Source organism: Cytobacillus solani (assembly GCF_006704205.1).
Lineage (GTDB): Bacteria > Bacillota > Bacilli > Bacillales > Cytobacillaceae > Cytobacillus > Cytobacillus solani.
Window position 1 is genome coordinate 2,998,228 of the sequence record NZ_CP041305.1, and the last position, 115,343, is coordinate 3,113,570.

Annotated in this window: 106 protein-coding genes, 1 riboswitch and 1 other annotated feature (2 of these 108 only partly in view); of the genes, 81 read left to right on the plus strand and 25 right to left on the minus strand. The window is 37.8% G+C overall.

Annotated elements, in window-relative coordinates:
- Window positions 1-747, minus strand: partial view of a selenium metabolism-associated LysR family transcriptional regulator gene (locus FI644_RS15085; protein ID WP_053477377.1) — the 5' portion only. It extends 150 nt beyond the left edge of the window; the window shows 747 of its 897 coding nt (coding positions 1-747); it begins with the start codon at window positions 745-747; the stop codon falls past the left edge of the window.
- Between the two features lie 285 nt (window positions 748-1,032).
- On the opposite strand from FI644_RS15085, the gene FI644_RS15090 reads away from it, so the two are divergent.
- Entirely contained in the window at window positions 1,033-1,215 is a 183-nt protein-coding gene (locus FI644_RS15090; protein ID WP_053477376.1) for a sporulation protein Cse60, read from the plus strand.
- A 400-nt stretch (window positions 1,216-1,615) separates the two neighbouring features.
- On the opposite strand, the gene FI644_RS15095 is transcribed toward FI644_RS15090, so the two are convergent.
- On the minus strand, window positions 1,616-2,887 hold the full coding sequence (locus FI644_RS15095; protein ID WP_053477375.1) for a BaiN/RdsA family NAD(P)/FAD-dependent oxidoreductase: 1,272 nt from the start codon (window positions 2,885-2,887) through the stop codon (window positions 1,616-1,618).
- Window positions 2,888-3,169: 282 nt separating this feature from the next.
- Here FI644_RS15095 and FI644_RS15100 point away from each other — a divergent pair, with 282 nt between their 5' ends.
- The 7 genes from FI644_RS15100 to FI644_RS15130 all read left to right on the plus strand — a co-directional run bounded on the left by FI644_RS15100 (window position 3,170) and on the right by FI644_RS15130 (window position 8,890).
- Window positions 3,170-3,412 carry a sulfurtransferase TusA family protein gene (locus tag FI644_RS15100; protein ID WP_053477374.1) on the plus strand — a complete coding sequence of 81 codons (243 nt, stop codon included), beginning with the start codon at window positions 3,170-3,172 and terminating at the stop codon, window positions 3,410-3,412.
- Window positions 3,413-3,461: 49 nt separating this feature from the next.
- Window positions 3,462-3,824: a DsrE family protein gene (locus FI644_RS15105; RefSeq protein WP_053477373.1), complete on the plus strand. Its 363-nt coding sequence runs from the start codon at window positions 3,462-3,464 to the stop codon at window positions 3,822-3,824.
- Between the two features lie 24 nt (window positions 3,825-3,848).
- Window positions 3,849-4,562 carry a sulfurtransferase TusA family protein gene (locus FI644_RS15110; protein WP_053477372.1) on the plus strand — a complete coding sequence of 238 codons (714 nt, stop codon included), beginning with the start codon at window positions 3,849-3,851 and terminating at the stop codon, window positions 4,560-4,562.
- An 11-nt stretch (window positions 4,563-4,573) separates the two neighbouring features.
- The gene (locus FI644_RS15115; RefSeq protein ID WP_053477371.1) at window positions 4,574-5,752 is read left to right on the plus strand and encodes a cobalamin-independent methionine synthase II family protein; all 1,179 of its coding nucleotides are present in this window, start codon (window positions 4,574-4,576) and stop codon (window positions 5,750-5,752) included.
- 19 nt (window positions 5,753-5,771) lie between these two features.
- Window positions 5,772-6,212 (plus strand): OsmC family protein, encoded by a 441-nt coding sequence (locus FI644_RS15120; RefSeq protein ID WP_053477370.1) that lies wholly within the window; start codon window positions 5,772-5,774, stop codon window positions 6,210-6,212.
- 293 nt (window positions 6,213-6,505) lie between these two features.
- Window positions 6,506-8,119 carry a putative polysaccharide biosynthesis protein gene (locus tag FI644_RS15125; RefSeq protein WP_053477369.1) on the plus strand — a complete coding sequence of 538 codons (1,614 nt, stop codon included), beginning with the start codon at window positions 6,506-6,508 and terminating at the stop codon, window positions 8,117-8,119.
- A 51-nt stretch (window positions 8,120-8,170) separates the two neighbouring features.
- Entirely contained in the window at window positions 8,171-8,890 is a 720-nt protein-coding gene (locus FI644_RS15130) for a pseudouridine synthase (protein WP_053477368.1), read from the plus strand.
- A 112-nt stretch (window positions 8,891-9,002) separates the two neighbouring features.
- Here FI644_RS15130 and FI644_RS15135 read toward each other — a convergent pair whose 3' ends face one another.
- Window positions 9,003-9,224 (minus strand): DeoR family transcriptional regulator, encoded by a 222-nt coding sequence (locus FI644_RS15135; protein ID WP_053477612.1) that lies wholly within the window; start codon window positions 9,222-9,224, stop codon window positions 9,003-9,005.
- Window positions 9,225-9,611: 387 nt separating this feature from the next.
- Here FI644_RS15135 and FI644_RS15140 point away from each other — a divergent pair, with 387 nt between their 5' ends.
- From FI644_RS15140 to FI644_RS15180, 9 genes are all read left to right on the plus strand, one after another.
- Complete coding sequence (locus tag FI644_RS15140; RefSeq protein WP_053477367.1) at window positions 9,612-10,325, plus strand: ABC transporter ATP-binding protein; 714 nt, start codon at window positions 9,612-9,614, stop codon at window positions 10,323-10,325.
- Window positions 10,318-11,508 carry an ABC transporter permease gene (locus tag FI644_RS15145; RefSeq protein ID WP_053477366.1) on the plus strand — a complete coding sequence of 397 codons (1,191 nt, stop codon included), beginning with the start codon at window positions 10,318-10,320 and terminating at the stop codon, window positions 11,506-11,508. The genes FI644_RS15140 and FI644_RS15145 overlap by 8 nt, the downstream gene beginning before the upstream one ends.
- A gap of 108 nt (window positions 11,509-11,616) precedes the next feature.
- Complete coding sequence (pepV, locus tag FI644_RS15150) at window positions 11,617-13,035, plus strand: dipeptidase PepV (protein ID WP_053477365.1); 1,419 nt, start codon at window positions 11,617-11,619, stop codon at window positions 13,033-13,035.
- A 28-nt stretch (window positions 13,036-13,063) separates the two neighbouring features.
- The gene (gene dat / locus FI644_RS15155) at window positions 13,064-13,921 is read left to right on the plus strand and encodes a D-amino-acid transaminase (RefSeq protein WP_053477364.1); all 858 of its coding nucleotides are present in this window, start codon (window positions 13,064-13,066) and stop codon (window positions 13,919-13,921) included.
- Window positions 13,922-14,078: 157 nt separating this feature from the next.
- Window positions 14,079-14,651 (plus strand): RNA 2',3'-cyclic phosphodiesterase, encoded by a 573-nt coding sequence (gene thpR, locus FI644_RS15160; protein ID WP_142108589.1) that lies wholly within the window; start codon window positions 14,079-14,081, stop codon window positions 14,649-14,651.
- Between the two features lie 36 nt (window positions 14,652-14,687).
- Window positions 14,688-15,677, plus strand: a complete 990-nt coding sequence (locus FI644_RS15165; protein WP_053477362.1) for a nuclease-related domain-containing protein — start codon at window positions 14,688-14,690, stop codon at window positions 15,675-15,677.
- A gap of 35 nt (window positions 15,678-15,712) precedes the next feature.
- Window positions 15,713-16,660 carry a diacylglycerol/lipid kinase family protein gene (locus FI644_RS15170; protein ID WP_053477611.1) on the plus strand — a complete coding sequence of 316 codons (948 nt, stop codon included), beginning with the start codon at window positions 15,713-15,715 and terminating at the stop codon, window positions 16,658-16,660.
- A 24-nt stretch (window positions 16,661-16,684) separates the two neighbouring features.
- A complete protein-coding gene (gene pulA, locus FI644_RS15175) occupies window positions 16,685-18,841 on the plus strand; it encodes a type I pullulanase (protein WP_053477361.1) in 2,157 nt (718 codons plus the stop codon).
- A gap of 217 nt (window positions 18,842-19,058) precedes the next feature.
- The gene (locus FI644_RS15180; RefSeq protein ID WP_053477360.1) at window positions 19,059-19,847 is read left to right on the plus strand and encodes a phosphotransferase family protein; all 789 of its coding nucleotides are present in this window, start codon (window positions 19,059-19,061) and stop codon (window positions 19,845-19,847) included.
- Here the strand turns inward: FI644_RS15180 and FI644_RS15185 are convergent.
- Entirely contained in the window at window positions 19,835-20,113 is a 279-nt protein-coding gene (locus tag FI644_RS15185; RefSeq protein WP_056686048.1) for a YtzH-like family protein, read from the minus strand. The genes FI644_RS15180 and FI644_RS15185 overlap by 13 nt on opposite strands.
- 261 nt (window positions 20,114-20,374) lie before the next feature.
- On the opposite strand from FI644_RS15185, the gene trmB reads away from it, so the two are divergent.
- The 4 genes from trmB to FI644_RS15205 all read left to right on the plus strand — a co-directional run bounded on the left by trmB (window position 20,375) and on the right by FI644_RS15205 (window position 24,647).
- Window positions 20,375-21,013 carry a tRNA (guanosine(46)-N7)-methyltransferase TrmB gene (trmB, locus tag FI644_RS15190; RefSeq protein ID WP_053477358.1) on the plus strand — a complete coding sequence of 213 codons (639 nt, stop codon included), beginning with the start codon at window positions 20,375-20,377 and terminating at the stop codon, window positions 21,011-21,013.
- A gap of 197 nt (window positions 21,014-21,210) precedes the next feature.
- Window positions 21,211-22,329 (plus strand): enoyl-CoA hydratase/isomerase family protein, encoded by a 1,119-nt coding sequence (locus tag FI644_RS15195; RefSeq protein ID WP_056686044.1) that lies wholly within the window; start codon window positions 21,211-21,213, stop codon window positions 22,327-22,329.
- 33 nt (window positions 22,330-22,362) lie between these two features.
- On the plus strand, window positions 22,363-23,736 hold the full coding sequence (locus FI644_RS15200) for a sigma-54 interaction domain-containing protein (RefSeq protein ID WP_053477356.1): 1,374 nt from the start codon (window positions 22,363-22,365) through the stop codon (window positions 23,734-23,736).
- A 107-nt stretch (window positions 23,737-23,843) separates the two neighbouring features.
- Window positions 23,844-24,647, plus strand: a complete 804-nt coding sequence (locus FI644_RS15205; protein ID WP_053477355.1) for an enoyl-CoA hydratase/isomerase family protein — start codon at window positions 23,844-23,846, stop codon at window positions 24,645-24,647.
- A gap of 65 nt (window positions 24,648-24,712) precedes the next feature.
- Here the strand turns inward: FI644_RS15205 and FI644_RS15210 are convergent, their stop codons facing one another.
- Entirely contained in the window at window positions 24,713-25,534 is an 822-nt protein-coding gene (locus FI644_RS15210) for a hypothetical protein (protein ID WP_053477354.1), read from the minus strand.
- Window positions 25,535-25,660: 126 nt separating this feature from the next.
- Window positions 25,661-25,759: riboswitch (SAM riboswitch) on the plus strand.
- 251 nt (window positions 25,760-26,010) lie between these two features.
- On the opposite strand from FI644_RS15210, the gene FI644_RS15215 reads away from it, so the two are divergent.
- The 7 genes from FI644_RS15215 to FI644_RS15245 all read left to right on the plus strand — a co-directional run bounded on the left by FI644_RS15215 (window position 26,011) and on the right by FI644_RS15245 (window position 34,165).
- Window positions 26,011-26,775 (plus strand): enoyl-CoA hydratase/isomerase family protein, encoded by a 765-nt coding sequence (locus FI644_RS15215; RefSeq protein ID WP_053477353.1) that lies wholly within the window; start codon window positions 26,011-26,013, stop codon window positions 26,773-26,775.
- Between the two features lie 13 nt (window positions 26,776-26,788).
- Window positions 26,789-27,631 carry a 3-hydroxyacyl-CoA dehydrogenase NAD-binding domain-containing protein gene (locus FI644_RS15220; RefSeq protein WP_053477352.1) on the plus strand — a complete coding sequence of 281 codons (843 nt, stop codon included), beginning with the start codon at window positions 26,789-26,791 and terminating at the stop codon, window positions 27,629-27,631.
- 59 nt (window positions 27,632-27,690) lie between these two features.
- Window positions 27,691-29,271: a long-chain-fatty-acid--CoA ligase gene (locus tag FI644_RS15225; RefSeq protein ID WP_053477351.1), complete on the plus strand. Its 1,581-nt coding sequence runs from the start codon at window positions 27,691-27,693 to the stop codon at window positions 29,269-29,271.
- Window positions 29,268-30,437, plus strand: a complete 1,170-nt coding sequence (locus FI644_RS15230; protein ID WP_056686040.1) for an acyl-CoA dehydrogenase family protein — start codon at window positions 29,268-29,270, stop codon at window positions 30,435-30,437. The genes FI644_RS15225 and FI644_RS15230 overlap by 4 nt, the downstream gene beginning before the upstream one ends.
- Window positions 30,437-31,135, plus strand: a complete 699-nt coding sequence (locus FI644_RS15235; protein ID WP_053477349.1) for an alpha/beta fold hydrolase — start codon at window positions 30,437-30,439, stop codon at window positions 31,133-31,135. Before FI644_RS15230 ends, FI644_RS15235 begins: the two co-directional genes overlap by 1 nt.
- Window positions 31,136-31,223: 88 nt before the next feature.
- Window positions 31,224-32,597 (plus strand): hypothetical protein, encoded by a 1,374-nt coding sequence (locus FI644_RS15240; RefSeq protein WP_053477348.1) that lies wholly within the window; start codon window positions 31,224-31,226, stop codon window positions 32,595-32,597.
- Window positions 32,598-32,734: 137 nt separating this feature from the next.
- Window positions 32,735-34,165: an NAD-dependent succinate-semialdehyde dehydrogenase gene (locus FI644_RS15245; protein ID WP_053477347.1), complete on the plus strand. Its 1,431-nt coding sequence runs from the start codon at window positions 32,735-32,737 to the stop codon at window positions 34,163-34,165.
- Between the two features lie 271 nt (window positions 34,166-34,436).
- Here FI644_RS15245 and FI644_RS15250 read toward each other — a convergent pair whose 3' ends face one another.
- The gene (locus FI644_RS15250) at window positions 34,437-34,751 is read right to left on the minus strand and encodes a PepSY domain-containing protein (protein ID WP_053477346.1); all 315 of its coding nucleotides are present in this window, start codon (window positions 34,749-34,751) and stop codon (window positions 34,437-34,439) included.
- A gap of 163 nt (window positions 34,752-34,914) precedes the next feature.
- On the opposite strand from FI644_RS15250, the gene FI644_RS15255 reads away from it, so the two are divergent.
- The 8 genes from FI644_RS15255 to murC all read left to right on the plus strand — a co-directional run bounded on the left by FI644_RS15255 (window position 34,915) and on the right by murC (window position 44,105).
- Entirely contained in the window at window positions 34,915-35,988 is a 1,074-nt protein-coding gene (locus tag FI644_RS15255; RefSeq protein WP_056686038.1) for a M42 family metallopeptidase, read from the plus strand.
- A 61-nt stretch (window positions 35,989-36,049) separates the two neighbouring features.
- Window positions 36,050-36,559: a DUF84 family protein gene (locus FI644_RS15260; RefSeq protein WP_053477344.1), complete on the plus strand. Its 510-nt coding sequence runs from the start codon at window positions 36,050-36,052 to the stop codon at window positions 36,557-36,559.
- 144 nt (window positions 36,560-36,703) lie between these two features.
- Window positions 36,704-37,210: a hypothetical protein gene (locus FI644_RS15265; protein WP_053477610.1), complete on the plus strand. Its 507-nt coding sequence runs from the start codon at window positions 36,704-36,706 to the stop codon at window positions 37,208-37,210.
- A 136-nt stretch (window positions 37,211-37,346) separates the two neighbouring features.
- Window positions 37,347-37,664: a thioredoxin family protein gene (locus tag FI644_RS15270; protein WP_053477343.1), complete on the plus strand. Its 318-nt coding sequence runs from the start codon at window positions 37,347-37,349 to the stop codon at window positions 37,662-37,664.
- A 215-nt stretch (window positions 37,665-37,879) separates the two neighbouring features.
- Entirely contained in the window at window positions 37,880-38,680 is an 801-nt protein-coding gene (locus tag FI644_RS15275) for a DUF1444 domain-containing protein (protein ID WP_053477342.1), read from the plus strand.
- 151 nt (window positions 38,681-38,831) lie between these two features.
- Window positions 38,832-41,153, plus strand: a complete 2,322-nt coding sequence (locus FI644_RS15280) for a DNA translocase FtsK (protein ID WP_053477341.1) — start codon at window positions 38,832-38,834, stop codon at window positions 41,151-41,153.
- A 74-nt stretch (window positions 41,154-41,227) separates the two neighbouring features.
- Window positions 41,228-42,325, plus strand: a complete 1,098-nt coding sequence (locus FI644_RS15285; RefSeq protein WP_056686035.1) for a nicotinate phosphoribosyltransferase — start codon at window positions 41,228-41,230, stop codon at window positions 42,323-42,325.
- A 484-nt stretch (window positions 42,326-42,809) separates the two neighbouring features.
- The gene (gene murC / locus FI644_RS15290) at window positions 42,810-44,105 is read left to right on the plus strand and encodes a UDP-N-acetylmuramate--L-alanine ligase (RefSeq protein WP_056686032.1); all 1,296 of its coding nucleotides are present in this window, start codon (window positions 42,810-42,812) and stop codon (window positions 44,103-44,105) included.
- A gap of 52 nt (window positions 44,106-44,157) precedes the next feature.
- Here murC and FI644_RS15295 read toward each other — a convergent pair whose 3' ends face one another.
- Entirely contained in the window at window positions 44,158-45,273 is a 1,116-nt protein-coding gene (locus FI644_RS15295) for an aminopeptidase (RefSeq protein WP_056686029.1), read from the minus strand.
- A 233-nt stretch (window positions 45,274-45,506) separates the two neighbouring features.
- On the opposite strand from FI644_RS15295, the gene FI644_RS15300 reads away from it, so the two are divergent.
- The 3 genes from FI644_RS15300 (at window position 45,507) to ytxJ (ending at window position 46,870) form a co-directional block, all read left to right on the plus strand.
- Window positions 45,507-45,983, plus strand: a complete 477-nt coding sequence (locus FI644_RS15300; RefSeq protein WP_056686026.1) for a DUF948 domain-containing protein — start codon at window positions 45,507-45,509, stop codon at window positions 45,981-45,983.
- A gap of 10 nt (window positions 45,984-45,993) precedes the next feature.
- Window positions 45,994-46,470, plus strand: a complete 477-nt coding sequence (locus tag FI644_RS15305; RefSeq protein WP_350494524.1) for a YtxH domain-containing protein — start codon at window positions 45,994-45,996, stop codon at window positions 46,468-46,470.
- A gap of 79 nt (window positions 46,471-46,549) precedes the next feature.
- A complete protein-coding gene (gene ytxJ, locus FI644_RS15310; RefSeq protein ID WP_379999350.1) occupies window positions 46,550-46,870 on the plus strand; it encodes a bacillithiol system redox-active protein YtxJ in 321 nt (106 codons plus the stop codon).
- Between the two features lie 18 nt (window positions 46,871-46,888).
- On the opposite strand, the gene FI644_RS15315 is transcribed toward ytxJ, so the two are convergent.
- Window positions 46,889-49,054 (minus strand): cell division protein FtsA, encoded by a 2,166-nt coding sequence (locus FI644_RS15315; protein WP_142108591.1) that lies wholly within the window; start codon window positions 49,052-49,054, stop codon window positions 46,889-46,891.
- A gap of 294 nt (window positions 49,055-49,348) precedes the next feature.
- Between FI644_RS15315 and FI644_RS15320 the strand changes: the two genes are divergently transcribed.
- The 4 genes from FI644_RS15320 (at window position 49,349) to motS (ending at window position 53,237) form a co-directional block, all read left to right on the plus strand.
- Window positions 49,349-50,422, plus strand: a complete 1,074-nt coding sequence (locus tag FI644_RS15320) for a bifunctional 3-deoxy-7-phosphoheptulonate synthase/chorismate mutase (RefSeq protein ID WP_053477333.1) — start codon at window positions 49,349-49,351, stop codon at window positions 50,420-50,422.
- A 220-nt stretch (window positions 50,423-50,642) separates the two neighbouring features.
- A complete protein-coding gene (gene ccpA, locus FI644_RS15325; RefSeq protein ID WP_053477332.1) occupies window positions 50,643-51,641 on the plus strand; it encodes a catabolite control protein A in 999 nt (332 codons plus the stop codon).
- A gap of 47 nt (window positions 51,642-51,688) precedes the next feature.
- Complete coding sequence (gene motP / locus FI644_RS15330) at window positions 51,689-52,507, plus strand: flagellar motor protein MotP (RefSeq protein WP_053477331.1); 819 nt, start codon at window positions 51,689-51,691, stop codon at window positions 52,505-52,507.
- The gene (gene motS / locus FI644_RS15335) at window positions 52,494-53,237 is read left to right on the plus strand and encodes a flagellar motor protein MotS (protein ID WP_379999238.1); all 744 of its coding nucleotides are present in this window, start codon (window positions 52,494-52,496) and stop codon (window positions 53,235-53,237) included. Before motP ends, motS begins: the two co-directional genes overlap by 14 nt.
- 178 nt (window positions 53,238-53,415) lie before the next feature.
- Here the strand turns inward: motS and FI644_RS15340 are convergent, their stop codons facing one another.
- From FI644_RS15340 to FI644_RS15350, 3 genes are read right to left on the minus strand one after another with little or no spacing between them, the layout of a single operon-like run.
- The gene (locus FI644_RS15340) at window positions 53,416-54,588 is read right to left on the minus strand and encodes an acetoin utilization protein AcuC (RefSeq protein ID WP_053477330.1); all 1,173 of its coding nucleotides are present in this window, start codon (window positions 54,586-54,588) and stop codon (window positions 53,416-53,418) included.
- Window positions 54,585-55,232 (minus strand): acetoin utilization AcuB family protein, encoded by a 648-nt coding sequence (locus FI644_RS15345; RefSeq protein WP_053477329.1) that lies wholly within the window; start codon window positions 55,230-55,232, stop codon window positions 54,585-54,587. Before FI644_RS15345 ends, FI644_RS15340 begins: the two co-directional genes overlap by 4 nt.
- Window positions 55,233-55,266: 34 nt before the next feature.
- Window positions 55,267-55,899: a GNAT family N-acetyltransferase gene (locus tag FI644_RS15350; RefSeq protein WP_053477328.1), complete on the minus strand. Its 633-nt coding sequence runs from the start codon at window positions 55,897-55,899 to the stop codon at window positions 55,267-55,269.
- Between the two features lie 304 nt (window positions 55,900-56,203).
- On the opposite strand from FI644_RS15350, the gene acsA reads away from it, so the two are divergent.
- Window positions 56,204-57,922 carry an acetate--CoA ligase gene (acsA, locus tag FI644_RS15355; RefSeq protein WP_053477327.1) on the plus strand — a complete coding sequence of 573 codons (1,719 nt, stop codon included), beginning with the start codon at window positions 56,204-56,206 and terminating at the stop codon, window positions 57,920-57,922.
- Window positions 57,923-57,996: 74 nt separating this feature from the next.
- Here the strand turns inward: acsA and FI644_RS15360 are convergent, their stop codons facing one another.
- Window positions 57,997-60,918, minus strand: coding sequence for a transglycosylase domain-containing protein (locus tag FI644_RS15360; protein ID WP_142108592.1), 2,922 nt, complete (start codon window positions 60,916-60,918; stop codon window positions 57,997-57,999).
- Between the two features lie 207 nt (window positions 60,919-61,125).
- Window positions 61,126-61,352, plus strand: a binding site (T-box leader).
- A 71-nt stretch (window positions 61,353-61,423) separates the two neighbouring features.
- Here FI644_RS15360 and tyrS point away from each other — a divergent pair.
- Complete coding sequence (gene tyrS, locus FI644_RS15365) at window positions 61,424-62,680, plus strand: tyrosine--tRNA ligase (RefSeq protein WP_053477325.1); 1,257 nt, start codon at window positions 61,424-61,426, stop codon at window positions 62,678-62,680.
- Window positions 62,681-62,761: 81 nt separating this feature from the next.
- Here tyrS and rpsD read toward each other — a convergent pair whose 3' ends face one another.
- Window positions 62,762-63,364 carry a 30S ribosomal protein S4 gene (rpsD, locus tag FI644_RS15370; RefSeq protein ID WP_056686020.1) on the minus strand — a complete coding sequence of 201 codons (603 nt, stop codon included), beginning with the start codon at window positions 63,362-63,364 and terminating at the stop codon, window positions 62,762-62,764.
- Window positions 63,365-63,711: 347 nt separating this feature from the next.
- Here rpsD and FI644_RS15375 point away from each other — a divergent pair, with 347 nt between their 5' ends.
- The 3 genes from FI644_RS15375 to megL all read left to right on the plus strand — a co-directional run bounded on the left by FI644_RS15375 (window position 63,712) and on the right by megL (window position 67,870).
- On the plus strand, window positions 63,712-64,305 hold the full coding sequence (locus FI644_RS15375) for a hypothetical protein (protein ID WP_053477323.1): 594 nt from the start codon (window positions 63,712-63,714) through the stop codon (window positions 64,303-64,305).
- Window positions 64,306-64,420: 115 nt separating this feature from the next.
- The gene (locus FI644_RS15380; RefSeq protein WP_142108593.1) at window positions 64,421-66,277 is read left to right on the plus strand and encodes a sensor domain-containing diguanylate cyclase; all 1,857 of its coding nucleotides are present in this window, start codon (window positions 64,421-64,423) and stop codon (window positions 66,275-66,277) included.
- Window positions 66,278-66,682: 405 nt separating this feature from the next.
- Window positions 66,683-67,870 carry a methionine gamma-lyase gene (gene megL, locus FI644_RS15385; RefSeq protein ID WP_142108594.1) on the plus strand — a complete coding sequence of 396 codons (1,188 nt, stop codon included), beginning with the start codon at window positions 66,683-66,685 and terminating at the stop codon, window positions 67,868-67,870.
- Between the two features lie 142 nt (window positions 67,871-68,012).
- On the opposite strand, the gene msrC is transcribed toward megL, so the two are convergent.
- On the minus strand, window positions 68,013-68,492 hold the full coding sequence (msrC, locus tag FI644_RS15390; RefSeq protein ID WP_053477320.1) for a free L-methionine (R)-S-oxide reductase MsrC: 480 nt from the start codon (window positions 68,490-68,492) through the stop codon (window positions 68,013-68,015).
- 207 nt (window positions 68,493-68,699) lie between these two features.
- Here msrC and refZ point away from each other — a divergent pair, with 207 nt between their 5' ends.
- The gene (gene refZ / locus FI644_RS15395) at window positions 68,700-69,332 is read left to right on the plus strand and encodes a forespore capture DNA-binding protein RefZ (RefSeq protein ID WP_053477319.1); all 633 of its coding nucleotides are present in this window, start codon (window positions 68,700-68,702) and stop codon (window positions 69,330-69,332) included.
- A gap of 18 nt (window positions 69,333-69,350) precedes the next feature.
- On the opposite strand, the gene hisJ is transcribed toward refZ, so the two are convergent.
- Window positions 69,351-70,157 carry a histidinol-phosphatase HisJ gene (gene hisJ / locus FI644_RS15400; protein WP_142108595.1) on the minus strand — a complete coding sequence of 269 codons (807 nt, stop codon included), beginning with the start codon at window positions 70,155-70,157 and terminating at the stop codon, window positions 69,351-69,353.
- Window positions 70,158-70,402: 245 nt separating this feature from the next.
- Between hisJ and ezrA the strand changes: the two genes are divergently transcribed.
- Window positions 70,403-72,091, plus strand: a complete 1,689-nt coding sequence (ezrA, locus tag FI644_RS15405; RefSeq protein ID WP_053477317.1) for a septation ring formation regulator EzrA — start codon at window positions 70,403-70,405, stop codon at window positions 72,089-72,091.
- Between the two features lie 103 nt (window positions 72,092-72,194).
- On the opposite strand, the gene brnQ (FI644_RS15410) is transcribed toward ezrA, so the two are convergent.
- Both brnQ (FI644_RS15410) and brnQ (FI644_RS15415) read right to left on the minus strand, forming a co-directional pair.
- Complete coding sequence (gene brnQ, locus FI644_RS15410) at window positions 72,195-73,535, minus strand: branched-chain amino acid transport system II carrier protein (RefSeq protein WP_172797665.1); 1,341 nt, start codon at window positions 73,533-73,535, stop codon at window positions 72,195-72,197.
- A 310-nt stretch (window positions 73,536-73,845) separates the two neighbouring features.
- Complete coding sequence (gene brnQ / locus FI644_RS15415) at window positions 73,846-75,183, minus strand: branched-chain amino acid transport system II carrier protein (protein WP_053477315.1); 1,338 nt, start codon at window positions 75,181-75,183, stop codon at window positions 73,846-73,848.
- Window positions 75,184-75,540: 357 nt separating this feature from the next.
- Between brnQ (FI644_RS15415) and FI644_RS15420 the strand changes: the two genes are divergently transcribed.
- From FI644_RS15420 to FI644_RS15450, 7 genes are all read left to right on the plus strand, one after another.
- Entirely contained in the window at window positions 75,541-76,683 is a 1,143-nt protein-coding gene (locus FI644_RS15420; protein ID WP_056686005.1) for a cysteine desulfurase family protein, read from the plus strand.
- 1 nt (window position 76,684) lies between these two features.
- Window positions 76,685-77,890 carry a tRNA uracil 4-sulfurtransferase ThiI gene (thiI, locus tag FI644_RS15425; RefSeq protein WP_053477313.1) on the plus strand — a complete coding sequence of 402 codons (1,206 nt, stop codon included), beginning with the start codon at window positions 76,685-76,687 and terminating at the stop codon, window positions 77,888-77,890.
- A 110-nt stretch (window positions 77,891-78,000) separates the two neighbouring features.
- Window positions 78,001-78,207: an alpha/beta-type small acid-soluble spore protein gene (locus FI644_RS15430; RefSeq protein WP_053477312.1), complete on the plus strand. Its 207-nt coding sequence runs from the start codon at window positions 78,001-78,003 to the stop codon at window positions 78,205-78,207.
- A 170-nt stretch (window positions 78,208-78,377) separates the two neighbouring features.
- Window positions 78,378-79,964, plus strand: a complete 1,587-nt coding sequence (gene mbcS, locus FI644_RS15435) for an acyl-CoA synthetase MbcS (protein WP_053477311.1) — start codon at window positions 78,378-78,380, stop codon at window positions 79,962-79,964.
- Between the two features lie 79 nt (window positions 79,965-80,043).
- Window positions 80,044-81,669 carry an amidohydrolase gene (locus tag FI644_RS15440; protein ID WP_053477310.1) on the plus strand — a complete coding sequence of 542 codons (1,626 nt, stop codon included), beginning with the start codon at window positions 80,044-80,046 and terminating at the stop codon, window positions 81,667-81,669.
- 91 nt (window positions 81,670-81,760) lie between these two features.
- A complete protein-coding gene (gene rarD / locus FI644_RS15445; protein WP_053477309.1) occupies window positions 81,761-82,693 on the plus strand; it encodes an EamA family transporter RarD in 933 nt (310 codons plus the stop codon).
- A gap of 48 nt (window positions 82,694-82,741) precedes the next feature.
- On the plus strand, window positions 82,742-84,355 hold the full coding sequence (locus FI644_RS15450) for a M20/M25/M40 family metallo-hydrolase (RefSeq protein ID WP_053477308.1): 1,614 nt from the start codon (window positions 82,742-82,744) through the stop codon (window positions 84,353-84,355).
- Window positions 84,356-84,574: 219 nt separating this feature from the next.
- On the opposite strand, the gene FI644_RS15455 is transcribed toward FI644_RS15450, so the two are convergent.
- Window positions 84,575-85,375, minus strand: a complete 801-nt coding sequence (locus tag FI644_RS15455; RefSeq protein ID WP_053477307.1) for an NAD kinase — start codon at window positions 85,373-85,375, stop codon at window positions 84,575-84,577.
- A 155-nt stretch (window positions 85,376-85,530) separates the two neighbouring features.
- Here FI644_RS15455 and sppA point away from each other — a divergent pair, with 155 nt between their 5' ends.
- The 9 genes from sppA (at window position 85,531) to FI644_RS15500 (ending at window position 93,316) form a co-directional block, all read left to right on the plus strand.
- Entirely contained in the window at window positions 85,531-86,541 is a 1,011-nt protein-coding gene (gene sppA, locus FI644_RS15460; RefSeq protein WP_053477306.1) for a signal peptide peptidase SppA, read from the plus strand.
- An 11-nt stretch (window positions 86,542-86,552) separates the two neighbouring features.
- Window positions 86,553-87,122, plus strand: a complete 570-nt coding sequence (locus tag FI644_RS15465) for an RDD family protein (protein ID WP_053477305.1) — start codon at window positions 86,553-86,555, stop codon at window positions 87,120-87,122.
- 75 nt (window positions 87,123-87,197) lie between these two features.
- A complete protein-coding gene (locus tag FI644_RS15470) occupies window positions 87,198-87,893 on the plus strand; it encodes a DUF2953 domain-containing protein (protein ID WP_056686003.1) in 696 nt (231 codons plus the stop codon).
- A gap of 17 nt (window positions 87,894-87,910) precedes the next feature.
- A complete protein-coding gene (ytfJ, locus tag FI644_RS15475) occupies window positions 87,911-88,390 on the plus strand; it encodes a GerW family sporulation protein (protein ID WP_142108596.1) in 480 nt (159 codons plus the stop codon).
- Between the two features lie 131 nt (window positions 88,391-88,521).
- Window positions 88,522-89,022: a thiol peroxidase gene (gene tpx / locus FI644_RS15480; protein ID WP_053477302.1), complete on the plus strand. Its 501-nt coding sequence runs from the start codon at window positions 88,522-88,524 to the stop codon at window positions 89,020-89,022.
- Between the two features lie 106 nt (window positions 89,023-89,128).
- Window positions 89,129-90,115 carry a class I SAM-dependent methyltransferase gene (locus FI644_RS15485; RefSeq protein WP_053477301.1) on the plus strand — a complete coding sequence of 329 codons (987 nt, stop codon included), beginning with the start codon at window positions 89,129-89,131 and terminating at the stop codon, window positions 90,113-90,115.
- Between the two features lie 407 nt (window positions 90,116-90,522).
- Window positions 90,523-91,710 carry an acetate kinase gene (locus FI644_RS15490; protein ID WP_056687270.1) on the plus strand — a complete coding sequence of 396 codons (1,188 nt, stop codon included), beginning with the start codon at window positions 90,523-90,525 and terminating at the stop codon, window positions 91,708-91,710.
- Between the two features lie 254 nt (window positions 91,711-91,964).
- Window positions 91,965-92,807, plus strand: a complete 843-nt coding sequence (locus tag FI644_RS15495) for an EcsC family protein (RefSeq protein ID WP_056687267.1) — start codon at window positions 91,965-91,967, stop codon at window positions 92,805-92,807.
- Window positions 92,804-93,316: a MogA/MoaB family molybdenum cofactor biosynthesis protein gene (locus FI644_RS15500; RefSeq protein WP_053477300.1), complete on the plus strand. Its 513-nt coding sequence runs from the start codon at window positions 92,804-92,806 to the stop codon at window positions 93,314-93,316. Before FI644_RS15495 ends, FI644_RS15500 begins: the two co-directional genes overlap by 4 nt.
- 129 nt (window positions 93,317-93,445) lie before the next feature.
- Here the strand turns inward: FI644_RS15500 and FI644_RS15505 are convergent, their stop codons facing one another.
- Window positions 93,446-93,760, minus strand: coding sequence for a hypothetical protein (locus FI644_RS15505; protein WP_056687266.1), 315 nt, complete (start codon window positions 93,758-93,760; stop codon window positions 93,446-93,448).
- Window positions 93,761-93,974: 214 nt separating this feature from the next.
- Here FI644_RS15505 and FI644_RS15510 point away from each other — a divergent pair, with 214 nt between their 5' ends.
- Both FI644_RS15510 and argH read left to right on the plus strand, forming a co-directional pair.
- Complete coding sequence (locus FI644_RS15510; RefSeq protein WP_056686000.1) at window positions 93,975-95,183, plus strand: argininosuccinate synthase; 1,209 nt, start codon at window positions 93,975-93,977, stop codon at window positions 95,181-95,183.
- Window positions 95,180-96,568 carry an argininosuccinate lyase gene (argH, locus tag FI644_RS15515; protein ID WP_056685996.1) on the plus strand — a complete coding sequence of 463 codons (1,389 nt, stop codon included), beginning with the start codon at window positions 95,180-95,182 and terminating at the stop codon, window positions 96,566-96,568. The genes FI644_RS15510 and argH overlap by 4 nt, the downstream gene beginning before the upstream one ends.
- Window positions 96,569-96,634: 66 nt before the next feature.
- Here the strand turns inward: argH and FI644_RS15520 are convergent, their stop codons facing one another.
- Complete coding sequence (locus tag FI644_RS15520; protein ID WP_056685993.1) at window positions 96,635-97,084, minus strand: universal stress protein; 450 nt, start codon at window positions 97,082-97,084, stop codon at window positions 96,635-96,637.
- A gap of 113 nt (window positions 97,085-97,197) precedes the next feature.
- Between FI644_RS15520 and FI644_RS26380 the strand changes: the two genes are divergently transcribed.
- Window positions 97,198-97,365: a hypothetical protein gene (locus FI644_RS26380; protein ID WP_172797664.1), complete on the plus strand. Its 168-nt coding sequence runs from the start codon at window positions 97,198-97,200 to the stop codon at window positions 97,363-97,365.
- Window positions 97,366-97,416: 51 nt separating this feature from the next.
- On the opposite strand, the gene FI644_RS15525 is transcribed toward FI644_RS26380, so the two are convergent.
- Entirely contained in the window at window positions 97,417-98,514 is a 1,098-nt protein-coding gene (locus FI644_RS15525; protein ID WP_142108597.1) for a M24 family metallopeptidase, read from the minus strand.
- Between the two features lie 169 nt (window positions 98,515-98,683).
- On the opposite strand from FI644_RS15525, the gene FI644_RS15530 reads away from it, so the two are divergent.
- The 3 genes from FI644_RS15530 (at window position 98,684) to FI644_RS15540 (ending at window position 101,124) form a co-directional block, all read left to right on the plus strand.
- Entirely contained in the window at window positions 98,684-99,364 is a 681-nt protein-coding gene (locus tag FI644_RS15530) for a metal-dependent hydrolase (protein ID WP_053477295.1), read from the plus strand.
- 97 nt (window positions 99,365-99,461) lie between these two features.
- Complete coding sequence (locus tag FI644_RS15535) at window positions 99,462-99,704, plus strand: hypothetical protein (protein ID WP_053477294.1); 243 nt, start codon at window positions 99,462-99,464, stop codon at window positions 99,702-99,704.
- Window positions 99,705-99,807: 103 nt separating this feature from the next.
- Complete coding sequence (locus FI644_RS15540; RefSeq protein ID WP_053477293.1) at window positions 99,808-101,124, plus strand: CBS domain-containing protein; 1,317 nt, start codon at window positions 99,808-99,810, stop codon at window positions 101,122-101,124.
- Between the two features lie 70 nt (window positions 101,125-101,194).
- On the opposite strand, the gene FI644_RS15545 is transcribed toward FI644_RS15540, so the two are convergent.
- On the minus strand, window positions 101,195-101,491 hold the full coding sequence (locus tag FI644_RS15545; protein WP_053477292.1) for a YtpI family protein: 297 nt from the start codon (window positions 101,489-101,491) through the stop codon (window positions 101,195-101,197).
- Between the two features lie 146 nt (window positions 101,492-101,637).
- Between FI644_RS15545 and FI644_RS15550 the strand changes: the two genes are divergently transcribed.
- Entirely contained in the window at window positions 101,638-102,573 is a 936-nt protein-coding gene (locus tag FI644_RS15550) for a DHH family phosphoesterase (protein ID WP_056685988.1), read from the plus strand.
- Window positions 102,574-102,722: 149 nt separating this feature from the next.
- Here the strand turns inward: FI644_RS15550 and ytrI are convergent, their stop codons facing one another.
- Together ytrI and ytrH are read right to left on the minus strand one after the other, a co-directional pair.
- Complete coding sequence (gene ytrI / locus FI644_RS15555) at window positions 102,723-103,223, minus strand: sporulation membrane protein YtrI (protein WP_056685985.1); 501 nt, start codon at window positions 103,221-103,223, stop codon at window positions 102,723-102,725.
- Entirely contained in the window at window positions 103,220-103,555 is a 336-nt protein-coding gene (gene ytrH / locus FI644_RS15560) for a sporulation membrane protein YtrH (protein ID WP_056685982.1), read from the minus strand. The genes ytrI and ytrH overlap by 4 nt, the downstream gene beginning before the upstream one ends.
- Before the next feature lie 189 nt (window positions 103,556-103,744).
- Between ytrH and dnaE the strand changes: the two genes are divergently transcribed.
- The 8 genes from dnaE (at window position 103,745) to FI644_RS15600 (ending at window position 114,786) form a co-directional block, all read left to right on the plus strand.
- The gene (gene dnaE / locus FI644_RS15565; RefSeq protein WP_142108598.1) at window positions 103,745-107,107 is read left to right on the plus strand and encodes a DNA polymerase III subunit alpha; all 3,363 of its coding nucleotides are present in this window, start codon (window positions 103,745-103,747) and stop codon (window positions 107,105-107,107) included.
- A 172-nt stretch (window positions 107,108-107,279) separates the two neighbouring features.
- On the plus strand, window positions 107,280-108,518 hold the full coding sequence (gene ystJ, locus FI644_RS15570; protein WP_053477287.1) for an NADP-dependent malic enzyme: 1,239 nt from the start codon (window positions 107,280-107,282) through the stop codon (window positions 108,516-108,518).
- Window positions 108,519-108,587: 69 nt separating this feature from the next.
- A complete protein-coding gene (locus FI644_RS15575; RefSeq protein WP_053477605.1) occupies window positions 108,588-109,151 on the plus strand; it encodes a FadR/GntR family transcriptional regulator in 564 nt (187 codons plus the stop codon).
- A gap of 214 nt (window positions 109,152-109,365) precedes the next feature.
- A complete protein-coding gene (gene accD / locus FI644_RS15580; RefSeq protein WP_053477604.1) occupies window positions 109,366-110,175 on the plus strand; it encodes an acetyl-CoA carboxylase, carboxyltransferase subunit beta in 810 nt (269 codons plus the stop codon).
- The gene (gene accA, locus FI644_RS15585) at window positions 110,169-111,146 is read left to right on the plus strand and encodes an acetyl-CoA carboxylase carboxyl transferase subunit alpha (RefSeq protein ID WP_053477286.1); all 978 of its coding nucleotides are present in this window, start codon (window positions 110,169-110,171) and stop codon (window positions 111,144-111,146) included. The genes accD and accA overlap by 7 nt, the downstream gene beginning before the upstream one ends.
- A gap of 311 nt (window positions 111,147-111,457) precedes the next feature.
- Window positions 111,458-112,417: a 6-phosphofructokinase gene (gene pfkA, locus FI644_RS15590; protein ID WP_142108599.1), complete on the plus strand. Its 960-nt coding sequence runs from the start codon at window positions 111,458-111,460 to the stop codon at window positions 112,415-112,417.
- Between the two features lie 154 nt (window positions 112,418-112,571).
- The gene (gene pyk / locus FI644_RS15595; protein ID WP_053477284.1) at window positions 112,572-114,332 is read left to right on the plus strand and encodes a pyruvate kinase; all 1,761 of its coding nucleotides are present in this window, start codon (window positions 112,572-112,574) and stop codon (window positions 114,330-114,332) included.
- Window positions 114,333-114,399: 67 nt separating this feature from the next.
- Window positions 114,400-114,786, plus strand: a complete 387-nt coding sequence (locus FI644_RS15600) for an FxsA family protein (protein WP_056685976.1) — start codon at window positions 114,400-114,402, stop codon at window positions 114,784-114,786.
- Between the two features lie 192 nt (window positions 114,787-114,978).
- Here FI644_RS15600 and ytvI read toward each other — a convergent pair whose 3' ends face one another.
- On the minus strand, window positions 114,979-115,343 hold the end of the coding sequence (gene ytvI, locus FI644_RS15605; protein WP_053477282.1) for a sporulation integral membrane protein YtvI. The gene runs 760 nt beyond the window's last position; the window shows 365 of its 1,125 coding nt (coding positions 761-1,125); its start codon lies off the right edge, out of view; its stop codon occupies window positions 114,979-114,981.

Below are 115,343 nucleotides of genomic sequence, written 5' to 3' on the forward strand. Positions count from 1 at the left end.
AAATTCTTGTGCAGCTATTTCTGAAATAATGGAGATTCCTATATTTTGTTTAACAAACTGGATTAAACTATTGCCAGAATCTGTATGGACAACAGTGTGTAAATGTTCCTTTGAAATCTTTTTCTTTTCTAAAAACTTATTTATTAATGACCTTGTACCAGAATCTGAGCTTCTCATAATCAGCGGATACTTAATGATTTCCTCTAAAGAAACAGGGCCATTAAATTCCTGTTCATTTGAAGTAATTAATACTAATTTTTCTTTTTGAAGAGGAAGGTAGCAAAGCTTATCATTCTCATATTTTTCTCCTAGGATTCCAATATCAACAGATCGATTGAGGACATGTTCTACGACCTTTTTTGATGAGGATTCTGAGATATGAAAAGAAATATTCGGATGAACATGATTGAAATGTTTGATTATATTTGGAATGATAAAGGAGCCAGGAACAGAGCTTGTCGCGATTTTTACAATTCCGCGAAAGTCCATCATTTCCCTCTTTAGATCAAGCAATGCCTCATCTTTTAATAGTAAAATTTTTTGTGCCCAATGATGTAATTGTTCCCCATGCGGTGTTAGTATTGTATCTCTTCCATCCCGGTCAAAAAGCTTAAGGTTTAAACTTTTCTCTAATGCCTTAATATGTGAACTAACTGTCGATTGACTTAAAAAAACGTCATCGGCAGCTTTCGAAAAATTTTTATGCTCGACAACCTTTGTAAAAACAAATAATTGGTGCATATCCATTTTCTGCACCTCCAATCTCATTGATAATATCGATTGAATACTATATATGATATCAATTAATTGTATTTATATAAGAATACCATTTCTATCTAAGATAGGGGTGTGGAGTTTTGTCCAAAATTAAAAACTTTATACGAAATAGAGGAAAAATGATTAATAATAGGAAGAGAGAATTGGAAAGGAACATTTACTAACGTTTATTAGGTTCTTGCAGAATCTTAAACGACTAAATATAGACTATTCTGTTAATAATGATTCTAAAACGCTAGAAAGGGTGAGGGGTCTTTGATTCAGGTTAAATTATTTGATCAAGAGCATGAGAAAGATCTCGAGTTGGAAATGAATCGTTTTTTACAGAAAATAGAAGAGAAAAAGCTGCTCGATATTAAATATAATGTAGCCGCTGTTCATGAGGATGAAGATGAACAGATTTACTGTTTTTCAGCAATGATTATTTATCGAGCCTGAATGGGTTGCGGTCACTTTTTGTGATCTTTAATTTTTTGGGGTGTGTCCTAAAATGGGTATTTTTGCAAAAAGAAGTCACGTGAAAAGATTTACGTGCTCGAATATGGTAATTAATGCAAAAAGAGGTCCACATAAAAAGATATACGTGCCCGAATGCGGTAATTAATGCAAAAAGAGGTCCACATAAAAAGATATACGTGCCCGAATATGGAAATTAATGTAAAAAAAGGTCACATAAAAAGATATACGTGCCCGAATGTGGTAATTAATGCAAAAAGAGGTCACATAAAAAGATATACGTGCCCGAGTATGGTAATTAATATAAAAAGAGGTCACATAAAATTTTTATGTGACCGCAAAAATCATCATTCTTGTAAATACTTCTGTGCAATCGCTACATTTATTTTTGGCTCCGCGCTGCTAAGGCTGCATTTATTCCTGCAAGCCTTCCCGTGACAAGTGCAGAGGTGATATTATATCCGCCTGTGTAGCCATGGATATCAAGAATTTCCCCACAGAAAAACAATCCATCCATTAATTTAGATGCCATTGTTTGCGGCTCAATCTCTTTAACAGAAACACCCCCGCCAGTAACAAACGCTTTATCTAATGGCAGTGTTCCATTGACATGAAATTGAAACTTCTTACAGCTGCTTACAAAACTTCGCAGCTTTTCGTTTGAAATCATTGCACCTTGAGTGGGAGGATCTATTTCACATTGCTCAAGAAGGAACAATAAATATCTTTCAGGCAAAAAGCCTTTTAACAGGTTTTTAATGCTTTTCTTTGGTTCATCTTTAATAAGCTTATATATTTCTTGTAGTAACGGTTCTTCTTTTTTATCAGGGATGGCATCAAGACTCATAGTAACCTCACGTAAGTCCCACTTTTTCATTGCCTTGACGACAAATTGGCTGCAACGTAAAACGGCTGGACCACTGACACCAAAGTGGGTGAAAATCATATCCATCCTATGTGTAATCAAAGGCTTTCCTTTCGGATTCAATACACTAAGCGCTACATTTCTCAAAGATAAACCTTGCAAAGTTTTCTCTTTAATAAAAGGTTCTGCGGATGTGACTGGAACTTCCGTTGGAAATAAATCCGTTACCGTATGACCGCCCTTTTTCGCCCATGCATACCCATCTCCAGTAGATCCTGTATGTGGCACAGACTTTCCTCCGACAGCAATGACAACAGAATCAGCCTCGTACACTTGTCCATTCTTCAGTTCGACGGAATGGACTTTTCCGTTCTTATAATGAACATCGTTAATCGGGCTGTTCGTTTTAATATCTACCCTTAAATCTTTTAATCTCGAAAGCAAGGCATCTACAACCGATTGTGCCTTATCTGTAACAGGAAACATTCTCCCGTGATCTTCTTCTTTGAGTTGAATCCCAAGTTTCTCAAAAAACTTAATAATATCCTCATTGCTGAAAAGTGAAAAGGCACTGTACAAAAAACGGCCATTTCCTGGGATATGCTTAATAATTTCATCAACAGGCAGCCTGTTCGTGACATTGCACCTTCCCCCGCCTGAAATGGCAAGCTTTCTTCCTAGCTTGTCCCCTTTATCAATAAGGAGAACTTTTGCTTTGTTTTCAGCCGCGCCAATGGCTGCCATCAAACCTGAAGGGCCTCCGCCAATCACTATTACATCATACTTCATTTCGTCACCAACTTATTTCATCCTTAATTTACTTAACAATTATAAACGATTCGTAATGAAATACATAATATGCACAAAATTTCTTGAGTTTGAACTTTACTAATTAGAATGATTCTCTATCTATTCGAAAAGACGATACATATTCATCGATACTATAGATAGATTGAATTTATTTTGTAAAACGTATTCATTATAATTGGGAGGAAAGCGCTTTTATTTATTAGAGGTTCCAAGTCTATTTTCTTCTTTTTTATCATTAATCGTATAAAAAGGTGGTGTCAAATGGAAAGTCACATTTCAGTAGATGTCACTTATGATGCCGGCCCGACTGGGTGTGGAGAGCTAATAATGAATTTATTCCTTACGATGAGGAAAATGGCAGAGGGGGAAATCATTAAAGTGATCTCGTATGACCCTGGTGCACGTGAAGATTTGCCTGCATGGTGCCGAATGCAGCACCATACATTGATAAACCGTCTCGATGAAGGGAATATCAGCCATTATTTTATTAAAAAAGGAAAGTAGCTTAGACCAATTATCTAATCTAGTAAACTAAATTTTGGGAGGAATCATCATGTCAGGAAAATTCGCAGTGAGTATTACAAGTGCTAAAAATGATACAGATAAAGCAACGGTTGGGTTTGTAGTAGCCAATGCTGCCGTTGCATCTGGTCAGGAAACAGTTGTCTTTTTAAATGTTGAAGGTGCATTTCTAGCTGAAAAGGGATATGCAGAAGATATTCATGAAGAAGGCTTTGCGCCATTAAAGCAATTAATGGATCAATTTGTTGAAGCGGGAGGAATCATTTGGGTATGCAGTCCTTGTTACAAAAAGAGAGGGCTATCAGAGGATAATTTAATAGAAGGAGCAACAATCGTCGGAGGAGCTAGATTAGTAGAATTCCTAACACAAGGTGCAGCTTCGATTACATATTAATTTTTCCGTTAGGGGGCAGCTCTCATGTTAAATCCTCATGCCGTTTGCGATGGTGGAGACCTTGATTGCGGGTCAGGTTTGTTATTAATTATTAATAAGAGTATGAGTCCTCTTGATCCCGGACAAGTTTTGGAAATTAGAAGCAGAGAAAGAACGGTTGCTGATGATTTACCAGCATGGTGCCGAATGGTCAAGCATGAATTTATCGGATCAGAACCAGGTGAGAATACGGTTAGGTATTTTGTACGAAAAGGTCAAAGCAAATCAGCATTAGAGAGCGATCTTGCGGCTGCGAAAGGGTACAAATGGAATGTTCGTGTGCAAGGGGAGAAGGATTTAAAGGCTAAAGTATTTGCAAGAAATCACCATTTTTACTCAGGTCAGCCAGCAGAATTTAGTGCTCGTGTGGATGCTCCTAGTTCAATCGATTATTTCATTGCTTCCCTTGCTTCATGCTTAACAGTTGGCTTCAAAGCGCATGCATCTAGAAGGAATGTCGTTGTTGATCAAATCGAGCTTTCGCTTAAAGGTTCCATCGAAAATATTTTATCTCATATGGAAATTGAAGAAAACGGGAGTCCGAGCATACAGCAGATTTCAGGTACATGCTATGTATCGTCAGCAGCGGATGAAGATTTGTTGAAAGAGATTTGGCAAATTACTTTAAATAAATCACCTATCTATCAAACGTTGAAAAAAGCAGTTGAAATCAAACTGACCTTTTCAATTGTATATTAGGAGGAAATACGATGGAATCAACACTCTTTCCTACATCTGTCATTGGCAGCTGGCCTAGGTCGGTTGAAGTGCAGAAGGCGATGAGAGAAAAAAGAGCAGGCAGAATGACAGATGAGGCATTTCAAGCGGTTGCGGATCAAGCGGTTATTGAATGCCTCCGTCTGCAAGAAGAAGCAGGCATAGATATTGTATCTGATGGCGAGCAAAGAAGAGATAATTATATTTCGTTTGTTGCTGAGCATTTACATAATGTGAAAATGCTAACAGTCTCTGAATTGCTAGAATACATTGATGATAAAGCAAGTTTTGAAGAAATTCTCGGTACGCTTGATGTTCCTGCATTTTCCCTATCTAATCCTGCAGCAGCAGGGAAAATCAGCCGAAAAAAACCGCTTGCATTAAATGACTTTCGTTTTTTAAAGAAGCATACGGATAGAAAAATAAAAGTAACGCTTCCTGGTCCCTATTTATTAACAAGATCCATGTGGGTTGAAGGGCTATCGGAAGAAGCTTATCCAACGAAAGAAGACTTAGCAATCGATATTGTAAGCGTTTTAAGAGAAGAATTGGAAGATCTGATTGCCGAAGGCGTCGATTTTGTGCAATTCGATGAACCTGTACTGACTGAGCTCGTATTTACACAAAAGAATGCCAATCGCACATTTATGTGTGGAGCTTTGACTGCAAAAGCGGATGCAGAGGTGGAAATTGAGTTTGCTCTAGGGTTAATGAATCAAGTGATGGAAGGCATGCGAGGCAGAGGAACAAAATTAGGAGTCCATATTTGCCGCGGGAATTGGAGCAGAGAAGACGATATCCTTCTAAGAGGTCCATATTTCCCGCTTATCCCTTATTTATCAAGGGTAAATGTTGATCAGCTCGTTCTTGAGTATGCGACACCAAGAGCAGGGGAAATCGAGGCAATAAAGGAGTTCACTCATGCTGAAATTGGATTTGGAATTGTGAATCCACGAACGGAAGAAATTGAAACGGAAGAAGAAATTGTTGAGAAGGTCAATCAATTATTAAAGCTTATGCCGGCTAATCAAATCTATTTAAATCCAGATTGCGGGTTTGGAACCTTTGCCCAAAGACCGATGAATAGTGAAGTGATTGCTATTCAAAAGCTCGAGGTAATGAGTAAGGCCGCAAATTTATTAAGAGGGCAAATTAAATTAGCAAGTCTGTGATTATCAGGAGGGGAATTGGATGAGCAAAAAACTTACATTCAAATTAGATGTCACTGGTTCTGGAATGAGGACAGATGCTACGAATGGCAAACATATAATAAGCATTGATGAACCAGTATCTTTTGGGGGAAAAGATTCTGCGCCTGATCCAATGTCTACAATGTTAGCCGCCCTTGCAGCTTGTGAGAATGTAATGGTACAGATAATTTCAAAAGAAATGAATATCCAAATAGAGGATATATCATTTAAAGTCGAAGGAGAACTTGATCCTAGCGGGTTAATGGGAAATTTAGATGTAAAACCATACTTCGAAAAAGTGAAGGTAGAGGCTTTCTTGAAAACATCAGCCTCCCAAGAGCAAGTGGATGAATTACAAAAAAAAGTGGATCAAAGATGCCCTATATACCGAACAATAAAGGATGCTGGAATTCCAATTGAGAATTTATGGGTAAAAAACTGAATAGTATTACATAAAAAAGCCAATTGTTTCATTGGCTTTTTTTACGTTCAAAGTACTTTAACTGCAGAAAACACCATTTTCGTCAGCTCTAAGTAGAAATCCTGTAAGAAGAAGAGTAGAATACAAATAGTGTGCAAAAAAAATTGTGATTATTATTTACATAATTAAATTTTCCGATAGAATTATCTTTTGCTACGATAACTTAATGGTGGAACTTACACAGCTAGGGCTTCTTAAATAAGAGGACTTTAACTGTTAATGTTCAGCGCTTTTTTGAAGGGGAATGGGGTTCTATGTCATCAAAGCTTTTAAGGGGTACTTTTATAATGACCCTAGCGACGATCATTTCAAAAGTACTCGGGTTATTTTATGTGATTCCTTTTTATCATATTGTAGGGGAAGAAGGAAATGCGCTTTATTCCTTCGCCTATATTCCTTATACAATCTTCATTAGTTTAGCAACAGCAGGCATACCTGCCGCGGTTTCAAAATTTATTTCGAAATACAATGCATTAGAGGAATATGCCGTAGGGAGAAAGCTATTTAAATCAGGGCTAGTTGTGATGTTTTGTACGGGAACGATATCCTTTCTATTCCTATATTTTCTAGCTCCATCGTTAGCTGATTTTATTATTCCTGATAATGTGGATACGAGTGTGAAGGATGTAGCGACTGTTATCAGAGCTGTAAGCTTTGCGCTTATTGTTGTTCCTTTTATGAGTTTGATTCGCGGCTTTTTTCAGGGACACCAATCCATGGGACCTTCGGCTTTATCACAGGTCATTGAACAAATTGTACGTATTGTGTTTGTTCTTGCAGGTGCTTTTATTGTTTTATATATCATGAAAGGCAGTCTTGTTCAGGCAGTAAGTGTAGCCACCTTTGCCGCATGTATTGGTGCAATCGGTGGTCTAGGAGCACTTTTATGGTATTGGTATAAAAGAAAGCCTTATTTGGATGGCCTTTTATTGAATGACAAAGGCACAATGGACATTTCTTTAAAGGATATGTACAAAGAAATCGTTGTGTATGCCGCGCCTTTTATTTTTGTAGGCTTATCCGGTTCGCTTTTCCAATTTATTGATCAGCTCACTTTTATCCGGACGATGGCGGAAATTGGCTTAGCCGATCAGGCGGTATCATCCTTTGCCGTATTAAACTTCCAGACGCATAAGCTTGTCATTATTCCTGTGTCTTTGGCTACTGCTTTTTCTTTAACACTCGTTCCGAGTATTACGAAAGCATTTGTTGAGAGCGATCGTACTAGTTTAAATTATCAATTGAATCAAGCATTTCAGGTGCTATTATTTCTAACTCTTCCGGCAGTTGTAGGACTTTCGTTATTAGCAGAGCCTATTTTTACATTGTTTTACGATCCGAGCGAGCTTGGAACTGAAGTGCTTAGAACGTATGCGCCTGTAGCAATTCTTTTTGCTTATTTCTTAGTAACCGCTGCGATTTTACAAGGAATCAATGAACAGCGTTATACGGTACTTAGCTTGCTTGTTGGATTATTGCTTAAATTGAGCTTAAATATCCCTCTTATCAAGATGATGGAAACACAGGGAGCTGTTGTGGCCACTGCTATAGGCTATACAGCTGCTATCTTGATTAATTTAATTGTAATAAAAACGTATGCTAAGTATCCATTTCGACTTGTGCTCAGAAGAGGAATTTTGATTGTTATTTTCACAGCGCTGATGTTTGCAGGTGCGGGAATCACGTATAAGCTTCTTACGCTTTTCTTAACACCGACAACTAATTTACAAGCCTTCATTATCGTAGTCATTTGTGCAGCGGTGGGTGCAGGAGTTTACTTCTATTTAAGCTTTAAAACAAAACTTGTTTACTTCTTATTTGGACAAAAGGTCGATCGGCTATTGAAGAAGGTCAGGTTGCGCGGATAATGTGAAAACATTTCAAGTATCCTGCAAATCAGCAATAAAAGAGGTGATGATATGAGAATTGATAAAATGCTTGCTAATTTAGGCTTTGGAAGCCGGAAGGATGTAAAACAGCTTTTGAAGAGCGGGGCTGTTGAAGTCAATGAGCAGAAGGTGAAGGATGCCAGCAAGCATGTGGATCCTAATAAGGATGTTGTAACAATCAATGGAGAAGAAGTGGTGTATAAAGAGTTCATCTATTTAATGTTGAACAAGCCACAAGGAGTCATTTCCGCTACTGAGGATTCGCAGCATGAAACGGTTTTAGATATATTGGAGCCAGAAGACTTAGTATTCTCGCCTTTTCCAGTTGGGCGGCTTGATAAAGATACTGAAGGGCTGCTGCTGTTAACGAATGACGGTCAGCTTGCCCACCGCCTCTTATCTCCAAAAAAGCATGTGCCGAAAACTTATTTTGCTGTTATAAACAGTGAAGTAACTGAAGAGGATATTGCTGCTTTTAAAAAGGGCGTTATTTTGGATGATGGGTATGAAACAAAACCAGGGGAATTGAAGATCATTAAATCCGGTCTCACATCAGATATTGAACTCACAATTACTGAAGGGAAATTTCATCAAGTGAAAAGAATGTTTGAGGCGGTTGGGAAGCGCGTCATTTATTTACAAAGGATTTCGATGGGGCCGCTGCAGCTAGATGAAACACTGGAGCTTGGTGAATACCGGGAATTAACAGAGGAAGAACTAGAAAGCTTAATGGAATATGAGGTCAAATAAAAATCGCCTAGCTTGGCGATTTTTTTCATCCTATTTTTTTTGTTAACAATCGAATCTGGGATCATCACTTCAGACATCAGACCTCATATGAGATCAGTGCACGAAAGGAAACTTATGATGACATCTTTACCTTCTTTTTTGTAGTCGTCCATTTTCCTCGACTGGGGCTTTTTACTAAGTCGTTGTAAACAAGAACGTTTAAATCTCTCTGAATGGTGCGAGGAGTAATACCAAATTCCTCTACAAGCTCTCCCGTTGTTACAGTTCCACGCTTATTAATAAACATGTAGACGGATTTGATACGGTTTAACATCCGGTTAGTTGAAGGTTTCAAAAAACCACTCCCTATCCTTTTTTCAAACCAATGGCAAATTCCTGCAACTGACAGTTCATTGAAGAACCTTTGTCCTTCAAGCATATGTAGTTTTCTTTTCCTCAGCCAACTCCTTTGCAAATATCAGATGTTTTTTCAAGAGATGTCAATCTTACCTTCATTGTACTCCTATTTTTTGATAATTTCTACTTTATTAAAGAATTTCCACCATATTCATGAACTTTTCCTTTCTCTTTATTAAAATCTTAGTATATCCTATGGTCTTTCATGGGTGTATTGTAAAAAATTCTAAAAACAATTTTTCTCCTGATTCCAAAAGAATACTTTCCGAAAAAAGTAAACCTTTTCCACTTCTCATTCGTACAAATTAGATAGGAGGAGTATCAGATGACTTTATTAAATGTAGACATTAAATCAGCAGGCTATGACAAGGAAAAGGAAATTATCCATAATATTCATTTCAATGTTAAAGAAGGAGAGCTAATTGGATTAATTGGACCTAATGGCGCTGGAAAGAGCACGACAATTAAAACGATTCTTGGATTATTGGAAAACAAAGAGGGGGAAATTTCTTTTAGGGAGAATACAAAATATTCTTATGTACCGGAAAGACCCATTTTCTATGATGAGCTGACATTATGGGAGCATCTTGATTTTATCGCAGCAGTGGAGGCTCTCCCTGATAAGGAATACAAGGAGAAAGCAAAAGATTTTCTTGAGCAGTACAAGCTAACGGAACATGCGCATGAATATCCTGGCAAGTATTCAAAGGGCATGCAGCAAAAAGCCATGCTGATCTTAGCGATGATTACAAGTCCAAAGGTATATATTATTGATGAGCCATTTATTGGGCTCGATCCGAACGCGATGAAGCTTTTTTTAAAGTTAATTGAAACGGAACAAAAGCGGGGGGCAGGAATATTGATGTCCACGCATGTATTAGATACAGCGGAAAAGGTATGTGATCGGTTCTTAATGATCCATAATGGGCAGCTGCAAGCAGCTGGTACACTCAAGGATATTCGAGAACAGTGTAATCTTCCTGATGGTTCCCTGTATGACTGCTTTCATTTAGTAGCTGAGGGTAATCCGGATGAGTAGTTGGAAACTTTTTCGTGACCGATACATAAGAGATCGAAAATATCAGTATGGGGTTATCCGGTCAATTGCCGATTGGACAATCATTGTATATCTTATTATTCCAGCCATTTTATTTATAATCTTTCGATACCGCTCTTGGTGGGTGGAGCTGCCAAGATGGATAGAATCCATTCCGTTTATCCTTGTATTCATGCTTATTTATCTTTTGTCCTGGAATGGAAGCATTCGTACATATGTTGAAGAAGCAGACAAAGTATTTCTCATAAAAATGCAGTCAATCTTTTTTGGGATGAAAAAATGGGGATATATATACTCTCTCTTTTCCCAATCGCTAGTAACAGCAATTACATTTCTTATTCTGCTGCCGTTCTTAAGTAATCATTTCTTTCTTAGCTGGCAGAAAATAGGTGCATTACTTTTTTTCTTTATTGCATTAAAAGCGCTAATTATGCTCGTAAAATATCATTTGAAGAAAATAGACAAAAGGTTTAAAAAATTAGTGCTTAGTTTTCTATTTTTTGCTGCCTTAAGCTGGATTAGTCAGCTGATCTATATCCTTTGGGATAAAGGTGCCTTGTTTCTCGTTTGCTTATGCGGAATCGTCTTTCTGACAGCTTCCATTTATTTCAGCTTAAAGTCAATCCAGAAATTATCTGCAATCGATCATGAAATAGATATGGGCCGAGCGGATAAGACGAAAAATATTGAGCTTATTTTCATACTTTCAAATGAAATTGAAAAACCAATTGTTTCGAAAAGAACAAAGCCGCTTCTATTCCGCCGTTCAAAGCGAATTTTAAAAAAGCGAGTACCGGCAAATGGATTTATTGAGTTGTTTTTAAAGGTTTTTCTAAGAAACCGCTCGTATGTAATAAGCTATTTTCAAATTATTTCCGTTGGAACCGTTGCAATCGTACTCATTCCACCTCTCTGGATAAAAATAATCATATTCTTCGGTTTTCTTATCATGATGAATTCATGGCTTTCACTTGTTTGGGATAAAATTGCACCATCCAATCCACTAAGTAAAAAATTCAGTGAAACAGACTTCTATTTTAAGGCACGGAAAAGGGCTGTTTTGTTCTTATTTATGACAGCGATCACCCTTCTAGCCGTTTTTGTAGTATGTTGGCATATTATACTGTCTCAATTCGGCATGCCATTTGGTTTGTTCCGAAGGTAGGAAAGTATTTTTATTTATTTGTGATAGGTGTATGATGGTGCATAAGGAAAAATGAATTGATATAATTTTAAATAGATTTAATTTTTTTCTTACACTGGAGGATTAGTAATGAACGTGATTGATTGGCAAAAAGAAGTGGAACAAAGACAAGACGCACTGATTGAAGATGCAAAAAAGCTTCTGCAAATAAAAAGTGTATTGGACGAAGATCAAGCAACAGAAGATGCTCCATTAGGGGAAGGGGTAAAGGAAGCGTTAGATTTCATGCTTCAGCTTGGCGAGAAAGATGGGTTTATACCTAAGAACGTTGGAAACCTTGCAGGACATTTAGAATTTGGACAAGGTGAGGAAATTGTCGGGATTCTTTGTCATGTGGATGTCGTACCAGAAGGAGATGGCTGGTCAAGTGATCCGTATGGTGCCGAAATCCGCGATGGCAAAATATTTGCAAGAGGAGCCATTGATGATAAAGGCCCAACGATGGCTGCTTATTATGCGATGAAGATTGTGAAGGAGCTTGAACTGCCACTAAATAAGCGTGTACGCATGATCATTGGAACGGATGAGGAAAGTGATTGGCGTTGTGTAGATCATTACTTTGAACATGAGGAAATGCCGGCAATGGGATTCGCACCAGATGCTGATTTCCCTATCATCTATGCAGAAAAAGGGATAGCTGATTTCGACCTTGTCCAAAGTGGAGAAGGTTCTACGTACGATGGAGAAATAAAGGCAGCTGTGCTCTCTTTCGAATCTGGCAGAAGATATAATATGGTTCCAGACTTTGCAAAGGCTTCACTTGAAGTGAATAATGAGCCAACAGAGATCGTGCAAATGTATGCTGATTTTCTTAAACAGAATGAACTGCCTGGAAAATACTACATTGAAAACGGTGTATTAATTCTTGAGGCGGAAGGGGTTTCTGCCCACGGAATGGAGCCGAAAAATGGAAAAAATGCAGGTCTCTACATGGCTAAGTTTTTATCAGAATTGAAAATTGACTCGAAGGCAAGTCACTATTTTCAGTTTGCGACTACATATTTCTATGATGAGTCAAGAGGTAAGAAGCTTGGTATCGCCTATTCAGACGACATTACAGGTGACTTAACAATCAATGTAGGAAAGCTTTCCTATACACAGGAGAATGGCGGTCGACTTGGATTAAATGTTCGCTACCCTGTTACGAATCATATGGATGATACAAAAGGCAGACTTGAAGGTTTACTAAAAGAAGAAAACTTTATAATTGAAAACTTTACTGACTCAAAGCCTCATCACGTGGCTGAGGAAGATTTTCTCATTCAAACGTTAAAGAGTGTATATGAGGAACAAACAGGGGAGAAGGCTGAACTGCTTTCAATTGGCGGAGGAACATATGCCCGTTCCTTGAAGTCTGGTGTGGCATTCGGTCCGCTGTTCCCTGGAAGAGAGGACATTGCCCATCAAAAGGATGAATATATGTATATTGAAGACATGCTAAGAGCAACAGCCATTTATGCACAGGCTATATATGAACTTGCAAAATAAAAATATACAAGCAGGGAGTCAAGGGAAAATGACATACGTTATAGTAAATGGAGAGTTCATTAACCGTTCGGAAGCAAAAATAGATATTGAAGATCGCGGCTACCAATTTGGGGATGGCGTTTACGAGGTGATCCGTGTATATAACGGGAAAATGTTTACAGGTACGGAGCATCTTGAACGCCTTATTGATAGCGGCAAGAAGATTGGTATGGATATTCCTTATACAGTTTCTGAAATAAAGCAACAGCTTGAAAGCTTAATTGATAAAAATAGGCTTAATTTAGGAACCTTGTACTTGCAGGTGACACGAGGAATAGCCCCAAGAAATCATGCATTTCCTTCAAATGATGTTTCTCCAACCTTTGTTGCGTATTCAAAGGAAGTGGGGAGACCTGTTGAAAATATGAAAACAGGGGTAAAGACGATTCTGAACGCGGATATCCGTTGGCTTCTATGTGATATTAAAAGTTTGAATCTACTAGGTAATTTAATGGCAAAACAAAAAGCGGTGGAGGCAGGCTGCTTTGAAGCAATCCAGCACCGTGATGGAGTAGTAACCGAAGGAAGCTTATCGAATATTTCAATAATCAAAAATGGAAAAGTAATCACACACCCTGCTGACAATTTAATTCTTAACGGGATAACAAGACAGAAGGTTTTGGAAATATGCAGGAATAATGATATTCCTTCTTCTGAGACCCCTTTCACAGTTGATGATCTAAAGAGTGCGGATGAAGTTTTCCTTTCAGGAACAACAGTTGAAATTACACCAATTGTTGAAATCGAGGGAGAAAAAGTGGGGAATGGCAGCCTGGGTCCAATTACGGAGCATTTACAGGCACTTTTTGTTAAAGAAATTGAAAAGGAATGCGGCACCATTAGCTAAAAAATTTTTGGAAAAAAGTAAGCAATGTTCATATGAAATCATTGCTTGCTTTTTTCTGTCTGGACCAATATTCATCATTACTGCTGAATAGAGTAGAACCTGTCTCCAACTTCTGCTAAAATAAGTGCAAATGTTGGTTAATTAATGGAGGATGAAAATGGATCGGAAAGCTCATTTTTTCTTTGCTGTTAGCTTACCAGAGGAAGTAAAGAAGGAATTAAATAATCTCTGCTTAACTATAAAGGAAAAGCTTCCTTTTCAGCGTTGGGTTCACCAAGAGGATTATCATATCACATTGGCCTTTCTAGGTGTTGCATCAGAGGACAAGCTTAAGGAAGCTACAAAGCTGGTTTTTAAACAGTTAAATGGACAAAGCTCCTTTCCTCTTCATATTAATCAGCTTGGTGTGTTTGGGAAAAAGGATTCACCAAGAATATTTTGGGCAGATACAGCGAAAGAGGAGCAATTAACGAAGATTCGTGAACTCGTATTTTCTGCTTGCCTAGAGGCTGGATTTGAATTAGAGACTAGGGCCTATAAGCCACATATTACTTTAGCAAGAAAATGGACTGGAAGTAATCCATTCGAGGAGTACTGTTTGAAACAAAATAATCCTTTCATAAACGCACCTCTTACTTTTCAAGCAAAGGAAGTTGTTCTGTATCAAACACATATTGATCGATTCCCCAAATACGAAAAAATAGCAGCATACCCGCTGCTAGAAGAATAAATGAATACTAGAGACATGATGAGGCAGGCAAGATAAATGGGACAGTTAATTAAAATGCAAGATTACGTTTCACGGTATGAACAGAATATTTATTTATATCCATCCCGCTATGTCAGGCTTAAAAAGCATCAATGGGAAAAGTTGAAAGCTGCGTGGGATAATAATGATGATTCTTTTTTTATGAACCATTCGCAGGAAGAAAATCCTGATTGGCTTGAAGAAGAGAAAAAACCTTTAATAGATAAGCTAAAAGGGCTATGGAAGCTAGGGAAGAAGGATAATGAAGAGGAAGATTTGTTAAACCTAGATCAAATGGATCATAACAACGATGAAAGTGGAGACGAAGCAATTCTTCAATTCAAAACAAACTTTACCTATCGTCCTGATTCAGTGGAGGAATTAAAGCATCAATTCCTGGATCAATTATTCCGCTTTCAAATGAAATGGGCGAGCTCTACTTTGACTGAAAAATCGTTTGTGGATAAACGATTTTATTTTGATGAGAGATTAAAGTTCTTTCTTCAACGATTTCCTGATACGTTTCTCGTTCTCTATTTACCGCTTTTTTTGTTGAAAAAGGCACCAGTGGAGGTAGAAACAATTATTTTAAGTCCGACAGGCGTCTGGTGTATTAGTCTTCTAGAGGAAGAAGACTCTTCCGTTTTTATCGGATCAAAAGAACGCTTCTGGGTGAAACGGGTGAATGGCGAAGAGAAAAAGGTGTTGAATCCATTATTAGCATTAAATCGAACAGCGAAAATTGTTCACCAAATATTCCGCATGAATGAAATCGATTTGCCGATACATAAGGCGGTTCTTTGCAGAAATGGATACATTGACCATCCTGCAGTTCCCTTTGATGTCCAAATGATTGAAAAAAGAAATTATGAGGAATGGTTTAAAAGCATGAGAAATCTTCGTTCTCCGCTGAAACATGTACAGCTTAAAGCAGCCCAAAGCTTATTGCAATATTGCCAAACGACATCAATTAGAAGGCTTGAATGGGAGATTTCTGAAGAAGAATAATTAGACAAAGTCTATATAGAAGGTAGAATAATGTGATGAAAAAGCTCTATTTTATCATTAATCCTCAGGCGAAAAATGGCCGTTGTCAAAAGGTTTGGAGAAAACTAGAAAAAATACTTGATGAACAAAATATTTCATACGAGGCTTTTTTTACAGCGTATCACGGCCATGGAAAAGAAATTGTTCAGTTGATTTCCGAAAAAGAGACAGGGAAAAAAGTAGTCATCGTTGTTGTTGGAGGAGACGGAACAATGCACGAAGTGGTGAATGGGGCAGTGGTTAACAAGCATATCCAGCTTGCATATATTCCTGGTGGTTCTGGTAATGACTTTTCTAGAGGATTTGGCATTCCAAGAAATCCAGTTGCTGCGCTCTACCATCTCTTGAGACAATTGAAGGAAGAAGCCTCACTAATTGATTTAGGGAGGATAACGAATAAAGATGAAGAATACATCTATTTTGTCAATAATATGGGTGTTGGACTGGATGCTCATATTGCAAGGAAAGTAAATCTTTCAAAAATTAAAAAGCTGTTAAACCGTGTTTCTCTAGGAAAGCTAGTCTATGTTTATTTTTTGCTAAAAAGTGTATTTACCTATCAACGATCATCCATTGAAATAATTATAGATGGGAAAAAAATTGCGTTTGATTCCACTTGGTTTGTAACTGTTTCAAATCAGCCTTTTTTTGGCGGAGGAATGAAAATATCCCCTAATGCCTCCCCTTTTGATGGTCAGCTAAATATTACTGTTGTCCATAATTTATCAAGATTGAAGCTCTTATTTGTATTTATTACTGTTTTTTGGGGAGGACATGTTGCATTCAAGGAAGTGGAGACGTTTACTGGTAGTGAGATTAGAATTTCTTCTCCTGATTCGATACAGGCTCATGCAGATGGTGAGGATATCGGCTGTACTCCATTGACAACCATTACTTGCCGAAGATTCCTTCCAATCCTTTCAAAGGCAAGTGGAATGGAATAAATACATGAAATTGGAGGTAAGATCATGAAAGCGATTAATCGAAAATTTTCTGCTTACTTAGATGACATGCAAATCATTACGATCTTACTTCCTAAAGATTATTTCGGAGGGAGCTCTTCAAAATTTTCTATTAGAAAAATGAATAGGAATGAGTATGTTCTTCTGACAATTATGAATCGAATACCGTTAGAAAAAAGCGTTAAATATACTTGTCAGATAGAAGAAAAACTAGTAATTGGTGAACAATATTGGGTAATTGATGAGCATGGTGAAAAAACAGACTTGCAAATAGGCGCTGTCATTCGCACAGCTGCTTTTGATAAAGAGTTTTTCTATGATGGCCTACTAGGTTCTTTTTATCATTCAGATCACACGTTATTCAAGCTGTGGGCGCCTACTGCAACAAAGGTGAAATTAAAATTGCTCCCAACAGATACATCAAAGAGTGAAATATTTCATTCGATGATGAGAAAGGAGAAAGGTGTATGGCACGTAACTGTAAAAGGAGATCTTGAATGCTATTATTATTCCTTTCAAGTCTTTGTAAATTTAGAATGGAGAGAGGCAGCGGATCCTTATGCTACGTCGGTTAGCCTCAATGGAGAATATGCTGCTGTCATTGATCTGAACAAAACAAAAATGACAAAACCCCCCCTTCCCCTTTTCAAACAACCTACTGATGCGATTATCTACGAAACACACATAAGGGACTTAACCATCCATTCAAATAGCGGAATCATAAATAAAGGTACGTATCTTGGTGCTGCAGAGCTGAATACTGTGGCGATAGACGGAACGCCAACAGGGCTCTCCTATATACAGGAACTCGGTATCACGCATATTGAATTTCTTCCAATTAATGATTTTGAGGGGATTGATGAAAGAAAGGATACGGATGAATACAATTGGGGTTATAATCCATTGCATTTTAATGCACCTGATGGCAGCTTTTCCACAGCCCCTTCTAATCCATATGCAAGAGTTAAAGAATTGAAAGCAATGATACATGCGGTCCATACACAAGGAATAAGGGTAATAATGGATGTTGTTTATAATCACGTATATATTCGAGAGTGCTCATCTTTTGAAAACATTGTTCCCGGCTACTATTTTCGTCATGATGAATTTGGAATGCCTTCCAATGGAACAGGCGTAGGCAATGATTTTGCTTCAGAACGGCTGATGGGAAGAAAATTTATTATTGATTCGGTTATGTTTTGGCTGAAAGAATACGAAATAGATGGCTTTCGATTTGACTTGATGGGGATTTTGGACATTGAAACAATGAACGAAATCCGGAAAGCAGTTGATTCATTTGATCCTTCCATTCTTATTATTGGAGAAGGCTGGGATTTGGATACACCAATTTCCGCTGATAAGAAGGCTTGTATTCGCAACCAAGAAAGTCTTCCGAGAATTGGCCAGTTTAATGATTGGTTCAGGGATACGGTTAAAGGGAGTACATTTCATTTAGATGATAAAGGCTATGCATTTGGAAATGTCCATTATTATGAGGCAGCTAAACAAGTTCTTGCCGGAAGTATTGGTATGGAAAAAACTGAGGCTGGATTATTCCACTCCCCTGTTCAGTCGGTCAATTACGTAGAATCACATGATAACCACACATTATGGGATAAATTAGCGGTCTGTTCCGCGTCTCTAAGTAAGGGAACAAGGCAAAAGCAGCATAGACTTGCAACAGTAATGGTGCTGCTTTCACAAGGAATTCCCTTTTTGCATAGCGGGCAGGAGTTTTTTCGAACGAAGAAAGGGGAAGGAAATAGTTATCAATCATCCGATGAAATAAATCAGCTTGATTGGGATCGAAAATCCTTTTTTGCTGCAAATGTAATCTATCTTCGTGAAATAATTCGGATTCGCAAGTCACATGGCGCCTTTCGGTTCTCTAATCAGAAGCACATACGTGAGCATATGTGTTTTCTTCCGGCTGAGGAGCCAGTAATTGGATTTTTTTTAAATGATGTTGATGAATATGGGGATTGGGCAAAGATTATTGTATTTTTTAATCCTTCCTTCTCACAAAAAACTGTCGAGCTTCCGGATGGGCTATGGCTGGTACTTGCGGATGACCAAACTGCGAATGTGAAGCCAAAAAGGAAGCTAGAAAAAAATACGCTAGAGTTGCCTCCTATATGTTCGTACGTCCTTGTAAGCAAGTGAAAAATAAATAAGCTTGACGTTAAAAGCATGAAAGAGATAAAATTTATAAAGATAGCTATTGGGAGATCGTAAAGCGATAGCTATCTTTATTTTTTGAAATGAAAAGTTATTTGAAATAGATTGTCTAGCGTAAGCAGCTTATCCTAGATGCAAAGGGCTATTTACCCTTGTTGATGAGCTAGGCGCTTGCGCTTTTCTACTAAGCAGGTGAACAATTTTGGAATATATATTAGGACAAGAGTGGGAGATTGTTCCCGCGGGTGGGGCGACAGGTGAAGCCTTTTTTGCTAAGCATGATGGGCAGCAGCTGTTTCTGAAACGGAACACATCTCCATTTCTTGCTGTACTATCCGCTGAGGGAATTGTTCCTAAGCTTATTTGGACAAAGAGACTGGAAAATGGGGACGTTATCACTGCCCAGCAATGGGAAAGTGGAAGAGAACTTAAGCAAGCAGACATGAACAATGAACGAGTCGCTAGGCTGCTGAAAAAGATCCATGGCTCTAAGCCTTTACTAAGCATGCTCGAAAGACTAGGGAAATCCCCTCTAACCGCGGAAATTATCCTTCAAATCATTGAAGAAGATTTGGATGCTGAGTTAAGGAATATGGATGTAATTGTCCAATCAATCGAGTTTTTAAAGAAGGAAATCGATCATATTCATTGTGAAGAGATGACCGTATGCCATTGTGATGTCAATCATAACAACTGGCTGCTGGCAGAAAACAACCAGTTGTATTTAATTGATTGGGATGGAGCAATGATAGCTGATCCTGCCATTGATCTTGGCATGCTATTGTATTGGTATATTCCGAAACAAGAATGGGATGAATGGATTAATCGGTACGGTTTAACACTGACAGATGATTTACTGTTACGTATGAAATGGTATGTAATCGCACAAACGATTAATTCCATTCAATGGCATAAAGGCAAAAACAGGTTTAAGGAAATGGATAAATGGATCCAGTTCCTTACAGACCTTCATAGATCCTATGAAAATTGATTAATTGAATCTACCCATCCAGACAATTCTTGCTGATGCATTTCGATATGATTGTCCAATTGAGAAGAGTTAATTCCATTCTGACTGTAATTATATATTTCTTCTAAAACTGCTTTTGCACTTTGGTCTACATTCGGACTGCTAATTAATGATTTAACTAATCGTTCAAGCTGCTCACATTCTGATACTGATCCGTAACAATCTGTTTGATGGTTGCTTAATATATCTTTTAATAAATTTAGCTGATCCTGCTGATTAATTGGCATGATCGACACCCTTTCAACTATAATAAAAGGAATTCACCTTAGGTTGTGAGTTCCTTTTTCGATTTATACATGTTTCACCAAGAAGCAGTCATGTTACCAGTCATTTTTTTGCTAATCAGAATTTATATCCATAAATTCTGAATGCATAAGAAAAACTAAGGCATTCGCCGAAAAATTTAGCGAATGTCAAGTTTTTCTAATTGCATCACTGCCAATTGCATGATAATGTTTGAGCGATATAACTTTTATAGGAGTGTAAGTATGAGACAAAGAAATAAACCATGGGCAAAGGAAAAGCTTGCTGAGTATCCGCAATATGTCATTCAATCTCCTGATCAATGGAAGGGGAAATGGCATGAAGTATTTGAAAAAAATCAGCCGCTTCATATAGAAATTGGAACTGGGAAGGGCCGTTTTATTAGCGGAATGGCGAAGGCGAATCCTGATATTAACTATATTGGAATTGAGTTACAAGACAGCGTGATTGTTACCGCCCTTGACCATATTATTGAAGCTGAATTACCAAATGTAAAACTTATGAATGTTAATGCAAATGATCTCCATACTTTTTTTGAAAAAGGAGAAGTGGATAGAGTTTATTTGAATTTCTCAGATCCTTGGCCAAAATCACGTCATGCTAAGCGGAGATTAACTTACAAAACCTTTCTTAAAACATATGAGGAGATCCTAGTTGATCAAGGGGAAATTCATTTTAAAACAGATAATCAAGGACTATTTGAATATTCTCTAACTAGCTTCTCTGAATATGGGCTGCTATTGAAGTATGTAAGTCTTGACCTTCACAATAGTAATTTTGATGGGAATATTATGACTGAATACGAAGAGAAGTTCTCTAATAAAGGAAATCGTATTTATCGTTGTGAAGTTCAATATAGATAAAGTTAAGCTTATCCAATTGGATAAGCTTATTTTTTTCGAATGATCAGGTACTTACGAAAAAGGGAATTAATAAGTAGTGTAGGAAGCAAATTCTCTGATAACAGCTAGTTTGTTTTAATCGACAGTTTACTTAAAATAATATGTTATAATTAGTGATAATACAGAAAATTATGTATATTCATCTTGGAAATATAAAAATGGAAGGAATAGTATATATTATGATGGCTGAAAATGAAGTTTTGTTTGAAGAGAACCATGGGGCTGGATGGGTCATACTAAATCGTCCTAAAGCTTTAAATGCACTATCCCTTCAGATGGTTAAAGATATTTATAACCAACTAATGGTGTGGGCTCATAATGAAAGCATTTCATTGGTTTGTGTAAAGAGTCAAAGTGAAAAGTCATTTTGTTCAGGTGGAGATGTCCGGGCTATATATGAAAGTGTAAAACTGAATTCTGATAGTATGGTCCCTAAAGAATATTTTACAACTGAGTATAAAATGGACTTGCTCATTCATGAATATAACAAGCCTGTAATAGTATTTATGGATGGTATTGTAATGGGAGGAGGCGTGGGTCTCTCTGTTGGCGCTCGATTTAGAGTAATCACAGAAAGAACGAAATGGGCAATGCCTGAAATGAATATTGGTTTTTTTCCTGATGTAGGGGCGAATTATTTTCTTAATCAAATGCCCGGTAGAATTGGATTATATCTCGCATTAACAGCAAAGATAATTTTGAAAGGGGATATTCTATCTACAGATATGGCAGATTATTATCTTGATAGTAGTAGATTGATGGAAGTAGAGGAGTTTATAAAGGCACATGTATGGAAACCGGAAAATGTAGAGGAAAAACTAGTTGAATTTTTAGAAAGTATTTGTGTGAGATCTCATGAATTACCTCATAACTTGAATGTGGAAAAAATTAATCAGTATTTTCAATATGAAACGATAGAACAAATAATAAATTCATTAGATGAGGGTGCTAGTAATGGAGATGATTGGGCGTTAGAAACGAAGAACACTCTTCTTAAGAAATCACCTACATCATTAAAAGTAACTCTAGAATTAATGAAGAGAGGGAAAAGAAAAACCCTTAGGGAGAGCTTTGCAATGGATACTGAAGTTGCTCTAAATTTTTTACATACTAAAGATTTCTTCGAAGGAGTCCGGGCAGTATTGGTGGATAAAAATCATATGCCAAAATGGAACCCAGATTCTTTTAATGAAATTAGTGATGAAAGTATTGACCAATTCTTTCAAGTTGATTGGAAAAATGGATGTAATCCGTTTAATAGCCCCAACGATAATTAGTAGAGATGATGCTGCTAATAAAGGAGAGGTTATATGAAGTTAGAAAAACATTTGCTGTCTATTTTGGAATCACTCCATGATGCAGTTATTGTTATTGTAAAGGATAGTACAATCGTTTTTGTAAATAAAGCTTATTCTGAACAATTTCAAGTACCTGCCAAAAAAATTATTGGCAGAAAGCTAAAGGAAATAGAAGGGGATTCTCGGATTTTAGAAGTTTTAAAAAGCGGTAAATCCTTGATCAATGATTGCAGTTACGTCCATTCTCTAAAAAAGGATGTGTGTGCAAATATCACACCATTAATTGAGAATGGAGAAATGATTGGTGTGGTTACAATCATGAAGGATATTACAGAATTAACTAAAGTTCAGGATGAATTAACAAAATATAAACGGGATTTGTCCTATCTCCAAGAGCAATTAGATAGAAGATATTTCTATAAGCTTGAAAGTAAATCAAGCGTAATGCAAAAAGCCGTTCAGTTATCAAAGCAAGTGGCCGATACGGATGCATCTGTTATTCTTTATGGGGAAAGTGGAACAGGTAAAGAAATCTTCGCAAATTCTATTCACGAAGCTAGCAAAAGAAATAATAAACCATATATCGCTATTAATATTGCTTCAATACCCGATTCTTTATTTGAAAGTGAAATGTTCGGGTATGAAGATGGATCATTTACCGGTTCTAGGAAAGGTGGAAAAAAGGGACTTCTTGAAATGGCAAGTGGCGGGACTCTCCTTCTAGATGAAATTGGAGAAATGTCATTAAATTCGCAAGCGAAGATTCTTAGAGTTATCCAAGAGCGAAAATTTCAAAAAGTGGGCGGAACTAAGCTCTATTCGATTGATGTAAGAATCATATGTGCAACCCACCGAAATTTAAAAGATATGATTAAAGCTGGACAGTTTAGAGAGGATTTATATTATCGAATTAATGTTGTTCCAATCCATATTCCACCTCTACGGAATAGAAAGGAAGATTTGCCTTTTTTATCAAATACAATTCTCAATGAGTTATGTTTAAAATATAGCAAGCATGTAAGAATGAGTGAAGAAGTACTGCGGATTATGGAACAGTATGAGTGGCCAGGAAATGTCAGAGAATTAGTCAATGTATTAGAAAGAATGCTTGTCGTTTGTACAAAACAATTTTTTGAATCAGACGATCTCCCAGAATATTTCTTCTTAGATAGACATCCTTCATCAATTAATTCTAATAATAAAATTAGCCCATCTATCGTTTCGCCCTTATTTACGACCAAATTAGACGTTCTTTTAGAAAAAATGGAGAGAGAACATATTGAGTTTATTATAAAAAATACCCGAAATCGAACCGAAGCAATTCAGAAACTAGGGATAAGCAGAAAATCCTTTTATACTAAACTGAAAAAATATCAAATTGAATAAGGAAATTAAATAGTTTCCTTCCCTTGTTACATTTTATTATTAGTACAATTAATTGTGGCATGAAATTTGCATTAAATTATAATAATTTTGACAAGGAGGAAAAACAAATGAAAGTTGATATTCAAAGAATGAAAGCTGAACAAGCCAAAATTATCTATCAAGAAACAGCTGGATTAGCTATTATCACTATACACAGGCCCCAAAAAAGAAATGCATTAACCGCAAAGATGTGGAAATATTTAACTGAAATAGGACAAAAGATTTTGCAAAATCCCAAAAATAAGGTTGTGATTTTAAGGGGAGCAGGGGAACAATTTACAGCTGGTTCAGATATTAAAGAGTTTCATCAAATGTCACTAGAAGAAGCTGAAAACTCTTTTATCCTAATGGAAGAGGCTATTTCAACATTTGAGAATTTACCAATTCCGACAATAGGCGTTATTAATGGGCCAGCGATGGGAGCTGGTCTTGAGTTGGCCTTAGCATGTGATTTACGGATTGGTTCCGGTAGATCCCGATTAGGTATTCCTGTAGGAAAATTGGGAATTACATTAAACAATAAATTTGCACAACGCCTAGTTAATTTAATTGGCCCAAGTCTAACGAAGGATTTGGTGTATACAGGACGAGTATTAAAAGCGGAAGAAGCATATCGTTTAGGAATGCTAAATTACTTGGTGAATGATGACATTTTAGATCGTTATTCAATTAGAATGGGTAAGCTGGTAGCCTCTCAAGCACCTTCTTCATTACTAGCTGTCAAGCAATCTGTAAGTCAATGTGTGAATAGTGTACCAGAATTATGGAAGGGGACGACGCCTTTTGTAGATAATTATGATTTTCCGGAAGGAGTAGCTGCGTTTGTTGAAAAACGAATCCCACGTTTTTCTCGACGCTCAATTTCAAATTAAAGGATTTTACAATCTTCCCCTGCTCAGTTTTATGTCGAATGCTACACCTGTTTTTTTAAGGAAGCTCATCTTCTTAGAGGGCTTCCTTTCTCTATTTTGATAACTGAAATATTGATTGCGTATAGTTCAATATTCATATGGTCAAGAAAATGTTGATAAATTTCCATTTGCAGAGCTGTTAATTTCTCAAGAATATTATTATGAATAGGAAAACTAATGGATACGTTTAAATTTAGTGTTGGGAGTCCTTGTAAATGGATTGAAACGGATTCGTAATTCACAAATTCTTTAAAGTTAACACAAATATATTCAACAAGTTGCTTAAAAACCTTTTTATGGATTTTAATAGTTCCATGATGAAAATCAGGATAAACGATTGTTGTTTCTCCAATTCTTTCTTCCTTAGTTGAAAAAACCTCCATTCCTTTATAAATTAATTTCTTAAAGAAATTTTGATCAACTTGCTTATATGGTATAGGTATCACATGCTTTCCCTCTGTCTTTCTTACATATTGTGCTATTTTTATTTCACTAGATGAACGTATGTTTTCAACATAATAATAATGTTTAATTTCACTTAACTCCAAGCGTTTGGCTATTAAATTTGCCATCTTATCTGAAGTTCCAATGATTAGGATTTTGCCGATAAAATGACTATGAATGGCTTGTTGAACCTCTTTCTTATGCTGATCATCAAAAAAAGTAGCTCTTTTTACTGCTGAAATATAATTCTTTTCGAATTTCGCAGATGAACCAGCAATCTTTTGCCCATTCAATATTAAGAGGCCATCATCAATGATTGCTGGGATTCTTTTTTTGTACGCAAAAGATAAGGCACTGGTACTTTTCCCTGTCCCACTTGACCCACTTAATGCATAAACTTCCATAATGTTCACTCCCTGATTTATATTTGTTTACGGTGAATAGTTTAAATAAATTGAAAGTAGTTGACATTCTCTTTTACTCATTATAAAGTAAGGGACAAGTTTAATAAATTGAATATTTTAAATATTTTCTTATCAAGAGAGGTTGAGGGACTGGCCCAATGACACCTCGGCAACGGACTTATTGTACCGTGCCAAATCCAGCAAGCATCGCTTGAGAGATAAGAAGAGGTGTTACTAGTAGTTTTTCCCTCTTCTTTGCAATGAAGGGGGTTTTTTTATTGTTTCTTCTGAATAACAAGTGTGTCAAATAGAAACAAAGTTGTGTCATTTGGAAACAGTTATTGCAAACATTTAAATATTGATAATGGGGATAGATGATTTAATTTCACTTTATTTTAGATAAATAAACGTTTAGTTTTTGGCACGATAATTGCAAGTTTAAATTTGAAGGTCAAGAAAAATTAGGAGTGATGAATATGGGAAAAGTCAGGTATGAAAAGAAAGATAATATTGGGATTATTACTATCGATTCCCCCCCTGTGAATTCCTTAGATCGTGATGTTTTTAATGATTTAGAAGAAGTTGTTCTGCAAATTGGAGATTGTGTGAGAGTTGTTATTATCGAAGGTGCTGGCACAAAAGCATTTGTAGCTGGTGCGGATATTAAAGAATTTCCTGGATTAACATCAGAAGCAGGGGAAGCACTTTGTTTGAGGGGGCAGGCAGTATTTAATCGAATAGCTAATCTTACACAACCTGTGATTGCTGCCATTGATGGATTCACATTAGGTGGAGGTCTAGAGCTTGCGCTTGCTTGTGATATTCGTATTGCTTCTAATCACTCACAATTTGGTCTCCCAGAAGTAAAGCTTGGAATTATTCCTGGGTATGGAGGTACACAAAGACTGCCACGGCTGATTGGACAAGGAATGGCGAAGAGGTTAATTTTTTCTGGTGAGTTCATTTCTGCTGAAACAGCTTATAATTACGGCCTCATTGAGGAGGTAACAGAGGACAATGTATTATCTAAAGCGATTGAGCTAGCAAATATTATCGCTTCAAGAGGACCTATCGCTGTACAAAAGGCGAAGGAAGCAATCAATATGGGAGCGGAAGTGTCTTTAAATGAAGGTCAACAACTAGAAGCGAAATTATTTGGAGATATATGTTTAACAGATGATAAGGAAGAAGGCGTAGTTGCATTTTTGAAAAAAAGAGAGCCATCATTTACAGGAAATTAAGGAGGAGAATCATATGAAAACAATAGGTGTAATTGGCTTTGGAACAATGGGATCGGGTATTTCTCAAGTATGTGTTGAGGCTGGGTACGAAGTAATTGCAATAGAACAGGAAAAGGCATATTTTGATCGAGGCTTAAAACAAATAGGTAAAAATTGGAACAGAGCTATTGAAAAAGGAAGAGCCAATAAAGAAACAATAGATGGATACGAACAATTATTAAGTACTTCTACTGAGTGGGAAAGCATTGCAGAAGCTGATTTCATCATTGAAGCAGTAAGTGAAGACATGGAGCTAAAAAAGGAAATCTTCAGGAGAATTGATCAAATAGTTAATGAGAAAGCAATTATTGTAAGTAATACATCTGGATTGAGTATTACAGAAATTGCAAGTGTAATGAAAGATCCTGGTAGAGTAATGGGATTCCACTTTTTTAATCCAGTACCAGTAATGAAATTGGTAGAACTCATAAAAGGATATGATACAACTGAAGAAACCTATCAAAGGTCAAAAGAGCTGGTGGAATCCCTTGGGAAGGAGGCTGTTGCTGTCAAGGAATCACCATTGTTCGCAGTTAATCGTATTTTGGTCCCTATGATTAATGAGGCAATTTTTGTGTTACAGGAAGGTGTAGCTAGTGCTGATGATATTGATAAAGGGATGAGGCTAGGTGCGAACCATCCAATCGGGCCGCTTGCCCTAGCCGATTTAATTGGGTTAGATACTTTATTATTTGTTCAGGATTCATTATATGAAGAAACACAGGATTCAAAATATCGAGCAGCGCCGCTACTTAGAAAATTAGTTCGAGCGGGGCATTTAGGTAGAAAAACGGGAAAAGGATTTTATGAATATTAAGAGTTTGATAATGGTAGAGGTAGATTAAAAGTTGAGTATTGAACAAAGGAGGAATAGAGATGACAACAACGGTCGGAGAAATAATAGAATGGTCGGCACATAATTATCCTGATAAATCAGCTCTTATTTATAAAGAGAAAAATCAGCACTTTACTTTTAAAGAATTAAATAAAAAAATTAATCAATTTGCCAACTCATTAGCAGAACTGGGTGTACAGAAGGGAGATGTTGTTTCTACTTTTCTCTATAACAATAGTGAATTTATTATTGCATTATTTGCTTCGGCAAAACTTGGAGCTGTTTTTAATCCAATTAATTATCGTTTAACAGCAAATGAACTTTATTTTATTTTAAACAACGCCGGTTCTAAGGTGCTTTTGTTTGAAAAAGAAGTGGCAGAAACTGTGAAAGAGACAATTCAATTAGGAATCAAAGTTGAACAGTTTATATATACGGATAAGGATGTTCCGATCGGTTCAATTGATTTTTACAAGATGTTAGAAAAATGTAATGAGACAGCGCCAGATGTTCATGTAACTGAAAATGATACTTATATCATGATGTACACGAGTGGAACAACCGGCCGCCCTAAAGGGGTAATCCATAAACATCGAGACATGGTTCATCATAATTTTTTAATGATTGAATGTATGAAATTGAATAAAAATGATATTGGATTTTCAGTCGCACCCTTAAATCATACAGCGGAGCTACATACATCATTTCTTCCAAGAGTAATGGTGGGGGCAACTACTATTATCATGCATCATTTTGAAGCAGAAAAGGTGCTAAGGACAATTGATGAAGAAAAAGTAACACATATCTTTGCGGCACCAACGATGGTGAATATGCTGCTAAATGTTGCGAATTTTGATGCATTTGATTTATCCTCTCTCAGATTATTGGGTTACGGGGGAGCATCAATGGCTCCAGTATTAATCAGGAGATTTCAAGAGAAAACAAATGCAGATCTGGTGCAGATGTTTGGTACAACAGAAATGGGACCTGTGATGAGCGTTTTGTATCCAGACGAACAATTGAACAAAGCAGGGTCAGCTGGAAAAGCAATACTTACCCATCAAATAAAGATTGGCCGTATTGAGGAGAATGGCAGACCTACAAATCCAGAAAATGAATGTTTGGTTGGAGAGATTGGTGAAATCTTAGTCAAAGGTCCATGTATGATGAAAGAATACTATTGCCGTCCAGAATCAACTGAAAAGGCACTTGCTTACGGCTGGTATCATACAGGGGATATGGGCTATGTAGATTCTGATGGCTATATATGGATTAAAGACCGCATGGATTATATGATCAACACTGGAGCTGAGAATGTATATCCGCGAGAAGTGGAGGATCAAATACTTGAGCATCCAGAGGTATTAGAAGTAGCGGTAATTGGGAAAAGCGATCCAATCTGGGGTGAAACAGTTGTTGCGTTCGTAGTCAAAAAACCAGGAAGTAATATAACGAAACAAACAATTGATAGGTTTTTAGTTGAAGGAAAAAAAATAGCAAAATATAAGAGGCCACGAGAATATTACTTTGTGGAAAGTCTCCCGAAAACTACAAGCGGAAAAATGCAAAAGTTTGTCCTTACAAAACAGCTTTCGGAATATAGCGAGGAGGGAGTTCAATGAACGCCGAAAAAATCGTATTTAATAATTTTGATTTATCTGAAGACCATCTTCAAATTAAACAGGAAATTCACCGTTTAGCACAGGAACGGATTAAACCAAGAGCAATTGAGATTGATGAGAATGCTGAATATCCAATGGATATTTTGCACCTTCTTTCGGAATATGGATATATTGGTGCAAATATGCCTGAAGAATATGGTGGATTGGGGCTTGATTTACTTAGTTTTTGCTTGATTGTCGAGGAAATTTCCCGCGTTTGTGCCTCTTCTTCACAGGTGGCTGTTGTACAAGAATTAGGCTCATTGCCAATTATTATCGGTGGAAATGATGCTTTGAAAAAAAGATTCCTTCCAGATTTAGCGACTGGACAAAAGATTGCGGCTTACGCTTTGACAGAACCAGATGCAGGATCTGATGTAAAGAGTTTAAAAACTCGTGCTGAGCGAGATGGGGACTCCTATATTTTAAATGGGCAAAAGATGTTTATTAGCAATGGTGGCGTAGCAGATGTATATTCTGTTTTTGCACAGACGGCTAAAGGAATTACAGCATTTGTAGTAGAGAAGGATACCCCTGGCTTTGTTGTAGGAAAGCTGGAGAAAAAGATGGGAATCAAAGGATCACCAACAGCCCAACTATATTTTGATAATTGTAGAATTCCTATAGAAAATAGGATTGGTGATGAGGGAGATGGCTGGATGATCGCCATGAAAACCTTTGATAAGTCTAGACCTACTGTTGCTGCACAAGCTCTGGGAATTGCCCAAGGAGCATACGATGCTGCATTAGAATATGTACAAGAAAGGGAACAGTTTGGGAAAAATATTTCTTCATTTCAAGCGGTTCAATTCATGCTTGCAGATATGGCAACACAGATAGAAGCTGCACGTGGTCTTGTGTATAAAGCTGCTTCGAAAGTGAACGAACTTACAGCTACTGGGAAAAACCCGGAATTGACACAAGCATCCTCAATGGCAAAAATGTTTGCTGCAGACGTTGCAATGAAGGTGACGACAGATGCTGTTCAGCTTCTAGGTGGATATGGATTTATTCAAGAGTACCATGTTGAGAGAATGATGAGAGATGCAAAAATCACACAGATTTATGAGGGAACAAATCAAATTCAGAGAGTTATTATTGCAAGAACAATTTTAGGAGGTAAATAATGGGGAATTTAAAACTACTATTTATTCATGGTGCAGGGGGAACAAGGAGCAAATGGAGATCACTTAAGAATTTTTCATCTTCGGTATATGAAGTAATAGATCTGCCTGCACATGGAGATAACGAGTTTAATATTATTTCCTCTATTCAAGATTATGCTGCTTATATTGATCAATCTATTCAAGAAGATACGATCGTGGTCGGGCACTCAATGGGGGGCTTAATTGCCATTGAATTAGCTGCGCGAAACAAAAAAGTGAAAGGATTAGTTCTTGTAGCAAGCTTCTATGAACTACCAGTACACCCAAAAATACTTGATAAACTGGCCGATGGTGAATTCCCAGAATCTCTATTTCATGCATCGTATAGTAAAGAGGTGAGTGAATCACTTCTAGAAGAGGAAAGACAAGAGTTGGACTTAGTGCCAATAGAAATCACTCATGCTGATTTTCAAGCATGTACTGAGTATTTGGAGGGAAGGGCAGTATTATCATCTCTAAAAATTCCAATATGTGCTATCTTAGGCAGTCAAGATAAGCTATTGCCTAGGGGGGCAGGAGATTTACTAAGGAATATTAAACCTGATATGCACATTTTAGAGATTGAGGGTTCAGGTCATTATGTAATGCTGGAAAAGCAAGAGGAATTTCATAATGCACTAAATGAGTTTGTACAAATAGTTGAGAAACAAACAGTATAAATGCAAATAATGCTTTAAACATAGAAATCAACATGAGAAAAGAGGAGTTTTAACTTAAAAACGAATTGCAATATGAAGGGGTGGGAAGATGGGTCTATATAAAAAGAGGAAAGATGGCAGTGAGCAACCTTCAATGCTAGGACCATTAAAGTTAAGGTTGCCATTTATTCATTATAAACTTGAATATCCTGATTGGATTCAAGGTGCAATATTATGTGTAGTTCCAATGGGCATAACAGCTGTAATGATGGATGTGCTAGGTATTCCGTTTGAATTGGCGATTGCCTTCGTCGTTATTAATAACTTTCTTTATCTTCTCCATACTCATTTCGGTGATCCCTCAATTGCAGGGTGGATTACAGCGGGAATACCGCTGTACGTTGGGTTTCTGGTTGGTTTTCCAGAAGGGGATGCAAGAATTCTTGCATTAATAGCACTTCAATTAACAGTGGCTCTTATTTTTTTAATAATGGGACTATTTAAAGGGGCAGACATCTTAGTTAAACGGCTGCCTACTTCACTAAAAGCTGGTATTTTGCTAGGAGCTGGGTTTGCTGCCATTTATGGAGAGTTTTCAGCAAATGGCCGTGTTTGGACAATGCCAGTTACCATCCTGTTGGGTGCAGCGTTTGGATTTTTTATGATGTTTTCTAGAACAGCTGCACCACTTAGGGAAAAATATTCATTTTTTCGGTATATAGCTCAATTTGGAATAGCAATCCCTTTTGCAGTATCATATATTTTTGGTTTGGTGATCGGCGAAGTAGCTGCCCCAAATATTTCTTGGAACTTAGTACCACTCCCAATAGGAGAAATCATTGCTAATTATAGTATTTTCGGAGTAGGTTTTCCACCTTTTGAATATTTTTTGAAAGCGCTACCGTTAGCGATTGCAGCCTATATTATTGCTTTTGGTGATATATTAGTTGTCAGTTCCCTTCTAAATAACGCAAATGAAGTTCGGAAGGATGAAAGAATTGTATTTAGTGCTAGCAGAAATAGTATTATTGTTTCAATTCGTAATTTTATTGAAGGGATATTTATGCCTTATTTACCTTTATCCGGTCCGCAATGGACTGCTGGACAGGTGCTTGTTGTAAATAGGTTTATGAGTAATGGCCGAAGTCAGGTGGACAGCTATTGGGGAGGAGCTACAGGGATTTTTTGGGGAATGAGTATTGCGTTAATGCTTGGACCAGTTGTTTCGATCTTTCAGCCTGGAATCAATATTGGAATGGCACTGACAATGCTCATACAAGGGTATTTATGCGGCTACCTAGCAATGGACGTATTAAAAGAGAAAGGCACCCTAGAGAAAGGAATTGCAGTAATTGTAGGAGCGGTACTAGCAACACAAGGTGCTGCGTGGGGGCTTGGTGTTGGAATTGTATTATGGCTTCTACTTGAGAGAAATTGGTTTAAGGATGAAGATAAAAAGGTAAATGAAACAAGGATAGCATAATAAATTGCGGACGAATAATTCAGAATGTTATGATAAAAAGAGGGGTTACTCTCTCTTTTTTTATTATCTTGAAAGTATAACTTTTAGATTAGACAATTGTCTAACACTACTGCTTCTCTTATAAGGAGGTTTTTAATTTGCTTTATATTGATGGTAAATGGACTGAATCAGAATCGAAAAATAGTTTCCCTGTTTTTAATCCGGCAGATGGCCAGGAAATTAATAAAGTGGCAGACGGAAATAGAAACGATACAAAAAAGGCGATTGAAGCGGCTGCATCAAGTTTTCGTAATTGGTCGCGACTTACCGCTTATGAACGTTCTAGTTATTTATACAGAGCATATGAAATCATGATGAAGCGGAAAGAGGAACTTGCTCAATTAATGACATTAGAGCAAGGAAAGCCATTGAAATCTTCACGTAATGAAGTTCAATATGCTGCAGATTTTCTTTTATGGTATGCAGAAGAGGCAAAACGTGTTTATGGCGAAGTGATTCCTTCATCAAGAAGGGATCAGAGATTTATTTCAATCCGAAAGGCAATAGGGGTGGTGGGTGCAATCACTCCATGGAATTACCCTGTCTCTATGATAACTCGGAAAATTGCTCCGGCTCTTGCTGCGGGCTGTACAATTGTTTTAAAACCTGCAGAAGAAACACCTTTGTGTGCGATGGAAGTATTTAAAGTTTTTGACGATGCCGGGATTCCAAATGGGGTAGTAAATTTAATTTCCTCAACAAATGCTGAAATGGTAGGTAATGAATTATTAACTAATCCTGCAGTTAAAAAGATAACATTTACTGGATCAACTGAGGTAGGTAAGTTTATTGCTGAAAAAGCAGCAAGGAATGTAAAAAGAGTTTCTATGGAACTAGGGGGCCATGCGCCATTTATCGTTTATGAGGATGCAGATCCTGTCCATTCTGCAAAAGGAGTAGCACTAGTGAAGTTTCTAAATGCGGGGCAGGCATGCATTAGCCCAAATAGGATATTTGTACATCGCTCAATTGCTGAAGAATTTACAAATACACTTATTGATAGAGTCAGAAAATTAAGGGCAGGGAATGGTTTGGAGGAAGGTATTAGTATCGGTCCTCTTGTAAATGAAGCAGCGATTGAGAAAGTTGATGGACAAGTAAGGGATGCAGTGGAAAGGGGCGCAACGTTAGAATTAGGTGGATATAGACTGAAAGAAAATGGGTTAGACAAAGGAGTTTTTTATGCACCAACGATATTATCGGGGGTTCATAAAGATATGAGAATTTTTCGAGAAGAAACATTTGGCCCAGTTGCTCCTATTAGTATTTTTGACAATAGTGAAGAAGTAATAGAGATGGCTAATGATACACATTACGGTCTTGCTGCATATGTTTACACGAAAGATATTTCGAAAGCGATGAGAGCATTTGAGGAATTAAACTTTGGTATAATTGGTATTAATGACATTAACCCTACCGCTGCTTCAGCACCTTTCGGGGGAATGAATGAAAGTGGATTGGGAAGAGAAGGTGGTAAGGAAGGGATCGAAGAGTATCTTGAAACAAAACTAGGAGGATTTTCGATCTAGCTTTACATGCCAATTCATCTTACAAAGATAAATTAAAGGAAATAAAAATATATTGAATTGTTTTCCTTTAATTAGGAGAAATCACATCTCGTGGAGCAAGGCTGGTTTTTCTGCGAGATGTGATTTTAGAAAGTGTAAATGAAGAAAATATCAGAGTTGAATCATTTGGAAAAAATAATTGATGTAATGTAAAAAAGCGAAATAGACCTCTAATACTATTCTTGTTTTGTGTTAATGTATGGATTTAATGGTAACTGGCGCTAATTTTCTTTTAGCTGAGCTTGTAAGCATCAAGAATGATTCCTGTGCCAGCATCTGCAATAAATTCAAATTGCTCCTGTGTTTCACCGATTTTTCTTGATATGCCTCCCCGATATATTTCGTATGCTAAATGCCCTTTTTTATAGGGTTCCTTCGTCATTTGGATCCATGAACCGCTGATCGGTCCATTTTTCTTGAATGCGTCCTTTGCATTGGACAATGCTCTTTCAGGAGAGACAGATGTTTTTTGTGCAAGCAGCTCCCTTGCTGCATATCCACTCGCTAATCCGACTCCAACACCTAATAAAAATGATTTCCAGTTCATATGACACACCTCCATAAAGTAATATTCATGCCAATCTTTCTAAGCTTCTTAACCATCTTACCAAAAATTACGGGATGTTAAAAATTGAATTAGTGGCAAGTGCTGTGAAAGTTCTGTAAAATAAAAGAATACATAATATTATTCTAATTCAAGGAGAAAAAAGATGAACGAAAAAACATTGCAGCTCTTCAAAACATTAACCGAACTGCCTGGTGCACCGGGAAATGAGCATTTTGTCCGTAATTTTATGCGTGAGCAGCTTAGCCAATATGCAGATGAAGTAGTTCAGGATAAGCTAGGCGGTATTTTTGGTGTGAAAAAAGGAGACGAAAATGGACCAACAATTATGGTGGCAGGCCATATGGATGAAGTTGGTTTTATGGTTACTTCCATTACAGAGAACGGGATGATTCGTTTTCAAACACTTGGCGGATGGTGGAGCCAAGTGCTGCTAGCACAAAGGGTACAAATTATGACAGATAATGGACCAGTGATAGGCGTAATTGGTTCTATTCCACCACACCTCTTAGATGAAGCAAAACGCAGCAAGCCGATGGAAATTAGTAATATGCTGATTGATATTGGTGCGGATGATCGCGAGGATGCGAAAAAAATAGGTATTAAGCCAGGACAGCAAATTGTCCCTAATTGTCCGTTTACACCGATGGCAAATGAGAAGAAAATTCTTGCAAAAGCTTGGGATAACCGTTATGGCTGCGGACTAGCAATTGAATTGCTAGAAGAAGTGAAGGATATTCAACTTCCGAACATTCTTTATTCCGGAGCTACGGTTCAAGAAGAGGTTGGACTAAGAGGAGCGCAAACGGCGGCTAACATGATCAATCCTGATCTCTTCTTTGCAATGGATGCAAGCCCTGCGAATGATATGTCAGGAGATAAAAATGAGTTTGGTCAATTAGGAAAAGGAACGCTTCTAAGAATTCTTGACCGTTCAATGGTAACTCATCGCGGAATGAGAGAATTTGTCTTAGATACAGCAGAATCAAATAAGATTCCTTACCAATACTTCGTTTCCCAAGGTGGTACAGATGCGGGCCGTGTACATGTTTCTAATGAAGGAGTCCCTAGTGCAGTAATAGGGATTTGCTCCCGCTATATTCATACACATGCTTCAATCATTCATATTGATGATTATGCGGCTGCTAAAGAATTAATTGTTAAGCTAGTGAAGGCATGTGACCGTACAACAGTTGAAACCATTCGACAAAACAGCTAAGCTTTTGGGAGGCAACATGAGGTTGCCTCTTTTTTATTTCTGTAAAAAGGAGTTAAGTTTCATGAAAATCATTATTGGATCAAAAAATCCTGCGAAGATAAAGGCAGTTAAAGGTGCATTTCAAAGGTATGAAGCAGAGTATATAACTTTAGATATTCCATCTGGGGTGAATGATCAACCTTTTTCAGATGAAGAAACAATTAAGGGTGCGGTTAATCGGGCTTACGGAGCGTTAGAGGCAGGAAATGGTGAAATCGGTATTGGGCTTGAAGGTGGCGTGCAAGACACTGAATATGGCTTGTTTTTATGTAACTGGGGCGCACTAGCTGTGAAAGGGGAACCGCCAATTATAGCTGGGGGAGCAAGAATTCCACTGCCTGATGCTGTTGCAGCACAACTAGTAGCAGGTAAGGAACTTGGTCCTGTGATGGATGCTTTTACAAATAAAAATGATATTAGGAAAAAAGAAGGAGCAATCGGTGTTTTTACTGATGGGGAGATTAGCCGATCTGACATGTTCTCACATGTAATGAAGCTATTGATCGGGCAGTATGAATACCGGAAAAAATGACGGAATAAGTGATTTGTTTTTACCCTTTTTCTAGTATATTAATTACGATAAGCCTGATCATTCAAAATGAAGGGTTGTCAGACTATTAGGAAGAAATGTATGATAGAAAAGGATGATGGATTTCCCAGCAAGGAGGAAAATAGTATGAGAAACATATCAAAAGCTGCCTTGCTCTTATTTACTGTCGTTTTACTGCTAAGTGCTTGTTCTGCTTCTTTAAAAGAAGAGCAAAAAGCTGCTAAGGATGCTGTAAATGAGGCATTCAAAGGTACACCAACAGAAACTAACAACAAAAATGAAGATATTGCGTTTTATCTGCCTTTTGGTGTAGAAGTGAAAGAAACATCGCCTAATAATATCATCTTAAAAAATGGCTCAAAAACCTATATTCTTTTCTATAATCAGCATGAGGGTCCAGAAAGTAAAGTGGTATATGAAGCGACAATGAAGCAAAAAAAATATGATTTAAACGAAATTTATGAAAAAGATCAGCATTTTGGGTTTTTACTAATTAAGAATACGGATAAAAATATGAATGAAATGACTATTGGTGTCGGCGGTGTAAAAATTACTTCACAATCAAAAACAAAACAATTAACATCTGATGCCGCAATTATGAGTGAAATTGTAAATTCTGTTACGATGAAATAAAATAAAGCGAAGGGGTCACACTCCTTTCGCTTTATTTATTTTCATTGATTTAGAATTTTGTTATGATCAGAATAGATGAGGAAAATAGGATGGATGTTATTTGAAGATAAAACTGTCCAAATAGGAGGAAGGAAATATGAAAAAGCTTGAATCAATGGAGCAGTTTGAACAATTAAAAGACAATGGAAAACATATCTTTATGTTTTCCGCAGATTGGTGTCCGGATTGCCGCATCATTGAACCGATTTTGCCAGAAATTGAAGCAAAATATCAAGAATACACGTTTATTTATGTTGATCGGGATCAGTTTATTGATTTGTGTATTCAGCTTGAGGTATTTGGAATCCCAAGCTTTATTGGCTTTAAAGATGGGCAGGAAACTGGACGCTTTGTCAGCAAGGATCGTAAAACCCAAGAAGAAATTGAGAATTTTATTGATGGCCTAAGCAAATAAGATTCGTTAAATCTCCTATCCTTTCAAATGTGGGGGTCACACGTTAAAAAAATGTATAAATTTTCAGCTGGAAGTCTATTCGACGTAGCGGAAAATTTCAGGAATTAAGTATAAGCGCAACTACGCCTCTGTCTTTGCCTTTTCAGGGCTCGCCAATCGGCGAGTCTTCTTTAAATACAATAAAGTTGAAATAGCTCCTTTAAGGAGGGACTTATATGAAAATGGATAGTATAAAAATGAAGAAGGAATTAGAAAAACGATTAACAAATTCCAATCGATCCTTTTCTTTCGACAAGAAGAAAGATGAACTGAGGATTGAAAATAAACAAACAGGTAAAGGGATTACGATATCTCTGCCAGGAATCATCGCCAAATGGGAATTACAAAAGGAAAAGGCGATTGATGAAGTGGTTTATTATGTAGAAGAAGGACTTCAAGCGATGGAAGGAGATATTCAGCTTTCAGGGCAGGAGAAAAACATCTTTCCAGTTATCCGTTCAACCTCATTTCCATCTGAATCTGAAGAAGGGGTACCCTTCTTATTTGATGAACATACAGCGGAAACTAGAATCTATTATGCGCTTGATTTAGGCACAACTTACCGGCTAATCGATAGGAAACTCATAGAAAAAGAAGGCTGGGTTCCCGAAAGAATCAAGGAAACGGCATTATTTAATGTACGCTCTCTTTCTACTGAAATGAAAAGTGATGAGGTTGCAGGCAATACGTATTACTTTCTAAATAAAAATGACGGCTATGATGCGAGCAGAATATTAAACGAGCCATTTATTAAAAAGATGGAGCAGAAAATTGAAGGTTCCATGGCAGTAGCTGTTCCTCATCAGGATGTATTAATCATTGCTGATATTAAGAATGAGACTGGGTATGATATTCTTGCTGAGTTAACAATGAGCTTTTTTGCAAGCGGACGTGTGCCGATTACGGCATTATCCTTTGTCTATGAAAATGGATCATTCGAACCAATTTTTATCCTCGGGAAAAATCGAAAAAAATAAATACAAATACTTATAAGAGGATCACTCCAAGTGGTCCTTTTTGTCTTATTTCTTTTTTTTCTCCAAATTTCGCGAAATACTGCTAAAATAAGATAGATAGAATGAAAGAAAGAGTTGGTATACATTGAGTTTGTTTAAGAAGTTTTTTCAAATGTTTAAGAATGAGGAAGAAGAATATAAAGAAGATGAAAGTCAAGAATACGTGGATTACGAGCATGTAAACAGACAATATGAAACGCCAAAAGAGATTGATGCAAAAATCGTGTATCAATATCCAAAAGGTCAATTTCGCTTCCCGTTAATTCCTGATGAGCCAAAGAATAGAGAGCCAAGAGTTAGACAGGCAAATAAAAGAGAGCCGTTGAAAAAACGAGCAGAACAACAATCCTTCCCTACCCCTAATCCACCGTCTAAAAAGACGAAAGAGAAGGAAGAACCTGTAAAAAAGAGAGGCCCATTTCGACCAACAGAAATTCCTTCTCCGATATACGGATTTGACCGCCCAAAAATGAAAACTAGACTTGCGGAACATGAGAACCTAGAACCAATTGAGTACGAATTAAGCGATGCTCCTAAAATGGAAGAAGCATATGTAGTAGAAGAAATAGATGTATGTGAAACAAATGATCGATCTATTCATCCACAGGATGCAGCTGAAAATAAAATAGATCCTTTTTCAAATCATGAGGAAGTTCATGTGGAAACATTATTGGAAGAGCCTGAGCTAGCTATGGAAGAGATCTATCCTATTTCTAGAGAAGTTGAATTTGCTGAAGAATCGGAGGAAGTGACAGACGATAGTAGTCAATTCCTCGAAAGTCAAGAGAGCATTGACGAAGAACCGGAACCAGTTTCTTCAGCAAGAAAGCATATTCCATTTAATGTAATCATGTTAAACCAAGATAAAAAAAATCTTACTGAAAAATTAACTCCTTTCAAATCTGGTTTAGAAGCTAAACGGCCTTTTGTACCGAAGGAAGCTCCGGTTCTGCCTGTCGATAAACCAATGATTCAGGATCAACCGATCAGTCAGAATGAAGAAATTTCCTATTATGAATTTCCATCAAGAACACTGCTTACTGCTCCTATCTATCAGGAGGAATCATTTGAATGGATACAAGAACAGGAGCAGTTATTGAATTCTACGTTAAAAAACTTTAATGTTCATGCGAAAGTAGTTAATATTACGCAAGGACCATCCGTAACGAGGTATGAAGTCCAGCCTGAACCTGGTGTAAAGGTGAACAAAATCACAAATCTTTCAGATGATATTAAGTTAAGCCTTGCTGCAAGGGACATTAGGATTGAAGCCCCAATTCCTGGCAAGCATACAATTGGAATTGAAGTGCCAAATAAGAAAAGCAGACCTGTATATATAAGTGAAATTATTAATAGTCCTGAATTTCGTGATAGTGCTTCGCCTTTAACAGCAGTACTTGGTTTAGATATTGCCGGCAATCCAATTGTAACAGACTTACGTAAAATGCCTCATGGATTAATTGCAGGAGCAACAGGCTCAGGAAAAAGTGTTTGTATCAATTCCATTTTAGTCAGCCTTTTATATAAGGCAACGCCTGATGAATTAAAGTTAATCCTCATAGATCCAAAAATGGTTGAATTAGCACCGTATAACCGCATCCCCCATTTAGTTAGTCCGGTTATTACAGATGTGAAAGCTGCAACTGCTGCCTTAAAATGGGCTGTCGAAGAAATGGAACGGCGCTATGAGTTATTTGCTCATGCAGGTGTAAGGGATATCAACCGCTTTAATGAACTGGCAATGGAACACAAACGCTATGCTGATAAGCTTCCATTCATGGTTATTATTATTGATGAGCTTGCAGATTTAATGATGATGTCACCAGCAGATGTGGAGGAAGCCATTTGCCGAATTGCACAAAAGGCAAGGGCATGTGGCATTCATTTGATCATCGCTACACAAAGACCATCCGTTGATGTAATTACAGGCTTAATCAAAGCAAATGTTCCAACTAGAATTGCTTTTTCTGTATCATCACAAATTGATTCACGGACGATTATTGATATAAGCGGAGCTGAAAAATTGCTTGGCCGAGGAGATATGTTATTTTTGGAAAATGGCAGCTCTAAACCTGTTCGTCTGCAGGGTACTTATGTGTCTGATAATGAAATCGACGATGTCGTTGCACATGTTAGAAAAGAAAGAGAGCCTGAATATTTATTTGAACAGGAAGAATTATTGAAAAAGGCACAAATGATTGAAGAAGAGGATGAGCTTTTTTATGAAGCCTGTGAATTTGTTGTGGATCAAGGCTCAGCCTCGACCTCAAGTCTGCAAAGAAGGTTTAAAATCGGCTATAATCGAGCAGCACGGTTAATCGATATGATGGAAAAACAAGGAATGATCTCTGAAGCACGCGGAAGCAAGCCGCGTGATGTTCTAATTACTGAAGCTGATCTTGAATCAGTCCAAGGTACTAGTACAATAAATTAATCCATGGTATTCTTTACTTGCATGTTTAAAATACTAAGAATAAATATTTGTTATTTACTGAGGAGCTTTTAGAAATGAAAGAAATTGAGTTAAAACTTCAAGGGGAAATCAAACGTCTTACAAACCAGACATTTAAATTCGATGAGCGTGTGAAAGACGGCTGGTTTTCCGCTGTATATTTTTTAAAGACGAGAGAGATCGTGAATAAATATAAGAAGGATAACATTGTCACGATGCAGTTTTTTCAAAAAAATCATGCAGTATTATGCGGGACAGATGAAGTTATTGCACTTCTTAAAACTTTTGCTGATAATCCGGATGAACTTGAAATATATTCTTTAAAGGATGGCGACAAAATATCACCATTCGAAACAGTATTAACCATTACAGGTCAATATCAAACGTTTGGCTACCTCGAAGGGGTCATTGACGGGATTCTTTCGAGACGGACGTCTGTCGCAACAAACGTATACAACGTCGTTAAGGCGGCGAGTGCTTCAGGAAAGCAGAAGCAAGTGATTTTCATGGGTGACCGCGACGATCACTATATTACTCAGGCGGGGGATGGATATGCAGCCCATATTGGAGGGGCAACAGCACAAGCAACTCATGCAATGAATGAGTGGTGGGGAAAACAAGGCATGGGAACGATGCCTCATGCACTTATCCAACTATTCAATGGAGATATTGTAGCTGCTACGAAAGCCTATCAAGAAACCTTCCCTGAAGATGACCTAGTTGCTTTAGTTGATTACAATAATGATGTAATTACGGATTCTCTTAAGGTTGCGAGAACATTTGGTAAGGATTTAAAGGGAGTGCGCTTAGATACTTCACGGACATTGATCGATCAATACTTCTTACGAAATCAGCATCTGCTAGGGACGTTTGACCCTAGGGGTGTAAATGCAGAATTAGTATTCGCCCTTAGAAATGCTTTGGATAAAGAAGGATTTACCCATGTGAAAATTGTTGTAAGTGGCGGATTTAATGAATCACGAATTCAAGAATTTGAGGAAAATGGTGTCCCAGTTGATACCTATGGTGTTGGAAGCAGTTTGTTGAAGATTAATATTGGGTTTACAGGTGATAATGTATTAATTAATGGAAAACATGCAGCTAAAGCAGGCAGGCGGTACCGTCCAAACCCAAGACTAGAAAAAGTGGAATAAATAGAAAAAACAGCAGGTATAGGAACAATCAACAAGTGGATTGTTCCTAGCTTTTACTTGAAAGTAAAAAAGGATTACTTTTTAATCCTTTTTATTACATAGTTATTAACGATAAATAATGGTATAATATTTGAATATGAATTTTAATTGGATAATTTATCGCAGATTAACGGGCTGTAAGACCCCTACTTTAAGAAGTTGTGGGAACAAAAATTCTAAGTGGGGGATCAACAGCCCGTAAATACCCGACGACGGACAGGATGTCCTAGTCAGGCGAAGGCCACAGGACGTGGCGTTTCTGAGCGTGATTGGTTCAACTATCAATTAGTGGGGGATGAAGAAAACCCCCACTGATTGAAGTTTCACTTTATTGTTCTTTTAAATTTGTTCTGCTTAAAAAGCATGTCCTAGATTGGGATGTGCGCAAAACTAGATAAATGTCATATACTGTTTTACAGATATACGATGGTTGGAGGTTCTTTTTATGACTATTTACCATTTCGTAGGTATTAAGGGGTCTGGAATGAGTGCCTTGGCTCAAGTTCTCCATGATATGAATTTTCAGGTTCAAGGCTCAGACTATGAAAAACATTTCTTTACTCAACTCGCCCTTGAGCAATCTGGAATAAAGATCCTTCCCTTTCAAAAGGAGAATATACAGCCAGGTATGACGATTATTGCCGGGAATGCCTTTCCGGATACTCATGAAGAAATACAAGAAGCGATGAAGATAGGCTTGCCAATTATACGTTACCATCGCTTTCTAGGTGACTTTATGAATAACTTTACGAGTATCGCCATCACTGGTGCACACGGGAAAACGTCAACTACAGGCTTGCTTGCACATGTAATGAAAGGTGCTAAGCCAACTTCATTCCTTATTGGAGACGGTACAGGAAGAGGAGAAGAGAACGCGGAGTATTTCGTTTTCGAGGCATGCGAATATAGAAGACATTTCTTGTCATATTTCCCTGATTATGCAATTATGACAAATATTGATTTTGATCACCCAGATTACTTTGCTAATATTGACGATGTATTTTCGGCTTTCCAGGAAATGTCATGGCAAGTAAATAAGGGTATTTTTGCATGTGGAGATGATGAACATCTGCAAAAAATTCAAGCAAAAGTCCCCGTCCTTTTTTATGGATTTGGTGAGGAAAATGATTTTCAAGCACGGAATATCGTGAAAACAACAGAAGGAACAACATTTGATGTTTTTGTTAGAAATACTTTTTTCGAAACGTTCTCCATTCGTTCCTTTGGGGATCATAACATCCTAAATTCACTGGCAGTCATTGCTATTTGTCACTATGAGGAAATCGATTCACGCATTGTTCAGGAATATCTTCAATCTTTTGAAGGGGTAAAAAGAAGATTTTCTGAAAAAGAGATTGGAACGCAAGTTATCATAGATGATTATGCACACCATCCGACAGAAATTAAAGCGACAATCGATGCGGCCAGACAAAAGTATCCTGAACGTGAGATTGTTAGTGTTTTTCAGCCACATACATTTACAAGAACACAAACCTTCCTTGATGATTTTGCTGATAGTTTAAATTTAGCGGATAAAGTTTATCTATGTGAAATCTTCGGGTCTGCACGGGAAGTTCATGGACAGCTTTCCATTGAGGATTTAAAAGCAAAAGTTCCTAATGCGGAAATTTTGCTAGAAGAAGAAACAGCTATTTTAAAAACATATGATAATGCCGTTATTATTTTTATGGGGGCAGGAGATATTCAGAAGTTTCAGGAAGCCTATGAAAAACAGCTTTAAAAAAAGATGCAGCTAAATTAAGCTGCATCTTTTTTTGTACACGTGCATTTCATTATTTAAGGTTCTCAGGATTTAGTGCCTCTAGCTCTGGGATAACGAAACGGCCGTCCTTACGGATAAGGCGATCGTCAAAATAGATTTCACCGCCGCCATAATCAGGGCGCTGAATATTGACCATATCCCAATGAATATTTGATTTGTTTCCATTATATGCATCATCATATGCCTGGCCTGGAGTAAAGTGGAAGCTGCCATCAATTTTTTCATCGAATAGGATATCCTGCATTGGATGTTGGATAAAAGGATTTACGCCAATGGCGAATTCGCCAATATAACGGGCACCTTCATCTGTATTGAATATTTTATTAATTCTTTTACTATCATTTGCTACTGCTTCAACAATCTTTCCATCCTTAAAGGTTAATTTCACATTTTCAAATGTGAAGCCTTGATATGGAGAAGGAGTATTATATGTGATCACTCCATTCACCGAATCACGAACAGGTGCCGTGTAAACCTCTCCGTCAGGTATATTCATTTGCCCCGAGCATTTAATTGCTGGAATATCCTTGATTGAGAATGTTAAGTCTGTTCCAGGCCCTGTGATTTTAACTTTGTCAGTATTGTTCATTAATTCAACTAGATTGTCCATTGCTTGATCCATTTTGCCATAGTCAAGATTACATACTTTGAAGTAGAAATCTTCGAAAGCTTCAGTACTCATCTTAGCCAGCTGTGCCATTGAAGAATTTGGGTATCTAAGAACAACCCATTTGGTTTTTGGTACGCGAATGTCACTGTGGACTTTTCTGCCAATCGTTGAACCTTGAATTCTCATTTTTTCATCTGGCACATCCGCATGCTCATTAATGTTATCGCCTGATCTAAGACCTATGTATGCATCCATTTTACTCATTACATTTGCTTCAAAATCTGCCATCATATTAAATTGTTCTTCCTGTGCTCCTAATAATAGAGCACGGTCCACTTGATGATCTTTCAGTGAAACAAATGGATAGCCGCCAGCCGCATATGCTTCTTTAACTAGCGCTGTTACAAGCTCTCTTTGCAGCCCAAAGTTTTCAATAAGAACCTTTTCACCCTTTTGCAGGCGCACTGAATAGTTTATTAAATTTTTTGCGAGTGTTTCAATTCGAGGATCTTTCATTGTTATCCCTCCGAATAAGTATTAGTATGTCACCATACTATTGTACCCGAAATAACCATTTTTGTTTATTTAAACCCTTCAGATATGATAAATTTATATTTGTAATGGAAAATGTCGAAAGCAAAAGAAGGTATGTGCACGGTAGTATGGAAATGTATTAAGGAAAAAAAGGTTTATGTCGAACGAAATAGGGTAGAAAGATAGTAGTAATATTCCATTTGGAGGTGCTTTTATTGCAAATTATATTATATTTGAGTATAGCGGTTATTGCGATTGCATTTTTAATTCTTGTTATTTATTTATCTAAAACATTAAAATCTTTACAGGTAACACTAGATAGTGTGTCGAAGACATTAGTAGGGTTAGAAAAACAATTAGATGGGGTAACAAGAGAAACAACCGAACTTTTACATAAAACCAATGCACTTGCAGAGGATATACAGCATAAGTCAAAAAGCTTGAATAGTGTAGTTGTTGCGGTTAAAGATGTAGGAGATACCGTTCGCAGTTTTAATGGTTCGATCCAAAAGGTCACTACCTCTGTGAATAGTCAATTTGAAGAAAATAAGGACAAGATTGCTGCAGTGGTTCAGTGGAGTCAGATTTTTCTCGAAATGAAGGATAAATGGAAAATGAGAAAACAAAACGAAAAGTCTATAGTGGAGGACGAACAAGTCCTTCAGAAGAAAAGGGTTAGAGGAAGAAACTAAAGGAGGAGTAATGAATATGGGTAGTCAAGAACGAATCCAAAATGATCAAAATCAGTTGAAATCAGAAGAAAGTATAAACACAAAAGATTTTTTGATTGGCGCTTTAATCGGTGGGATCGTCGGTGCTGCCACAGCACTTTTCCTGGCGCCTAAATCTGGTAAAGAATTAAGAAGTAATATGAACGATCAGGCGATTGTTCTGAAAGCAAAAACAGGTCAAATACGTGAAACTGCAGTTGCGAAGGGAACAGAATTGGCAAGTGCAGCAAAGGAAAAAACAAGTGCCATTACAAATACAGTCTCCAAGCAGAGTGCAGAAATCATGAATAAGGTAAAGAATTTGAAGGCTGGAGATGAATCGCAGGCTCATGCTGAGGAAAGGAATACAGGACATATCCCTTTGCCTGCACATGACTCTGAAATTCAAAAGAGACTGGAAGAAACGAAGAAAGCTTTCGACGAAACAGAGGAAAAGGTTCGTCAATAAATGGAAATTTGTATTAGAAACGGTGAAGTGGTAAGTGAGCTTCACCGTTATTTGTAACGGAGGGATTACAGTGGAAAGAATAAATGAAAATGCAGCATTCGATAAGAAAATTGGAGAAGAGGATTTGTTTCTTCTCTTCAAGCATAGCTCGACATGTCCAATTAGCCAGGCTGCTTATGAGGAATATGAAACATTTGCAAATGAAAATATGAAGGTAAAGACGTATTATCTTGTTGTACAAGAGGATCGTCCTCTTTCCAATCATATTGCTGAAAGCTTTCAGATTAAACATGAATCACCGCAAGCGATTCTCTTTAAAAAGAGTGAACCGGTTTGGCATGCATCTCATTGGAAAATTACAAATGATTCACTAGCAAAAGCAATGAAGGAAAATGAATAACAAAAAACATCCATTTTTTTAAATGGATGTTTTTTGTTTAGATGGCCAGACAATTGTCAGGTCATCCCCTGGCTCAAGCCTGCTATGAAATGTTGCCTGTTCCCCGTTTTTTAATAAAACAAAGTTCCCATTAGCCTGTGCGGGCATTTCAATATCGACATGACCAAATAAATCCTGAAATAGGAAAGGTTCTAGCTTACGATGCTCAATTACAATATGATCTCCATCCTGGATGGGATCATTTTCTGCCAGAATCGTATTATTTCTTCTAATGATAGAAATAGGCTTGTGAAGATGGATGTTTTCCCCATTAAATGAGATGGGAATCGTATGTGACAGCATAATTTGTTTTACTTCAGCTAATTCCTTAATTGTTGGCATCATTTTTTTCTCTATGATAATATGGTCTTTATGCTCATAGCTGTTATGTAGCTTAACCTCTATGCCATTTCGATAAACCTTGCCTGAGAACGATGGGATAAATGTTTCTTTTTCATTTATTTTCACTCTGAATGGTCGAGACTCTATTATATATTCATGTAAATTTAGTGAGGTAAGCAGGTCTTCAATCGACTCTGGAATTTTGCATTCAATTACATCACGATCTTCAACAAAGTTGTCAGCTGAAACAACCTTTCTATTACAGGTAATGATCGCTTCTATCGAATAATCGTTTTCGTTTATCATTACTTCTCTTTTTGGAATTTCATCGATTAAATCTTTTATTTGTAATTCTGCCCTCTGGCCATCCTTCCCTTTTTCAATATGGAGCTGGTCTCCATTTTCGATTTCGCTGTCTAAAGAACTAACTTGCCCATTAAGCAGTATGACTGGTGCATCCCCATGACCGCCAGGAATGGTAATATTTTGCCCATTTAAAGTAACAATAAGAGCTAAGCCTGGTTTTCCATATAGCTTATTCATCTTTATTCCAGCAGCAAGCAGACAATCACCTACAGTCAGTTTTTTGACTTCGAATAATCGGACAGGCTGTTCATTCACATAAACCGTTTTGTATTGAACAGGTGAGTGATGCGCAGCGATGGCGATCCCGATTGGTGTTACAAGCTCTGGTCCTTGAGCAATATGATCAGCGATTGTTAATGAGCGAATGGCATCGATTCCCCTAATTGCAACCCTGTTTTCAGGGAGATTTAGTTTCTCAGCGACCCTTTTTGGCAGTTCGGGAGTGAGACTGCCGCCGCCGACGAGCATAACTGCTTTAGGGGGTTTGTTATTGTTCAATTCGAATATTTCATTGCAAATAGAAGAGGCAAGCCGATCAAGTACAGGGGAAATTTGTGACACAAGATCTTCTTTTCTCACTTCAGTTTCAAATCCTAGTATATCTGTAACTGTTATTGTATCATTCTTATATAATTCTCTTTTCGCTTCCTCTGCAAAGGGGAAATCTAAGAGCAATTGGTCGCTAATTGCTTCAGTTATTTCGTCACCAGCAACAGGAACCATTCCATAAGCAATGACTGTTCCTAGATCTGTTATGGCAATATCCGATGTCCCAGCACCAATATCAACTAATGCAACATTTAGTCGGCGCATAGAAGGAGGAATTAATACATGAATAGCTGCAATTGGCTCAAGTGTTAATGCTTCCATTTCAAGACCGGCTCTGTGAAGGGCTGATAGCAGCGATTCAACAACAACCTTTGGCAAGAATGTAGCAATAATTTCAACTGAAGCTTCTTTCCCTTGCTGATCGATTAAATTGCCGATCTCTTCGCCATCGAGACGGTAATAAAGAACAGAATAGCCAACACAATAATAATAATAGGTTTGTTCGGACTCATGTTTCTCTGCGACAACAGATTGAGCTTGTTGGACTGCCGAAAGTTCAAGGTGGAGAATATCCTGGTTCTTAATAAGCGGTTTGCCATTAATATCGATCGTTACTTTTGAACGTTCTGTTTTTAACGCTCTGCCGGCAGCAGCAACACAAACTTTTTTAAGTGGACCGTGTTTTTCCTCGAGCTGTTGTTTAATTTCAGAAATGATCTTTGATACGGATAGGACATCATGTATTTGTCCATCTAGCATTGCTCGTTCTGTATGCTCATTAACTAAACTGTCTACAACATGGTAGTGCCCATCCTGTTCTTCTAAGATAATACCAATCACAGAACGTGTGCCAATATCTAATGCGAAAAGCTTTTTATGTTTTTGCAAAGGAAAACACCTTCTTCATAGTTCATTTGTTACTTTATTGCTTAAAAGCGTTTAATTGATAAAGAAATTATTAGTGACATACTCAGATAATTCATATATAATAACTCTAATTATTTAAAATGTAACATATAATATCGGGTCGATAAAGAAGAAAAGCGTAAGCGCCTTAATCATCGCTGTATAAACTGGAGGAGACTTGAAGTTTGATTAGCGATAGGTGCTTGCACTAGACAATTATCAAAGTAACACTCTTTTTCTGACTCAACATTTAAAAATGGAAAGGAAGGGATTGTAATGAGTAAGGAACTTGATCAACTACGTAATCGTGTGGACGAACTAAACCTACAGCTTTTATCATTAATTAATGAAAGAGCCAAGCTTGTTCAGGAAATTGGAAAGGCGAAGGAAACACAGGGGGTTTATCGTTATGATCCTGTCCGTGAGAGAAAAATGCTTGATCAGATTAAGGAGCATAATGATGGGCCATTTGAAAACTCAACCATTGAACATGTATTTAAGGAAATTTTCAAAGCTGGATTAGAGCTTCAAGAGGATGATCACCGCAAAGCTCTATTAGTTTCTAGAAAAAAGAAACCTGAAAACACGATTGTTGAACTTAAAGGAGAAAGAATAGGTGATGGGAAACCTCATTTAGTCTTTGGTCCATGTGCGGTGGAATCCTATGAACAAGTAGCGACTGTTGCAAATGCTGTAAGAGCAAAGGGGCTTAAGCTTTTACGTGGAGGAGCCTTTAAACCTAGAACATCTCCTTATGATTTCCAAGGTCTTGGATTAGAAGGCTTAAAAATATTAAAAAGAATTGGCGATGAGTTTGACCTAGCTGTTATTAGTGAGATTGTTAGCCCTGCTGACATTGAAGTAGCAGTGGACTATCTAGATGTCATTCAAATAGGCGCAAGAAACATGCAAAACTTTGAACTGTTGAAGGCAGCCGGAGCAGTAAATAAGCCAATCCTTTTAAAACGGGGGATTTCTGCTACAATTGAAGAGTTCATAAATGCGGCTGAGTATATTATGGCTCAAGGCAATGGACAAATTATTCTTTGTGAACGTGGAATTCGAACGTATGAACGTGCAACAAGAAATACACTAGATATTTCTGCTGTCCCAATTTTGAAGAAAGAAACCCATTTACCAGTATTGGTTGATGTCACGCATTCTACTGGAAGAAGAGACTTGCTTCTCCCTACAGCTAAGGCAGCTTTAGCAATTGGTGCTGATGGAGTAATGGCTGAGGTTCATCCGGATCCAGCAGTAGCGTTATCAGATAATGCACAACAAATGGATTTAAAGCAATTTGATGAATTTATGAACGAACTTCGATCATTCGCCTTTGCCAGAGTTTAATAGTGAAAGCCTTCTGCATCGTGTAGAAGGCTTTTTATTGTGTATTTTTTATAAAAAAACAAGTCTTTACATTGCGGCTTGTCAATTACTGTCGTATGATTGAATACATAATTATACATATATTTTTAATCAGATTCCAAGAGAATGAGTAGGTTGCTGCAGCTTGCAGTAAACTATGATAAACCATATGGATCGTTATTAGAATAAGGAGTGAAAATTTATGAATGTAACAATATATGATGTGGCAAGAGAAGCCAATGTATCAATGGCAACTGTTTCAAGGGTTGTTAATGGGAATCCTAACGTGAAGCCAGCTACCCGAAAGAAAGTATTGGAGGTAATTGAAAAACTAGGTTATCGTCCAAATGCTGTTGCTCGCGGTCTTGCCAGTAAAAAAACAACAACTGTAGGTGTAATTATTCCGGATATTTCAAGTACATTTTTTGCTGAGCTTGCCAGAGGAATTGAAGATATCGCAACAATGTACAAATATAATATTATTCTTAGCAATTCAGATCAAAACTTGGATAAAGAACTGCATTTATTAAATACAATGCTTGGAAAACAAGTGGATGGAATTGTTTTTATGGGAGGAAATATTACTCCAGAACTTGTTGAGGAATTTGAAAAATCTCCTGTACCGATTGTACTTGCAGGTTCTATTGAAGAAAGTGAGAAAATCCCGTCAGTAAATATTAACTACGAACAAGCCACATTTGATGCGATTCATTCCTTTATCGAAAAGGGACATAAGGAAATTGCAATCGCTATCGGTCCCTTAGTAGAGCCAATTAACCGGGATAAAAAATTAGCAGGATATAAACGGGCACTTGCTGAAGCCGGAATTGAATACAATGAAGACTTCGTGGTAGAAGGGGATTATACATATGATTCCGGAATAGAAGTATTTGAAAAGCTTCTTGAACAAAGTAAGAAACCAACTGCGATCTTTTCAGGATCGGATGAAATGGCCTTAGGCGTTGTTCATGGAGCAGAGGATAGAGGCTTCAAAATCCCCGAGGATTTTGAAGTAATTAGTTCGGATAATACTCGTTTATCATTAATGGTAAGACCACAGCTCACTACTGTTGTGCAGCCTTTATACGATATTGGTGCAGTTGCAATGAGACTCCTTACAAAATTAATGAATAAAGAAGAAATCTCTGATCATATTATTGTTCTTCCTCATCGAATCGAACAGCGAAACTCAACTAAATAATAAAAAAGCAGATAACACATTATTTTTAAATGATCGGGAGAGGGAATATGAAAAGGTTTGATGCGTTAACACCTATTGGTTTAATCGTTGGTTTGGGGATGCTTATTTTTGGGGTTATTACAAACGGTGGAATGAGTGGATTTCTTTCGTTTATTGACCCTGCTTCTATGTTAATTGTAGTGGGCGGTCTACTCGCTGGACTGCTTGTCAGCTTCCCGTTAAAGGATATGAAGCATATGTTCACTGTCATTAGGCATGGCTTTTCACATAATGAGCAAAACTTAAGCGGATTAATTAAGACATTTGTTCATCTATCTGACCGTGCACGGCGAGAGGGATTATTATCTTTAGAGACACAATTGGATGAGGTTAATGATCCTTTCATACGCAAGGGGATTTTACTTGCAGTTGATGGAATTGAGCCAGATGTTATTAACGATATTATGAATGCAGAAATAGTGGCTATGGAAGAAAGACATAGAAAAGGTAGAAGTATACTTGAAAAGGCTGGGGAATATGCTCCTGCATGGGGGATGATCGGAACACTGATTGGACTAGTCCTTATGTTAAAAAGTCTGAATGATCCATCCTCTTTAGGACCTAATATGGCAATTGCTTTATTAACTACTTTATATGGAACATTGTTAGCTAATTTATTTTTCCTGCCGTTAGCTTCTAAGCTTGCTTTAAAGACAGAACAAGAGGTATTTTTTAAGCAAATCATTATTGAAGGAGTTATCGGCGTGCAATCTGGCCAGAATCCTAAACTATTAGAAGAGAAATTAAGTGCCTTTCTATCCTCTAAAGAGAGAAAAGAAGCGATTCAAGCTATGAATTCAGGGGAGGCTCTGAATGATGAAGCTTAAGAGAAGGACAGCTGGGCAAGCGAAAGGCGCCCCGGCCTGGATGGTCACATTCTCTGATTTAGTTACACTCATATTAGTTTTCTTTATTTTGCTGTTTTCAATGTCCCAAATTGATATGATTAAGTTTAAAGCAATTACTGAATCATTCCAGGAGCATTTTTTTGACTTCTACCCTTCAATGATCCCGCTGGAAAACCCAGCTGCCGTGGAGACGGAATTGCCGGAGAATAATGAAGAGAAAGATATGTCCGAGGAATCCTTACAGAATTTATTAACTGAAGTACAAAACTACCTGGACAAAAATGGCTTGGAGGATGTAATTATTGCCAACCGGACGGAACGTGGAGTCGTACTTGTATTGCAAGAGCAGGTTCTATTTGATCCGGGGCAAGCGACCCTTCTTGGGGATTCACATGCCTTTTTAACTAAAGTAGGCGAGCTTTTGGTGAAGCTGCCTAATTTAGTTAAGGTAGAAGGCCATACAGATGATATTCCAATGAGTTCTTTTAGATATCCATCCAATTGGGAGCTTTCAGCTGCACGTGCCAGCAGTGTAATAAATTATCTGATAGCTAATCATCAGCTTGATAGCCGCCGATTTATTGCAGTTGGCTATGCGGATACAAGACCAGTTATTTCTAATGATAGTCCGGAAAATCGTCAGAAAAATCGCCGGGTAGAAATAATTATTTCAGATCCAAAATATAGTGAAGATGATCTAGCTTCATAATAAAAAGGACCAATGCGGTCCTTTTTATTGTCTAGCTCCAGCGCCTATCGCCTATCAAACTTCAGGCCCCCTCCCTGCGATAAGTCAACATCGGTTCGCTTTCGCTTACCGTGTTTCCTTTATCTCAGTCGCGGTCCTTCCAGTTTGTACGGCGATGATCAAGGCGCTTGCGCTTTTCTTATATCGATTCTGTTTTTTTCTGATTCCTAATTGGGTACAGTGCTTTATCTAATGTTTGTTTATTTTTTTCGGTTATTTCTAATTTGCGAGGAATCGGCTTGTACATATCTTCCGGATCATCCCAGCTTACTGGAAGCGGGATAGGTGCTTGATCCTGCCATCCATTGATCCATTCGGATGGCAAACTGCCATAACAATTTGAGTTTTCAGTCATTTCTAGCCAGATTAGTGCCCAAGCTCTTGGAACGACACGCCATATGTCATAGCCGCCTCCTCCAACAGCTATCCATCTTCCATCGCAATACTGATGGGCAATTTCATGAGCCAACTTTGGAATTTCACGATAAATGTTCATAGTTGCTGATAAATGGGTAAGGGGATCATGAAAATGTGAATCAGCACCGTTTTGAGTAAGGATGACATCGGGTTTGAAAAATTCAGCTACCTCCCTAATGGATGTGCGATATACATCAAGCCAAGATTCATCTTCAGTAAATGCATCTAGCGGAATATTAAAAGAATATCCGTATCCTTTTCCCTGTCCTCTTTCATTTACATTTCCGGTCCCAGGAAATAAATATCTGCCGGTTTCATGGATGGAAAGTGTACAAACATTCGGATCATCATAAAAGGACCACTGGACACCATCTCCATGATGGGCATCTGTATCGATATAGAGCACTCTTGCTTTATATTTTTCTTGCATATACTTAATAGCAACTGAACTGTCATTGTACACACAAAAGCCGGATGCCTTCCCTCGAAAACCATGGTGCAGACCGCCGCCTAAATGTAGGGCATGTCTTGCATGCCCGTTCATTACCAAGTCAACTGCCGTTAGTGTTCCTCCTACGAGTAATGAACTAGCTTCATGCATATTTTGAAAAATTGGAACATCTTCTGTGCCAAGTCCATAATTATCTGCTTGTTCAGCAGACAGCTGGCCGCTTCCTGCGAGCTTGACTGCATGAATATATCTAGGGTCATGAATTAATTCCAGCTCGTCGTCTGTCGCAGGACGCGGAGGTATGAGATGATCGTCCCGAATAGCTTGCAAATGTTGAAGCAAATCAAGTGTTAATTTGATTCTTATTTGATTAAAGGGATGATTTGTATTGAATTTGTAGCTCAGCAAATCCTCTGAATAAATAAAAACTGAATCCTGCATCATGATGACATCCCTGGATAATTGGGCCATAGAACTTGAAGACCAGCATTTTTTAAATCCTCTATTAATGAAAGAGGGTTCATTGTTTGAAGTCTTATGACAATAATTTTATATTTTTCATCACTTTTATCAGGGTAGACGAGGACACTTTGAATATTTGCATTTTTATTCCTAATTACAGATGAAATTTCATGGAGCATTCCTGTTTTGTTTGGAACACGTACCTCAATTTGAGATCCTGGCTGGTGTGCTCCAGTCAATTCAACTAACGTTCGAAGCAAATCTGTTTCTGTTACTATCCCAATTAATTTTTTATTGTTTATTATAGGCAGGCAGCCAATCCGATGCTCATATATAATGGCGGAGATTTCTTCAACAAAGTCAAGCGGGTGCCCGGTAATTACATCAGTTTTCATGATCATTTTCAGTGGATTTTGTAATCCAGCTTTAAACTTCTCTGTTTCAAATATGGACGGTGTTGCATCACGAATATCTCTATCTGTGACTAGGCCAACTAAATGTTGTTCAATATTTATAATTGGAAGGTGACGAATTTTCTTCTCACCCATTAATCGAATAGCATCTGCTATACTATCATTCTCAAATAATGAAATAACGTCCTTCTTCATAATTTCTTCAACAATCACTTACGACCCCTCCATTCTAAAAATGATTGTAAATCTAGTACATAAATCGGTTCATGAAACGGAGACGGTCAAACCGCTGAACGGAGTCTAAATCGACTCTTTTGCCAATTTTGGCCATTAAACAATTAGCGGGATGTGAACTGATCTCAGGATCATCTGTTGCATACCAAACAAGACCGCCAGCATTCATCATTTTCTCCATTATTTTTCGGTATTCCCATACATTTAACCCTGTGCCTTTTAGGTCCCAGTGCCAATAATATTCGGTAGTGATGGTAATATAATCTTCCATTGCGTCATCCATCATAGAAACCTTCAATAAGTTTTTACCTGTTCCAGATCCTCTGAACTCAGGTATGACCTCAATTGCCCCTAGCTCAATTAAATTTTCCATTTGCCCCTCAGACCATCTTTCTAGTGGATCAGGGTACACATAAGTAACGTAACCGATAATCATATCTCTGCTTCGAGCAACAATTATTCTTCCTTCAGGAAGACCGGCAATTTCAATAAGTGCTTTTTTTTGCTGTTCTGATGGACGAAAAGCTGTTAAATCTTTATGAAACTCGTATCCCATTAATTTTTCAGGTGAGATAGGACCTTCGATAAGCACTGGTCCCCTTGGAGTCTTAATTTCTTTCGCATTATACGTTTTTCGATGTTCCATTTATACACCGCCTATAAATATGATTATGAGTAATTCTATTATACATAATATCTTGTATTTTTAAGCGCTTTCAAATGATTTTCCATTGTATTCAGATTTTTTTGTGACAATTATGGATCTATTCTACTAAGTTAATAAAAAATTGGCGAGACAATATTTTTAAAATTGAGAATTGATTGAACTTATACTATAATAGTAAACAATTAAGAAATGCAAGAGCGCCCTGCTTACTCTTGAATATTCTTTCTTACATATGAAATGGGAAGGGCTGAAGTTTTATTTTTATTTAAAGGGGGATTTTTTTATGAAAGTGGAAGCGTTGCCAGCAACTAAAGGGGACTATAATCTTAAAAATTATGATGATCTGTACAACAACTTTGATTGGAAGGTTGTTGAGAAAGAATTTTCTTGGAATAAAACGGGCCGTGTCAATATGGCCTATGAGGCAATTGACCGGCATGCAGAAACCTACAGAAAAAATAAGATTGCCCTTTATTTCAGGGACGGCTTAAGGAAAGAAAAATATACGTTTAAAGAAATGAAGGAGTTTTCGAATAAAGCAGGAAATGCTTTGAAAGCATATGGAGATGTCGAAAAAGGAGATAGGGTCTTTATCTTTATGCCTCGTTCCCCAGAGTTGTATTTTGCTGCTTTAGGCGCAATAAAGCTTGGTGCAATTGTAGGGCCATTATTTGAAGCATTCATGGAGGGAGCTGTACGTGACAGATTAGAGGATAGTGAAGCAAAGGTTCTGATCACGACACCAGATCTATTAAAGCGTGTTCCTGTCGATGAGCTTCCATCATTAAAAACTATTTTCCTAGTAGGAGAAAATATTGTTGAGGACGGACCATATGTAGATTTTAATAAACGATCTGCAGAAGCAAGCAATAAGCTTTCAATTGAGTGGGTAGAGCGGACAGATGGTCTTATTCTTCATTATACTTCTGGCTCCACAGGAAAGCCAAAAGGGGTTCTTCACGTTCATAATGCAATGATTCAGCATTATCAAACAGCCAAATGGGTGCTCGATTTACAAGAGGATGATATTTACTGGTGTACAGCCGATCCGGGTTGGGTTACCGGCACATCCTATGGGATGTTTGGGCCATGGTTAGCGGGAGCATCAAATGTAATTATCGGGGGAAGATTTAATCCCGAATCATGGTATAAAATGATTGAAGAATATGGTGTTTCCGTCTGGTATAGTGCGCCTACTGCATTTAGAATGCTAATGGGTGCTGGAGATGAAATCGTTAAGAGATTCGATCTGAGCACTCTTCGACATGTTGTGAGTGTCGGGGAGCCACTGAATCCAGAGGTCGTTAAATGGGGGATGAAGGTATTCCATTTAAGAATTCATGATACATGGTGGATGACAGAAACTGGCGGGCTGTTAATCTGTAATTATCCATGTCTGGAAATTAAACCTGGATCTATGGGGAAACCAATTCCTGGAGTAGTTGCTGCAATTGTGGATGATCAAGGGAATGAGCTGCCTCCATATCGCATGGGAAACTTAGCTATTAAAAAGGGCTGGCCAGCGATGATGCATACGATCTGGAATAATAAACAAAAATATGAATCTTACTTCATGCCTGGTGATTGGTATGTCTCTGGTGATTCTGCCTACATGGATGAAGCAGGCTATTTCTGGTTCCAGGGACGGGTAGATGATGTTATTATGACCTCAGGTGAGCGGGTTGGCCCATTTGAAGTAGAAAGTAAGCTGCTGGAGCATCCAGCTGTTGCAGAGGCTGGTGTCATCGGCAAGCCAGACCCTGTAAGAGGAGAAATTATTAAAGCATTTATTGCGTTGCTGGATGGTCATGAACCATCGGAGGAATTAATTGAGGATATTCGCCAATTTGTGAAAAAAGGGCTTGCAGCCCATGCTGCACCACGCGAAATTGAATTTCGTGATAAACTGCCAAAAACAAGAAGTGGAAAGATAATGCGCCGGGTATTAAAGGCATGGGAGCTGGATCTTCCGACTGGCGATCTTTCGACAATGGAAGACTAATTAATTGTGAATAAATATAAAAAGAACCGCGACCAAAATGGTCCGGTTCTTTTTCATTTATTCCTCTTAAAAGATTATTCGTTTTTCGGAGGAGGAGGCTCTGTGCCTTCCTCATGATCTCCATTTTCATCACCATCACCAGGCGCCGTGCCGGAACCATCAGGATTTTTATTCTCGCCTTCACCAGAGGGATCCTTTGGTTTTTCCTCTACTGGAGGTGTAGTTACCTCTTGTTCTTTTTCTGGCGGCTTTCCAAGCTGAATGATATTGGATGGAGGAGATTCTTTGCCTGCAATATCAACTGCAGTTATATAATATTCGCCATTCGCTGCACTAAATGATAACGAATGCCCAGCGGAAATACTGCTTACTTTCTTTGCTCCGCCTTCTGTCTTTTGGTAGACACGGTATCCGATTACATCTCCTTCAGGGTGTTTGCTCCATGTAATAAGGGAATCTTTTCCGCTGATACTTGGTGCACCAGGATTTTTACCATTTTCCGATAGCTTTGACTCTGCAACAAGAAGATTTCCCCATCTGTCTAATCTAGGTATTAATTTTGTCGTATCCTTTATTGGGATTCCATATTTATCCTCAAAGTATTTTGGACTTAATAAAACGCCAGAGGATGTAAACTCTTCAGGAGTACTCGCCAATGCCATATAGCGATTTTCCCCTATTTGAACATATCTTCCATCCGCAAAGCTGTCATCAGAGCCGGAAGGGACAAATTTTGCGTTATACCAATCTGATTCAACGAGACCGGCTTTTGAACAAGCATCTGTTGGAAGAAGACCAGATGCTGCACAATAGGATCTGTGGACGATTCCTCCAGGCATTTGGAATTGTTTTTCAGGGTCCACTATACTTGGGGCTACATCATAAGCAGCATTCATTAAGTGTGCCCATAAATAAATAGTACGCGGACTATGGTGAATCCCTTTGTAACGAAGCTCTAATGCCTTTGGTGTATCATATCCAGTCCAGACACCGAAGCTAACGTTTGGATTGACAGCTACAAACCAAGTATCCTTTAAATCCTGGCCTGTTCCAGTTTTTCCAGCCCAATCTGAGCTGAACTTTAACCGGCTTTTTAACGAATTAGCTGTCCCGCTTTTCACAACATCTCTCATCATATCAATGGTTAACCAAGCGGTTTGTGGGCTAAATACTTCAACTGGTTTTGCCTCATGCTGATAAAGAATATTTCCGGAATTATCAACGATTTTTTCAATGATATAACTATCAATAAATTTTCCGCCATTGGCAAATGTACCGAAAGCATTGACGTTTTCTTCAACAGTGACACCGTTTGTTATCCCTCCAAGAGCGAGAGAAGGATTTTGATAGTCGCTTTCTATAACGGATGTGAAACCCATTTTCTCTAGATATTGTGCTGGACGTTGATTCATAATTGTTTTGTACGTCAGCATGGCTGGTACATTATAAGACATCTTTAATGCATGGCGGGCTGACACTAATCCGCTGTAACGCTTATCATAGTTGGTCGGATAAGGAACACCCGGCTTAGCAGGATTAAGGTACACAGGGACATCAGGTATGACTGTCCCTGGTGCAACAGCACCAAGCTCCAGAGCGGGAGCATAAACAACTAATGGTTTCATTGTCGAACCGTTCGGTCTTAATGTATCAGTAGCATGGTTTAGCTGCTTTGTTTCATAATCTCTTCCTCCAACAAAAGAAAGGATCTTTCCGGTACTGTTTTCAATCAGAACCGCACCAAGTTGAACAGGTTCAATTACTTCTTTCGTTTCTCCGGTTTCTGGATCTTTGACCATTTCTACTTTATCACTGCCATAGTATTGATAGCTATCTTTAGCCGCTTGCATGGCATCATATATTTCCTTGTTTATCGTCGTATGAATTTGATAGCCATTCTGCCTTAAATTTCGGTCAGCGAGAATTTTGTACTCATTTTTAAGCTCACTATCCTCGTTTAAATCCACTTCATCATAGCCATCTTTTTCCGCTAAAATAAGAGACATTACTTCTACTGCACGTTTTTCGATTTCCATTGTTAAATATGGATATTTTTCAACTGAACTTTCAACACGTGGGATGAAATCCTTCGTAATATCATAGGCAACTGCCTCATTATATTGTTTCTGATCTATTCTTCCATCATCAAACATTCTTTGCAGAACGGTTTTCATCCTTGTTAATCCAGGCTCCATCCCTTCTGGGGACTTTAGTTCTCCCCCTTGTGTATAAGGGGTATAACCGAATGGACTTTGCGGAAGACCTGCAATAAACGCCGCTTGTGGAAGGTTTAATTCCTTTGCATTCACGCCAAATAACCCTTTTGATGCTGACTGGACACCAGCAATGTTTCTGCCAGAGGAGTTTCTTCCGAATGTTGAAACATTTAAGTAGGCTTCTAAAATTTCTTTCTTATCAAAGAATTTTTCAAGACGAAGAGCAAGCAGGATTTCCTTCGCTTTCCGTTCAAAAGATACTTCATTTGTTAACAATTGATTCTTAATTAATTGCTGTGTGAGCGTACTTCCTCCAGATTGGACAGAGGAATTTGTAACTTCTTGGAAAATGGCACGCATAATAGCTTTAGGCACGACGCCATCATGCTCATAAAAATATTCATCTTCCGTAGCGATGACAGCATCAATGATGTGCTGGGAAACATCTTCTAGTTTGACTTCTTCACGCTCTAAATCGGTCCGAAGCTTACCGAGATATACATTATCAGAAAAATATAATTCGGATGTTTCTTCATAGTTGTAAATATCCTTTTTCATGTTTTCATATGGCCGTATTTGCTCATCTTTCACGAGAGAGGCAAAATAGCCAGCACCAACGCCGCCAGCAAACGATCCCCCAAGAACGATTAAGATAATGAATAACAAGACAAGATTCCATGTTACTTGTAAGGTAATGCTGGCACCCTTCGTCGTTTTTTTATTTGTAAAAATAGAAAGCCATGATTTCAATTTATCCAAAAGGTTCCGGTTTTCTTTCATTCAATCATCCCCCTAAAATCACATACATTATAGCATAAACTGGCATACTATTATCTCAAGGTTCGCTTTTTTTCAGAAATTCCCTTCTTTTCTTTGTCGAAAGAAATGAGTGTTAAGTTTCAATATTTAAGTATATTTCATTGTTACTCATGTTGACATTTGATTGGTGTATATGATAAAAATGATGCTATATCCTAAAAAAATATTTTATAAGCATTGACGGGATTCTAAGTAGTGCTTCTATCTCTGTTTCAGAAAGCTGACGGCTGCTGCGAGTCAGTACATGTAGAAGGATGAATTACCTCCCTGAGCTTTCACTGTCAACTTGCATTCGCAATAGTAGCGGTGGACGGTAATCCGTTATCATGTAAGAGTGGAGGATTTATATGTCCTCAATTTGGGTGGTACCGCGCAAATAAATATGCGTCCCTGCATTTAAGCAGGGGCGCTTTTTTGTTTTTAGGAAAGATTCATGCATTAAAAAATATAAGTGGAGGTACTTTATATGAATTTACTTGAAGATTTGCAATGGAGAGGCATTGTCTACCAGCAAACAGATGCAGAGGGAATGAAGGAAACGCTTGAAAAGGAGAAAATATCCTTATACTGCGGAATGGATCCAACCGGTGACAGCATGCATATTGGACACCTGCTGCCATTCCTTACATTAAGAAGATTTCAAAACCATGGCCACCGCCCGATTGTTCTTGTTGGCGGTGCGACAGGATTAATTGGTGACCCAAAAGCAACAGAAGAAAGAACCTTGCAAACGATTGAAACTGTTCAGCATAATGTTCAATGTTTAACTGAACAACTTAAAACAATTTTTGATTTTGACGGTGAGAATGGTGCGATCATGGTAAATAACTATGATTGGACGTCAGAGATGAATATGATTACATTCCTAAGAGATTACGGGAAGCATATCGGAATCAATTATATGCTGGCAAAGGACACGATAGCGAGCCGGTTAGAAACGGGAATCTCGTTCACAGAATTTGCTTATACGATTATGCAAGGAATGGATTTCAAGCATTTATACGAGAATCATCAGTGTAAATTGCAAATTGGCGGCAGTGACCAATGGGGAAATATTACGACTGGTCTTGAGCTTATCCGCAAAATGGTTGGGGAAGGCTCAAAAGCATACGGCATGACAATCCCGCTTGTGACAAAAGCAGATGGAACGAAATTCGGCAAGACAGAAAGTGGAGCAGTTTGGTTAGATCCCGAGAAAACAACTCCTTATGAGTTCTACCAATTCTGGATTAATGCTGCAGATGCCGATGTGATTAAATATTTAAAATACTTCACATTCCTTTCTAAAGAAGAGATTGAAGCACTAGAACAATCTGTTCAAGAAGAGGCACATCTTCGCAAAGCACAAAAAGCGCTTGCTGAGGAAATGACTCGTATGATTCACGGGGAAGAAGCATTAAATCAGGCGATAAAAATCTCTGAGGCGCTTTTCAGTGGAGAGATTAGAAATCTTTCAGCCTCTGAAATTAAACAAGGATTTAAAGATGTTCCATCTTATGAGCATACAACAGGTGAAGAGATCAATATCGTTGAACTTCTTGTTGAGGCTAAAATTTCCCCGTCCAAACGCCAAGCGCGGGAAGATGTTGGAAATGGGGCTGTTTATGTGAATGGAGAACGTGTAACAGAACTTGAATATGTTCTTTCTGAAAAGGACCGGATTGAGGGGCAATTTACTGTCATTCGACGCGGGAAAAAGAAATATTTCTTAATTAAATACTAATTAGTAAAGCCTTCCTTTAGTGGAGGGCTTTATTTATGAAAAAAAGACCCGCCGATAACGGCAGGTCCATTAGAAAAACTATTAACGAGAATAGAATTCTACGATTAGTGATTCGTTAATTTCAGCAGGAAGTTCAGAACGCTCAGGTAAACGAGTGAAAGTTCCTTCTAATTTATCAGCATCGAAAGTTACGAAGTCAGGAACGAAGTTGTTTACTTCGATTGCTTCTTTAACGATGTCAAGATTGCGAGATTTTTCGCGAAGTGTAATTGTTTGACCAGGTGCTACGCGGTATGATGGGATATCAACACGACGTCCATCAACCATGATGTGTCCGTGGTTTACAATTTGACGAGCTTGGCGACGAGTACGAGCAAGACCTAAACGATAAACTACGTTATCAAGACGTGATTCTAAAAGAATCATGAAGTTTTCACCGTGCTTACCAGCCATTTTGCCAGCTTTATCAAATAAGTTACGGAATTGGCGCTCATTTACACCATACATATGACGAAGCTTTTGCTTCTCTTGTAATTGTAATCCGTACTCAGATAATTTTTTGCGTTGGTTTGGACCATGTTGTCCAGGAGCGTAAGGACGCTTTTCTAATTCTTTACCAGTACCGCTTAGTGAAATACCAAGACGACGTGATAATTTCCAGCTTGGGCCAGTATAACGAGCCATGAATGACTCCTCCTTTAATGTTTTTATTTTGTAAAATAAAAACAGATGCACGCAACTTTCATGTCCATTTTGTTTTCATGTACCTTCGCCCCAGCAGCAGGGGGTTACACAGTACCCCATCATCGCAATTTACGTGATAAATTCGATTGAGGAACAAAATGAGAGCATCAAGGCGCTCACATAGGCTGCAATATTTTACACAAAGAGTATTATATAATTATTTAGGATTAAAAGTCAAGGTGTATTTCCTCGTGTGAAAAAGTGAGTATCAAACTTTTTTACTATTCCCCACTTTAAATATGATATAATAACTATAGATGTGAACATATAATAAAGAGTGGTTTTATATGAAAGAATCGTTGAAAGAAAAACGTATCCGGTTTGTATTAATCGGTTTTTTTGTTTTTTTAGTTATTTGCGGGTTTTTATACCGCTTTGAAATGCGGGAAACTAGAGATAACGACTATTCTCCTTTAGCCCTTGTTTTAAAAAAAAGTGCTGATATGAATGACAATCCAAATATAGTTCTATATGAATATAAAAACAGCAAACATATATTAGCTGCCTATGAAATTGAAAGAATGAATAGGTATAAGTTTAATACGCTGCATGTAATTGAATTGGAAGAAGCCCCCGAACAAATTTCGCCTGACAGGACAGCTGAAGGAATATGGGTTAAAGCTAATAGGAAGTGGACGTATTATTCACAAAGTTTACATGAAGAAGATAGACCACCTGAGAATAGAATAACGGATTCTTCTTCTGGAACCCCTTACAGCTATGATGACAAGAAAGCAATTTTAACTATTAATAACAATCATTCTATCGTCTTGGAGAAAGGTGAGAAGCCAACAGGATTATTATCTTTATCCTATGATGGATCGGTATGGCTCGTCATTACAGAAAGAAATATAAAAATAGCTGCGATTGATACGAAATAGACAAAAATATGCGAGAAATTTCAGATAAATATATATATAATAGATTATGAAAGAATATGCAATTTTCGTTTCGTAGCAATAGGGAATAGTTATTACTAATAGGTGATGATTAAAGATGGAACAGCTTGAACAAAAATTGATAATGAAATTAAAAAGTCATTTTTTAGATATCATGGATATAGAAAATGGCTTATTACATTTTGATAAAATTTTAAAATCCATGCTTCATTTGATAAAAGATTTAACTGGAGCTACGGACGCTACTTTTTTCAGCGTGAATGAGTGGAACAAGCAATTACTAATGGAAGCATCAACCATTATAGATAAAAAGCCATCTGTCATTCCACCTTCCTTATCGGATTTAAATTGCCAAAGAACAGTCATAAGACAAGTGCTTCCTGGATTTGAAGAATATAATCTTATTCTGCTATTTAAAATGAATCAAGGCTGTGTTGCGCTAAAAGGAGATAATCAAACCTTCAGCCAATTTTCTGATGAAATCCTTGAAAAAATAAGTGGAGAATGTGCGCGATTTTTACATACTGCCCGATATTTCGTGAAAACAATTTTAGAAGAAAGAAGATATAAGCAGCTCTATCGAGTAACGGAGAAATTCCATTCCTCTATGAATATGGATGACGTATTGGGAGAAATCATCAATACATTACAGGAAGTGTACCCAACCTTTACTTATTATCTTCTCCTATCACATGATAATAATAAGCTTGAAGATTTGCCGATTAAGGATTTAGAATATGATAGTGAAAATATTGCTGCCATGCAGGCATATGTAACAGGTGTCCCTCAATTTGAAGATTCCCTTCAAGAAAAAAGGTCGGTGTTGTATGCACCTCTAAAAGGAAAGCAGGGAGTATACGGGGTGCTGCAGGTGATCGCTCCGAATACAATTGTCTTTCCAACTAATGAGGTTGAGTTCATCACCTTATTGGCAAATACAGCAGGGACAGCACTCGAAAATGCGCAGCTTTATCAGCAATCAAAGCGCTTAATTAAGGATCTTCAGCTAATTAATGAAACGTCCCATCGACTTAACTCGAATTTACGATTAACTGAAACGATGGCATTTATTACTGAACAGATTATTCAATCATTCAATGCAGAAGAAGTCGGATTTATTTTGTTTTCGAAGGATTATAAAGAATTAAAAGTATTACAAGGAAGTACCGGCTTTTTTCAGCATATAGATGCGATACCTTATATTGAATTTATAAAAGGCAAAGTAGAAGTTGATGAAGAAGCACTTTTTATAGGGGACTTTAATTTAGAAGACGAAAGTAAACCTGCATACTATAAGTCAATTATGGCGGTCCCTATGACTCAGTCAGGCGTCCTTAAGGGCATCGCACTAGTTATGCATCATTCACCATACCATTTCTCTTTTGAAACGTTTAAACTGCTGCAATCACTTGTACACCATTCTACACTTGCAGTTACTAACTCAATACTAAGAGAAGAGCTTGAGAAAATGGTTGTCACAGACCACTTAACAAAACTATATTCTCGAAGCTATCTGGATGACAAAATTCACCAATCCATGAATGAAGACCATGAGGGAACTTTCATGATGATTGATATTGACAATTTTAAATTGATAAATGATACGTTTGGCCATCAAGTTGGTGACGATGTAATCATTCAGGTTGCTAACCTCATTAATGCAAACATAAGAGGTTCAGATATTGGTGCAAGATGGGGCGGCGAAGAGCTGGCAATTTACTTGCCAGGTGTATCTTTAACAGCTGGCCTAGTAATAGCAGAAAGGCTTGTAAAAAGAGTATCTGAAAGCACAGAGCCACAAGTGACGATTTCATGTGGTGTTTCACATTGGAATAGAGGACGTCATGATTCATACCCAACATTATTTAAGCGCGCTGATAAAGCGCTTTATATAGCAAAGCAGTCTGGCAAAAATAAGGTCATTGTTCAAGAACATGAAGATCGTAGTAAATAAGACTGGGCCAATCGCTCTGAAAGTGATTGGTCCTTATTTTTTGTAATAGAAATTATATAATCGGATGATGTGTTCATGATAACGAGTAGATCTGCGTTCAGCTCTACAAGGAATGCTTCGACAATGATTACATGCACGAGTAATAAGCGGTTGCTTATAGGAGTAGCGTCTACCCTCAACGTAAAGGACGTACTAGTGTCACAATGCAATTTTGATCAATTCTTCCAAAAAGGTAAAGGACAACCTTTCCGAGAGGCTCATCGTGTGCTTGTCGGGTATGATCAAGGCGCTTACACACTTGTTCTTACAAATTACTTTCCAAATAGTTGGAATTATCATATGATAATAACGTAAATATTTTTTTGTGAATAATTGAAAGCGTTTACAAAGAGGGGGATATGAATAATGACAGAAACCAATCCAACAAAAATTGAAACAAAAGTTATTCATGAAGGATATAATTCGGAAAAATATAGTGGCAGTTTGGCACCGCCCTTATTTCAAACATCAACCTTTACATTCGAAACAGCTGAGCAAGGAGAAAGACGCTTTGCTGGAGAAGAAGAAGGCTATATATACTCAAGACTTGGCAATCCAACAGTGACCATGCTTGAGGAAAGAATGGCTGCTCTAGAAAATGGAGAAGCAGCTCTAGCGTTTAGTTCGGGGATGGCAGGTGTGTCAGCCATCCTGCTTGGATTAACGAAAACAGGTGATCATATTTTATGCTCACAAGGAGTATATGGCTGCACCTTTGGATTATTAGAGATGATGAATGAAAAATATAATATTAGCCACGATTTTTCGGCTATGGAATCAAGAGAGCAATTATTACAAGCAATTCGTCCAGAAACAGTTTGTATTTATGTGGAAACACCTATTAACCCTACAATGAAACTAGTAGATTTACAAATGATTGCGGAAGTTGGAAGAGATAAAGGAATCCCGGTTGTGGTGGATAATACCTTCTGTTCCCCATACTTGCAAAACCCAATCACGCTTGGATGTGATGTCGTTATCCATAGTGCGACGAAATATATATGCGGCCATGGCGATGTGATCGCAGGCATAGCCGTTGGAAAAAAAGAGTTCATTGGGAGAATAGCGCTCACAACACAGAAGGATATCGGAGGTGTCATTTCTCCATTTGATGCCTGGCTTTTGCTTCGTGGGTTAAAAACGCTGGCGGTAAGAATGGATCGTCATTGTGAGAATGCTGAAAAGCTAGCTGGTTTTCTAATAAGCCATCCGAAAGTAGCCAAGGTATTTTATCCTGGGGATGAACAAAATCCAGATTTTCCGATTGCACAAAAGCAAATGAGGAAGCCTGGTGGATTAATTTCCTTTACGCTAAACGGAAATAAGACAACAGCACAAGCACTTATGAATGAACTTAATCTCATTAAAATTGCCGTCAGCCTTGGAGATGCAGAAACATTAATTCAGCACCCAGCAACGATGACACATGCAGTAGTACCGAAAGAATCCAGAGAGAGAATGGGAATTGATGATACACTCCTCAGATTATCCGTAGGTCTGGAGTCTTGGGAGGATATACGAAGCGATCTAGAGGAAGCATTAAACAAAATTTAACGAAAAGAGGGGGCAGTGATTAAAAATCATTGCCTCTTATGGCTAATCAGAATGTATATCCATACATTCTGAACGTATAAAAAAACTAAGACATTTGCCGAAAGGCCTGGCGAATGTCTTAGTTTTTACTAGAGAAATGAATCTATAGAAACTTTATTAAAACATCAACAAACTCTTCTAATTTCTGCTGGTCAAGCTCGTCGAAACGGTTTTTTTCAGGTGAATCAATATCTAAAACGCCGATCAGCTGGCCATTTTTCATAAGCGGAACAACAATCTCTGATTGCGATGAAGCATCACAGGCGATGTGCCCAGGGAACAGATTTACATCCTCCACACGTATAGTTTCTGCTAATTTAGCAGAAGTTCCGCAAACTCCTCTTCCGAGAGGAATCCTAACACAAGCAGGAAGTCCTTGAAAGGGACCTAGTACAAGTTCCTTGTCCTCGAGCAGATAAAATCCCACCCAGTTGATCCGATCTAGAAAAAGATTTAAAAGGGCTGATGCATTACTTAAATTGGCTATTCGGTTCGACTCGCCTTCCATTAATGCAGCTAGCTGTTTTATGACTAAAGTGTAATTTTCCTCACGAGTCCCTTTATAGGCTTCGACATTAAACATATAAAAATCACCTAACTTTCTAAAATATTATTTAGATTATAGCAAAACTAGAAGAAATAGGTGAAACTTTGTCGAGAATTATATAAAGGAAAAGGCTAATTTAACAAGAATGTCTATATAATAACGAATATTGTTGAACTATTTTGCGATAAAAATGGCGACTTAAGATTATCAAGGCCCCGGATAAAATGTGAAAGTGGTGGTTGTATGAAAGGGAATGCCAAAGAAGCAATTGTTCGTGCATCAATTAATTTGTTTAATGTGAATGGGTTTCATGGAACATCTATTAGGGATATTGCGAAAAAAGCCAAGGTAAATCCAGCTAATATTGCCTACTATTTTGATAGTAAGCATGGTTTGCTAGAGCATTGTTTTACAATCTTTTTTGAGAGATACGTGAAGGAGATAGAAAACGGATATGGATTCCTTGAACAAGGAGCAGCCCTTTCTTTAAAAAAAATAGTGGAGAACATCATGATATATCAGTTTGAAAATATTCATTTAACGAGATTAATTTTGCGGGAAATATCATTGGATACGCAAATTGTACGTGAGATTATGTCTACTTATTTAATGAAGGAAAGATTTTATATTAATAAAGTAATTGAGCGAGGAATGAAAGCAAAGGAGTTTCGCCATTCAATGCCTGATTACATTACTTTACAGCTTAAAGGTCTTTTGAACATGCCGTTTTTAAATACACATTATATGAATGAAGTGCTTCATGTTCGTCCGAATGAGCGGTATTTTGCTGAGAAGTATTTAATAGAGGTTTATAAATGGATTGATGGTGTACTATGTCAAAGCGAATACGACAGAGCCTATTTAGCAGTGAATTAAATGTGGAAAAGGAATCCGCTATTGGTTCCCCTTCCACAATGGCATCATACTAAGGCCTTGTCCCAGTTCCTTCATTTGATGTGCATCAGAACCGTAAACGAGGGGGATTTTCAGGTTTATCGCTTCTTCAGCTACCCAGTCAGGGGGATATGCCTCTTTACAGAGGGGCTTGGAAAATCCAGCTCCGTTATAGTCAATTTCATAGCCTTTAATCTTGATAGCCTTTAATATTTCCATTATTTCATTTGTAAAAGCCTTTTTTACAGGATACTTTTTTTGGAATTTTTTCACTAATGTCATATGTCCAATACGCTTTGGTTTATATGGACCTAAATTACAATTAATAGATTGGAGCAAGGTTTTGAAATAAGCGCGATATACGTTCTCAGTAGCTCCGTATACTTCAACCATTTGGCCGAAAGCTTCCGGTGAATAATCAAGGCAAGCATACTGGCTTCCAAATTTTAAAAAATGAACAGAGAGGATCGCATCATCTAAATATTTGCCGTATTGATCAAGCAGTTGTGTAGTCTCCTGTTCAAAGCCTTCGATAAAATCAACCTCCAGCCCCGTATTAATTTTTATTTTTCCACTGTAAAGAGACTTAACCTTGTTAATCTTGTCAAAATAGCTTTCCAATTGTTCAATGTCCATTGAACTGTCTTGTTCAGGGGTAGGATCAATAAATCCTGGTGGCAATGGGGCGTGCTCAGTAAAAGAAATTTCTTGAAAACCTAATGAAAGAGCCTTTTCGACATATGCTTCTAATGTATCCTTCGTGCCATGTGGACAAAATGGGGTATGGATATGGCCATCTTTTATCATATATCTTTCCACCTGCCTTAAATAAGTTGATAAAAACGAAGTGAAATATTTGAAAATTTGTACAATAAAAAGATAAAATGTTTAAGTGAATATGCTTTTTCACAATAATTTAGATAAAAAAATGAAATAAATAGTCAAAAAATGTCGTTTACATGGTATCATAAAAACATTGAACTGAACATGATAATAAATATTTACATAGATCATCATATATTGGCTCGGAACAGAACAGGGGGCTTTAAAAAGTGGAATGGATTATTGGCGTTATCGTCATTCTTATCGGCTTATTTTTAACAGGATTTATATTAAAGAAAAAATACTTTAAAGAAATTGATCGGCTTGAAGCATGGAAGATGGATATTGTGAATCGCCCTGTTCTCGAAGAAATGTCAAAGGTAAAGCAATTGAATATGACAGGCCAAACAGAGGAGTTATTTGAGCGCTGGCGAACAGAATGGGATGATATTGTTACAGCACAATTGCCAAATGTTGAAGAGTATTTATTTGATGCCGAGGAATTTATCGATAAATATCGTTTTAATAAAGCAAAGCAAGTACAGGGAGAAATTGATAAGTACTTAACAGAAATTGAAGAGAACATAAAGAAATTATTAAATGAACTAAATGATCTCGTAGGCAGTGAGGAGAAAAACAGAACGGAAATTGAAGAACTAAAAGACATCTACCGTGAGAATAAAAAAACACTGCTTGCCCACCGTCATACATATGGAAAAGCAGCAGATATACTTGAAAAGCAATTAGATGAGTCATTTGCGAAGTTTCAAGATTTTAATGAGAAAACAGAGAGCGGAAACTATTTAGAAGCAAGAGAGATTGTTTTAACCATACAGGCAGAATTAGATCATGTGAAAGAGAAAATGGAAGTCATCCCGAGTTTTATGGTTGAATGCTTCTCGAAAATTCCTGCACAACTAAAAGAATTAAAAGATGGGTATAAAGATATGCTAGAGCAAGGATTTATTCTTGATCATATTCAGTTAGAGAAAGAAACAGAGAGGTTAGAAGAATCCATCAAGGGCTATGCGATATTGATTGAACAGACAGAAATTACGGATGTTCAAAAAGGAATCAGTGACGTGAAAGATAGTATTGATTTATTATACGATCTTCTTGAAGAGGAAGTACATTCAAGGCATTTTATTGACAAACAAGATGAAGTAACTAGAAATATGCTGTTTACAAACAGGGAAATTAATAAACAATTGAAGAATGAGCTTGAAATCGTTCGTCAAAGCTATCATGTATCAGATAAGGATATAGAAGTTCAGACACAGCTCGAAAAAAGATTAACACAGCTTGTTAAAAGGTTCGAAGTGCTTGAACATAAAATTGTCAGTCAAACGACTGCACACTCTATCCTAAAAGCAGAACTTGACGAAATTAGAAGTCAGCTTGAAGAAGTGGAGGATGAACATGCTTCATTTGCTGAAAAGCTGCAGATGCTCAGAAAAGATGAAATGAGTGCCCGAGAAAAGGTAAAGGAACTCAGAAAGAAAATGGCTGAAACGGTTAGACGTGTTTCAAAAAGCAATGTCCCAGGCTTGCCGCAGGATTATAAATATTTAATGCAGGACGCAAAAGAAAGTATTGAAAATGTAATCGCCAAGCTCGAGGAGCAGCCGCTAAATATTCAAACAATCCAGCAGTATTTAGAAGTAGCTGTGTTAACAGTAGAAAAAGTAGTTAACACAACAGATGAAATGATTGAAACGATCGTTCTTGTGGAAAAGGTCATTCAATATGGGAATAGATATCGAAGCAGATACCCGTCTGTTGAAAAAGGATTACTTGAAGCGGAAAGCTTATTTAGAGGATATGATTACAGAACAGCATTGGAGCAAGCGGCAACTACTATAGAAGAAATTGATCCAGGTGCAATAAAAAGAATAGAAGAATTAACAAGTGAACAGTAAGCAAAGAGTCCGCCAATTTAGTTTAGGCGGACTCTTTTTTGTATATTTTACTCTATTTAAAAAAGGAATTGGCCAAAACCAATTCTTTTCATTTCATTTTCACTTAGTTACTTGTTGGAACAGTTTTCTTTGATTCTCCAGCTGCAAGAGCGATACAATAGCCGACGATTGCACCAACGATTGCTGGAACTAACCAGCCGATGCCTTGGCTAAAGAATGGAAGGACACTTAGTACATCTGTAGCAGCAGAGATATTCAATCCAGCAGCATTTAAACCATCTACAAGACCTACTAGACCTGTTGGAATTAATGCACAAATATAAACTAATGAGTAGCCATTAAATAAATTATGGACAAATGACAGTAAGATTAGAACGATAGCTAAAGGATAGATAAACACTAATACTGGTACAGAGAAACTGATTAGCTGTGTTAATCCTACATTCGCAATAACTGCACTAAATAGGGAGAAAACAAGAACGAACGTTTTATAAGAAATCTTAGGCATTAGCTTATTAAAATATTGTGCACATGATGAAATTAAACCGATCGCAGTTGTTAAACAAGCAAATAGAATAGCTAAACCAAGCACAACAGCTCCAAATGATCCGAACAAGTGGTTAGCTGCAGCTGAAAGAAGTGATCCTCCATTTTCATGGATACCAATAGCATCAGGGCTTGTAGAACCGATATAAGCTAAAGATAAATAAACAAGTCCAAGACCTACTACTGCAATTAATGCAGCTTTTATACAAAGTTTTGATATTGATTTTTTGCTTGTTACGCCTAATCCTTTAATTGAAGCAATAACCATTCCGCCGAATACAAGAGAAGCGATGGCATCCATTGTTAAATACCCTTCAATAAACCCCTTGAAAAATGGACCTTCCGCATAAGGACCAACTGGTGCTTTCGGTTCTCCCAGTGGCGTAATAAAGCTTTTTATAACGAATAAAGCAAGAACTGTTAATAATGCGGGTGTCAATAGCTTACCAATTGTATCAACAAGTTTTGTAGGATTCATAGACAGCCAAGCACAGATAGCAAAATATATAACAGAAAATATTAAAAGTCCTAATCCGTTTGGTGTTGATCCTTCAGATAAAAATGGCAATACACCGATTTCAAAAGCAACTGTTCCAGTACGCGGGATAGCGAAAAGCGGTCCGATTACTAGAAATAAAACAACTGTAAATATAACAGCGTAAACAGGGTGAACTCTATTTGCTAATGTTTCTAAATCACCAACCTTGGCAATTGCGATTACTCCCAGCAATGGCAAGCCAACACCAGTGATTAAGAATCCAAAGATGGCAGTCCAGACACTCGTTCCGGCATCCTGTCCCAGAAATGGAGGGAAAATCATATTCCCGGCACCGAAAAACATTGCGAATAACATAAGTCCAATTGCTAAAATTTGTTTTCCTGATAAATTTGTATTCATTATTATTCCTCCTGCTGCATTTACAAAATTTTATGAAAATTTAGATTGAAATAATGAAAGAATTATTCTTAATTATATTAAGGAAATAATTCGCTAAATAAATTTACATCCATTCTTTTTTCCTCCAAGTAAATAATGACAAAATTTTGTGACAATTTATTTTAAAAAATTATTTAAGAATACTAAAATTATTATGATTATATATTAAGGTGAAGATTCTGTAAATTGTAATTATAAAAAAAATAACTTCCTTTTTTTTGAAACAGGAGCAATTTTATGAATTGCCCCTGTAATTTTGTGAGTGATTAAATCAGTTAGATTGTACTGTCTTTTTTGATTCACCAGTAGCTAATGCGATAACATAGCCAACTAAAGCTCCAGCAATAGCCGGTACAATCCAGCCGATTCCTTGATCAAATAGCGGAAGGAAGCTTAGTGCATCTGTTAGAGCAGTAACATTTAATCCTGCAGTTTTTAAACCGTCAATAAGGCTAATAATGCCGGTTGGAATTAAAGCAACAATATAAACTAATGAAGAACCTTTAAAGAAATTATGGAAAAATGATAAAACGATTAATACTATCGCTAATGGATAAATAATAACCAATACTGGAACAGAAAAAGCAATAAGCTGTGTTAAGCCGATATTAGCAATAATCATACTAAAGATTGAGAAAATTAAAACGATGGTTTTATAAGAAAATCGCGGCATAAGCTTATTAAAATAAGTTGCACAAGCTGAAACGAGACCGATTGACGTTGTTAAACAAGCAAATACAATAGCTAGTGCAAGAATAATGGAACCGAATGATCCGAATAAATGGTCAGCCGCTTTTGAAAGCAGTGCTCCGCCATTTTCTTGAATTCCTATAGCATCTGGTGCAGTTGAACCAATATAAGCTAGTGATATATAAACAAGAGCAAGGCCAGCTGCGGCAATTAAACCAGCTTGAACACAAATCTTTGTAATTGACTTCTTATTTGAAACCCCTAATCCCTGAATAGAACTAATTACAATAATACCGAAAACTAGTGCAGCAATCGTATCCATCGTTAAATAGCCTTCAACAAATCCTTTAAAGAAAGGACCATCAACATAAGGACCTGTTGGAGCTTGTGGATCACCTAGTGGTGTAATAAGTGCCTTAATAACAATTACTGCTAAAATAATTAATAGCGCTGGTGTTAATATTTTTCCAATCGTATCTACTAATTTTGTTGGATTCATTGCAAGCCATGCTGTGATGGCAAAGAAGACAACAGAAAATATCGCGAGCGGCAATGGACTATTGACAGCGTTTTCAGATAAAAACGGAATTACTCCAATTTCATATGAAACGGTTCCGGTACGTGGAATAGCAAACAGCGGTCCAATAACTAAATACATGACAACTGTAAAGATCACTCCATATACTGGATGAACGCGGCTTGCCATTGTTTGTACATCACCAACTCTTGCAATCGCGATGATGGCCAAAAGCGGCAGCCCAACACCAGTGATTAAAAATCCAATAATTGCAGTCCACACATGTGTACCTGCATCTTGTCCTAGAAATGGAGGGAAAATCATGTTTCCTGCTCCGAAAAATAGTGCAAATAACATGAGCCCAACGGCCATGATTTGCTTTGCTGATAAATTTGTATTCATACTTCATCCCCCTGAATCAGTACCCTAAATATTTTGAACATTTTACATAGTAACATAGTTGTTAAAAAAATTGTCGAATATTATAAAAGTCTTAATTTTAAATATATTGAGATAATAATATCTAGGCAATTTTCCTTGCTTATTCTAGTATAATTATTCCCGAATATAAAGAGTTTTATTGAATTTTTATTTGATGTGATTTTCCTAATAAATGATGCGCATGAATAAAATTAAATAATAAAAATAACATTTCTCAATTCAATTATCTAGTATTTGTGGAATTTACTTATTTAACTACTGCAACATTTATGGTATGATTTAAAGTTGGCAATACGTTTTGTATGGAAGGAGAAGACAATGATCTACTTGGATAATAGTGCAACAACCAAACCATATCGAGAAGTATTGGAGTCATTTAACAAAGTATCCACAGAATATTTTGGTAATCCCTCCTCCTTACATGGTCTTGGAGGGGATGCAGAAAAGCTCCTTTCGCAGGCAAGAGAACAAATCGCTAAGCTTTTAAAGGCGCAAGCAAAAGAAATCCTCTTCACTTCTGGGGGAACTGAGAGTAACAATATTGCTATTAAAGGTACAGCCCTCATGTATAGAGGGAGGGGCCGTCATATAATAACGACAGAAATCGAACATCCTTCAGTGAAAGAATCAATGGAACAGCTAAAAGCACTTGGATTTCGAATTACTTATATTCCAGTAGACAGCAATGGGACAGTAAGTGTAACTGATATTGAAAAGGCTATTTCACAAGAAACCATTTTAGTATCTGTTATGCATGTGAATAATGAAACAGGGTCTATCCAGCCAATCAAAGAGATTGGTCAGCTAATCAAGCAGTATTCAAAAATCATTTTTCATGTGGATTATGTTCAAGGAATTGGAAAAGTGCCTCTTCAATTCCATGATTGCCAAATCGATTTATGTACGTTTTCCGGCCATAAATTTCATGGATTAAAGGGGACTGGTGCACTTTTTGTTCGTCAAGGAGTAAAGATTTCTCCATTATTTTCTGGCGGAGGACAAGAGTGGCAGCAAAGAAGCGGGACCGAAAATGTCGCCGGGATCGTTGCAATGGCAAAAGCGTTAAGATTAACATTGCTAAATCAGGAAAACAGTGTAGCTGAGATGAAGAAAATAAGGGATTTTATTCGGTTAGAATTGGAAAAAATAGATGGGATAAAGATTCATACGCCAGTTCTCCATTGTGCACCACATATCATAAATTTCTCTATTCATGGCTTTAAAGCGGAAGTGTTCGTTCATGCACTTGAGGAAAAGGGAATTTATGTCTCAACGACGAGTGCATGCTCTTCTAAGATAAAAAAGGCAAGCAGTACACTTCTTGCAATGGGAGTTCCAGAAGAGGAAGCGCTTAGCTCCATTCGGGTGAGTCTATCCTATGAGAATACAATGGAAGAAGCAATCCAGTTTATTGAAACGGTAAATGAAGCTATAAATAGGCTAAGAAAGGTTATGAATTAATATGAATTATGATCGCATTCTTATTCGTTATGGAGAACTATCGACAAAAGGAAAAAATCGAAAAGTATTTATCCATAAATTAAAACGGAATATTAAACGAGTTTTACGAAACTTTGAAAAGATTAACATTGAAGCGGACAGAGAGCGAATGTTTATTCTTTTAAATGGAGAAAACGGCCTTGAAATTATTGAGCTGCTGAAGAATGTCTTTGGTATTCAGTCCTTTAGTCCAGCAATAAAAACGGATAAAGAGCTTGAAAATATGAAAAATGCTGCTCTTGATTTGTTTAAAAAGATCCATCAGGCTGGAGAAACATTCAAAATTACGACAAAAAGATCAGATAAAACCTATTATTTAGATACGAATGAAATCAATCAAATATTTGGTGCTCATTTGTTGAAAAATATCCCTGAACTAAAGGTAGATGTGAAAAAGCCAGATATCAATCTTCAAATTGAAATTAGAGAAAAAGCTGTTTACTTTTCATGTGAAAATATTCCTGGGGCTGGCGGTCTTCCAGTAGGCTCAAGCGGTAAAGGGATGCTTATGTTATCAGGTGGGATTGATAGTCCAGTTGCAGGATTTTTATCAATGAAAAGAGGGGTTGAGATTGAAGCTGTCCATTTCTATAGCCCGCCTTTTACAAGTGAACGCTCCAAACAGAAAGTGATCGACTTAACAGAAAAACTGGCAAATATAAGTGGTGCAGTTAAACTTCATATTGTTCCTTTTACTGAAATTCAACAGCTTATCGCGAAGCAGGTCCCTGAGAATTACTCGATGACGACGACAAGACGGTTAATGCTCCGTATTACAGATGAGATTAGAAGAAAAAATGATGGATTGGCAATTATTACTGGTGAAAGTCTAGGACAAGTTGCCAGCCAAACACTTGAAAGTATGTATGCAATTAATGATGTCACAAATACGCCTATTTTAAGACCGTTAATTACAATGGATAAATCTGAAATCATTGATATTTCAAGAGCCATTGATACATTTGAGATTTCTAATCGGCCTTATGAGGATTGCTGTACGGTATTTGTTCCAGCATCACCAAAAACAAAACCAAAAAAAGAAAAGGTTCAATACTTTGAAAGTTATATTGAGTTCGAACCGCTCATTAGCAAAGCAGTTGAAAATACAGAAACAATAGCAATTGCTCCAAAAGCAGCTGAGCAAGACGGGTTTGGAGATTTATTTTAATAAAGTTTCCGCTGGCTCGCTCTGGTTTTCCAAGCATTAATTACCAGTAAATATTTGAATATGGCCATGTGATTTTACACATTCTATACTCACAAGGAGGTGAACATCACATGGCAAACAACAACAGCAACTCAAATCAACTTTTAGTTCCTGGGGTACAACAAGCTCTAGACCAAATGAAATACGAAATTGCTTCTGAGTTCGGCGTGAACTTAGGTGCAGATACTACTTCTCGTGCTAACGGTTCAGTTGGTGGAGAAATTACGAAGCGTTTAGTTCAAACTGCTCAACAACAAATGGCTGGTTTTGGACGATAATTTAAAAAATAAATAATATGGCTACAAGGAGCAGGATTCACTTCCTGCTCCTTATTTGTATTATGCGAAAATATATAATTTAAAATTTTTGGATAATTTAGTATAATAATTTTTAATGATAACCATCTTTGTATAGACATTCGTTCGACTTACTTTTAGGGGGAGATATGATGAAACGAGAAGATCTATTGGCACCGGAAAAGTATAATCTAGTTGCTGAAATGGAGCGGTTTGCAGAAGATACTAGCAGGTTGGCAATCAGATGGGAAGATGAACAGGGTGAGAAAAAAGAAGTTACATATAGTGATTTATTAAAAAATGCAAATAAAATTAGCAATGTTTTTGCGAAATATGGTTTAGAAAAAGGGGATGTCGTTCTTGTTATCGTTCCGCGATTAATTGAAGCTTATCAGGCATATATTGCTGCTCTTAAGGCAGGATTAGTTGTTATTCCAAGCTCAGAAATGCTCCGCTCAAAAGATCTTCAGTATCGAATTACACATGGAGATGTAAAGGGGATTGTCAGTTATTATCCTTATGTAAACCAATTTTCACAAATAGAAGAGGCTGAATCTTTGCCGAAATTCGTTATCGGCGGCCAATCAGAGAATTGGATCGATTTAAATAGTGAGATGGATCATGCGTCTAATGAATTTTCAATTGCAGATACGAACCAAGAGGACATGGCGTTTCTTTCTTATACGTCAGGTACAACAGGAAACCCAAAAGGAGTCGTGCATACTCATGGTTGGGCTTTTGCACATCTTCGTACAGCCGCGCCAAACTGGTTATGTATTGAAGAGGGTGATACCGTTTGGGCAACGGCAGGGCCAGGATGGCAAAAGTGGATATGGAGTCCATTCCTATCTGTTCTTGGTTCGGGAGCAACTGGATTCGTGTATAATGGCAAATTCGAGCCGGAAAAATATTTACAGCTTTTAGGAGATTACAATGTAAATGTTCTATGCTGTACACCGACAGAGTACCGCATAATGGCTAAAGCGGACAATCTCCATGAATACAATCTTCCTAATCTTCGCAGTGCTGTATCAGCGGGTGAACCGTTGAATCGTGAGGTTATCGATATTTTTAAGAAAAACTTTAATGTAGATGTTCGCGATGGCTATGGACAAACGGAAAATACTTTGCTTGTTGGTGTGACAAAAGGAATGGCACTGAAGTCTGGTTCAATGGGGAAACCAACCCCTGGTAATCGTGTGGAAATTATTAACGAAGATGGAAAACCGTGTAGCGTTAATGTTGTAGGTGATATCGCTGTACATATCGAAACACCAGCTTTATTTAAAAACTACTACAAAGATCCGGAAAGAACGGCGATGCAATTCCGTGGGGATTATTATGTAACAGGAGACAAAGCGAAAATGGATGAGGAGGGCTACTTCTGGTTTGAAGGGAGGGGTGATGATATTATCATCAGTTCAGGCTATACGATTGGCCCGTTTGAAGTGGAAGATGCCCTTGTTAAGCATCCTTCAGTTAAGGAATGTGCAGTTGTTGCAAGTCCAGACGAAGTGCGCGGCTACATTGTTAAAGCTTTTGTAGTATTGCGTGAAGGCGTGGATGAAAAGGATCCTGATTTGATAAAGAATCTTCAGGATCATGTCAAGGAGCTTACTGCCCCATATAAATATCCACGCAAAATTGAATTTTTAGCTGAGCTGCCAAAGACTACTTCAGGGAAAATTCGTCGGGTAGAGCTTAGGAAAAAGGAAATGGAAACAGCTGCGCAAAAATAAAAGAGGCATATGGATGCAGGCGTGTAATCGCCTGCATTTTTGATATGATAAAAATGAAGAATTGAGGGAGGAATTTTCTTTGGGAACTTTATGGTATGGGGGAAATATTTATACACTGCAAGAAGCAAATCATCAAGTAGAAGCCGTCTTTACGTGTGCAGACAAAATTGTAGAGATTGGATCGATTCAATCCCTTGAGGAAAAGTATGGAAATGAAATTGTGAGCAGGATGGATTTACAAGGGCGAACAATGCTTCCGGGATTTACTGATAGTCATATGCATTTAATTGGGCATGGAGAAAGGTTAATTCGCTTGGATTTGTCTAACTGTCTTTCGAAGGAATCGGTTTTTCAAGCAGTGCAGCAATATGCAGAATCTCTTGAAGAGGGTGAATGGCTAATAGGCGAAGGCTGGAATGAAAACTTATGGAAGAAATCCGATCCTATTGTTGCAGCGGAGTTAGATGGCCTGGTGCCTGATCATCCTGTTATATTAAAACGGGTTTGCCGCCATGCTCTTGTTGTTAATTCACTTGCTTTAAAGGCTGCTTCCATTAACGAAAATACAGAAAATCCTCCTGGTGGTGTCATTGAAAAGGATGAGTTAGGCAAGCCAAATGGATTGTTAAAGGATCAGGCGCAGGAATTGGTATTTGATGTACTTCCTGAGGTATCTGAAGCCTATTTAAAAAAAGCTCTTCGTGCAGCAATAAAAGATGCCTATAAACTTGGATTCATAGGTGCACATACGGAAGACTTAAATTACTATGGAGGCTATGAAAAGACTTTCCGTGCTTTCAAGCAAGTGATTGAGGAAGAGGGCAAGCTATTCCGTGCACATCTTCTTGTCCATCATGAGGTTGTTGATGAAATGAAAAATGCGGGGCAGCACTTTTTAAGCGGCGATGACTGGATTGAATTCGGAGCAATGAAAATTTTTGCTGATGGAGCATTAGGTGGTAGAACGGCATTGCTAAGTCACCCCTATGCAGATGATCCGTCTACATCAGGAATAGCCATTTTATCACAGCAGCAATTGGATGACCTTATAAAAAAGGCAAGGGAATTCAAGCTGCCAGTTGCCATCCATGCCATTGGAGACTTGGCGTTCGAAATGGCACTGAACGCAATCGAAAAGTATCCTATAACCGGGGAAGGAAGAGACCGGCTCATCCATGCTCAGATTCTGAGGAAAGAACTAATTGACCGATCGAAGAACTTACCCCTTATTCTTGACATTCAGCCAAGATTTCTTGCTTCAGATTTTCCATGGGTTATCGATCGTATTGGAGAGGAGCATATGAATTATTGTTATGCTTGGAAAACATTGCTTAATGAAGGGCCACCTTGTGCGGGAGGATCAGATGCCCCGATCGAACCATTAAACCCGTTCTTAGGCATTCATGCTGCAGTAACAAGGACGAATATCAATGATCCTGAGAAAAAAGTTTATTATCAAAGTGAAGCTTTAACAATTTATGAAGCAGTTTGCTTATTTACAAAAGGCAGTGCTTACGCTGCCAGTCATGAAAATGATCGAGGTGTAATAAAGGAAGGCTTTTTAGCCGATTTCACTATTTTAGAAGAAGATATCTTTAAAGTGACTCCAGATGAAATTGCTGACATAGCGGTTGCTCAAACGGTAATCGGCGGACAGATTGTTTTCGATTCAAAAACGAATACGAGCGAATCTCCTATTCAGTAATTTTATTAGAAAAAATAAACATTGTCAGCATCTTACAATTCAGCCTATAATATAAATATTTCGATAATAGAAAGAATTGAGGCTAGTGAAGATGAAAAACAATGAAGGACAAATGGGGATTATTTATGCAGGCTTTTCGTACTTTTTATGGGGATTATTGCCGATTTATTGGAAGCTTGTACAACATGTGAGTGCAGATGAAATTTTGGCTAATCGAATTTTTTGGTCCTTTTTCTTTATGGTAGCGGTCCTGCTCTTTACTAAGAAATGGGGGGCGTTTACCCAAACGCTTATTCATTTTCGCTCCAATAAAAAACAATTAGCAGCGCTTGTTATTGCCTCACTTTTTGTTAGCTGCAATTGGTTTATCTACATATGGGCGGTTAACTCTGGTCATTTAATTGAAGCAAGTCTCGGTTATTATATTAACCCGTTAGTCAGTGTGATCCTTGGGATGATTGTTTTTAGAGAAAAGCTGTCATTGGCACAGTATACATCATTTGGTATGGCTTTAGTCGGTGTGCTAATATTAACAATTTCGTATGGACAGTTCCCTTGGATATCCCTTTTTCTTGCATTAACATTTGGATTATACGGTTTAGTGAAAAAAATGGTAACAGTAGATTCTGCAATTGGTTTAACATTAGAAACACTTGTTGTTGCACCATTTGCGTTTATTTACATGATTATTCTATTTGTGAATGGTTCCCATTCATTTTTAGCTGTATCAACTGGTACTGATTTATTATTGATAGGTGCTGGGGCAGCAACAGCAGTACCCCTTCTTTATTTTGCAAAAGGAGCACAGAAGATTCCTATGTCAACGCTTGGATTTTTACAATTTATTGCGCCAACCTTGACATTAATTCTAGGGGTCTTTATTTATCATGAACATTTCTCTAACATTCACTTAATCTCGTTTTTATTTATCTGGACAGCTATTTCGATCTATTCTCTTACAAAAACAAAGTTATTTACCCAGCTTGAAGCAAAGTGGAGGAAAGGGAAAAGTGTTGGAATATAAACAGTAAATTCTCTTAACGAAAGCGAACAAGAAGGAGTCATTAAAGTGATGGAAAAAATGAAGATGCAGTCAGCTGAGCAATTACTCAATTTATTAAATGATCTCGTTTCGATTGGCAGTATTTCTTTATCAGAGGCAGAAATACAATTCCCATTAAGAGTCGAGCATCATTTAAAGCAAGTCCCTTATTTCTCGACTCATCCTTCCTATATCAAGAACCATTTAATGATGGATGGGAGATCCTTTTTAACTGCATTATATAAACATGAAGAAGCAGTTAAAACAGTTGTTATGATAAGCCATTTTGATGTTGTCAATGTTGAAGATTATGGGGATTTGAACCATCTTGCTTTTCAGCCTGTTGAGCTGACGGAGGCACTTTTTAATCGGGCAGATGAACTGCCAGAGGACGCGAGAGAAGATTTGGAAAGTAGGGAGTGGCTTTTTGGACGAGGAACAATGGATATGAAATGTGGACTTGTTCAGCATATTTCCTTGCTGGAAAGAGCTTCAATGGAGCAATGGAAGCTTAATTTATTATTACTAACGGTTCCTGATGAAGAGGTCAATTCTGTTGGGATGAGGGAAGCCGTTCCGAAACTGTTGGAGCTTGCAGAGGAGCATAAGCTAAACTACTCGCTCTTTTTAAACTCTGAGCCAATGTTTGCGTTAGAACCGAACGATAAAAATCATTATTTTTACACCGGAACTATTGGGAAAATCATGCCTGCGGCGCTATGCTTTGGAAAGGAGACCCATGTAGGGGAACCTCTTTCAGGTTTGAATGCTGCTTGGATGACATCCGTGCTCACACAAGAGATTGAATGGAATGAAAGACTATGTGAAACTGTAAATGGTCAAATGAGCCCTCCGCCGACATTGTTATGGCAGCGGGATTTAAAAAAGGACTATACAACGCAAATCCCTCATCGGTCTGTTAGTCTTTATAATCTTTTATTAATGAAAAGAAATGCTGCAGATGTCATGGAAGAGATGAAAGACATTGCTGAAGCAGCAGCAAATAAGATGGAACATTTTATGAAGGAAAAATATCGCACCTTTCAGGTTGATTTAAGTCAGCCTCCAAGTATTCGTGTATTATTATTTGAAGAATTAAAAGAATATGCTTGTAAGAAATTAGGGAATGAGTTTATTTCAGTTCTAGAGCAGTCCATAGTCACACAAACAATAGGCGATAGCAGGGAACAATCCATTCAAGTTGTTGATCAATTAGCGATGCTTTGCCAAGAGCTTGGCCCAATGATTATTTTGTTCTATGCCCCTCCCTACTATCCAGCCATTAATACTGCTGATCATCCGATCATACAAGAGCTTTCTGACTCGATCGTTCATTATTCAACTGAGAAGCTTGGGTTTGAATTAATGCCGGTTGATTATTTCAATGGAATATGTGATTTGAGCTATGCTGGCCTTCAAGGAGAACTTGCGGATATGCACCGGTTTGATACGAATTTGCCTGGAGGCCGGGTGCTATACTCTATTCCGTTTCAGGACATGTCAAAGTTAACTGCCCCTGTCATTAACGTTGGTCCTATAGGCAGAGATGCCCATAAAAAAACAGAGCGGCTCCATATGCCATTTGCATTCGAACAGCTACCGAAACTATTAACTCATCTTTTGTTAACACATATAGAACAGTAAGAAGGTAACAATGTAAATACTTAGAGTTTAGCATGAATATAGAAGTGTAAAGAGCAGAAAAATTCAAACGGATTCTTCTGCTCTTTCGTATTATGAAGGACAAAGAGTGACTAGTTAACGAGAGGAAAGTCGTTCATCAAAGGTATGAAGGCCCTAACTCAATTAGAAAACAGGAGTACGGCCCTTCATTAGGGGGATTTCAAGATGCTTGTGCTTTTCTTATAAAAACGTCCTCTTCACTTTCTCCCAGAATGAGTTATCCTTCAGCTTTACAGTTTTAATTTTCTTGTCACTAAGTTTTATATCTATTTTCTTCACATGTTGAATGCTTAATGCCTCATTATCCATCCCCATGGATGGATGGTCATTTCCGTCCTGTACAACTTCCAATGTAAGCTTTCGCTCCCCGCTTAGAATAAAGGAGGATCCAAGTGTTCGATAGCGGTTATTATTTAACGAAGCCATTTCACTTACTTGCAGACAAGGAAGCAGCGGATCAACCACAGATCCCCTTAATGATTTATTGTATGCAGTGCTTCCTGTTGGAGTAGCTACAACCATGCCGTCTCCTCGGAATGTTTCGAAATGAAGGTCGTCAATATACACATCTAATAAAAAGGTTTTAATAATCGCAGATCGGATGCTAAATTCATTTAAGCAATGAAAGGATGTTTGATCGTCTACAGTGATTTCGATGGTCGGGTAGCGGCGAACTTCAATTTGCTCCTTTGTCATTGCTTCGATCATTTTTGGCTGGTCATCTAAATGGAAGTCACAGTATAGACTAAGGCTTCCAGTTGTAGAAATTCCTGCATATAAACAATCATCCCGAAACCCCGTTTTCCTTACTGCCTGCAAAAATGCACCATCCCCGCCAATACTGACAATAATGTTAGCCTTTTTAAAATCAGAAATAATATTGAAATCATATCTAGTAGCAAGCTCATAAAGGGGTTTCACCTTTTCCAGCATCTCCGCATCCTTCTTATGATAAAAAAATAAATTTCGACGAACGGACATAGCGATTCCTCCAGACGATGGGTATTGCACGTAAGTTTTACCCATATTATTAATTTTTTGGTATGATAATGGTTGTCGAAATCAGTTTACACGTTTTTGAAACATTTTAAAAGTGAATCACGTAAAGACTATTGGACAATAAGGAGGATGATTAGATGAATGGAAAACGATGGGCTGCATTAGCCATCGCAGCAGCAATATTTGTATTCTCAGTAATTACAAATATTGCAACAGGAATTATGTATAGTGATGTAGAAGGTTCTATAACTGAATTATTTGCTGGCAGTGATGCCGCATTTATGGAAGAAGTAGTGGAAGAGGGCAGTGAATTGAAAAAGATTGCTGTGCTCGACGTGAATGGAACGATCCAGGACACAGGTGAAGCGACATCTCTTTTTGCATCTGGCGGCTATAACCATAAAGGATTTATGGACAGGCTAGAGCAAGTAAAAGAAGATGACACAGTAAAGGCTGTCATTATTCAAGTGAACACTCCAGGAGGCGGAGTTGTTGAAAGCGCACAAATTCATGACAAAATAAAAGAAATTCAAGCAGAAACAAAAAAGCCAATTTATATTTCAATGGGCTCTATGGCTGCATCTGGCGGCTATTATATTTCTGCGCCAGCAGATAAAATCTTTGCAAGCCCGGAAACGTTAACCGGATCCCTCGGTGTCATTATGCAAGGAGTCAATTATGCTGGTCTTGCTGAAAAATATGGGGTTGATTTCGTTACAATCAAAAGCGGTCCTTACAAAGACATTATGAGTCCATCAAGAGAAATGACAGAGGAGGAGAAACAAATTCTTCAATCGATGATTAATAATTCCTATGAAGGATTTGTGAAGGTCATTTCTGAAGGCCGTAATATTCCAGCAGCAAAAGTGAAAGAAATTGCTGATGGAAGAATATATGATGGCCGACAAGCACTAGAACTAAATTTAATTGACGGGTTTGGATATGTAGAAGATGTGATTGATGTCTTAAAGAAAGATCATAAATTAAAAGGAGCAAAGGTAGTTAAATATACGGACAACCTTGGCTTCGGCTCTTTATTTAGTATGGGAGCGCAAAAAATAATGGGGCAAGATATCGAAATGGCAGGCTTGATGAAGATGCTATCACAGCCTAATTCTCCAAGACTGATGTATCTATATGCGGAATAGGAGGTGTAAAGATGACTTCAAATGAAACGAATGAAAAGGATCTAAGAAATAGTGAGATGATAATCAATGATCAAACTATTGAAATGGAAGATCCGGTTTTGATTAAAGACACCTCTTCTAAACCACAGCTTTCTAGAGAAAATGGCCATTTAATCGGCAATCATATTCCTGTTAGATTTGCTGGATTCTGGATGCGCTTTTGGGCGTATTTACTTGATTTAATTGTCATCGGCAGTATTGAGCGATTGATTGTCAATCCAGTATTCAGACTGCTTGATATTTCATTAAATGAGTTTAGCATCTTTGCACCAATCTCGATTGTGACAGCCATTATCTTCTATGCGTATTTTGTGTTAATGACACGATTCTTTAATCAAACATTAGGGAAGATGGTATTTGGTATTAAGGTTGTTGATTTGGAGGGGAATCACTTGTCATGGCGCACCATTCTATTTAGAGAATGGATTGGACGATTTATATCCGCCACGCTTGTTGTTGGTTATATAATCGTTGCATTTTTGCCAAAAAAGCAAGGATTACATGATTTGTTTTCAGATACAACGGTTGTTCATGAAAAATAGCAATAAACCTGCCGGCAGGCAGGTTTATTTTTTGTGTAATCGGAAATACTATTAGGCTGAAAGGTTGTGAAGTAATTGAAATGGCTGCTCATCACCTTAAGCGTTCTTATTCTATTAATTATTAGTGTCATTCTAACGAAAGTAAAAATTCTCCTTTATTATTATCACAACAATGATAATGACCATTTAAAAATTGAGTTTAAAGCATGGTTTGGATTAATCAAGTATAAAAAGGAAATTCCCCTTATTAAAATTGATGATAATTCCCCAACCATTGTGACAAAGGAAAAGAAAACTGCTGGACCTTTAGGGAGTACGGAGAAGAAAGATACGAAACAATATTCAGCCGCAGACCTATTGAATAGTATTCAAGATGCTAAAGAGCTTCTAACACATGTTGTTTCACTCCATCGGATTGTTAAAAGTTTCTTAAAGAAAATTTCTATTAAGGAATTCTCGTGGCATACGATGGTCGGGATTGGAGATGCAGCTTATACAGGTATGCTTACAGGTGCTTTTTGGGCGTTAAAAGGGAGTGTAATTGGGCTTATTAGTCACTATATGAAATTAAAGGCTGCTCCTACTATAACAATCACTCCGCAATTTCAATTTGCCGTATCACAAACGATAATTACATGTATTTTTCAATTTCGAATCGGACATGCTATGGTAGCAGGTATCAAATTAATTAAATATTGGAAAGGCGGAAGGGCTGCTTTTAAAACAAAGCCTTTATCTGCCTTATCCAATGATAAAACTAAAACAGTATAGAAGGGGAGGCTTTCGTTATGTCTGACCATCCAATTCAAGGGCTAATGACGACTGCTATGGAAAATCTGAAGGAAATGATCGATGTTAACACGATCATTGGTGATCCTGTTGAAACACCTGATGGCAGCGTGATACTAACTGTTTCAAAAGTAGGTTTTGGGTTTGCTGCTGGAGGAAGCGAATTTAAACTTGATAGTCAATCAAGCAGCGGCGGGCAAGGGCAATCAGGCGGACATCCATTTGGCGGAGGGAGCGGAGGCGGTGTTTCCATCACTCCAATTGCATTCCTCATTGTTAATTCGAAAGAAGTAAAAATGGTGCATTTGGATGAAAGTACGCATTTATATGAGAAAATTCTTGATCTAGCTCCTCAGGCGGTAGATAAAATTCAGCAGATGTTTAATAGTAAAAATAGCAATAACAATAATCAAGGCAGTAATCAGTCTGCGAGCAATAAACAAGGTTATGATGGGGCGAAGCATGAGTTAGATATTTAATGCAAAGGGTTAACTTTCCGAGGATGGAAAGTTAACTTTTTTCATGCTTTTCTAAACTTAACCTTTGCAAAAAGGATGCTGAAAAGATATATTTACAATGTACATATATGAGTTTAAGGAGGATGAGTGTAGTGGCATCAATTACATTTAAAGGAAACCCAGTTACGTTATTAGGTAATGAAGTAAAGGTTGGGAAGAAAGCTCCTGATTTTAAAGTTCTTGCAAATGATTTAACCGAAGTAACTTTAGCAGATTCAAAAGGGCAAGTACGATTAATTAGTGTTGTTCCTTCCATTGATACAGGCGTTTGCGATGCGCAGACTCGTCGATTCAATGAAGAAGCTTCTAAATTAGGAAATGTTAAAATCCTTACTGTAAGTGTGGATTTACCATTTGCGCAGAAACGCTGGTGTGCTGCAGCTGGAATTGAAAATGTTCAAACGGTTTCAGATCATCGCGATTTATCTTTTGGTGAAGCATATGGAGTTGCTATTCAAGAGCTTCGTCTTTTAGCACGTGCAGTTTTTGTTGTTGATTCAAACGATACAGTAACATATGCAGAATATGTGAGCGAAGCAACAGATCATCCAAACTATGAAGCAGCAATCGAAGCAGCAAAACAAGCGAAGTAATAAAGTAAGCCCCGGGTCAATATCCGGGGCGTTTTTTCTTAAACTTGAGATATCAATCAATCCACTTTAAAATAGGACAATAGAATACGAACGGGAGGATTTTGGAATGAGCGTAGTACCGGTAGAAGAATTATTTACCGTTTTTAATGAAACAGCGATGATTATTCAAGAAGAGTTAGCATGTACATATTTAGAGGCATTAGCTGAAACAGGAGAGAATATTTTCCAGGGGAGTATTCTGCAAAGAGATGAATTGAGTGAATTGACGATTAAAAGATTAACAAAAAGTTATGACTCGATCCATTTAAATCGCTTCTCTAATGAAGAAATTCGAAAATCATTCCAGCTAGCTATCCTTAAGGGCATGAAAGAGATTGTCCAGCATAATCATCAAATGACTCCTGATGCCGTCGGGATGCTGGTTGGTTATTTAGTTGATAAATTTGTACACGATCAGTCTTTTCGACTTCTCGATCCGGCAGTTGGAACGGGTAACTTATTAACGACTGTTATTAATCAGCAGCAATCGAAGGCAGTAGAGGCGATTGGACTTGATATTGATGATATCCTAATTAAGTTAAGCTATGTAAATGCGAATTTACAGCAGCACCCAATCCAATTTTTTAATCAGGATAGTCTGGAACCTTTATTTATAGAAGAAGCAGATGTAGTTGTCAGCGATTTGCCTGTTGGTTATTACCCTAATGATCTAAGGGCAGCTGATTATGAAATGAAAGCAGAAAAAGGGCATACATATGCACATCATCTGTTCATTGAGCAGAGCATGAGACATGTGAAAGCAGGCGGCTACCTATTTTTTATTGTACCGAATGGGATTTTTGAGAGTGAGCAAGCTCCAATGCTTCATGAATACATAAAGAAGTATGGAATTATTCAAGGCCTATTGCAGCTTCCCCTTAGTTTATTCAAAAATAAAAACGCTGCGAAAAGCATCTTTATTCTCCAAAAAAAGGGAGAGGGAGTAAAGCCGCCAAAGCAGGTACTTCTCGTCAATCTGCCTAGCTTATCGAAAACAGCCGAAGTAGAAAAAATCCTAAGTAAAATTGATGGATGGTATAAAGAAAATAAATAAATACTCGAGAAGCCGATTTGGATTTCGGCTTCTTTTTATATAGGAGAAGGAAATATAACTTTTAGTAGAGTTGTCTAGCGCAAGCGACCTATCCCCTATCAAAATTCAGGTCTCCTCCCTACGATAAGTCAACACCGGTTCGCTCACTCTCACCGTGTTTCCTTTATCTCAGTCATTAGCTGGATTGGAAGCCCTTCCAGTTTGTACGTTGATGACCATGGCGCTTCCGCATTTCTTAATTCTGAAATATTTTATTTTAATGTGAAAATGAAAACATTTGCAGATCAATCTTGAAAAGTTCGGCTGACAATGTTTAAATGAGGAATTGAGAGATATTAATGATGTCCGTTGTACAAAATAAGATTGTACTGTTAGTGATGTTGTTAAGTAAAAGGAGCGGTAGAATGATGGCAAAGATTATTGCAATTAACGCCGGCAGTTCCTCATTAAAGTTTCAATTATTTGAAATGCCAAGTGAGGAAGTGATTACAAAAGGTTTAATTGAACGGATAGGCTTAAACGATTCAATCTTTAATATAGTAGCAAATGGGGAAAAAATAAAAGAGACATTAGATATTCCTAATCATGAAGTAGCAGTTAAGCTTTTACTAGAAAAATTAACAGGTTTAGGAATTATTCAATCACTTAATGAAATTGAAGGAATCGGTCATCGTGTTGTACATGGCGGGGAAGAGTTTACAGATTCTGTTCTTATTACTGATGATGTTTTAGCAAAAATTGAAGCATTATCTGAGCTAGCCCCACTACATAATCCAGCGAATATTACGGGGATTAAAGCATTTCAGCAAGTGCTGCCTAATGTACCGGCAGTAGCTGTATTTGATACAGCATTTCATCAAACGATGCCTGCAAGCTCATTTCTTTATAGTTTGCCATATGAATATTATAAGAAATATGGGATTCGTAAATATGGCTTCCACGGTACCTCCCATAAATATGTGTCACAGCGTGCAGCAGAAATGCTCGGACGTCCATTGGATCAATTGCGCTTAATTTCCTGCCATTTGGGTAACGGAGCAAGTATTGCAGCGATTGAAGGCGGAAAATCAATTGATACATCCATGGGATTTACCCCGCTTGCGGGTGTGACAATGGGAACCCGTTCAGGGAATATTGACCCTGCATTAATTCCTTTTATCATGGAAAAAACGAATCAAACAGCGGATGAAGTATTGGATGTTTTGAATAAAAAGAGCGGAATGCTTGCAGTATCTGGATTCTCAAGTGATTTGCGCGATATTGAGGTCCAAGCATCTGAAGGAAATGAACGCGCAAAATTAGCACTCGAAGTGTTCGCGGGAAGAATTCATAAATATATCGGCTCTTATGCAGCTAAAATGTACGGTGTAGACGCCATTATCTTCACAGCAGGAATTGGAGAAAATAGCGATGTTATTCGTGCACGAGTCCTTCAAGGTCTTGAGTTCATGGGCGTATATTTTGACCCTTCACTTAACAAAGTGCGTGGGGAAGAAGCATTTGTTAACTATCCGCATTCACCAGTTAAAGTCATGATCATCCCTACGGATGAAGAAGTCATGATTGCTAGAGATGTTGTGAGATTGTCGAAATAATTTGTTGCCACAGCTTTTATGAGCTGTGGTATTTTTGTAGTTGGATTAGGGGGTTGTCCAATATATTAGCTCCTTTGGCGAATAAAAAAGAATTTTGTCCAATATAGTTATTTTTTGTCTAATAAATCGTCTGTTTTGTCCAATAAATTTATGAGATAGAAAATACCATCCCATTAGACATTTCTTCGTAAAGAATTCACCATTTCAACTGTGCTATAATTTAGCAAAAGAGGTAGGAGATGGAGGAATTCATTATGGCATTGTCTGAGCGGGATAAACGGGTTTTAACTGAAATTCAAGAATGGGAAATGAAATTATATAGCTATGAGCCCAATGATTTTGAATTGACGTATGAAAAATACTTGGAAAAATCGTTTTCATTGCTGCCAAAACACATTCAGGACCAGTTCTTTTCAACTCTTGATAACTGGCTATTCCACCTACATGCACTTATTCAAGGATCAAATATGCAATTAGACGCAAAAGAACGGATATTAACAGCCGGTCGTGTGTTTAATCCGGAGTTAGTATCAATTGAAGATTTGAGTCATTTACGAATGGATCAGCTTCAATACATCGCTGATCAGCAAATAGCCCGGCATCGGCTTTATTCCTTTGCCCAGGGAGGAATGGCGGGAACGGGCAGTTCACTTATGCTTGGTGCAGATATTCCAGCAATTGCCGTAATTAATTTAAGAGTAGTTCAGCTAATTGCAATGACCTATGGAATAGAAGTGAATACGCCTTATGAAATGATGACTTCCCTAAAGGTTTTCCATGCTTCTACCCTACCAGCGCGCATGCAAAGCGGGGCATGGGATGAACTAATGAGTGAACTTCAAAGCCAAGAGGAATATTATTTTTATGAAGGCAAGGAAGAACTGGCTGATGTGACCTGGATTGAGCAGCCTGCCAAACAATTATTAAAAGGATTAGCTATTTTTATTTTTCGCAAAAAAACAATTCAAGGCATTCCATTCATCAGTATGGCTATTGGCGCCAGTGCAAATTACCAGCTGACAAGAAAAGTAACAGAATTCGCCCACAAATATTACCAGTATAGATACTTACATATGAAAGAAGGGAAAAATGAATGAGTACACATGAGCATAAAATGGAGGCGCCAAAACAGGTTGCCTGTAAGGTGATTACTGTAAGTGATACAAGAGATAAGGTTACAGACAAAAGCGGGAAGCTAATGATCGATTTATTAGAAGGAGCAGGACATCATGTACGAAGCTATTGCATTGTTAAGGATGAAGCGGATGAGCTCCGTACAGAGGTACTTAAAGGGTGTAGTGATCCGGAAATAGATGTCGTACTTACAAATGGCGGAACGGGCATTGCCCTAAGAGATATCACGATTGAAACAGTAAAGGCATTATTTGATAAGGAAATTAGCGGGTTTGGTGAGCTTTTCCGCATGCTCAGCTATCAAGAAGATATTGGTTCTGCAGCGATTTTATCGCGTGCCGTAGCAGGGACCATTAAAGACAAAGCAGTCTTCTCAACACCAGGCTCATCAGGTGCAGTGAAGTTAGCGATGAACAAGCTGATTTTGCCAGAGCTTGGACATGTGGTAAGAGAGTTGAAAAAAGATTTATAAGGTTCTCTATCATTTTGAAGGGAAGCAGGGGAATGAACCGCTATAAATAAATATGAGCCTAAATCATACGATTTTATAAAAAAATGGTCTAAAAAATCCTTTCTTCATTATAGAAAGGATTTTTATTTTCTACATATGAATCTTTTCTGAAATATCCTGATGAGTACGGTACCATAGCCATAGATCATTAATAATGGATGCAAGTTCCGCAATTTCGCTGTTTAACTCGCAAGATTTATTAAAGTTTTCTTCATTTGAAAGCAGAGCTTGTTTCGAATTGATATGGTCTTCTAATTCTGCAATTCTGTCTGGAATTCTGCCTCTGATTTTCTCCCAGTGAAATAAAACGGCTTGCTGTATCTCTTTTGAATAATCATCCCAATCCTGATGAAAATAAGGGATAGGAATACCTAGTCGTTCATTATATAAAAAATAATCCACGATTAACATCCTCCAGCAATAGGTTGCTTATATTCTACTATACTATGAACATTCCTTCCACGTATTGCTAGCCTGAATAAAACAGAATAAATAAATTATTATACATTTTGATGAATAACTATTGATTTATATTTGAAATATGGTATCTTATAACATATAAATGAATAAAAACAAACAACGATGAATAATTATTCGTAATTAGAGGAGGAAAAATTTCATGTCAAATCCAAAAGTTGTACTAGCCTATTCAGGCGGATTAGATACTTCAGTTGCTATTAAATGGTTGGGAGATCAAGGATATTCAGTGGTAGCCTGCTGTTTAGATGTTGGGGAAGGAAAGGATCTTAACTTTATCCAAGAAAAAGCGTTAACGGTCGGTGCTGTTCAATCGTATGTGATTGATGCGAAAGAAGAGTTTGCGAGTGAATATGCATTAATGGCCATGCAAGCACATGCATTATATGAAAATAAGTATCCATTAATCTCTGCACTTTCAAGACCGCTAATTGCAAAAAAACTTGTTGAAGTTGCTGAAAAAGAAGGAGCGGTAGCTGTAGCGCATGGCTGTACAGGGAAAGGAAATGACCAAGTGCGCTTTGAAGTGGCTATTCAAGCCTTAAATCCAGACCTTGAAGTATTAGCACCTGTCCGTGAGTGGAGCTGGTCACGTGAAGAAGAAATTGAATATGCAAAGCAAAAGAATATTCCTATTCCTATTAATCTAGATTCTCCATTTTCGATCGATCAAAATTTATGGGGAAGAAGCAATGAGTGCGGTATTTTAGAGGATCCATGGGCTGCACCGCCAGAGGAAGCATATGAGCTTACAGCAAGCCTGGAGAATACACCGAATACGCCAGATATCATAGAAATTGGCTTCGAAAAAGGAGTTCCTGTTAGCTTAGATGGGAAAAACTACTCATTGGCAGAGCTTATTTTAGAATTAAATACAATAGCTGGAAAGCATGGTGTTGGCCGTGTGGACCACGTTGAAAATCGCTTAGTAGGGATTAAGTCACGTGAAGTATATGAATGTCCGGGAGCGATGACTTTAATTAAAGCACATAAAGAATTAGAAGATTTAACTTTAGTAAAAGAAGTCGCACATTTCAAACCAGTGATTGAGAAGAAAATTGCAGAACTTATCTATGAAGGACTATGGTTCTCTCCACTGCAAAATGCTTTGGCAGCCTTCCTTCAAGAAACGCAAACTTTTGTTACTGGAACAGTAAGAGTAAAACTATTTAAAGGCCATGCCATTATAGAAGGAAGAAAATCTCCGTATTCTTTATATGATGAAAAGCTTGCTACTTATACATCTGAGGACGAATTTGATCATAATGCTGCTGTTGGATTCATTAAGCTTTGGGGGCTGCCAACAAAGGTGCAAAGCATTGTTCAAAAGAATAAGAAGGTGACAGTGTGAAAAAACTATGGGGCGGCAGATTTACAAAATCAGCAGAAGAATGGGTCGATGAATTTGGCGCCTCCATTTCGTTTGACCAAGAATTAATAATGGAAGATATTGAAGGAAGCCTTGCACATGTATCGATGCTAGCTAAAAGTGGAATTATTTCTGATGAAGAGGCAAGCACGATTATAGATGGACTGAAGCAGCTTAGGAAAAAGGCAGAAAATGATGAGCTTTCTTATTCGGTTAAATTGGAGGATATTCACTTAAATCTTGAAAGCTATTTAACTGAACTGGTTGGTCCAGTTGGCGGCAAGCTGCATACAGCCAGAAGCAGAAATGACCAAGTGGCAACGGATATGCATCTATACTTGCGGAAGCAGGTTAAAGTGATTATTGAACTAATTCAGGAAATGCAGGAAGCTCTAATTGATCAAGCAGAAATGAATATTGAGACGGTCATGCCTGGCTATACACATCTTCAGAGAGCACAGCCTATTTCATTTGCTCATCACCTTATGGCCTATTTTTGGATGCTTGAAAGAGATAAAGAACGTTTCAGCGAAAGTATGAAGCGAATTAATCTCTCTCCATTGGGTGCTGGAGCACTAGCAGGAACGACATTCCCGATTGATCGATATGTAACGGCTGATTTGCTTGGATTTGAGGGCATTTACGAAAACAGCCTTGATGCTGTTTCTGATCGGGATTTCATTCTCGAATTTTTATCGAATTCATCTACGTTAATGATGCACCTGTCTAGATTAAGCGAGGAATTTATCCTTTGGTCCAGTCAGGAGTTTAAGTTTATTGAACTGGATGACAGTTTTGCAACGGGAAGCAGTATCATGCCGCAAAAGAAAAACCCGGATATGGCAGAGCTTATCCGCGGGAAAACTGGCAGGGTTTATGGAAACTTGATGGGGCTATTAACAGTTCTTAAAGGTCTGCCTTTAGCCTATAATAAGGATATGCAAGAGGATAAAGAAGGTATGTTTGATACAGTGAAAACCGTAGCAGGTTCACTCAAAATCTTTGCTGGTATGATTCAAACAATGAAGGTGAACAAGGACCATATGGAAAAAGCAACGAAAACAGACTTTTCTAATGCGACTGAGCTTGCTGATTATCTTTCAGATAAAGGCATTCCGTTCAGAGAAGCTCATGAAATTGTTGGGAAACTTGTGTTGACATGTGTCCAGCAAGGCTGTTATCTTGGTGACTTGCCATTAGCAGAATATCAAAAGGCAAATCCACTATTTGAAGAAGATATTTATGTGGTGTTAGACCCAGTTACTGCTGTGAAGAGAAGAAATAGTGCAGGTGGAACTGGATTTAAACAAGTTGCCATTGCGCTCGAGAAAGCAAAAGCATTGGTAAATAACAAACTAGAAATTTAATAGCAAGTCAAAAAAAGAGCTGATCCAATTGGGTCAGCTCTCTATTGTGCTGCGATCTTATTTTATTTAATCTTCTTTATTCGTCCGAACTACTAACACATCACAAGGAGCATAGCGGGTAATATTTTCTGATACGCTGCCGATTAGGAAACGTTCAACTGCATTCATCCCTGTAGCACCACAAATTATTAGGTCCACTTCATGCTTCTTTGCAAGATCCTTTGGAATTTTAATTTTCGGAGAACCGTAATCAATGACGAAATCTACCTGTGTAACACCAGCTTCTTCAGCTTCGCTTTTGTATTTTTCCATTAATTCTTTTGCGAACATATTTGCTCTTTCAGCAATAGTGCGGTCATATGCCTCTACGGTTGCAAACGTGCGAGTATCAATAATATGAGCAAGCAAAATATGTGCATCATTTCTTTTTGCGATTTCAATTGCCTTCTTAAATGCCCATTCTGCCTCTGTTGAACCATCTACAGCCACTAAAATATTTTTATATTTCATTCCCATATCAATCTCCTCCTTTACCTTTATTATACAGTAAGAATAAGGGTATATCTGTAGCAATAAATCGAACAATAAAAAAGTCAGTTCAATTTATGAATAAAAGGAGAGAATACCCCATGAATAAACGGGAACCTAACAGCCAATCAAATTTATTCTTCGATGAGGAAGGAACAAATGCAATCAGCGAGCAAATTATGGATGTTTATAATAGTGGAGTAATTGACCAATCAAATGCTAATTTTGATTTGGATGCAGGACAAGAAGGATCAGAAGGAGAACATTAATTTCCTAAAAACATAAAAAAAGCTGTCATGCGTATGACAGCTTTTTTTAAATTAACTAATGATTTGAAGCTCTTTTGGAAATTTCGTTAAGATTTCTACCCCGTTTTTTGTTACAGCTAAATCATCCTCAATTCGAACGCCGGCAACTTTAGGAACATATATCCCTGGTTCGATTGTAAATACCATTCCCTCTTCAAGTAAAAGCGAGTTTGTTTCTGTTAAGGATGGATACTCGTGAACACTTATACCTAAGCCATGTCCAAGACGGTGCGGAAAATATTCGCCATATCCTGCTTCAGCAATAATGTTTCTAGCGGTCAGATCCACTTCTGAACAAGCAATGCCTGGCTTACTTGCCTCAACTGCAGCAAGCTGTGCTTTTAAAACTGTATCATAGATTTCTTTTTGCTTGTCATTAATGTCTCCGAAAGCAACTGTTCTTGTAATATCAGAGCAATAACCGTTCCAAACGACTCCTAAATCAAATAGAACGAGATCACCTTTTTGAATCTTCGTCATACCTGGCGTACCATGCGGAGAGGCCCCATTCGCACCAGTTAATACCATGGTAGAGAACGACATTTCATTCACGCCTTTTTTCTTTAAGGCAAATTCAATGGCTGCCAGCACATCGAGCTCCGTCTTGTCTTCCTTGATTTCTGCACATCCCGTTTCAATGGCAAAATCAGCTAAAGCACATGCCTCACGAATGATTTCAAGCTCTTTCTCATCCTTCACCATCCGCAGCTTTCTTAGCTTTTCTTCAGCAGATACAAATGTAGCCCCATTGAAAAGACTAGAAATCGCTTCGTAGCGTTCAACATTCATATGTTCTTTTTCAATCGCTACTTTAGAAACCTTTGATACGCGTGCTTCGATTGCCTTATGTATAAACTCCCAAGGATTTTCAATATCGCTATAACCGATAATTTCTTGATCCCAGCCAGCATTTTTTGCATCTGGTTTTTCCATTGCCGGACATACAAGGAATGGCTCTTCCTCTTGAAAAACGGCTAAGCCGAGAAGCCTTTCATGAGGATCACTCAAAAAGCCGCTAAAATAAAATACATTTTCAGGTGCTGTAACGAAACAAACCTGTACATCGTTTTCTTTCATCCAATCAGATAGCTTCTTTAATCGTGTGTTCACGGATTTAACCCCCTAATTGTTTATGCCTATATAAAAAGAGTAGCAACTAACGAATAAAAAGTAAACTTTTAGAACTGTCTGCAAAAGGGAATGACATTTAAAGGCAGGAGAAAATGAATACTTCGTTGAAGTTAACTACCGTAATAGAAGAATGGAAAGGGGAATAAAAATGAAGGTATCCTATCATGGACATTCTGTTGTTAAAGTTGAAACAAACGGGAAGACAATTTTATTTGACCCATTTATTATTGGCAATGATTTAACTGACTTAAAAGTGGATGAATTGAAGCCAGATGTCATTATCGTCACGCATGGGCATGGCGATCATCTCGGTGATACGATTGAATTAGCTAAGAAAAATAATTCATTAGTTATTGCCAATTTTGAACTTGCTACTTATTTAAGCTGGCAAGGGCTGAATACTCATGGGATGAGTATCGGCGGTGCATATGAATTTGATTTCGGCAAGGTTAAACTGACACCAGCTTTTCATGGGACAGGTTTGGTGACAGAAAATAATGAAATAATTTACCTTGGTATGCCTGCTGGTGTGCTTCTAACTATCGAGGGCAAAACGATTTATCATGCAGGGGATACCGGATTATTTATGGATATGAGACTGATTGGTGATCGTCACCCGATTGATCTTGCCTTCCTCCCGATTGGCGATAATTTCACCATGGGTCCTGAAGATGCAGCATATGCTGCTAAAATTTTAGGGGCCAAAAAGGTTGTCCCTATTCACTTCAATACCTTCCCGCCAATAAAGCAGGATCCGCATCAATTTGTACAAATGCTTGATGAAGGCGTTGGTCAAGTATTGAATGCAGGAGAAACAATTGAATTATAACGGAAAAGCACAGCTAAATAAGAGCTGTGCTTTTTTCAATACATGAATTCGGCCTGTCCGCATAAATATTAGAGAAGAAGTTTGAGGAGGAATGTTAATGAATAAAAATCGGTATTTGCTTTGCTTGTTAGTTTGTGGCCTTCTCCTTTATTATGCTGCACCGAGGCTTGATGTGTTCAGTGAGGGATTGGCAGGGGTATTCGCGATTTCCTGGCTGGCATTTGCTCTCGTTGTGATTGCAGGGAATTTGACTGCATTGCTTTATTCACCAAAGAATACAACAGCAAATATAAAAACAAGAGGGAAAATGACGGAGAAAAAGAGGGCACGCTCCTTCTAGTTCTAAATAAATATTATTGATGACATTTTCACATCGAATTGTATTTAAGGCGTTTTTAACCTTATAATGAAAATATAGGAATTATATAAAAAGGGTGAACGTCTTGGCTACGAAGCATGAACAAATTTTACAATATATCGATGGATTGCCTGTTGGGGAGAAAATATCAGTTAGACAGATCGCCAAGGCACTGACAGTAAGTGAAGGAACTGCATACAGAGCCATTAAAGAGGCTGAAAATAAGGGGTATGTCAGCACGATTGAACGTGTGGGGACGATTCGAATTGAACGGAAGAAGAAAGAGAATATTGAAAAGCTTACATTTGCAGAGGTTGTAAATATCGTAGATGGTCAAGTATTAGGCGGAAGAGATGGCTTGCATAAAACGTTAAATAAGTTTGTCATCGGTGCGATGAAGCTCGAGGCGATGATGAGATATACAGATGCTGGTAGTCTGTTGATTGTAGGCAATCGTACACAGGTACACGAATTTGCCCTAAAAGCTGGCGCTGCCGTTCTCATAACTGGAGGCTTTGATACAGATGATAGTGTCAAGAAATTGGCAGACGAACTGCAGCTTCCAATTATTTCTAGCAGTTATGATACATTTACGGTTGCAACGATGATTAATCGTGCAATCTATGATCAGTTAATCAAAAAGGAGATTGTTCTTGTAGAGGATATTCTGACACCTGTGGAAGAAACGATTTGTGTGAAAACGACAGATAAGATCTATGATTGGCTAAAATATAATCGAGAAACACAGCATAGCAGATTTCCGGTTATTGATAAAAATTCAAAAGTTGTTGGCATGGTTACCTCAAAGGATATTATGGGACATGATCCAAATACGCCGATTGATAAAATCATGACAAAAAATCCAATGACAGTGGGTAGAAAGACAAGTGTAGCTTCATCCTCTCATATGATGGTTTGGGAAGGAATCGAGGTGCTTCCGGTTGTTGATGATTCGAATAGAATTGAAGGAATTATCAGCAGACAGGATGTACTAAAGGCTCTTCAAATGATTCAGCGTCAGCCCCAAGTTGGTGAGACTATCGATGACATTGTTACCAATCAGCTTGTACTTACAAGCGGGAAGACAAAAGGGGAAGATATATACGGTTGTGATGTGACACCGCAGATGACCAATCATCTAGGAACCATCTCATACGGTGTATTTACTACGATTGTTTCTGAGGCAGCTAGCAGGGTGTTAAGAAATTATAAAAAAGGGGATTTAGTCGTAGAGAATATGACTATCTATTTCCTTAAGCCTGTTCAAATTGAAAGCACCCTAGCTATTTATCCGAAAGTACTCGAAGTCGGAAGAAAATTCGGTAAGGTAGATGTTGAAGTTTTCAATGAGGGCATTCTAGTTGGGAAAGCAATGATGATGTGTCAGCTGATTGAGAGATAATTAAATCAACATTGCGTGATGCAAAAAGTAAAAGACGTTCCTAATTGGAGCGTCTTTAGCAATAAGAAAATTATGCTTCTTGTGCTTCCTTTGCTGCAAGCGGCAAATAATATTTATAGGCTTTAAAGCCAGCATATATGCTGAAGCCGCCTATCAGGATAAAAATACCAGCTACGATATATGTTACCGTGTTTCCGTTTAAGAACAACTGGTTTACACCGAATAGAGCAACAAAAAGACCAAGGGCGATACTTGATTTAGCTGAAATCCACTTTCTTTCTGCTGGTTTCTTACTGCGGACATATTTCACTTTATAAACCAAATAAAAAGCAAGTGAGATAACGATTAATATAACTAAAACAGGCATTTTATTCCCTCCAAGATTCGACAATCTCTTATTATTTTAACGGGAAACAGGAGAAAATGCTATCTTTAGCCTCATGTTTCTTTTCTTTTTTTGACAGAAAAGTTTAAAATTGAATTATCTAATGAATATAAATAAAGGAGCAAAAAATGAAGGAGAAAATTTTAGAGGTTATTAAACAATATGAAACAATTATTATTCACCGGCATGTACGACCTGATCCGGATGCATACGGTTCACAGGGGGGACTCGCAGAAATTCTGAAAGCATCCTTCCCAGAAAAAAATATTTTTACAGTTGGTAAAGAGGAAGAGACACTAAACTTCTTGCGCAGATTGGATGAAATTTCTGATGAGACATATAAAGGTGCTCTAGTAATTGTATGTGATACGGCAAACGCTGAACGAATTTGTGATACTCGTTATCACTTAGGAGATAAACTTATTAAAATTGATCACCATCCAAATGTAGATGCATATGGAGATATGATGTGGGTGGATACAGATGCGAGTTCTGTCAGTGAGATGATTTATGAATTTTACCTTGCGGGTAAAGCGAATGGGTTAAAAATGTCTGATGAAGCGGCAAGGCTATTGTTCGCCGGTATTGTAGGAGATACAGGCCGCTTCCTTTTTCCAAGTACATCAGAAAAAACATTTACATACGCAGGAGAGTTAATCCATTATAATTTCTCACGAACGGAGCTATTTGATAAAATGTATGAATTATCTCCGAATGTCGTAAAATTAAATGGCTATGTCCTTCAAAATTTTGAAATGAAACAAAATGGTGCAGCTGCCATGGTATTAAGGAAGGAATTGTTGGAAGAATTTCAAGTGAAAGCTTCTGAAGCTTCCCTTCTTGTCGGCGCATTAGGCAATATTGCCGGAATAAAAGCTTGGGTGTTCTTTATTGAAGAAGAGGACCAAATTCGTGTGAGACTACGTTCAAAAGGTCCGATTATTAATGATATCGCAAGAAATTATAATGGCGGGGGCCATCCGCTTGCTGCAGGAGCCTCCATTTATTCTTGGGATAACATGGATGCAGTAATCAAAGAGCTAGAAGAAACTTGTAAGAACTAGAGATTGCCCTGTTTATCGCTGACTAACGAGCTGGTAAGCTCCCTAAAAGTAGAGAGAACTAAGAATTTTATGTGGGGGTTGAAGGAACCCCCACACTAATTGAAGTTTCACTGAAGGCCAGACTAACTATATTTGCCAATCTATCTAACTTAATCTAGCATAATATCTATCTGAATGAACAGCGTTGTATAGATCACCATCTTCTTTACCTCAAGCTTATAGCGTTTTTCATTAACCTTTATCGTTTTATTCTCGATAATTCTTTCTATTAGCTCTCTGCTCTTATAGACGGTATCAATGTCTTTCGCCTTCATGTTTAAAATGTCCTCTTTAATTTGTTCTTCTATTTCAAACATACTAAAGGAGTCTAATTTATATTTCTCACTGTTTCCTATTTTTACTTTAATATCTTGTACCGTCAGCAGTTCACGATTCTTTTTATTAAGTGCTTTAAATTCTTCCTGCCATATTTCTTTTTCCTTTTTCAATTCAGCAATTTCATCTTCCTGATTTTTTATTTCTTTGCTATATTTCTCCTGCCACTCACCAAAAATATACAAAAATACAAACCAGCTGATCATCCCGCCAATAGCTATGCCTGCTAAAAAACGCTGCCAGACAGGCTGTCGATAATGAGGCGGAATTCTCATGAAATATGCTCCTGTGTCAGCCAGTTAATTAGCAATGCACCTGTTTGTGCACCGCCAAACGCAGATAAAATAAGCAGGAACTGTTTGAAAATATCCTTTGTTTCTCCTTGCAGGACTCCTTTTTCAAAGCTGTACAATGTATCAAATGTACCCCCAATCGCAGCGATAATTGCCCATATTCGAATGATATTTGAGATTCGATAGGCTTCTGTTAAAGGAGGCTTCCCGGTAAGAAAAGCGGAAAGGCTTCCAATAATGGAACCGCCAATTAGCACACCGAGTGCAATGAAATAACTATCAAATAATGTCGCGAAAAAAGGCTGGATCTTCATAACATCCTTCCTTACTGGAGATTTATTCGTTGGAAAGATAAACCGATTACTTCATCATATGGACAAACCGTTCATAATATGTTTATTTGTTTTATCCTTTTTGTATCCGGTAAAAAAGAGAACGTATTTTCTTTTTTTATGGATGCGTCTTATAATAGAACAAGTAGAAGAAATAAGGGTGTGAGAAATGTGTCATTTATTCACCTTCATGTATATAGTGCATATAGCTTGCTGACAAGTACGGCCACGGTTGACCAGTTAGTAGCCGATGCGAAACGAAAAGGGTTCGGCTCACTTGCATTAACCGATCGAAACGTCATGTACGGAACCGTTGCTTTTTATAAAGAATGTTTAAAGCAATCGATCAAACCAATTTTGGGATTGACGGTTGATGTGATTAGTGAACAATCCACAGATATGTCATTTCCAATTGTTCTCCTAGCCAAAAATCAAGTAGGGTTTCAAAATCTATTAAAAATAACCAGTGTTGTGCAAACGAAATCTCCTGAAGGAATTCCGATGAAATGGTTAAAAGCATATTCTGCTGGTTTAATAGCTATCAGTCCAGGAATGGAAGGAGAAATTGAATACTATTTGGTTCATGACGAATATGAAAAGGCAAAAAATACAGCAGCCAAGTATCTACAAATTTTTGAAAAGAATCAATTTTATCTTTCGCTGCAAAAACATAGCATAGATGCTGAGAAGAAAATCCTTACGCATATTGTAACGATCGCTAATGAAATGAACATACAGCTAGCCGCTTCTAATCAGGTTTATTATTTATCTAAGGAAGATGCCTTTGCACAAGAATGCTTATTAGCAATTAAAAATGGTGTGAAGCTACAGGATGATGATTGGGAAAGGCTGAAGAGTGATGAATATTACTTGAAAAATGCTCAAGAAATGGTTGAGTTATTTGCGGAGTATCCAGATGCACTGGAAAATACTATCAATATCGCCGAGCAATGTAATGTCATGCTGGAGCTTCATCAGCAAAATTTGCCAAAATATCCGGTTGAAAAGGATCAAACGGCAGATCAGCTTCTTGAAGAATTGTGCTGGGAAGGGTTTAAGGAAAGGTACCGTCATGCGACAGAAGTGCATTATGAGCGATTAAAATATGAGCTGCAAATTATTAAAAAGATGAAGTTTAGTGATTACTTCTTAATTGTCTGGGACTTCATGAAGTTTTCAAAGAAGAGCGGGATTTTGACAGGACCTGGACGGGGCTCTGCAGCTGGATCGATGGTTGCGTTTGTTTTACATATAACTGACGTAGACCCAATAGAATATCAGCTTTTATTCGAAAGATTCCTGAATCCTGAACGAATCTCTATGCCTGATATTGATATAGATTTTCCTGATCATCGCAGAGACGAAGTAATTAAATATGTTTCTGAGAAATATGGGGAGCTTCATGTCGCACAAATCATTACGTTTGGGACACTGGCAGCAAAAGCAGCCTTGCGTGATGTCGGCAGAGCTTTCGGGTTAAATCCAAAGGAACTTGATAGTCTATCAAGAAGAATCCCCTCCAAGACTGGTATCACTTTAAAAGCTGCGTATAAAGAGTCGAACACGTTAAGAATGTTTATCGAAGAATCAAGCTTAAATCGAAGGCTGTTCGAAACAGCACTTAAGCTTGAAGGGTTGCCACGACATACTTCCACACATGCTGCTGGCGTTGTCATTAGTGAAAAACCACTAGTCAGTATGATTCCAATACAAAGCGGACATGAAAATGTATATTTGACACAATATTCGATGGAGCATCTTGAAGATGTAGGCTTATTAAAAATGGATTTTCTTGGGCTGCGTAATTTAACATTAATTGAAAATATTTTAATGTCTATTCAAAAAAAGACAGGCAAGAAGCTCGAAATGAATTCCATTCCGCTTCATGATAAAGCTACCTTTGATTTATTAAGCCGTGCGGAAACAACAGGTGTTTTTCAGCTCGAATCAGAAGGAATGAGAAAAGTATTAAAAAAACTTTGCCCGAACAGTTTTGAAGATATAGTAGCAGTAAATGCTTTATACCGACCTGGACCAATGGAAAACATCCCTTTTTTCATTGAGAGAAAGCATGGGATGAAAAAGGTTGAATATCCACATCCAGATCTCATTCCGATTCTTGAAAATACGTATGGTGTCATTATCTATCAGGAGCAAATTATGCAAATAGCTGCTAAAATGGCAGGGTTTACACTTGGCGAGGCTGATATGCTGCGGCGTGCCGTAAGTAAGAAACAAAAGGAAGTGCTTGATCGGGAACGGGGACATTTCGTTGGCGGTGCACTGGAAAACGGATACAACGAGAAAACAGCGAATGAAATATATGATTTAATTGTCCGTTTTGCAAACTATGGCTTCAACCGAAGCCACGCTGTTGCGTATAGTTTAATTTCCTATCAGCTAGCCTACTTAAAAGCGCACTATCCGCTGTATTTTATGGCCGCTCTGCTAACGTCAGCTATCGGAAATGAGGGAAAAGTCTCTCAATATATTAGAGAACTGAAACAAATGAATCTTAAGATTTTGTCTCCTTCTGTTAATAGCAGCGGCTATTCATTTTTAGTAGAAAAGGAAGCCATTAGATATAGCTTAGCTGCGATTAAAGGGATTGGAGCAGCGGTACTGAAAGAGATTTTTCAAGCAAGGAAAAATAAAAAATTTCATGATCTGTTTGATTTTTGCATTCGAGTCTCATCCAAAGCAGCTAACCGAAATATTATAGAGGCGCTCATTCATTCAGGAAGCTTTGATGAATTTGGGGAAGACCGCGCTGTATTGCTTGCAACGATTGATGCGGCCATCGATCATGCTCAATTAATGAAAACAGATGATGAGCATTTTGATTTTCTTTCTGAAGCTGACTTTTTTCCAAAGCCAATATATACAAAGGTTGACCCGATCCCAGCAAAGGAAAAACTTGCTTTCGAAAAAGAGGTTCTAGGATTTTTTCTATCCAATCATCCTGTTTCCATTTATACGGAGAAATTGACCGTTTTAAGTGCGGCCCCTCTATTTGAATTGCAGCCTTCCATTAAAAGGGGAAGGGCGGTTGTCTATCTAACAGAAGTGAAGAAAATCCGTACGAAAAAAGGGGTGCCGATGGCGTTTTTATCAATTAGTGATGAAACGGACGAGTTGGAAGCCGTGGTATTTCCAGACGTGTTTAATCGTTTTTCCCATTTTATAAAACAGGGAAATATCCTTTTTATCGAAGGGAAGATCGAAACAAGAGAAGGGAACCGTCAATTTATCATTCAATCAATGGATGAAGTTCATGCAGCAATCGAAAAGGAAGAAAATAAAGAGCCGACTTTATATTTGAAAATAACAAAAGAGCATGAAAGTGCAGAATTACTTTATGGATTAAAAAGTTTATTCAAACAAAATGAAGGAAAAAATCAAGTTGTCATATTCTATGAAAGCTCGAATAAAAGCCTTCGATTAGGTGAGGAGGATCTGGTAAATCCGTCAGCAAACTTTATTGAAAAGCTAAAGGAAATACTAGGTGAAAATAATGTCGTCCTCAAACGCTAGTACTTTACAACATCAACATTTATGGTATATTTGTTAAGAAACGACTGGTCTGACCACTGTACTAGAAGTGAAATATGTGCAGGGCAGGGGCAGAATTAAAAGAGAAAGATTACCTTGAATTTTATCGTTTAATGACTATGTCCATGTTGTTAATATAAGGAGTGAATATTAGATGACTTTACGTGAAGAAGCACTTCATATGCATAGAATGAACAAAGGGAAATTAGAATCAAAGTCTAAGGTAGAAGTGAAAAATGCCGCAGATTTAAGCTTAGCTTATTCCCCAGGTGTTGCCGAGCCGTGTAAGGAGATCTATGATAAGCCGGAAACGGTATATGAGTATACAATGAAGGGAAATATGGTAGCTGTTGTTTCAGACGGTACGGCGGTGCTTGGTCTAGGTAACATTGGCCCTGAAGCAGCACTTCCAGTAATGGAAGGAAAGGCAGTTCTTTTTAAAAGCTTTGCGGGGGTAGATGCATTTCCAATTTGCTTGAATACAACAGATGTTGATAAAATCGTCGAAACGGTTAAATTGCTTGAACCAACTTTCGGTGGAGTCAATCTTGAAGATATTGCTGCCCCAAGATGTTTTGAAATTGAAGAACGTCTAAAAAAAGAAGCAAACATTCCAGTTTTTCACGATGATCAGCATGGAACGGCGATTGTAACTGTTGCTGGTCTAGTAAATGCGTTAAAGATTGTCGGAAAGAAAATGAATGAAATTCGTGTAGTTGCTAATGGTGCAGGAGCTGCAGGAATCGCAATTATTAAGCTTTTATACACGTATGGAGTGCGCGATATTATCATGTGCGATCGAAAAGGGGCTATTTACGAAGGACGTCCTGAAGGAATGAATGATATAAAAAATGAAGTAGCAAAATATACAAATCGGGATAATGCAAAAGGAAGCCTTGCAGACGCCATTAAAGGTGCAGATGTATTTATCGGTGTTTCAGCTGCTGGCTCATTAACTGCAGAAATGGTTCAAACAATGAATCAGGATCCGATTATTTTTGCAATGGCTAACCCAACACCTGAAATCATGCCAGAGGAAGCAAAATCAGCAGGAGCCTCTGTCATCGGAACGGGAAGATCTGATTTTCCTAACCAAGTGAATAATGTTCTTGCATTCCCAGGGATTTTCCGCGGTGCTTTAGATGTTAGAGCAACACATATCAATGAAAAAATGAAAATTGCAGCTGTCGAGGCAATTGCAAGCTTAGTAAAAGATGAGGAATTACATGCTGACTATGTTATTCCTGCTCCATTTGATCCCAGAGTAGCGCCTGAAGTTGCGGCAGCAGTGGCAAAAGCAGCTATGGAAACAGGCGTTGCACGGATTAAAGTGGATCCAGATGAAATTAAAGAAAAAACAAGAAAACTATCTGTTATTGGGAAAAGTGAGTGATCCATTAACGTGAGTCAGTCTCGAAAAGACACAAAGATTTATGTTGAAATTGTAAATGAGCTTAGGCTTATGATTGAAAGAAAAAACTTAAAGCCTGGTGATAAATTACCTTCTGAACGTGAACTGTCTGAGCGCCTAAATGTTGGGCGCTCATCCGTTCGTGAAGCACTAAGGGCTCTTGAACTTCTGGGTCTCATTGAGACGAGAAGAGGGGAAGGAACATATATCCGTGATTATGGCGGACATCAGCTCGTTCAGTTATTAAGTACATTTATTCTTCAGGATGAGAATGCAAAAAGAGATATTATTGAAACAAAATATTTAATTGAGTTAGACTGCTTATGGCTGAATCTTCATAAGTCGTCAGATGGTCAGCTTCAAGAATTTAAAAGCTGGGCTGAGACAGCTCATTACACAGATGATGAATTCTTTTTAAAGGTCGTTCGATTAACTGAAAATCATTTATTCCTTAGAATGTGGATTATTTTAAAAGATTATTATAATTCCTTGCAGCTAGATCAAATAGCTACATCAAAAGAAGAATATGTTCAATTAATCGACATGTTGATAACAAGGAATGAATCGTTGATTAGAAACGCATATAAATCATTGAGAAAATTGTCGAAGAATTAACGACAATTTTTTGCACATTTTGTAGCGGTTTTATTTTATATTGAATAGAATAGACGAGCCACTCTTGATTTGAACAATGTATTTTCAGGGGTATTATTTTTTGAAAAGGTGGTCTGACCACTTAAAATATGAACGAACGTTACAGGGAGGTTTCACTTTGCTAAAAGTTTTTACAAAATCAAAAAAGAAAAAATATGCCACAATCCCTTCGGAAATGGCAAAGCAGGATGTTCCCGAAGGAATTATGACAAAATGTCCTAATTGTAAAAAAATCATGTATACAAAAGAACTTGTCAAAAATTTAAAGGTATGTTTTCATTGCCAATACCATCATTCAATGAACTCAAAAGAGCGTTTGGCTAGCTTCCTTGATGAAAATAGTTTTGAAGAATTGAATGCTGGTATGATCTCAGAGAATCCATTGAACTTTCCAGATTATCTTGAAAAGCTGGAAAAGGACAGAAAGAAAACGGAAATTAATGAAGCTGTTGTAACAGGAATAGGGACAGTTGATGGTCAAACGATCGTTGTCGCAGTGATGGATTCAACCTTCCGAATGGGAAGTATGGGATCTGTTGTAGGAGAAAAAATTACACTGGCCATTGAAAAAGCAGATGAGTTATCCGTTCCTTTTATCATTTTTACTGCCTCTGGCGGCGCAAGAATGCAAGAAGGAGTCCTTAGCCTAATGCAAATGGCCAAAACAAGTGTTGCGTTAAAAAGATTTAGTGATAATGGCGGATTAATTATCTCCATTATGACTCATCCGACTACTGGAGGCGTATCTGCAAGCTTCGCTTCTCTTGGTGACTATAATTTAGCTGAACCGGGTGCGTTAATTGGTTTTGCAGGTAGAAGAATTATCGAACAAACGATACGAGAAGAATTACCTGAGGATTTCCAGACATCTGAGTTTCTGATGAAGCATGGGCAATTGGATGCAGTGATTTCAAGAATTGAGCTGAAAGAAAAGATTGCTACTATATTATCTATACATCAACAAGGCGGTGACCTCGAATGGTAGGGGAGCTTGAATTTGAAAAACCGGTGATTGAACTTAGAAAAAAAATAGCCGAACTTAAGGAATTTACGATGAATGCGGATGTTGATCTATCTTCTGAAATAGAAAAGCTGGAAGCTCGATTAGAAAAATTAGAAGCAGATATTTATGATCATATGAAGCCTTGGGATCGGGTGCAAATTGCTCGTCATCCTGGACGCCCGACTACTTTAGAGTATATCTCCCTTCTTTTTACTGATTTCTTTGAATGTCATGGAGATCGGACGTATGGCGATGATGAGGCAATCGTTGGGGGAATTGCCAAATATAGAGGATTACCTGTTACGGTAATTGGTCATCAAAGAGGAAAGGATACGAAAGAAAATATCCGCAGAAACTTTGGAATGCCACATCCGGAAGGGTATCGAAAAGCGTTAAGACTTATGAAACAGGCGGATAAGTTTAGAAGGCCAATCATTTGCTTTATCGATACGAAGGGAGCCTATCCTGGAAAAGCAGCAGAGGAGCGTGGGCAGAGTGAAGCAATCGCACGCAACCTATTTGAAATGGCCAGTTTAAAAGTACCCGTTATCTGTATTGTAATCGGAGAAGGCGGAAGTGGCGGAGCACTAGCTTTAGGGGTTGGCAACCATATTCATATGCTGGAAAACTCCACATACTCGGTCATCTCACCTGAGGGGGCGGCTGCGATTTTATGGAAGGATGCTGGACAAGCAAAGAGAGCGGCTGAAAGCATGAAAATCACTGCACCTGACTTGAAGGAATTAGGAATTGTTGATGAAATTATTCCAGAAGTTAAAGGTGGAGCACATAAAGATGTAAAGGCCCAGGCGGAAAAAATGGATACTATTCTTCATAAATCACTTAAGGAGCTTCGCAGCTTGAGTGAGGAAAAGTTAGTCTCGCATCGATATGATAAATACAAATCAATTGGTGAGCACTCCGTTATAAAGGAGTTTATCGGTGTAAATTAAAAGCGTGCTTGAAGCATGCTTTTCTTTTGTGGTAAAGAGTTAGAATTGTTTGTATTCTTTAATTTGATCACTGATTTTTGCACCTTTTTTATAGATTGCTTTCATTAAGTTGTGATAGCTGATTCTTCATGGTATTTTAATAGGGAGAAGAAAAATATACCTATTCGCTTATGAATGGCATGCCTGTTCTAAGTGGAAAAATAATACTGCTTGTTTTGATTATAATAAGATGGTATGAATGATCAAATGAATAGGATTGATCTGTGAAGTGCCTACATCAGTAATTGGGAAATTTTTTCGAGGTGATCCATTTGAAAAGAATTGGCGTACTGACAAGCGGGGGAGATTCTCCCGGTATGAACGCGGCCGTTCGGGCAGTTGTTCGGAAGGCAATCTATCATAATGTAGAAATTTATGGAATATTTGGCGGATATGCAGGCTTAATCAGCGGAAATATTAAAAAGCTTGAGCTTGGTTCAGTTGGAGACATCATCCACCGAGGAGGTACGATTCTTTATTCGGCGAGATGCGAAGAATTTAGAACGAAGGAAGGTCAGCAAAAAGGAATCGAGCAATTAAAAAAACATGGAATTGAAGGTCTAGTTGTCATCGGTGGTGATGGTTCGTACCGAGGGGCAAAAGCTTTGACTGAACAAGGGTTTCCATGTTCAGGTGTGCCTGGAACAATAGATAATGATATTGAAGGTACACAATTTACGATTGGCTTTGATACAGCATTAAATACAGTTATTGATGCAATAGATAAGATTCGTGATACGGCAACTTCTCATGAACGAACATTTATCATTGAAGTTATGGGAAGAAATGCAGGTGATATTGCACTTTGGTCAGGACTAGCAGGAGGAGCGGAAACGATTTTGATTCCAGAAGAAAATTATAATATGGATGAAATCGCTTCTCGATTAATGAAGGGGCATGAACGCGGCAAGAAACATAGTATTATTATCGTTGCTGAAGGTGTATCAAGCGGCATGGAATTTGCGAAAGAGTTGGAGGAAGCAACTAATTTTGATACAAGAGTTTCTGTTCTAGGCCATATGCAGCGCGGTGGCTCTCCTACGGCTTTTGACCGTGTCCTGGCAAGTCGCCTTGGGGCACGAGCGGTAGAGCTTTTGCTGGAGGGCATAGGTGGGCGCGCAGTGGGGATTGTGAATAATCAGGTTGTTGATCATGACATTATTGATATTCTCGACAAAGAGCATGTAATCGATATGGATCTATATAAATTATCAAAAGAGCTTTCTATTTAATTTTTATAACTTTTTAGTCAGATGATTGTCTAGCGCAAGCGGCCTGCCTCCGGGTGTGCACTAAGGAAAGCTCCTATGAGTAATCCTCGCAGGAACTAGCTGCACTTTGGTTGTTCCAAAGGCGCTTGCGCTTTTCTAATGAGGAGGAGTAAGTATGCGTAAAACCAAGATAGTTTGTACGATTGGACCGGCAAGTGAAAGTGTAGAAAAATTAGTTCAACTCATTGAAGCTGGTATGAATGTTGCCCGTTTGAATTTTTCACATGGCAATTTTGAAGAACATGGCATGCGAATTCGAAATATTCGGGAAGCAGCAAAACGAACAGGAAAAACAATTGCTATTCTTTTGGATACAAAGGGACCAGAAATTCGCACACATAATATGAAAAATGATGCGATAGAATTAGTTGCTGGAAACGATATTATTGTTTCTATGAATGAAGTAGAAGGTACAACAGAGAAATTTTCTGTTACATATTCAGGTTTAATTGATGATATTCATACAGGTTCCAAAATTTTGCTAGATGATGGATTAATTGGTCTTGAAGTGATAAAAATTGACCAAGAAGCGAAAGAAATTTATACGAAAATATTAAATACCGGTACATTAAAAAATAAAAAGGGTGTTAACGTACCAGGTGTTTCTGTCAACTTGCCTGGAATTACTGAAAAAGATGCAAAAGACATCCTTTTTGGAATTGAACAAGGAATTGATTTCATCGCTGCTTCTTTTGTTCGAAGGGCTTCAGATGTTTTAGAAATTCGGCAGTTATTAGAAGAAAATAATGCTTCACATATTAATATCATACCCAAAATTGAAAATCAGGAAGGTGTCGATAAAATCGATGAAATTCTTGAGATTTCAGATGGCCTGATGGTTGCAAGGGGTGATTTGGGAGTTGAAATTCCTGCGGAGGAAGTACCATTAGTTCAAAAGGAATTAATCAAAAAATGTAATGCTCAAGGAAAACCAGTCATTACTGCGACTCAAATGCTCGATTCCATGCAGCGAAATCCTCGTCCGACCCGTGCAGAAGCAAGCGATGTTGCTAATGCTATATTTGATGGGACAGATGCTATCATGCTTTCAGGTGAAACAGCTGCTGGAACATACCCTGTTGAGGCTGTTCAAACGATGCATAATATTGCTTCACGGGCAGAAACGGCATTAGCTCATAAAGAAATATTATCTACTCGCAGTAAAGATAACGAGCATAATATTACCGATGCCATTGGCCAATCGGTTGCACATACGGCATTAAATTTAGATGTAGACGCGATTATTACTCCGACTGAAAGTGGCCATACAGCAAGAATGATATCTAAATATCGACCAAAGGCGCCAATCGTTGCTGTTACATCCAATGACTATGTATCACGCCGGCTTGCATTAGCTTGGGGCGTTTACCCGTGTATTGGTAAAAAAGCTACAACAACAGATGATATGCTAGATACTGCTGTGGAAGAAAGCCTAAATAGCGGAATTGTTTCTTCTGGTGATTTAGTTGTTATAACTGCAGGTGTGCCGGTTGGTGAGGCAGGAACAACGAACCTTATGAAAATTCATGTAATAGGCGACATTCTTGCAAAGGCACAGGGAATTGGTCGTAAATCTGCGTTTGGAAGGGTTGTTATCGCTCGTAATGCTGCAGAAGCATTAGCAAAGGTAACAGAAGGGTCTATATTAGTTACAATTGGATCAGATCGTGAGATGGTGCCTGCGATTGAAAAATGCAGTGCATTAATAACTGAAGAAGGCGGGCTGACAAGCCACGCAGCAGTCGTTGGTTTAAATGTAGGGATTCCAGTCATTGTTGGTGTTGAAAATGCCACAACCTTACTAAAAGACGGGCAGGAAATTACTGTTGACTCTAATCGTGGTGTTATCTACAATGGGCATGCAAGTGTTCTATAAATAAATTATATAGACAATTGGATTTCTGCTATAATAGGGAATAATCCAATTTAAAAGAGGTGGCATCATGCGCTACTTACTCTTACTAATTATCATTGTACCCGCAGCGGAAATCGGTGTCTTACTGCTATCAGGCAATGTGATTGGTGTATGGCCTACGTTAGGAGTCATTCTTTTTACAGGAGTTCTAGGTGCCTATCTTGCAAAAAAGCAAGGGTTAGAGGCGATAAGAAAAGTGCAGGAGCAGCTTCGGTATGGACAAATGCCTGGTGAGGCTATTTTAGAAGGCATTTGTATTTTAGCTGGCGGCATTCTCTTGCTTACCCCAGGATTTATTACCGATATTACTGGCTTTTTGCTGCTGGCTCCACCAACACAATCCTTCTTTAGAAAACTGATTTTAAAAGGTTTTAGAAGATGGATGGATAGAAATACGATCACGGTCATACGATAATGAAATATAAGAAGGTCACTCCAGAAGGAGTGACCTTTTTTATGATTTGGCGAATATAGTTGGTGCGACGGCTAATATATATTATTATTGTCCAATATCATGCGATCGACGGCGAATATATTATTTTTTTGTCCAATATAGCTGAAACAACTTCGAATATTACATCGAATTGAGTTATTCCATATTTTTTATCTAGGCTTTGTTTTCATTCTTCCCTATAATAAACGCCCAAATATCTCGGAATACGTTTGCCCGATGAAGGGTAGTTAAAATAACAAGGGTAACAGGTCCAACAATCAAACCAAGAAAGCCAATGAGCTTAAATCCAACAAATAATGCAACCAATGTAGCTAGCGGATCCATACCGATATTAGATGATAGTATTTTTGGCTCCATCACTTGGCGCTGTACAAGAACAATCACATACAAAACGCCTAAGCCGATAGCCATGCTCATTTCCCCTGCTATGGCTTCATAGATGATCCAGGGGACGAAAATTAACCCCGTTCCTAAGTATGGAATGACATCAACAATTCCTGTAATTAAAGCAATTGTGA

Coding starts and splice junctions, on each gene's coding strand:
- FI644_RS15095 (WP_053477375.1), bottom strand. CDS start 2,887: ATGAAGTATGATGTAATAGTGATTGGCGGAGGCCCTTCAGGTTTGATG.
- FI644_RS15100 (WP_053477374.1), top strand. CDS start 3,170: ATGGAAAGTCACATTTCAGTAGATGTCACTTATGATGCCGGCCCGACT.
- FI644_RS15105 (WP_053477373.1), top strand. CDS start 3,462: ATGTCAGGAAAATTCGCAGTGAGTATTACAAGTGCTAAAAATGATACA.
- FI644_RS15110 (WP_053477372.1), top strand. CDS start 3,849: ATGTTAAATCCTCATGCCGTTTGCGATGGTGGAGACCTTGATTGCGGG.
- FI644_RS15115 (WP_053477371.1), top strand. CDS start 4,574: ATGGAATCAACACTCTTTCCTACATCTGTCATTGGCAGCTGGCCTAGG.
- FI644_RS15120 (WP_053477370.1), top strand. CDS start 5,772: ATGAGCAAAAAACTTACATTCAAATTAGATGTCACTGGTTCTGGAATG.
- FI644_RS15125 (WP_053477369.1), top strand. CDS start 6,506: ATGTCATCAAAGCTTTTAAGGGGTACTTTTATAATGACCCTAGCGACG.
- FI644_RS15130 (WP_053477368.1), top strand. CDS start 8,171: ATGAGAATTGATAAAATGCTTGCTAATTTAGGCTTTGGAAGCCGGAAG.
- FI644_RS15140 (WP_053477367.1), top strand. CDS start 9,612: ATGACTTTATTAAATGTAGACATTAAATCAGCAGGCTATGACAAGGAA.
- FI644_RS15145 (WP_053477366.1), top strand. CDS start 10,318: ATGAGTAGTTGGAAACTTTTTCGTGACCGATACATAAGAGATCGAAAA.
- pepV (WP_053477365.1), top strand. CDS start 11,617: ATGAACGTGATTGATTGGCAAAAAGAAGTGGAACAAAGACAAGACGCA.
- dat (WP_053477364.1), top strand. CDS start 13,064: ATGACATACGTTATAGTAAATGGAGAGTTCATTAACCGTTCGGAAGCA.
- thpR (WP_142108589.1), top strand. CDS start 14,079: ATGGATCGGAAAGCTCATTTTTTCTTTGCTGTTAGCTTACCAGAGGAA.
- FI644_RS15165 (WP_053477362.1), top strand. CDS start 14,688: ATGGGACAGTTAATTAAAATGCAAGATTACGTTTCACGGTATGAACAG.
- FI644_RS15170 (WP_053477611.1), top strand. CDS start 15,713: ATGAAAAAGCTCTATTTTATCATTAATCCTCAGGCGAAAAATGGCCGT.
- pulA (WP_053477361.1), top strand. CDS start 16,685: ATGAAAGCGATTAATCGAAAATTTTCTGCTTACTTAGATGACATGCAA.
- FI644_RS15185 (WP_056686048.1), bottom strand. CDS start 20,113: ATGCCAATTAATCAGCAGGATCAGCTAAATTTATTAAAAGATATATTA.
- trmB (WP_053477358.1), top strand. CDS start 20,375: ATGAGACAAAGAAATAAACCATGGGCAAAGGAAAAGCTTGCTGAGTAT.
- FI644_RS15195 (WP_056686044.1), top strand. CDS start 21,211: ATGGAAGGAATAGTATATATTATGATGGCTGAAAATGAAGTTTTGTTT.
- FI644_RS15200 (WP_053477356.1), top strand. CDS start 22,363: ATGAAGTTAGAAAAACATTTGCTGTCTATTTTGGAATCACTCCATGAT.
- FI644_RS15205 (WP_053477355.1), top strand. CDS start 23,844: ATGAAAGTTGATATTCAAAGAATGAAAGCTGAACAAGCCAAAATTATC.
- FI644_RS15210 (WP_053477354.1), bottom strand. CDS start 25,534: ATGGAAGTTTATGCATTAAGTGGGTCAAGTGGGACAGGGAAAAGTACC.
- FI644_RS15215 (WP_053477353.1), top strand. CDS start 26,011: ATGGGAAAAGTCAGGTATGAAAAGAAAGATAATATTGGGATTATTACT.
- FI644_RS15220 (WP_053477352.1), top strand. CDS start 26,789: ATGAAAACAATAGGTGTAATTGGCTTTGGAACAATGGGATCGGGTATT.
- FI644_RS15225 (WP_053477351.1), top strand. CDS start 27,691: ATGACAACAACGGTCGGAGAAATAATAGAATGGTCGGCACATAATTAT.
- FI644_RS15230 (WP_056686040.1), top strand. CDS start 29,268: ATGAACGCCGAAAAAATCGTATTTAATAATTTTGATTTATCTGAAGAC.
- FI644_RS15235 (WP_053477349.1), top strand. CDS start 30,437: ATGGGGAATTTAAAACTACTATTTATTCATGGTGCAGGGGGAACAAGG.
- FI644_RS15240 (WP_053477348.1), top strand. CDS start 31,224: ATGGGTCTATATAAAAAGAGGAAAGATGGCAGTGAGCAACCTTCAATG.
- FI644_RS15250 (WP_053477346.1), bottom strand. CDS start 34,751: ATGAACTGGAAATCATTTTTATTAGGTGTTGGAGTCGGATTAGCGAGT.
- FI644_RS15255 (WP_056686038.1), top strand. CDS start 34,915: ATGAACGAAAAAACATTGCAGCTCTTCAAAACATTAACCGAACTGCCT.
- FI644_RS15260 (WP_053477344.1), top strand. CDS start 36,050: ATGAAAATCATTATTGGATCAAAAAATCCTGCGAAGATAAAGGCAGTT.
- FI644_RS15265 (WP_053477610.1), top strand. CDS start 36,704: ATGAGAAACATATCAAAAGCTGCCTTGCTCTTATTTACTGTCGTTTTA.
- FI644_RS15270 (WP_053477343.1), top strand. CDS start 37,347: ATGAAAAAGCTTGAATCAATGGAGCAGTTTGAACAATTAAAAGACAAT.
- FI644_RS15275 (WP_053477342.1), top strand. CDS start 37,880: ATGAAAATGGATAGTATAAAAATGAAGAAGGAATTAGAAAAACGATTA.
- FI644_RS15280 (WP_053477341.1), top strand. CDS start 38,832: ATGTTTAAGAATGAGGAAGAAGAATATAAAGAAGATGAAAGTCAAGAA.
- FI644_RS15285 (WP_056686035.1), top strand. CDS start 41,228: ATGAAAGAAATTGAGTTAAAACTTCAAGGGGAAATCAAACGTCTTACA.
- murC (WP_056686032.1), top strand. CDS start 42,810: ATGACTATTTACCATTTCGTAGGTATTAAGGGGTCTGGAATGAGTGCC.
- FI644_RS15295 (WP_056686029.1), bottom strand. CDS start 45,273: ATGAAAGATCCTCGAATTGAAACACTCGCAAAAAATTTAATAAACTAT.
- FI644_RS15305 (WP_350494524.1), top strand. CDS start 45,994: ATGAATATGGGTAGTCAAGAACGAATCCAAAATGATCAAAATCAGTTG.
- FI644_RS15320 (WP_053477333.1), top strand. CDS start 49,349: ATGAGTAAGGAACTTGATCAACTACGTAATCGTGTGGACGAACTAAAC.
- ccpA (WP_053477332.1), top strand. CDS start 50,643: ATGAATGTAACAATATATGATGTGGCAAGAGAAGCCAATGTATCAATG.
- motP (WP_053477331.1), top strand. CDS start 51,689: ATGAAAAGGTTTGATGCGTTAACACCTATTGGTTTAATCGTTGGTTTG.
- motS (WP_379999238.1), top strand. CDS start 52,494: ATGATGAAGCTTAAGAGAAGGACAGCTGGGCAAGCGAAAGGCGCCCCG.
- FI644_RS15340 (WP_053477330.1), bottom strand. CDS start 54,588: ATGATGCAGGATTCAGTTTTTATTTATTCAGAGGATTTGCTGAGCTAC.
- FI644_RS15350 (WP_053477328.1), bottom strand. CDS start 55,899: ATGGAACATCGAAAAACGTATAATGCGAAAGAAATTAAGACTCCAAGG.
- acsA (WP_053477327.1), top strand. CDS start 56,204: ATGAAAGTGGAAGCGTTGCCAGCAACTAAAGGGGACTATAATCTTAAA.
- FI644_RS15360 (WP_142108592.1), bottom strand. CDS start 60,918: ATGAAAGAAAACCGGAACCTTTTGGATAAATTGAAATCATGGCTTTCT.
- tyrS (WP_053477325.1), top strand. CDS start 61,424: ATGAATTTACTTGAAGATTTGCAATGGAGAGGCATTGTCTACCAGCAA.
- rpsD (WP_056686020.1), bottom strand. CDS start 63,364: ATGGCTCGTTATACTGGCCCAAGCTGGAAATTATCACGTCGTCTTGGT.
- FI644_RS15375 (WP_053477323.1), top strand. CDS start 63,712: ATGAAAGAATCGTTGAAAGAAAAACGTATCCGGTTTGTATTAATCGGT.
- FI644_RS15380 (WP_142108593.1), top strand. CDS start 64,421: ATGGAACAGCTTGAACAAAAATTGATAATGAAATTAAAAAGTCATTTT.
- megL (WP_142108594.1), top strand. CDS start 66,683: ATGACAGAAACCAATCCAACAAAAATTGAAACAAAAGTTATTCATGAA.
- msrC (WP_053477320.1), bottom strand. CDS start 68,492: ATGTTTAATGTCGAAGCCTATAAAGGGACTCGTGAGGAAAATTACACT.
- refZ (WP_053477319.1), top strand. CDS start 68,700: ATGAAAGGGAATGCCAAAGAAGCAATTGTTCGTGCATCAATTAATTTG.
- hisJ (WP_142108595.1), bottom strand. CDS start 70,157: ATGATAAAAGATGGCCATATCCATACCCCATTTTGTCCACATGGCACG.
- brnQ (WP_172797665.1), bottom strand. CDS start 73,535: ATGAATACAAATTTATCAGGAAAACAAATTTTAGCAATTGGACTTATG.
- brnQ (WP_053477315.1), bottom strand. CDS start 75,183: ATGAATACAAATTTATCAGCAAAGCAAATCATGGCCGTTGGGCTCATG.
- FI644_RS15420 (WP_056686005.1), top strand. CDS start 75,541: ATGATCTACTTGGATAATAGTGCAACAACCAAACCATATCGAGAAGTA.
- thiI (WP_053477313.1), top strand. CDS start 76,685: ATGAATTATGATCGCATTCTTATTCGTTATGGAGAACTATCGACAAAA.
- FI644_RS15430 (WP_053477312.1), top strand. CDS start 78,001: ATGGCAAACAACAACAGCAACTCAAATCAACTTTTAGTTCCTGGGGTA.
- mbcS (WP_053477311.1), top strand. CDS start 78,378: ATGAAACGAGAAGATCTATTGGCACCGGAAAAGTATAATCTAGTTGCT.
- rarD (WP_053477309.1), top strand. CDS start 81,761: ATGAAAAACAATGAAGGACAAATGGGGATTATTTATGCAGGCTTTTCG.
- FI644_RS15450 (WP_053477308.1), top strand. CDS start 82,742: ATGGAAAAAATGAAGATGCAGTCAGCTGAGCAATTACTCAATTTATTA.
- FI644_RS15455 (WP_053477307.1), bottom strand. CDS start 85,375: ATGTCCGTTCGTCGAAATTTATTTTTTTATCATAAGAAGGATGCGGAG.
- sppA (WP_053477306.1), top strand. CDS start 85,531: ATGAATGGAAAACGATGGGCTGCATTAGCCATCGCAGCAGCAATATTT.
- FI644_RS15465 (WP_053477305.1), top strand. CDS start 86,553: ATGACTTCAAATGAAACGAATGAAAAGGATCTAAGAAATAGTGAGATG.
- ytfJ (WP_142108596.1), top strand. CDS start 87,911: ATGTCTGACCATCCAATTCAAGGGCTAATGACGACTGCTATGGAAAAT.
- FI644_RS15485 (WP_053477301.1), top strand. CDS start 89,129: ATGAGCGTAGTACCGGTAGAAGAATTATTTACCGTTTTTAATGAAACA.
- FI644_RS15490 (WP_056687270.1), top strand. CDS start 90,523: ATGGCAAAGATTATTGCAATTAACGCCGGCAGTTCCTCATTAAAGTTT.
- FI644_RS15495 (WP_056687267.1), top strand. CDS start 91,965: ATGGCATTGTCTGAGCGGGATAAACGGGTTTTAACTGAAATTCAAGAA.
- FI644_RS15500 (WP_053477300.1), top strand. CDS start 92,804: ATGAGTACACATGAGCATAAAATGGAGGCGCCAAAACAGGTTGCCTGT.
- FI644_RS15510 (WP_056686000.1), top strand. CDS start 93,975: ATGTCAAATCCAAAAGTTGTACTAGCCTATTCAGGCGGATTAGATACT.
- FI644_RS15520 (WP_056685993.1), bottom strand. CDS start 97,084: ATGGGAATGAAATATAAAAATATTTTAGTGGCTGTAGATGGTTCAACA.
- FI644_RS26380 (WP_172797664.1), top strand. CDS start 97,198: ATGAATAAACGGGAACCTAACAGCCAATCAAATTTATTCTTCGATGAG.
- FI644_RS15530 (WP_053477295.1), top strand. CDS start 98,684: ATGAAGGTATCCTATCATGGACATTCTGTTGTTAAAGTTGAAACAAAC.
- FI644_RS15535 (WP_053477294.1), top strand. CDS start 99,462: ATGAATAAAAATCGGTATTTGCTTTGCTTGTTAGTTTGTGGCCTTCTC.
- FI644_RS15545 (WP_053477292.1), bottom strand. CDS start 101,491: ATGCCTGTTTTAGTTATATTAATCGTTATCTCACTTGCTTTTTATTTG.
- FI644_RS15550 (WP_056685988.1), top strand. CDS start 101,638: ATGAAGGAGAAAATTTTAGAGGTTATTAAACAATATGAAACAATTATT.
- ytrI (WP_056685985.1), bottom strand. CDS start 103,223: ATGAGAATTCCGCCTCATTATCGACAGCCTGTCTGGCAGCGTTTTTTA.
- ytrH (WP_056685982.1), bottom strand. CDS start 103,555: ATGAAGATCCAGCCTTTTTTCGCGACATTATTTGATAGTTATTTCATT.
- ystJ (WP_053477287.1), top strand. CDS start 107,280: ATGACTTTACGTGAAGAAGCACTTCATATGCATAGAATGAACAAAGGG.
- FI644_RS15575 (WP_053477605.1), top strand. CDS start 108,588: ATGATTGAAAGAAAAAACTTAAAGCCTGGTGATAAATTACCTTCTGAA.
- accD (WP_053477604.1), top strand. CDS start 109,366: ATGGCAAAGCAGGATGTTCCCGAAGGAATTATGACAAAATGTCCTAAT.
- accA (WP_053477286.1), top strand. CDS start 110,169: ATGGTAGGGGAGCTTGAATTTGAAAAACCGGTGATTGAACTTAGAAAA.
- pyk (WP_053477284.1), top strand. CDS start 112,572: ATGCGTAAAACCAAGATAGTTTGTACGATTGGACCGGCAAGTGAAAGT.
- FI644_RS15600 (WP_056685976.1), top strand. CDS start 114,400: ATGCGCTACTTACTCTTACTAATTATCATTGTACCCGCAGCGGAAATC.